Genomic DNA, 115343 nt, shown 5'->3' on the forward strand with positions numbered 1-115343 from the left:
AGCTACTTACAACACAAAATAAAATAAATAAAATATTTAACTTATAAACTTTCATCCATTCCTTATAATACCTTTATCAAAGAGGGATTCCATGAATTATGGCTGTAGATTATAAGAGATTCTTTAAGGCAACCGATCCGAGTAAAACCTTGCTAGCGGATAGCGACGAAGATAAGAAGTACTACATTGACTTCTCAACTGTTCGTGGTGGCAAAGTTGTTGAAGATTTGAAGGACAACATTTCACTATTCTCGGATGGACAACCTACCTGTCAACTATTTACAGGGCATATTGGTTGCGGTAAATCTACAGAAATATTGCAACTCAAGCAACAATTAGAAGCAGAAGGCTTTCATGTTGTGTACTTTGAATCAAGTCAAGACATGGAAATGGGGGATGTCGATCTGAGCGATATTCTGCTAGCGATCGCAAGACGTGTTATTGAGAGTCTTGAAGCAGTTAAGGTCAAGACCGAAGCTAAAGGATTTCGCGCAATGCTCAATGGGGCGGTAAAAATCTTGCAAACCGAGATTGAACTCTCTGCCGAAGCCGATGTCCCTGGGGTTGGCAAAATCGAAGCGAGTACCAATGGGGAATTTTCCCTATCCTTAGGCATTGGTAAACTCTCTGCCAAAACTAAAGATAGCCCCGATATGCGGAGCAAACTGCGGGGCTATATGGAGCCAAAAACCAATGGTCTGCTCGATTTAGTTAATCAAGAAATTTTAATACCTGCGATCGCCGATCTCAAGAAGCTAGGCAAAGAAGGTATTGTCGTCATTGTGGATAACCTTGATCGCGTTGATGACTCACCGAAGCCTTGGGGGAGACCACAAACTGAGTATTTATTTGTTGATCGTGCTGATCAACTCCGCAAATTGCAATGCCACGTAGTTTATACGATGCCCCTTGCCTTGCGATTCTCACGGGACTACGGCACACTTGTTGCCAAGTTTATGACCGATCCGATTGTTTTACCAATGGTTCCTGTGGTGCGTCGCGATAACACCCCCCATGAAGAGGGAATTGCACTGTTGCGACAAATGATTTTATCCCGAGCTTTTCCCGACAGCCCCCCCGCTGAGCGTTTGAAAGCTGTTGGCGAAGTCTTTGACAGCATCGATACATTGGATCGTTTATGTTTCGCCAGTGGTGGTCATGTGCGGAATATTATGCGGTTATTGAATGATGCGCTCCGCAAACAGCGGGGTTTACCTGTTACCCTTGACATCCTAGAAGATACAGTGCGGAAACGTCGTAATGAGCTAGTTCTCTCTATTGATGATGATGAATGGAAGTTGCTGCGACAGGTTAGCGCAACTAAGAAAGTTGTCGGTGATACTGGCTACCAAACTTTGATTAGAAGTATGTATGTTTATGAATATCAAGATGAGCATGGTTCTTGGTTTGAAGTAAATCCTGTGCTGGCTACTGCTCAAGAGTTTGCTAAATCTTAGGATTTAGGATTATAAAGAACCACAGTATTTTGGATTTTGGTTAAGAGCGTGTTTGAGAAGTACCTTATTTAGCATGAATTTCTGCTTTTACCCCCCTTAATCCCCCCTTACAAAGGGGGGAACTCAAATCCTCCCCCTTTGTAATAGGGAGTTAGAGGGGGTAAAAACTTCTCAAATCACACTCTAAAAGCATTGTGAAGCTATACTTTTAACCAAATTTTACTTTTTCACTGACTGATAGCAATTCACGAAAGTGTGACAACACCTTTGTAGATCAAATAGATTAAAAACCAAACCCAGTAAGGTTTTTTAAAACTAAAAATGGCGTAGCTATTTTTTAGTTTTGGTATTACTTAACAGCGATCGCCAAGAGCAAAATATCTATGTCTAAAAGTAGCAACGCTCACAATCGAGCAGAAGAAGATACCACTGCGATTAATATTTCACCAGAAGTAGAACTTGCCCTTCAGCAACTAACATCGCAGCTTGATATTTATCAAAATGAATTAGTCAATTCCTTTAGTATTTCTCCTGAAATTGAAGACGCACTTCAGGAATTGTCTTTACTGTTGGATATTTATGATGGTACTTTCACGCTCTTGCTCGCTCGCTGTAACTATGTCAATCTGCGCGATCGCGCGATCGCTCGGTTAGCAGAAATTGTATCAACCAAAATTCGCCAAGTGCGTCTAGAGCCTACCAACAAATCAATTTATCACACCATTCAAAACACCACTCCTGCCATGCGAGACGGTAACTTGCCTGCGGTGATGGTGGTTGGATTAGAAGCCAATGAAAATGTAGAGGCTTTGATCAAGGGGCTAAATCAGATTCGGGAAGAATTTCGGAAAAACTGCTTATATCCGATCGTGCTGTGGATCAATGATGATGTAATGAAGCAAATGATCAAGGTTGCTCCTGACTTTGAAAGCTGGACAACCACGATTGAATTTGCGATCGCCAGTGAAGATCTCATAGATTCTCTGACTGCGGGAACGGAATCTTTATTCCATCTTTCTCTCAGTGCGAATCTAATCGATCCTAGTTATAGTCTCGGACGGATCTCGCATTTAGGGGGTATTTATATCTCAGAATTGGGGGTTGCCCTGCGCGATCTGCACAATCAGAATCAGAAAATTGAGCCATCACTGCAAGCGGGTTTAGACTTCATTCGCGGCATGAATACTAGGGATTTTGCTCAAGCATTGTCATATCTCCAAGCAAGTTATCAATATTGGCAATCAATTGAAAATGATGAGCGGCAAGGACTATTGCTTTATCAAATTGGACGGCGACGTTACCATCTCACCAAGCTCGAAAAACATTCCCATGAAGAAAATTGGCGATTGGTCGAGCAGTTATTTAGGCAGAGTTTGGCAAGTTTTGAGAAAGCCGAGCGACCTGATTTGATGACCCATTGCTACTTACAGTTGCAGCGTACTTTACATCATCTGCAATCATGGTCAGAACTGCGAGTAATCTCACAAGAGGCTTTAGAAATCCATCAAATTCACGGTAATGTTAGTCATCTTGCCTCTGATTATGGATTTTTGGCGGAGGCTGCCCTCGAAGAGAAGCATTGGGACGCGGCAATTGAGTATGCTAAAGAGGCGATCGTTCTACTGGCTAATGTGCCAGCAAACCTGCATTGGCTATATGGCTTGTACTTGTGCTATCTTGCCCAAGCGCATATTCAACTCGGTAATCGCGATGAAGCCCTGACACACTTAATTGAGGCAAAGCAAAGAGATCACTGTGGTCATCCGAGGATGTATATTCGGATTTTAAATGAATTGCGAGACCTATATTTCTCTCAGGGAAAATATTTAGAGGCATTTCAAACTAAGCAAGAGCGCTGTGCGATCGAGCAACGTTATGGCTATCGCGCCTTCATCGGGGCAGGTCAATTGCAGTCAGGACTAGAGGAATATTCTAGTTTTGCTGAAAAAGCTCATAAGACAAGCATTTCCCCAGAAATCCATGCTTCAGGTCGCAAACAGGATCTCGATGAACTCATCAAGAGAATTAGTGAACCACGTTACAAAATGATCGTGCTGCATGGCAATTCGGGAGTGGGGAAAAGTTCATTTGTGAATGCAGGGCTAATGCCAGCCTTGCAGCAATCCTCCTTTGGTGGACGTGATGTGATTCCGATTTCTATGCGTGTTTATACCAGTTGGGAGCAAGAACTGACCCATCATTTAGTGGAAGCTCTTCAATTACTACAAATTGATACAGCTCCTTTAAGTGGTTTTGCTTATAGTGATGAATTACATCATGATCTCATCCTCGATCTCTTGGTTGAACAACTGCGGTGGAATGAATCCCATAACCTGCGTACAGTCCTGATTTTTGATCAATTCGAGGAATTTTTCTTTGTTCATAAACATAGCTTGAGCAATCGTCTCCGCTTTTTTGAATTTATTGGAGGATTACTCAGCGATTTTCAATATTTATCATCAATTAAAGTAGTTTTATCTCTCCGTGAAGACTTTATCCATTATTTGCTAGAGTGCAATCATGTCAAAGGTATGAGCGCGATCGACAATGATATTCTCAGCAAAAATGTTCTTTATCCTATGGGGAATTTCTCTGCTGCGGCAGCACATTCCACTATTGAGACTTTGACAGAAAGAGCACAATTTTATCTAGAACCACAACTGATCGATATTTTGGTGGATGATCTTAAAAACGAACAGGATGAAGTGCGTCCTATTGAGTTACAGATTGTCGGCGCTCAAATGCAGCAGGATCGCATTAGCACCATTCAACAATATCAAAAGCTAGGTAGTAATCCGAAGGAAAAATTAGTGCAGCGATATCTAGATAATGTGGTCTATGACTGTGGTAAAGAGAATTATCGCTTAACCAATTTGCTGCTGTATTTACTAACTGATGAGCAGGGAACTAGACCCCTAAAAACCTATGCCGAATTAGAGCGCAGTCTTCAGCAACTGAGTACAGAATTTCGCGATCAAAATCAAGCTGATATGGAATTGGATACTAGATTTGAGATGACAGATGAAGAAGAGGAGACAGAAATAGAAAGTTCTAGAATAGAACTAGTACTCAAAATCTTGATCGGTTCAGGCTTGGTGGTGTTAATTCCTGAGAATGCTGCCGATCGCTGTCAGTTAGTTCATGATTATCTCGCTGTCGTAATTCGTAAATCTCAAGCTCCTGAAATTCAAAAACTGCAAAAGGAGCTAGAACAAACTCAAGGGGAACTGCGCCAAACTGTCCGTCAACTGGAAGGCTCCCTCAAAAATTCTCAAGCGATCGCAGATAGCTTACGCATTAACAGTCTCCTTGATGGACATCTTGTGGATCTTGATGAGTTAGCCAAAATCATCCGCAAGGCGCAACAGTGGTTACCTGATATTGAGGCGATCGCTAGTGAAAACCGATGGCAGCTAAGCAGCACTATTTATCGCGCAATTTACGATGTGAAGGAAAAAAATCGCCTTCAAGGACATGTAGAGGGAGTTTGGATTGCCGAATTTAGTCCTGATGGTTCCCAAATTGTGACGGGTGGTTTAGACAAGGTAATTAAGCTATGGCAGATTGACGGACAAGAAATAGCCCAAATTAATGGACATACAGGTGCGATTCGTAGTGCCACTTTTAGCCCTGATGGACAAATGATCTTGTCGAGCAGTAATGATAAAACACTTGCTCTCTGGAACCTCAAAGGCGATCGCCTGCAAACTTTTGGAGGACATACTGGTACGGTTTGGAGTGCTAGGTTTAGCCCTAATGGGGAGTTGATTGTATCAGGTAGTGCTGATCAAACCATTAAGCTTTGGAAATTGGATGGTACAGAAATCTGCACAATTACAGGACACCGAGGAGATGTTCGTACAGTTTTATTTAGCCCTAATGGGAAATGGATTATCTCAGGTGGTGCGGATAAAACAATTATGATTTGGGAGCTGGATGGCACAATTGTCCAAAGTATCAAAGGACATAGCGCTGATATTCGCAGCATGAGCATTAGTCCTTGCGGTACATTAATTGCCTCAGGTAGTGGTGATAATGTTCTCAAATTGTGGCATCTTACCCAAGATGCTGCCAATCCTGAATCTAGCAATGCGATCGCGATCGAGGAAGTATTTTCGATTCAAGCCCATTCCAGTGCAATTCGTAGCGTTAGTTTTAGTCCCGATGGCACAACCCTAGCCTCAGGCAGTGCCGATAAGCAAATTAAAATCTGGGATCTTTACGGGAGAGAACTGCAAATTTTTAAAGGGCATGACGAAGCTGTGCGATCGGTCAGCTTTAGTCCTGATGGCAAAAGTTTGATTTCTGCGAGTCTCGATTGCACCGCACGCCTCTGGCAAATTGACAGCCGTGCCCAGCAAGTCTTGCATGGACATATTGCAGCAGTTCGGAGCATTGCCTTTAGCCCCGATGGTCAACATATTGCCTCAGGTAGCCTTGATGATCAAATCAAAATCTGGGATTTAGAAGGTAATGAACTGCAAACTATTGTTGGTGATAACGATATTCTCAGTGTCAGTTTTAGTCCTGATGGCAAGAGTCTATTAGTGGGTAGTGGTGATAGTGCTATTTCTTTATGGTCAATTCACGGAGATCAACACCAACTGCAACGGACATTTACAGGACATAGTACGGCAGTCTGGTCAGTAGACTTTAGCGCTGATGGTCAAAAAATTGTCTCTGGCAGCAGTGACAAGTCGGTGAAGTTATGGAAAATTGATGGAACCGAACTCGCGACTCTCAAGGGGCATAAATCAACGGTTTGGACGGTGCGGTTTAGTCCCGATGGTAATGCGATCGCTTCAGGTAGTGGTGACGACACAATCAAACTATGGAATCTTGATGGTACAGAACTACAAACTCTACGGGGGCATCGGAGTGCTGTTTGGAGTGTTTGTTTTAGTCCCGATGGTGAATATCTCGTATCAGGTAGTGGTGATAGTACGATCAAGCTATGGAATCTTAAAGGTCAATTAATCCAAACCTTTAGAGGTCATGAGGCGGGCATCTGGACAGTTAGTTTTAGTCCCGACGGACGCAGTATTATTTCGAGTAGCAGTGATAATACAATTAAGCTATGGAGTCTTGATGGAAAGACATTACAAACCCTAAAATGTCCAGATAGTACTCCAATTAGTCTGTGTTTTCGTCCTGATGGGTGTGGTTTTGCATCAGGTCATGGTGATAATGCCATTAGGTTATGGAATCTTAATCTATCCGATCTCATTAACCAAGGCGGTGAGTGGTTACAGAACTATCTCAATTACAGCGCGAATGTCAGTCAAGAATATCGCAATTTGATCGGTAAACAGTAAGTAGGGAAGCTATTCTGCATCTAACTTTTTGATATATTCACCTAGTTCGCTGAAAGTACCAGCATAGGTAACTGTTGGAGCGCTATAGCCTTTTAGTTCTACAGAATATTGCTTGAGGGGCAGTAATACTGCTGCATAGGGTGTATGGCTGTAGGTCGTGGAACCGATCGCAACATCTAATCCTAATTGTTTAGTTGAGGACTCTAAACGAAAGGCAGCATTCACCGTATCACCTAAAGCGGTATAGTCGGGATGTTCGCTCGTTCCCATTTGCCCCACCATTGCATATCCCGTATTTACCCCTGCTCCAACACGTAATTTAAATGGCAAATCAAATTGTTGATTAAGTTCATTACTCATTTCATATAGTTCATGGAGAGCGCGGTAGACCTTGAGCATATCTTGAGTGGCAACTGTGTCTAGGCTTTTCTCGGTATCGTGAATCCAGACGGTCATCACAGCATCGCCAATATATTTATCTACCCAACTACCATAGCGATCAATTATTTCCCCTGCCCGTCGAAACCATGTACCGATCGCTTCTGAAAGAATATGTTCATCCATTTGTTGAGTTAGCTTAGTGAAGTCGCGAATATCAACTACTAAAACGGTGATCAGTTGGCGTTTATGCAGCATGGCTGTTGCCACTGCATCAGTAGTTTCTTCACTTGGAGATGCACCCGCATCAGGTACGGTTATAGTTTCAGGACAATAAAACTCTATATTGGTTTCTCCCAATGTAATGCGATCGCCATTTTTTAGACTGACAGGAATAGTCACCCTGCGCCCATTGACAAAGGAGCCGTTACGACTACCTAGATCGATTAAAAAATAGTTATTCTCTCCAACAATTTGAAACATCGCATGGTTACGTGATGCACATTTATCGGACAGAGGGATATCATTTTCCGATCCTCGTCCTAATGTCCAAGAATACGCATTCACTAGAGGAATCTGCATCGCATCTTGAGATCCGTGAATTACGATGTGTGTTTTCTCTTCCCAAGTTGTGACAGGCTGAATCACAAGGTTATTAACCCTCAAATATGAATTTACAAAATTGATTTGCGTCTCTAGAAGTCCCTACTTTTGCTAATATACCGTTTTTTGATGGCGGCGAATAGTAAGTATCGCTATAGTCATTTGTGCCAAAACAAGTCAAAAGCCTCAAAATAGGGGGTGGTGCTTAAATACTACCGCGATCTTAGTGAGATCTTGGGTAGTGCTAAATGGTTAAGGATGGGCGGCGCGAAGCGCCGCCCATCCTTAACCCAATAAATCCTTTCCTTAGTTATAAAATACCCACTCAAATAGAGAGTTACAGCACAAGCGCCGCAACTCTCTATTTGAGTGGCTACAGATGTATAATGATCCTAGGGGGTGATGCAAATTAAGGGTAATTAACCTAAATTATTTGCTTAGGCTTAAAATTTTATGCTACTAGCTTTATTCAGACTAAAATTTCGATGCAAACTACCGTTTCCAAGAAACAAGAATCAAAAGAAGCCCATAGACTTAAAAATGCTTGGAAAAATCCTTGGATCGTTGTGATCTTAATTGTGGTTTTACTAGGTGGTGGCTTTACTGTTTTTAGAGCTTTGACCATCTCTAATCAAAGTACAACTTCAGCTAATGACAAAACTGAATTAGTAGAATCTAAATCTTTAGCTCTCAAAATTAAAGCTAGTGGTTCGGTTGTCCCAATTGAAACTGTTAACCTCAGTCCTAAGCAAGCAGGAAAGTTAGTTGAGTTACTAGTCGAGCAGGGGGCAAGGGTAGCTAAGGGGCAGGTAATTGCAAGGATGGATAATGCCAACTTAGTTCCCCAACTCTATCAGGCTCAAGCTAATGCTGCGGCGATTGAGGCGAATTTAGCGAAATTACGCAATGGTAATCGTCCTGAAGATGTGGCGGCGGCTCAGGCAAGAGTTGAGTCAGCGCGGGGACGATTGGAAGCTGCCCGATCGCGCTTAGCCTTAAATAGTATGCGTACTTCGCGTTATCGCAATTTACAAGCTGAGGGTGCGATTTCCCGCGATCGCCTTGATGAAGTTTTAACGGATGATCGTAGTACCCAAGCTGATTTGCTCACTGCCGAAGCCAATCTTGCTGAAGCTACCCGTCAGTTTGAGCAGTCTCGTAATGGTAGCCGTGCCGAAGATATTGCCCAAGCCGAAGCGCAACTTGCTCAAGCGATCGCAGGGATCAGAATTATTGAGGTGCAAATTGAGGATACAATCATCCGCGCTCCATTTGCAGGGATTATTACTCAAAAATATGCCAATGCGGGAGCCTTTGTTACTCCAACCACTACTGCTTCTTCTACCAATTCATCGACTTCTACTTCGATTGTGGCGATCGCTAATGGTTTAGAGATTATCGCCAAGGTTCCTGAAGTGGATATTTCGCAAATTAAAATTGGTCAAGAAGTGGAAATAGTTGCCGATGCCTTTCCATCGGAAGTTTTTAAAGGGAAAGTACGGTTGATTGCGCCTGAAGCGATTATTGAACAAAATGTAACTTCTTTCCAAGTGCGTGTCACTTTAGAAACTGGCAAAGATAAATTGCAATCGGGAATGAATACGGATTTACGCTTTATTGGTCAAAGAATCGATAATGCGCTAGTTGTGCCAACAGTAGCGATCGTCACTCAAGAAGGTAAAACGGGCTTACTCATTGCTGATGAAAAAGGGAAACCGAAATTCCAACCTGTGACCGTTGGCACAACCGTAGATAATCAAACTCAAATTTTAAGTGGTGCGAAAGCAGGCGATCGCGTATTTGTGAAATCACCAGAAACAAAGGCTAAGCCTTAGTCAAATATAGGTATTTCCAGTTTGCCGCGAGCAAACTGGAAATACAAATTGCACCTTGCTTTGCAAGGTGCAATTTGCTATATCGAACTACACTAAGCACAAACGGAAACCATCGCGGAGTTTTTCATCATCGAGATGTCTGCCGATGAATACTAATTGATTCTTGCGGAGTTCATTGTCTTTCCAAGGGCGATCGCGAGTTGCGTCAAACTGCATATGCACCCCTTGAAATACCAGACGCTCTTCAGAACCAGCAAGATTAATAATTCCCTTAGAACGAAAAATATCTTGACCTTGGGTTCTCAATAGTTCACTAATCCATGCTTGGAATTTGTACGGATTTACTTCACCTGCTTCTAAAATGCTTACCGAGCCAACCTCTTCATCATGGATATGGTGATGATGCTCGTGGTGATCATGTTCATGCTCATGTTTGTGGTCATGTTCGTGTTCATGATTATGATCGTGGTCATGGTCATCTGCTAATTGAGCAGCAAGAAATTCGGGATTTTTTTCGAGAATTCGCTCAAGGTCAAAACCACCAACATTGAGAACTTTATTGATACTGCTCTCAATATCTTCAGTATTAGTTTGATTTAACTGAACGCGATCGACTCTAGCTAGAACGTTTAGATGTTTGATTTTTGCTTCTAGTTCCTCTAGCTCCTCAGGAGTGACAAGATCAGTCTTATTGAGCAAAATCACATCCGCAAAGCCAATTTGTTCGAGAACTTCGCGATCGCCCCAATGTTGTTGGACATGCTTAGCATCAACTACTGTGACAACCGCATCTAATGCCACTTGCCGATGAATATCCTCATCCATAAAAAAGGTCTGCACAACAGGGCCGGGATCGGCTAAACCTGTGGTCTCAATTAAAAGATGATCGAATTTGTTGCGGCGGCGCATCAGGTTGCCAATAATCCGAATCAGATCGCCGCGCACGGTGCAGCAAATACAACCATTGTTCATCTCAAAGATTTCTTCGTCAGCACCGATGACCAATTGTTGATCGATGCCTACCTCACCAAATTCATTAACGATGACCGCGACTTTTTTACCATGCTCAGCCGTCAGAATGTGATTGAGTAAAGTAGTTTTGCCTGCACCAAGAAAGCCAGTCAGGACGGTAGCGGGGACTTGTGCGGATGCGATGCTCATAGACTATGCCAATTGCCTGCAATACTGATAAAAAAATGGACTAAATCAAATTATAGCGTTCTTACTTTGTAGCGATTTTTAACCACCACCAACAATGGTGACGATTTCTAGGCGATCGCGGTTTTGGATAATTGTGTTTTCCCAGAGTTGACGATGTAAGATCTCGCCATTGTACTCCACCGCTACTAAGCGCGGATTTAGCCCTAAATATTTCAGCAATTCGATCATGGTGAGATTTGGCTCACATGTGCGATCATCACCATTTACTTGCAACGTAATCATAGATATAAGTTTAAATTTCAATTTTTCAGAGCGTTTACAGTGTTTTGCACGTTCTTAAGAGTGTGTTTGAGAAGTACCTATTTAGCATAAATTTCTGCTTTTACCCCCCTTAATCCCCCCTTACAAAGGGGGGAAACTCAAATCCTCCCCCTTACAAAGGGGGAGTTAGAGGGGGTAAAAACTTTTCAAACACGCTCTCAAACCTAAGTTAAGTTTTTAAAGTATTGCGTTGCAATACTTTAAAAATTGACTCAAGCCTAAACTGGCAGTAATTAGATTTCATCCTGTATGGTGAAGTTTTTTAGCGCAATGGGTTAAAAAACTTCACACAAGCGACTGGAGATGCTGTAATTACATCATCTTAGAGGTCTTAACACTTCAATACTAAAACGATACCTGTGTGTCTATGTCTCAATCTACATCAGCAAATATGCCAGACTTACCTGCGATCGCCACTAATACAGACATAGGGCTGAGTGAGGCTGAGGTCGCCGATAGAAAACGGCGTGGTGATATTAACGTCGTGGTCATGCGATCGAGCCGTACCTATAAGGACATCTTCCAAGAAAATGTTTTTACATTATTTAATGTTACCTTCGGAGTCGTTTTAGTCCTAATGACCGCGCTAGGACAGTTTACCGATGCGATCTTTTCAGGATTTTCGGTATTTATGAATATTCTGGTGGGGGTTGCCCAAGAAATTCAAGCCAAGCTGACGCTGGATAAACTCGCCTTGTTATCGGTGCAAAAGGTGAAGGTGCGGCGGGATGGCGAAACAAAGGAAGTCCCTGTTGGCGAGTTGGTGCGCGATGATTTGATTGAGTTAAGTCCAGGCGATCGCGCTCCTGTGGATGGGGCGGTACTGATTTCCCAAAATGTGGAAATGGATGAGTCATTACTCACAGGCGAATCTGATCCCGTTGCTAAACAAATTGGTGATATTGTTCTGTCTGGTTCTTTTTGTTTGGCAGGAAGTTGCGTATTTCGGGCGGAGAAGATTGGCAATGAAAGCTATGCAGTGAAGCTATCCCAGTCTTCAAGGGTCTATAAACGAGTATTTACCCCTTTACAGAAAAAGATTGATGTTTTAGTAGAAATCTTTATTCTTGTTCTAATTGTCGCTGCCTTTCTACACCTTGCCTCTAGCCTCAATTCGGGACGTTCGATTGTTGATACAGTTCGCTATTCCTCGGTTATTATTAATAGCTTTGTACCCGCGGGGCTAATTCTTTCGATTAGTGTTGCCTTTGCGATCGGCGCAGTGGAGATTAGTAAGCGACGCACCTTAATTCAAAAAATTAATGCCGTTGACTCGATGAATAGTGTGCGGATTCTCTGTACTGATAAAACGGGTACATTGACCCAAAACAAATTGGTGGTGAAGTCAATTGTGCCTTTAGGTGATACTGATGAAGATTCACTCAGAGAATTAATTGCGCTCTATACAAACTTAATGGGAACACAGAATAGTAGCGCTAAAGCGATGGCAGCATTTACGGATAAACCCCGATCACCATCACAGTTTGTGAGTGAAGTCCCTTTTAGTTCTAGTCGGAAATGGGGGGCGATCACTATTGATATCGGTACAACGATCATGGTTGGTGCGCCTGAAATTTTATTCACCAGTCCTGAGACTCAAGAACAAGCCAAGCAATATGGTAGACAGGGCTTGCGGGCGATCGCAGTAGTCAGCAGTGAAGATAGCATTGATGCGACTGATAAAAATCCTGCATTACCCAATAACAGACGCGATCGCGGTATCGTTCTGCTCGAAGACAGTCTGCGTCCCGATGTGATTGATACAATTGCCGAATTGCAAAACAAAAATATTCGGCTTAAAGTTATTTCAGGGGATAGCGTAGAAACGGTTGCCTCAATTGCGCGTCAAGCAGGAATTGCAGTTCCCGATGATGCTGTGTTTACGCAAAAGACCTTAGAGGAAATGGATGCGTCCACCTTTAGTCGTTCTGCCGCCTATGGCTCCGTATTTGGCAGAATTACCCCTGACATGAAACGTCGGCTCATTTCGGCAATGGTGAAGCGGGGTGGTTATGTGGGCATGGTTGGTGATGGGGTGAATGATGTACCTGCCTTTAAGGAAGCACAACTGGCAATCGCCATGAATGACGGTGCACAGATTAGCAAAGATGTCGCTGATATTGTCTTATTAGATAACAATCTCTCGGCCCTACCGCAAGCTTTCACCGCAGGCGATGAGATCAAACAAAAGATTCTCTCTTCTGCTTTGCTCTACCTCACCAAAAATATTATGGTGATTCTCACAATTTCCTTTGCGGGATTTGTGCAGCTTCCTTTTCCTGTAGAACCTCGCCATATGACAGTTTTGACGATGGCGGTAGTTGGTTTACCGACGATCTGGATTGCCTTTGGTTGGCTCAAACCTAGACGTTTAGAAAACTTCCTGCGGGATGTTCTTGGTTACAGTTCCATTGCAGGGATCTTTGGGGCGATCGCTATGACTACAGGTTATGTCTTTTCCTATTACATCAGTGGTTGGGCTTTACTGAGAACGCCCAATAGTACTACGATGATTGACTCAGATATATTTCAAGATATTGCCAAAGGTCAAGCCCAATGCGTTAGTACGATCATTGGCACAATTTTCTGTCTATTAGTATTTTGGACTTTAACTAATGTTTCGATATGGAAAGTCCAAACCTTTGCGAAAAATTCTACAGCCACAATTCTTGGTATTGTCTCGGTTGGTTTATCTATTCTATTGATGTTGCTATTTCCTACATTCTTTCAAGTGGAAGTTCCCGATCAATTTGGTTGGGCAATGATTATCTTTTTGCCAACTGCAAGTTATTACCTATTGAGAATGTTGCAATCAAGTAAGCTATTTCGTCATTTGCCACGCTATCTCAGCCAACCATAAATTTAGGTTTCACCTATCTGAATTCTCAGAAATCAACAACTTGGAAGAATGAACTAAAGAACCTATGAAACATAAAACCAGCAAACGCCCGATCGCGATTACTATGTTAGCAACTACAATGATTGGCTCTAGTCTCTTGCTAATTTGCGATCGTCTATTTAACTTCTATATTTATCGCTTAATAGAAGCAAGTTCCCCTTTATTAGATAGTAATTCAACCAATTTACAAGTTGTGTCGGGAATTGCCTTCTTAGGTTTTGGATTTGTACCACTATTGTTAGCGATCGGTTTATTTTATTTAAAGTCTTGGGCTAGGTTTCTCAGTATTTTTCTCTTTAGTGCGGTGATGTTTCCCTCGATCGCAGCATCTTTGCACTGGGTATCACCACCCTCAGCAACTAAGCTTTTAGCAATTCCCACAGTTTTTGATGATGCCCTCAGTGTTAATGTTGATGAACCAGTGTCTCGTCTGATGCTATTAAATCCATATATCGCGATTGGTAGTGCGATCGCCCTTGCGATCTTACTCACCCCTTCGATTGGTAAAGCTTTTCGGCATCGCCATATTCCTACCCATGAAGAAGATTAGATGGCGATCGCCATTCTCAATGGTTGGTGAAAGAGAAACCCAAAGAGCTTCTCTTTCACCAATTTATTTAGTGATTTCTTCGATATAGACACGATTACCACCAGATTTTTGGGCTTGCTCAAGCGATTGCTGCGATAGAGATACAAGTTCATTAAAACTCACCTCGTACTCATCACTAGAAGCCGTTGGGATCTTTTGATCTCCTAAATATTGCACTACGCCACCAATGCTGATGGTAAGAGGAAATAGCAATCCTGAAGAAACTGAGATGGGATGACTACGAATACTTGTCAATAAATCATTAGCAAGTTGCAAGCCATTGTTAGCCTCAAGGTGGGGGGTAACACACACAAACACATCCAAGCCATAACGATAAATCAAACTATGCGCCGCACAACTATGGCTTAGTCTCCCCGCGATCGCCTTAATTGTTTCGTCACCAACTTTGTCACCATAGGCTTGAGTAATTTGTTCAAAACCATCAATATCAATAATCAAAATACTCAGAAAGCCATAGCCTTTGTATTTGCCATAGCCTTTGAATTGGCGCATTATTTTAGGAATTATGTCCGCAAAAGTGCGCTCATTGAGAACATTCGTTAAGGGATCGGATAAGGCAAGCGTATCTAGCAAATCATTTTGAGCTAACAGCCTTTGATTAGTCCATGTCAAAGACTTGATCAGTGCATTGACACGCATTCCTGTGCGGATCCTTGCCTTGAACTCAGGATAATCAATCGGATTATCTAGAAATTCATCTACGCCTGTATCTAGACCTATTTGACGCTGTTGAGAGTTTAAGGCTTCAGTAATTAAGATGAAGTAGGTTGTCATGAGTTCAGGATGGGCAATATTTGCCTTGACTCGATGACACAATGCTAATCCTGAAACATCAGGGATATTCCAATCCGCAAGAACGATCGCAGGCTTTTTTTGTAAAATTATGTCCCAAGCTTTTTCACCACTTGTTTCTACAATGTACTGATATTTTTCTGATGTTAAAATTCTGGAGATCTCAGATAGGAGTTTAAGATCTCCACTAGTGACTAGAATTAACGAATTATGACGATAGTATTTTAATTTGCGAAAATCCAAGGTATTTGCCTCGACATATCTAAACTCTCAAAATTCACCTTGTCGGAACCAAATGTAATTTAAGTAGGCTTGTACCTACCTAATTACATTTGGAAATACTCGCAGCTTGTTTCAATAACCTCGCCAATTTCTAGGCTAGACATTGAAACGGGCTTTGCCCGCTTCAATAAACATACGAAACTTTTATGGCGAAAAATACTATGGATTATTTTTTGCCCCATCCAAATAATCCTCCCTTTTTTTCTGGTGGCTTTTCGGGAGTTTTTGCTGATGTAGCAATATTAACTTGATTGATGTACTTCAGTGCAGTTGGTTCTTTGGGATCGAGTTTAAGGGCTTTTTGGAAACTTGCTTTGGCGATCGCTGCTGCATTTTGATTCATCTGGACTAAACCTTTGAGGGCGTAAACCTTGGCATTGTTGGGATCAAGCTTTTCTGCTGCAATTAACTCTTTAAGCGCTTCAGTCCATTGTTTTTTGCTAATGAATAGCTCAGCCATATTGAGATTCCGCAATGCTGGCGATTGAGCAGGTTTAGGCGCAACACCACTTGCCTGTCCATTGCCATTTTGTCCCATGCTCTGATTTGGGCTGGGAGCAGCAGAGGCTGCACTACTACCCGTTGTAAAGCTAAGGCTAGATTGAGTCATCAAATATACGAGGTTTAGCTCACTGAGGGTTGCTGTATATTCCAAGATGGCATCGAGGTTTTCATATTGCTTTGGCGCAATTTGCTCTACAAACTGTGCATAGGTGATTTCGTGGGGTATGCGATACAGCTTTTGAGCAATTTCCGAACTAAGGGTGAGAGCGCTGTCTTTTTGTTTTTGGCTTTGAGCAAATATTCTCAAGGTGGCTAAATATTCACCGCGATCGCGATCGCTATTTAGTACTTGATAGGCAGGGCTAACCATCTTGGAGAAATACTTGGTAGCAGTTTCCTTTTCTTCTTCAGTGCGCCCAAATACATCAGGATGCAGAATTTTAGCAAGTTTGAGAAATTTTTTGCGGATATGTGCCGCATCGGTGGTTAACGGTAGACCGAGTATGGCGTAATGATCGCTAACACCGAAGCTGGCAAGTCCTTTGTCGATTTTAAAGTTTTCTGGCTTTCCCACAGGTTCCACCTCTTAAGTATCTGTTCGAGTTTACCGTCTTGAATCATCTCAGTTAAAGCCTTATCGATCGCTTTTTTTAGTGATACATCATCTTTATTGACGATTGCCACTAAGCGAATCGGGATTAAAGGCTCACCAACAATTATAAAGTTAGGATTGTTTCGTACCTGCCACACCGCGACAGGTTCATCAAGGATCATTGCATCAAGTTGGCGATCGCGTAATTGGATAATCATCCGATCAAGATCCCTTGATGAAAATAGACGAATAGCATTGCCCCTGTTTTTATTATAGGTTTCGGCGATCGCTGCACCACCACTATTTGCTACAACACCAACCCGTTTGCCGATCATGTCACGCAAAGACTTGATTTGTGTGCCATCTGCCCGAATCAGCAATCTCTGGGCGCTACGGTAATAGGGATTGGTTTCGATGAATTTCCCCTTAGTATCACCTGTTTCTAATGCTCCCTCTTCTCTCGCACTGAGCAGGAGATCAACCTGTCTTGATGATAAATTTTCGGGCTGGGTTGTCCAAGGAATATTAATCGGACGTGGCTCAATATTTAATCTTGCGGCAATTTCTTGAATAATCTCCAATTCAAAGCCATCATAAAACTGGGTTTTGGTATTCCAGAACATATAAGGACCGCCAATTGCAGCATCGATCCCGACGCGTAAATGTCCACGACGCATCACAATCCCTAAGCTGCTATCTTCGGCAAATGCGGGAGTGGAGAATGGGGCAATGTTGCTGACAAACCCAAGACTTACGCCTGCGTAGATTGCCAAACAAGTGAATTTTTGGATGTACTTCAACATTTAATATGCTTGCTTTTCTCGGCAATTCTAAGAATACAGTGCTTTGCACTGGCGTTGCACTGTAGGTTTATAGTGCTTTTGAAATGTAGGTATTCCTATTTTAAGTGGTTTACGCTGTGCGTGAGCCACAGTTTTTTAGGTTTTATATTTTATTGTGCCCAGCTACTTAAAGCACTATAAACGTTGCAAAATTCGATAGAAAGTAGTTTTCCCAGGATATTGATCAAATGCTCCTTCAAACGTTGTACCTGTTAACCAAGAAAATTCTGATTGAAAGGGGGAATTGGACAGGATTAAATTACAACCATCATTCATACAAATGCCAATATGCCACTGTCCATTGGTGTAGTCTGTACCATTCGCGATCGCAATATCTCCGCGTACAGTTTGCTTTTGGTCAATGCGTTTACCTTGACCTTTATCTAAGTCTGTAACTATAGAAGGAACATATAGAGTATTCTGCCCAACTTGATAGCCCAAGGCGCGATCAAGCACCATATTTACCATACGCGCACAGGCTAACTTGCCATTACTCGTATTAGGTTCATACAGACTACTTCTACCCAAAAGATCGCGGGATAAAGCCGTTTGAAAAATTTTTTCAGGAGTCTTTAAGTCATTTTTAGTATTGGTATTTCCAGAATTGTATCCAGAATTTGGGCGCTGATTTGCTTGGATTACCTTGCTCAGTTCTTGGTATTTAGGCTCACTAGCTGTTAAGTCAGTAGTACTCGCTTTATAAGCATCGTATTGAACCTTACCCCACTGCATCACTGGTTTGCCTACTACCGCTAAAATTGCGAGAATGCCCACAGTGATCAAAAATCCTCTGCTTACTTTGGGGCGAGTTCCCGATTTTGGTAGCTCATTCTCACTCATATTTCTAGCCTCTGTGACGATTTAAGACTGACTCAGTATGATTTCTAGAATTAGCTATGGGGAATTTTGTTGCCTAAACGTTTAATCTAAAGCCATAATCTCGTGCATGGATCAACCTTCACGGCTGCAAAAATCATGAAAATCAAAGCCACCATCCCTTCAATTAGGCTGTTTACTATAGCGAATAAGCGGCGATCGCGGACTTATTTGGGCAGAGCATCACTCATCTTGCTCTGCTCTTTGGTAAGCATAGGTACAGGTGAGTTGATACCCTTAGCCGCGATCGCGAAACCTTTATTGTTAGCCCAATCTAACAACAAAGGTTATGGCTTGGGTTTACCCAAAAGCGCAAGTACAGGAGGGGGGACAAGGCTTGTGAATCGAGATAGCCTAGAAATAGATGAAAACGCTTCTACTACGCAACCTCGCCGTGGGGTTATACCTTCGGTACGGAGCAGAGATAGATCCCCTGCATTACTAATGCGACAGCTACAGCCACAACCTCTCCTAACATTGATTACGCCTGAGGATGGGGGGCGGACAGCCAATGCTCAACCTACTTTGTATTGGTATTTGTATGATCAACCCAAACAAAGGTCTTCATCTACTAATGATCTTGAGCATCATGTCAACGAAACGGATGAGACGACTCACACAACAGAGTCTCAGGATTGTTTTGTCGGACAACTTCGCGTCATCTTGACGAAGGATCAAAAAGACACAACGATAATATTTCAAACCAAGTTAACAATGAAAAGTGGCTTGTCCAGCTTCAAATTGCCGATCGCAGCTTCTTTGCAACCATCTAAAAGCTACCGTTGGGAAATCACATTACCAGATCAACAAAATGAACTGGAAGAGGACGTAATTGTAAGTGGCTGGATTGTGTATTCCCCTCCTGAAAGTAGTCTGCAAAAGTCTTTGATGCGTGCTTTGACAACTCGCGATCGCGCCAAGATTTATGCTGAAGCGGGATATTGGTTTGAAGCGATCGATGACTATACTCGTTGGTTGAAGCTGAATCCTAACGATCTCAAAACCAGAAGTGCCAGAAATGAAATCTTGAAATCAGGATTTGCTACCAATAAAAACTTAGATATTGATGCTTTTATTGGGTTACTAAATACCGACGCACCAAAATCATCAGTTAAGTAATGTTTGTCTCTCTTTGCTCATCCATATTTTTACTCTGACTAATTTACTGTAAATATCAGCAAATAACAGAAAACAAGATGAAATTAAGCGATGGAACCCAAAATTTTTGGTCACAAATTAGAGGATATTCTCTTTCTTCTGCCTTGACTATTGCAGTTGCTTTTCACTTTTATGGATGGAGAATAGCTAGTATAATTGCCTTTTTTCTATTTGTTTGTTTCATTTGGTTACTATCAGATATTAAGGAAAAACTAATCAGATCACAATCGGATACATTTAATTATGAAACTGCTAGTATTGAAGAGTATCCGCTCTTAAATTTTAATTGGTTCCAAGATCAAACTAATCAATTAGAGCTTCTTGGCTTTGTACAGATTATGGATTATAAAATTCCACAAACATCAGGTTTTGCGAGGTGCTTTGCTCATCCATACAATTATTGTTATGCAGAAGTAAATGAAGTTTTTAAAGCGACAGGAGAATCATTTGCTAGAAACGTCTCAATTATGAGTAGCCTAGAGCAAGACTGGACATTAAGCAGTATTAATCAAGAGGTAAGTATTACAGCTAGTATTGCTTACGGTTTCTGGCGTAATCCTAGAAGTGTGCGTATTTATTATCCTACTCTTAGCCTAGAGGAGCTATTTCATAAGCATTTACAAATGAGGCAGCAAATGATTACTAATATCGGTGTATCTCTATTAACAGATGTTTCTTGGGATAATTATGTTGAGAAACAGCAGCAAGGAGCTATTTATCGTAAAAATGCTATGAAACAAAAATCATTACTGTTAGCAATGATAGATGTGACGAAATTCGAGTTAAATCCTAAATCAGAATGGTTGGAAGATTACACTAAATTTATCAAATAAAACGAGAAATAACGTGTAATTAAGTTACACATTAAGCATAAAAATATGGATAATAAAAAAATTTTATTTGTGAGCTATACCGCAGTTTTAGGTGGGGGAGAGCTTTGTTTAATCGATTTTGCTAATGCTTATCGTGAAACTAGTCAAGTAGTGCTGCTCACTGATGGAATTTTAAAGACACGATTGGAAGATTTAGGAGTAAAGGTTGAAGTTTTGCAAGCATCGCGATCTCTTGCTGATGTCAAGCTATCAAGTGGGCTAGGCTCATCTCTAAAATCCATAGGTGATCTTTGGAGATTAGGTAAACAAATTGCGGACAAAAGTAAAGACTTCGATTTAATCCATGCCAATAATCAAAAGGGATTTGTGGTGGCAGCGATCTCCAGATTATTGGGTGGTGCACCTGTAGTTTGGCACTTACATGATATTTTGACCGCCGATATTTTTAGTGCGACCAATCGTAGGATCGCAGTTACCTTAGCGAATTGGTTTGCTACGAGAGTAATTGTCAATTCTCAAGCGACAGCAGACGCATTTATCGCCGCAGGGGGCAATCGCCGACTATTACGCACTGTATATAACGGATTTGATAGCGAAAAGTTTGATCAAGTTAATGATAATCAAGCAACTTTGCGAGAGGAATTAGGCATTCCCCGCGATCGCCCTTTAGTGGGAATGTTCAGTCGGCTGTCTTACTGGAAAGGGCAACATATTTTATTAGAAGCTGCTAGTCAACTCCCTGATGTCCATGTGTTGCTAGTCGGTGATGCACTCTTTGGGGAGGCGGAGTATACGGAAAAGCTGAAAAATATTGCGTCACAGGAAAGTCTCCAAGGTCGTGTGCATTGGCTCGGCTTTCGGCAAGATATTCCCGCCTTAATGAAAGCTTGTGATGCGATCGCCCATTGTTCAACTGCTCCTGAACCCTTTGGGCGCGTAATTGTTGAGGCGCAATTATCGAAAAGACCTGCGATCGCAACTCTTGGCGGCGGTACTAGCGAAATTATTACCAATGGGGTGACAGGTTTATTAATTCCTCCTAACGATCCGCAATTACTGGCGGCTGCCATGCAACAAATTTTTAGCGATCGCGAAGCAACCCAAAAGATGGTCGAAGCTGCCTATAACCAAGCAAAACTGAAGTTCTCAATTCCCTCTGTCTGTGCCGAATTTGAAATGGCGATCGCCTAATTCTTGTGGATTGTTCATTAATGTTTAGAAGGAGAAGATAGTTCAAGAATGATCGATAACATTTGTAAATTCTTAGCAGAAAGCTTTTCCAGTGACTTTGCCAGTTGGATCTTAGGCGAATCCATAACCCTTACCAAACTCGAACCATCAGAACTCTCAACCGAGCCAATTCGTGCCGACTCAGTTATATTTCTAGAATCCTCAGAAATTATCTTGCACATCGAGTTTCAGTCCGATCCCAATAAAAATATCCCCTTTCGGATGGCAGACTATCGACTACGCCTATATCGCAAATTTCCTGAAAAGCAAACCCATCAAGTCGTTATCTATCTAAGCCCCAGTCAATCACCACTAGTCCATGAAACCACATTCACCCTCAGAGAGCTAAACCATCGCTTCAACGTCATCCGACTATGGGAACAACCCACAGAAATATTTCAGCAATACCAAGGACTATTACCCTTTGCTACCCTATCTCAGACTAACAACCCTGAAGCAACCTTAAGACGGGTTGCCAAACAAATTGAAAATATTGCCGATAAGCAGGTACAGAGCAACGTAGCTGCCTCAACCGCTATAATATCTGGCATAGCCCTAAGCAAAGAAATCATCAAAAGATTACTCAGGAGCGACATCATGAAAGAATCAGTAATTTATCAAGAGATCTTACGAGAAGGATTAGCTGAAGGATTAGCTGAAGGTAAGGCAAAAGGCTTGGCAGAAGGCTTGGCAAAAGGTGAGGCTAAGGGGCTGGAGAAAGGTGAGGCTAAGGGGCTGGAGAAAGCAACTAATCAAATAGCTCTCAATATGTTGCGTTCCAACATTTCCACAGATTTAATTGCTCAGGTTACAGGTTTAACTCTTAAACAAATCGAAAAATTGCAAAAACTCGCCGCAAAGCAATCTCAATCACCCAAATCGTCACAGACAAAGCGCTCATCAAAGTCTTAGCCTCTACTAGAAAAGCGATCGCTAATAAATAAAAAACAATTAAGGGTGTGTGACTAAGCCACACACCCTTAATTATTCTCTGCTGTGAGGACAGATAATCGTAAAAGTCATCAAATAACAATATGCAACCTAAATCGCTTATCTATTGGTGTATTTGAGGTTGTAAGGTTTATAAAAGTATTTTTTTTAAGAGTAGTCGAGGCGTTAAATGCTAACAGACAGCGATCGCGTTCAGGTTCTAAGTGAAGCTTTGCCCTACATGCAGCAATTTGCGGGGCGTACCATTGTCGTCAAGTACGGTGGCGCGGCAATGAAAGAAGAAAATCTTCGGCAGGACGTGATCCGCGATGTCGTCACGATGTCATTTATGGGATTGCGCCCAGTCTTAGTGCATGGTGGCGGGCCCGAAATCAATACATGGCTTACCAAACTGAACATCGAGCCACAATTTATCAATGGATTGCGCGTTACCGATGCCGCCACCATGGAAGTTGTGGAAATGGTGCTGGTTGGTCGCGTCAACAAGCAGATCGTAGAAATGATTAATCTTGCAGGTGGCTCTGGGGTCGGTCTATGCGGTAAGGATGGCAATCTGATCCGTGCGCGTCCCCAAGGCAATGATGCGATCGGCTTTGTGGGTGAAGTCAGTGGCATTAATATCGGTCTGCTCTCAACCCTACTCGAAGCAGGGCATATTCCCGTTGTATCTAGTGTCGCGACCGATGAAACAGGTCAATCCTACAACATCAATGCGGATACCGTCGCGGGTGAACTTGCCGCCGCCTTGGGAGCCGAAAAATTGATTCTCCTTACCGACATTGCAGGTATTCTCCATAATTACAAAGATCCCAGTACTCTCTATCGCAGTTTGACGATCAGCAAAGCTAGAGAACTGATGAATGAAAATGTCGTCAGTGGTGGCATGATTCCTAAAGTTCAGTGCTGTGTGCGATCGCTAGCTCAAGGGGTAAAAGCCGCCCATATTGTCGATGGGCGCGTACCACATTCACTACTTCTAGAAATCTTTACCAATAGCGGGGTTGGTTCTATGATCGTAGCCTCTGAAACTGCACTGTAAAAAGGGAATAAGGTTTGTGTTCCGAGCCTCGGTGAAAATATAAATCTATAGCTATTATCCCAAGAAGATAATGGTGGCGCTTCGCGCCACCATTATCTATAAACGCGATATCGAAAATTTTCTGATGTTATGAGGTGAAACAAGGGGCTTAAGCCCCTTGTTCTGCTTAAATTATGAATGGAAAAGCTGCTGCATGAACCTATGGCTGACCAGTCTGACAATTCAGAAAATCAACCAACTAAGGAGAATCAACCGAAGGATAAGAATGAATCCGCAAATTCTGTTGGTTCAAAGTCTAAATCAGTCAAAAAATTCAAAATCCCTAAAATTGGCTTACCAAAGCTGGCAATGCCAAAAGTTGGTTTCCCAAAATTCAGATTTGATCAACTTGTTGCCAAGAAACGTAATTTTTTGTGGTTATGGTTGCTAATTATTTTAGCTAGCTATACCTGTATGGGCTATTTTCTATCAATATTGATGACAATCCCATCGCGAAAAAATCTAGCGATCGCAGGTTTTACAATAGTTGCTTTATTACCAACGATTACCGCCTTTGCTGACTATGCTCTAATGAAATGGGGATATTTCTTAAGTGGTTTATTGATTGTGGGGGGATTATGGTTTTTAGTTAGACTTAAATTCTATTTTATGGTTTTAGCCTTCATGTCATGGATTGGCATTACGGCGATCGCCTTCGTTGGCGAATCTCTTCTCAAGAAAAACCACAAGTTTATCGTCGCAATTATCATCCTGACAATTCCTTGTTTGATGGGTTTAGGAATTGGATGGCAAATCTGGAAATGGGCAACTCAATGGAGCTAAGGGGAAGTTACAACGCTTTGCGCTCAAACCCAAACCTAGAAAAATTTTGAAAGCATTGCAAAGCAATGCTTTCAAAATTTTTCTAGTGGTTCGTTTTGCCGCCAATCATCTCTTGGTTTAATTAAGTTTCTATTATTTTTTGAAGATCTTAAATTTATTGGAGAGACAATAGACATATCTTCCGCAACGGAAAAATGCTATGAAAAAATTTGAATGGAGCGACTCATTGAGTACAGGTGTACCAATGATTGATTCTCAACATAAGGAATTGATTGCTGCCACAAACGAGATTGGCGAAGCGATCGAACGGGGAAATGGGGCAAACGCAATTAAGAAATTATTAGTGTTTCTTAAGTTTTATGCTGAGTGGCACTTCGGCAACGAAGAAACCTGTGCGGCGAAACATAGCTGCCCAATGGCAGGAGTTAATCAAGAAGCTCATAAAAAATTTATTGAGACCTTTGGCAAGCTCCACGATCAATATCGTCAAAGTGATGCTAGTGAGGAGATTGCTCTCAAAATTTATAATGAATTGAGCGAATGGCTAGTCGGTCATATTCTGAAAATTGATACCCAAATCGGTGCTTGTATCAAAGAAAGCTTGGCAAAACAAGCCTAAAAATCCCCCAAACTTATACCTAGAAAATAGGCGGGCAAAGCCCGCTTATTTTTTAGATTACTCTTCTTCCGTTGCTTCTTCAGCCAATGGATAGACAAAACCATCATTATTGCCTGATAGGATTGACTTACCTAAGGAGATTGCTCTTTGAGCATGAACTGCGGCTTTGCGCTTCCATACAGCTTTGCGACTATCGCGCTTAGATTTAGAAGTGCGTTTCTTGGGTACTGCCATGATCTGATCCCTGTACTAATGTGATAATTTTCTGATATTGAGTTAGAAAATTTTTGACAACCTTTCCATTATACAGTAGTTTGCAAACCAAAAGGATGTGTAGACTAAAGCAAAGCTATGCCCGAAGCCAGACTTTCCTTCGCCGAGTATTATCACGAACGTACTAAGTATGCACCTGAGACCCTTGCTAGTAAGAGTCAGGGATTAGATTGGAGTACACAACCATCACCGTATAAGGACTATAAAATTGGCACAGTTTACGATCTTAAGCCCTATCTGACTGAGGAGATTCAATCCGATCGCGATGGATTGTTGGCAAGTCGTTGGCGTAGACTTTCACGGTTACTATTTTGCAGCTATGGCTTAACAGCAAGAGTTCCGACTGTTACAGGGGAGGCTTTTTATTTGCGGGCAGCTCCATCGGCGGGGGGCTTATATCCTGCGGAGGTATATATCGTTTCGGCAGGTACGCCTTTATTGTCAGCAGGGATTTATAACTATCAAGTCCGCACCCATAGCTTGATTCATTTCTGGCAAGACAATAATGTTTGGAATGGTTTGCAGCAGGCTTGTTTTGATCATCCTGCTTTGCAAAATACCCGTATGGCGATCGCGATTACTTCTATATTCCAGAGATCTGCTTGGCGCTATCAAGATCGCGCCTATCGCCGAATTTTTCTAGATACAGGGCATTTATTAGGGAATATCGATCTAGCCAGTGCGATCGAAGATTATCAAGCTTCTCTCATTGGTGGCTTTGCGGATGCTGCTGTGAATGAACTTCTCTTTTTAGATCAGGAAGTAGAAGGGGCGATCGCCATCGTGCCAATTCTCGATCTCCAAGACGAAGAGAGCATTGGTAGGGGACAAGAATCTCGCGCACCGATGCAGCGATCGGGCAGCCTGTCCAAAGGTCTCATCACTGCTTTGCCATCGGTAACTGTTACTAATTATCCTAAACTCCCAGACGGTCAATTATTAGAACATTTGCATCAAGTTACTCAAATCACAGAAAAACTAAGTACAACAAAACTTACCGAGAATTTAGAAACTAATCAATCCGACGTAGAGAGCAAATCGATCCAAGATTTAGATAAGTATAATTTTCCCTTCTGCACAAAAGTTAGCACTGTAACCGAAAGTATTCATTGGGGTGATGATTTAGAACTTCTCGAAAATACAATTTTACAAAGGCGATCGACTCGTGAATATACTGGTGCAAAATTAGAGTTAGCCGAACTTAAGGCAATTTTAGACTTTACCTATCAGCCTCAGCATTATAGTGATCAAGGTATTGATGGTAGTCCCGATTATTTTGATCTCAGCCTCATTGAAACTTTTGTTGCTGTTACAGGTGTCGTTGGCTTAGAAGAAGGATGTTATTACTATGCGCCCAAATCTCAAGAATTACGCCAAATTCGCTTTAAAAATTTCCGTGATGAGCTACATTATCTTTGTCTCGGTCAAGAACTAGGTCGTGATGCAGGAGCTGTGATTTTCCATACCGCCGATCTCCAAACAGCCGTAGCTAAATATGGCGATCGCGTATATCGCTATTTACATATGGATGCAGGACATCTTGGACAAAGGCTAAATCTTGCTGCGATCGCACTAGGTGTAGGAGTTAGTGGTATTGCTGGGTTCTTTGATGACCTAGTCAACGAAGTTTTAGGAATTCCCAGTGATGAAGCAGTTATTTACATCACTACTCTAGGTAGACCCCTTTAATTAAATAAAGTTATGCTAAGTAGCTAGGCATAATTAAAAAATGGAACCAAAAGCTGTGGCGTACGCTGCGCGTGCGCCACAGCTTTTAGGGTTTTATATTTAATTGCGCCTAGCTACTTATTTAGTGTAAAGAACTAACCATATTACTGACTATATCTAGATATATTGGCAGCCAAAAGCTTTACTTTTATAGATATCAAACGGTTATACTAACTTTAGATAAAATCATTGAGTATTTCTTAAGAAAGGATAGACAACTTTGTTTAAAAAATTTGCAAATCAAGCATTACAAAATCGGTCTTTCAACGTAATCTTACTTACTGCAACTATTATCCCACCATCAGGTGTACCACTTTTAGCAAGAACTGATCCTAAAGATCGTCTCCAAGACTATGAAAAAGGACTTCAGTTCTATCTAAAATTTGTTGGTAGTGGTATTGATGCGATTATATTCGCCGAAAATTCTAACTCGGATATATCTACCTTACAAAAAATTGTTAATCAATCAGGATTACAAGATAAGGTGGAATTTCTTGTTTTTGATGGACTAGATTATCCTGCTAGCTATGGTCGTGCTTATGGGGAATTTAAATTAGTTGATTATGCAATGAATCATTCCCAGATAATTAAAACCCATAAAGATAATTTGCTGGTGTGGAAAATAACTGGACGCTACATTATCAGAAATATGTCTAAGATTATTAAGCGCAAGCCTTCTAATATAGATATTTATGTTAACTCTCGCAAATTCCCAATCCCTTGGGCAGATATGTATTTACTAGTTTGGACAATGAAAGGTTACGAAAAGTTTTTGAGTAAGATTCTCAGTAATATGATTGCTGAACCCAGTTTAAAAGTCCAACCTGAACAAGTTTTTATTAATTTGTTGGACCAACCTTTAGGCGATCTTCAGGTAAAGAGAAGATTTAACGTTACACCTTTAATTGATGGAGCAAGAGGTTCTGACAATCAAAATTATTCTAAGGGAGGGAATTTAAGAAAATATTATATTCGGAAGTTTATGAATATAATATTTCCGTGGCTATGGATTTGATTGATATAAATCTCTATTTTGCAATTGCCTCTTCATAAGCTGAAATTGTACCTAGAGTCATAGATTCTATAGTAAATTTGTTTGCAGAATATTTAAGGGCATTTTCAACCATCTGTAATCGCAAATTGGTGTTTTCATATAACTGTAAGAGCCTAGATGAAAGTGCCTCTAAATCATCAAAAGGAATGATAAATCCATTTTGACCATCTTCAATTTGATCATAAGCTCCAGCAGCAGGAGTCCGTATTGGCACTATGCCACAAGTCATTGATTCTACAATTACTAAAGCAAATCCTTCAGCTTGACTTGGTAGAACAATAACATCTGATGCCCAGTAAACATTTCGAGGCTCATTGACATAACCTAAAAATAAAAATGTCTGGCAATTTTCTTCATTCTCAAAGGCATATTTTTCTATTTCTTCTCTCTGATCTCCAGATCCTGCAAATATATATTTGAAATGGTATTTTGGGTTGCTTCTTTTGATGTGGTTAGCTGCATCAATTAAGATTTTATGACCTTTATTCCATTGCAATCTACCCACTAAAGTAACGACAAAATCCTGTTCAGTAATTTGGAGCTTAGCTCTTGCTTCTTGTCTTTCGCGATCACTAGGGGGATAAAAATATTTGTTATCAATTCCATTAAATATCTTCTTTATTTTATTGTCAGGGATACCAATATCTTGTATTAGCCACTGCTCAATAGCTGAAGAAATAGCAATAAAAATCTTAGGGGATAGTACTTTTAGATATGTTTGGAAAAGAAAATGTTTGAATTTAAGATACTTGTTCTCTCTGATTTCTTCTAGCCGAATATAATTAAGTAGATGTGATGTTGCAACGCATTTTATCCCTGTAAAGATTTTGAGTGCAAATGTCAAAAATAGCATAGAATACCCATGAGCATGGAAAACTTGAATTCTATGATAATTAATTGCATTCAATATTTTGAAAAAACTTGTCAAAGATAGAAATATTGAATTAAAACTATCAAATACAATCCATTCTTCTGATAATTCTTTTAAGGCTTGTAACCTTTTTAAAGAATTATCATCAAACCCTACTTTCCCTGTTATTAAGACCACCTTCCATCCAGCATTCCTCAATCCTCTGATTAAAGTTTCACAGTGTGAAGTAATTCCATCATTACAGTCAACTCGATTAAGAAAAAATGCTACAGTTTTATGCGATTCCATCTCTATTATTTACCTTGGCAATATCTTAGTTGAGATTAAATGTAGGATAGGTTAGCAATAGCGTAATCCATCATCTTTACCCAATTGATACGTTACTGCACTAACGCATCCTACAAATAATTATGCCTAGCTACTTAAGTAGTTCAGCGTCGTTAAACAAAAATCTGATGGTAACTGTTCTAAATATTTTGGGATAAGATGTGTTTTGTTGCTTTAGCCATCCCAATTCCCTTGATAAAAACCAATTATGAATTTTAGAGAGCATTTGCAACCGTCACATTCTACCGAAGGATCTCCAACTTTAAACATAAAAGAAGCATGGTTTGTGATCTTTCTATTTTCTTTTGTGACGATTATGTTACTTATCGTCGGATCGGTTGGATCTAAGGTTCTAGGAATTGTTTTCCCCCTTGGATCTTTTGTGGTTGGATGGTTTTTATATTTTCGACATCCTACCATCTACATTGGTTTTGTATGGTGGCTTTTCTTTTTAGTGTCCTTTGTGAGACGTTTTGCTGATTTTCGAGCAGGTGCTTTTACCGACTCGAGCCCTATTCTTCTTGCTCCATATATGGCAATTTTAGTATGTGCACATACGTTGTACTTTAACTTGCCTAAAGCGAAGGAACAAGGAACTGCGCCATTTATTCTTGCTTTAGCGAGTACGGGCTATGGATATTGTGTCGGCATCTTAAATGGAGCATTGCCAGTTAAAGCTACAGTTGCCATATTAGGATGGATCTCGCCAATTTTGTTTGGATATCATCTTTACGTCAACTGGCGCAGATATCCTGAATATAGAGCAGTAATCCAAAAAGCTTTTTTATGGGGGGGATTAGTGATGGGAATATATGGTGTTTATCAGTATATGGTTGCTCCGCAATGGGATCGTTTATGGCTGATTGGCTCAGGTTTGACCTCTAGTGCGGGTAGACCAGAACCCTTTGGCATGAGGGTTTGGAGCACCTTAAATTCTCCAGGTCCTTTTGGGGATGTGATGGCAACAACATTGTTGATTTTATTTAGTTCTACGAGTCCCTTGATTTTACCTGCGGCGATCGCAGGAGGACTTGCTTTTTTGTTAAGTTCAGTACGAGTTGCTTGGATTGGATGGTTAGTCGGAATGCTGTTTATAAGCACGTCTCTACGACCAAAACAGCAACTACGCCTAATTACTCTGTTTGCAGTGTTAGCACTATTCATTGTTCCCTTAAGCACAATGGAACCATTTTCTACAACAATTTCTAAACGGCTAGAAACCTTATCTGATATCCAAAATGATACCAGCGCCCAAGATCGGCAGGGGGTTTACAAAAGATTTTTCCAATCTGGTATGTATAACTATATTGGTGATGGTATTGGGCTTAACGAAATTGTAGATAGTGGTCCCCTATCTTTAGTCTTAGATTTAGGTTGGTTAGGGACTATTCCTTATCTGGGCAGTCTCCTCCTATTGACAACAACGCTGATGGGAAACCTCAAAAAACAAGCAGATTTATTTGTCAAGCTTGCTGGAGCAGTTCTGATCAAATCTACGGTTTTTTTCTTAGCTACAAGGGTAACGTCTGGTATACATGGAATGTTTATTTGGAGCTTTTTGGGAATTGGCTTGGCTGGACAAAATTATTTCAAGTATCAGAGGACTTTACAAATGGAAAATATTGTTGAAAAAGATGTAGAAAAAACTTTGGATGTCGAAGCATCTTAGGCAATACTATAATCCTAGTCATGACAGGTCTAAAATAACCAAGACTTGACGTAGAAAAATCCATGCAAGCTTATGAGACTTTGTTATGAGACTTTGTATTGTCACACATAATATTATTAAGGGTGATGGACAGGGGAGAGCTAATTATGAGATTGTTTTAGAAGCAATTCGACGTGGATATCATGTCACTTTAGTTGCCATAAATGTGTCCCCTGAATTACAGCAAAATAGCCAAGTTAAATGGATTCCCATTACTGTCAAGGGCTTTCCAACAGCACTGTTGAGTAATTTGTTTTTTACTTGGCAAAGTCGTCACTGGCTACAACAGCATCATCATGAGTTTGATTTGTTACAGGTTTATGGTTGTGTGACTGACTATCCTGCTGACATCAATACATTTCAGTTTGTCCATAGTGGCTGGTTGCGATCGCCTGCCCATACTTGGAGATTACAAAAAAATCTGTATGGTGCATATCAGTGGTTATTTACAGCACTAAATGCTCATTGGGAAAAGAAGGCTTGTCAAATATCAAAAATTTTAGTAGCTGTATCTGAGGGGATTAAGCAGGAATTAATTGACATTGGCGTAGATCAAAAAAAAATTCGTGTAATTCTAAATGGTGTCGATGTTGAGGAGTTTGTTCCTGAGGTAAGAGAAAGGAGTCAGTTTAGCTTGCCTGAGCAAGTTACCTTAGCGCTATTTGCTGGTGATATTAGAACCAATCGCAAAAATCTGGATACAGTTTTGCATGGGTTGGTTCATGTACCTGATTTGCATCTCGCGGTGGTGGGTAATGTTACCAAAAGTCCCTATCCTCAACTTGCTAGTCAATTGGGACTGAGTGAACGGGTGCATTTCTTAGGATATCGACGGGATATTGCGGAAATTATGAAGGCGGTTGATTTTTTTGTGTTCCCGTCACGCTATGAGCCTTTTGGGATGGTTGTTAGTGAAGCAATGGCAACGGGATTACCTGTAATTACTACAGCGATATCAGGAGTTGCAGAAATCGTTACCCCTGAATCTGGAGTTGTTCTCAATGATTCTGAGGATGTTATTGCTTTAACAGATGCTATGGCTAAGCTTGCTAGCGATCGCGATCTAAGATTGCAAATGGGGCAAGTGGCGAGGGCGATCGCAGAGCAACATACTTGGAAAAGCAAAGCCAAGATTTATGTTGATCTCTTTGAAGAATTACATCAAGGAAAAGCTTAATCGCAAATTAATTGTTAAATTAATCGTTAAATTAATTGTAAATGAAGATAACTGTAGTTGTTCCAACTTATCGCCGTTCTAAGGATTTAGCACGTTGCTTAGATGCCTTAAAATTGCAAATTCGTCCAGTGGATGAGCTATGGATTATTGTGCGTGATACCGATGAAGAGACTCGGACATTTTTACAAGATTTTGATGTAGAATCTCTTCCTTTACAGATTGCGACGGTGACTGCGGTGGGGGTAGTTGCGGCAATGAATATCGGTCTAGAATCTGCCTCTGGCGATATTATTGCTTTTACCGATGATGATGCTGCACCGCATTCTGATTGGTTAGAACGGATCGAAGCTTATTTTCTGTCAGATCCGAATGTTGCTGGGGTGGGTGGTCGTGATTGGGTTTATCATGGCACAGAATTGGAGGATGGAGCAGAGCCTATAGTCGGTAAATTGCAATGGTTTGGACGTTTGATTGGAAATCATCATATTGGTATTGGTCAAGAGAGAGAAGTAGATGTTCTCAAGGGTGTGAATATGAGTTTTCGACGTACATCAATTCAAAACTTACGATTTGATCAAAGGATGCGTGGTACGGGCGCTCAAGTTCATTTTGAGGTGATGTTCTGTCTACAACTTAAGCAACTTGGCTGGAAATTAATTTATGATTCCCAGATTGGCGTAGATCATTTTCGAGGCGATCGCTTTGATGAAGATCAACGGGACAAATTTAATCAAATCGCCATGTTAAATGCTGTCCATAATGAGACCCTAGCTTTATTAGAATATTTACCTACATTTAGGCGGTTTGCATTTTTAGGATGGGCGATCGCGATCGGTACAAGAGATGCGAGAGGATTATTACAATGGTTACGGTTCTTGCCAAAGGAAGGGAACTTATCTAGTCAAAAATTATGGGCTTCTTGGCGCGGACGTTGGGAAGGATGGCAAACTTGGCGCAATTCCTAACAAAAGTGAATTTCTACTTAGCAGAAAATCACTTTTACTAAATTGAGTAACGCGCAAAAAGATGTCAGCCGCTCTAAAAAGGAAAGGATTTAAAGAAGTAAGGATGGGCGCGCCGCCCATCCTTACATTTAGCTATGTGCTCGTGTTGCTAATAAATCTGCATAGGGAGTTTCATGGAGATGGGCTTTGCCAACGGAGCCAAACAGGTTGAGCTTGTCGATGATTACTTCCTGCATGGCTGCGATCGCTTCCCCTGCGATTTCTAATAAATCCTTAGGACTATCACCGCAAATTTCTAACTTGAGCGACTGCATATAGGCTTGGCGTACTTCCGTATTGACATTAAATTTACATACTCCCAATTGAATCGATCGCTCAATCATCTCCTTGGGTAAACCCGAAGCACCATGTAAAACTAAGGGAATATCCACAAGACTACGAATCTTTTCCAGACGAGCAAAATCTAGACGGGGTGGGCTTTTATATTCACCATGAACATTGCCAATGGTGACAGCTAAAGCATCAACCTTAGTTTGCTGCACAAATTCTAACGCTTGAAGCGGATCGGTCATCTTTGCTTCTTTCTCAGCGATGGTGAGTCCATCTTCAGTGCCACTAATTCTGCCAATTTCCGCTTCAACGATCGCATGGAACTTATGAGAGATTGTAGTCATGTCCCTAGTGAATCTCAAGTTTTCTTTGTAGGGCATGGGTGAACCATCCGCCATGATTGATCGTACGCCAGCATCGAGGGCTAAGCGAATGTCCGCCGCCGAAGTACTATGATCGAGATGGATTGAGATGGGGACATTTGCTGACTTTGCTGCCTCAATGCACATTCTCACTAAGGGAAGTTTGCCATACTTGAGCGCACTAGGATGTAATTGCAACATGGCAGGACTGCGACTAATTTCCGCAGCATTGACCACAGCTTTTACGCCTTCTAAGTTATAGACATTAAATGCGCCGATCGCATAGGCATTACGACGCGCAGTTTCTAGAAGTTCCCTAGTTGAACTCAACATGATGGCTTGTGATTAAATTGTGATTAAAAATGAACACAAGATAATCATATAGCGTTTAGGGATTCTATTAAGTAGCTCAGCATAGTTATAACCGAATCACTGTTTTTCACTCTATGCGTGCGAAACAGTGATTCGGGTTTTAGGTTTACTTATGCCTAACTCCTTAGAAAGAACGAAAGTATGGATAACCTTTAGGCGTACCAAGTTCTTTTTCTAACTCAAAGTTAATTATTCCCCAACGAGGTTCTTCTTCTTCAGGAGGGCTAAATTCTACGGTTAATCCATACAAACGTTGCACATGGGAACTGATTGCACTGGTTTCAAGGTAAGGACTAACGAGATCTATATAACGGTGAGCGATCATGACTTTGATAGCACGATAACCTTGGGTATATAGCCGATCTATATTTTCATGGATCTCAAAACGGATGCCATCGGGATGCGTATGTTGGCGATACCATTCGTCATTCCATAGTCGCCATTGGCGATCGGATTGTAAATGTACTAAGTCTTTGCCATTGGGACTAACTTCAAAAGCTCCATGACGAGGGCAGAGATAGGTGTCAGTCAAAATTAGTGCAGGAATAACTTGCCGACAATGGGGACATTTAATCTCAGAACCAAAGATTGGATACTGTTGTGCCGAGTTAACTATCCTCATGGTTAATAACAGTTTAGGAGTTTTTTGTTTTCGATCTTAACATGGCATCTCTATGAGCTGATGAATCATTCAAGGTGAAAGGCATTACGATGCCTTACCTTATAACTAACGTAGCGATCGCAAGTACTAACCGCAGCAATAAAAAGTAAATTTTGGTTCAGACAACACACTCTAAAAATTGCCTAACCGATACAATTTTGAAGGAAATATCTAAAAATTCTCAATAGTAAGGTTAGGATGGCAAAAGCCAACCCCAAAGCTCCGTGGGTAACAACCACAAACCGTGCTAATCACGCAGAAAAATATCTGCGCTGGTTCGTCGATTTTTGTCCATCGGCGATCGCGATGTTTGACTGCAATCTCAACTATGTCCTCGTCAGTCAACCTTGGGTAAAAATGCTGGGGATACCGCGCCTCAAGCTAATTGGTACAAATATTTATGAATCTTTGCCCGTTGCGTTAAGTCATCGACAAGGTTTAGAACGCTGTCTGATCGGTGGACAGATGCACTATTCGGCTGAAGTTAGGATTGGGGTTCGTGGTGAGTCAGCCAATAACTTTCAGCTAGCAGTACAACCTTGGTATACCGATGATGGTTCTGCTGGCGGCATTATTATTGCTAGTTATGCGATTGATCGCCAGTCAGAAGTTCTTGAACAACGATTACAAGAAGAAATTTTAGAGCGGCAATATTTTGAAGATGCCTTTACTAAAATTGGGACAGCCCTTGAAAGTACTAACGATGCGATTTGCATCACGGATAGGACAGGACAGCCCATTTATATCAATTCCGCTTTTAGTGATTTGTTTGCCTATAGTTTGTCGGCATTGCAGAAACCAAATCAGTTTGCTGAGCTATTTACCGAAATCCAATTATTTCAAGCCATTCATGCAGCCGTGAACTATGGTGGTACTTGGTCAGGGGAATTGGAACTACGCGATCGCGATCAAAAGCATATTCCCATTAGCTTAAGGGTCAATCCTGTCAAAAGTCCTAATGGCTCAGTAATTGGCATGACCTATGTTTGCACCAATATTAGCGATCGCAAAGCTGCGGAAGCGGAGATTAACAAAAGCTTTGCTGCCTTAGGAGCTACCCTTGAGGCAACTGCCGATAGCATCTTAGTACTTGATGCGATCGGCAATATCATTATTTGCAATCAAAAATTTGTTGATATGTGGCGCATCCCCAGTCACATTTTTACATCCGATGATGCCCATATTCTGCAATATGTCACCGAACGAATTAAATCTTCCCAATATCTCCATAATTTTGGTAAGCACTTGAGTAGTGAACAAAATAGTTTTGAAATTGTCGAGCTAGAGGATGGTAGAACCTTAGAATGTTATTCACAACCCCAAAACATTCTAAATAGTTGTGCGGGTAGAGTTTGGAGTCTGCGCGATATCACGGAACGTCTAGCAGCAGAAGCGATAGTAAAAGCATCTGAGGAGAAATATCGCCTTCAAGCAGAAAAGTTAGAATCTGCTCTCCAGAATCTCAAGAATACGCAAGCTCAACTAATCCAAGCTGAGAAAATGTCAGGATTAGGACAACTAGTGGCAGGAATTGCCCATGAAATCAATAATCCTGTCAATTTCATTTATGGCAATCTCACCTATGCCGATAACTACACTCAGGATCTGCTGAGCTTGATTGAAACATATCGCAATCAATATCCTCATCCTAATCAGGTAATTCAAGACAAGTTAGAAGAGATTGATATTGATTTTCTAGTTACTGACTTTGTGAAGTTGATTAGTTCGATTAAAGTCGGTGCAGAGAGGATTCAGCAGATTGTTAAATCCTTAAATAAGTTCTCTCGTAGTGATGAATCTGGCTGTAAGTATGTCGATATTCACGAGGGAATTGATAGCACTTTGATGATTTTACAAAGTCGGCTCAAGGCAAATTCGCATCGTCCTGAAATCGTCATTAAAAAGCATTATGGTAACTTGCCTGCTATTTGCTGCTATGCAGGACAGCTCAATCAAGTCTTTATGAATCTATTAACTAATGCGATCGATGCCCTTGAGGAAGACAATCAGGCAAATGGGAATTGGCAGGTTATGGATGATAAACCGCAATGGATTAGAAAAGATGGTAAGGTTTCCATAATTTCTATTACAACGGAAGTTCAAAATGTTAATCAGTCTTGCGATCGCCTAATTGTTAGAATTGCCGATAATGGTAAGGGTATTCCCCAAGAACTAAGCAATCGTTTATTTGATTTATTCTTTACAACCAAGCCTGTAGGTAAGGGCACAGGGCTAGGGCTATCCCTTGCCTATCAAATTGTCACGGAAAATCATGGCGGTAAGTTGTCCTTCAATTCGGAAATTGGTAAGGGGACAGAATTTGTCATTGAGATTCCTTTAAAACAACCAAAAGCCATATAGCAATCCTAAATGGGTTGTGGAAGCGCACCCAAAAGGGGTGCGCTTCCACAACCCCTAAAAATCTACAAATGATTTAGGACTGCTATAGAATAAATAACTGGCACTAGCCAGTTATTTATTCTATGTTTAAAAAATTATGCGATCGCAATGGGAATGTTTACTTCAAAATCTTGGCTGTTGGCAAGGTTCCTTTGCTCGACTATCACCACAGGGCGAAATATTAGAAGATATTCCCAGTGAAACTAGTTTAGAACTGAAAGAAGATCAGCAAACAATGCATCAAGTCGTGCGTCGCTTTTATGACGGGCAGCCACAGGACTTGGTGTTGGAATACCGCACCTTGAATAAAAGCATAATTCTATTTGAAAATGGAGCTTTCTCTCAGGGTGCAATTCAGTTTTCTCCAGTTGCAGAATTTGGGGCAGAGTTGGGGTTAATTTATGGAGATCGCCGTTTACGCATAATTCCTCTGTATGACAAAACTAGCAAACTACAACAGTTCACACTGATTCGTGAACATCTGCCCCATAGCAACACACCCGAACGTCCCCCTTTAACTCTTGATACGTTATTAGGCAAGTGGGAAGGTGAAGCGGTTACTCTTTCGCCCGATTGGTTAACACCAGAAGTAACACCAACGGTAACGGAATGGAGACGCGATGGCGATCGCGCTATCATGTCTTTGCAAATGCCCACAATATCGGATACACAGACAATTACTTCAATTGCTCACATCGATCCTCACAATCCACAGATTTTAAGATTTGAGCAAAACCCTGTATCTATACAGACCTTGTTTTTACCTGACGGTTCTTCTCTAACCTGTCCTGACACAATCATTCCCCGCCAGCCATTTCGCTTATCTATATCTTGGTTATTAGAACCAAACCTCCACCAAAGGATGATTCGAGCTTATAACCAGCAGGGTGGATGGGAAAATCTGACATTAGTGACTGAGCGCAAAGTGGGGTAGTCTGATAGTGATTTACTAAGCCAATCATTCACGATATCTAAATGAAATAATATGGCAGATACTACTCGCAAGCTTCTCACGAAGCGTATTGTCATTATCCTGATCTGTTTAGCGCTATTTGTTGGGGCATTTTCGGGGGCGCTATATTTCTATCAAAGCGATCGCACCCAGAAATCAGCAAACTTGCTCTTTGGTGATGATAAAGAACCAAATCGGATGGAAGTTGCTGTCACTTTATTAGGAGTTGATCCGATCAAAGGTGAACTAAATTTTCGTTTTGCATCCATACCAGAAGGTACATATGCTGCTAAGGAAGGTCGCCTTGCTAAGGAGTTGAAATTTTTTACAGGCATTGAATCGGGAAAGGCTGAAGCCACCCTAGAGAAGAATCGGATTCCTGACCCAGTAACGGGTTCAATATCCATAGCCAAGGGTAAGGTGAGCGATTATCCTTTTGATGAACATAGTTCGGATTTCTATGTGTTCTTCTCTAATCCCAAGGATGAGAAAGAAGAGGTTCCGATGGCACTACATTTCTATGGTGCGATCGCAGGCTATAACGTTGATGCCGATTATATTCCTAAAACTGAATTTGAATCTTCAGATAGCTATATTGGATTGCGTGTCAATGTATCGCGATCGGTCATCACTAAGTCTTTCTCCATTTTCTTAATGTTTGCCATGTGGTTGATTGGTTTAGTAGTCTTTATCATGACGATGGTAGTAGCTTTGCAACCTCGTCCCATTGAATTTGGGATGTTTACCCTCATTGCAGGTATGTTATTTGCTTTGCCTGCGGTACGAAACCTCCAGCCTAATGTTCCTCCCCTTGGTGGTTTAAGCGATTTTCTATCATTTTTCTGGGCAGAGTCATTAGTCGCAGTTTCACTGCCAATTCTATTCTTCACTTGGCTAACACGCTATAAAAAGCCTAGCTAGTCCTAACCTAACGAACCCCAAAAACAATATTAAAAACTTTGCAAAGCAAAGTTTTTAATATTGTTTTTGGTTTGGTTTTGAGCTCAAAGCGCCGCATATTAAATAAGGCTTGCCAAGCAAGCCTTATATTATTTACACACACCCATTCGCAATTCATTTATGTCTTTACCGCCAGTTATTGAGCAGATGCTCTCACCTGAGTTTTACGATCACCCCGTCACAGAGCCAATCCAGCTTTTGCAAACCCATATTTCCTTTGTATTACTCACAGGCAGCTATGCCTATAAGGTCAAGAAACCGATGAATTTTGGGTTCTTAGATTTTTCTACCTTAGAGAAGCGCAAATATTTCTGTGAGGAAGAACTGCGGCTCAATCGTCGTCTTGCGCCTGAGCTATATCTCTCTGTTCTACCGATTGTCGAAACCGATGGCAAATATCGCTTTGATCACACTGGTAAGGGAACACCTGTGGAATATGCGATCGCCATGCCAGAGTTCTCACAAGAGGATTTATTGATTGAGATGTTTGCCTCGGGGCGTTTGACGGCTGACCATGTAAAACAAATTGGTGAGCAGCTAGCATCATTTCATCAACAGGCGTTGACTAATGACCATATCAATACTTTTGGGACAGCCGAAGCAGTTCGCGCTGTGGCAAATGACAACTATGCTTCTACGGAGAAATATGTTGGTCTGGCTCAAACTGAAGAGCAACTAGCTCAAACCCGTGCCTATACTGAAAAATTCTTTGCTGAAAATGTTGCCTTGTTTAGCGATCGCATTGCTAAGGGCAAAGTGCGCGAATGTCATGGCGATGTCCATTTAAAAAATATCTGTCTCTATCAGGACAAAATCCAGATTTTTGATTGTATCGAGTTTAATGAGCCGTTCCGTAATAGTGATGTACTCTACGATGCGGCTTTTCTATTAATGGATTTACAATTTCGCAGCAGAAGGGATCTCGCCAATATTTTTCTAAACACCTATTTGGAACGAACAGGGGATTATGAAGGAGCAGTACTGCTACCTCTGCATTGCAGTATGCGAGCCTATATTCGCGCCAAAGTGACATCCTTTCTCCTTGATGATCCGAATATTCCTGCGGATGTAAAAGCGAATGCTCAAGCGGAAGCTGCGGCATATTACAAACTTGCTTGGGAATATACGCAACCTAAACAGGGCAAGGTGATCATCATGTCGGGTGTGTCTGGCTCTGGCAAAAGCACAACCGCTAGAGCGATCGCCTCTGAGCAAGATGCTATTTATTTGCGATCGGATGCCATTCGGAAGCAAATTGCAGGAATTGGCTTAATGGAGCGTGGTAGTGATGACATTTACACTCCAGAAATGACTGCAAAAACCTATGGCAGGTTAGCAGAGTTAGGTGCATTGTTAGCGAGCAAAGGCTTTACGGTAATTCTCGATGCTAAATACGATCGCATTAGTTTACGCAGTCAAGCGATCGCTGCTGCCCAATCTCAAAACATCCTTGTCGAGATCATTTACTGCACTGCGCCTGTGGAGATTTTGCAGCAACGTTTACGCGATCGGGCTGCGGCAAATAATGACATCGCTGATGCCACGGTCGAGCTATTAGCCAGTCAGCAAGCCGCCTTTGAAGATTTCACAGATGAGGAATTGGTCTTAGTGAAGAAAGCATAGCTATTTAGCAATTCACAACTTGTTTTTTAGATTCAGAAAATGGTATTGCCATTTTCTGAATTGAGATTATGCTTTACCCATTGTAAATCCTGAATAGGGCATGATTTCAGTTAGTCAATTCATACTTATTTTCCCATGACGATCGTTGCGATTGATTTTGGGACTAGTAATACAGCGATCGCAGTGCTTCATCCAGAAAGCGATCGCGAACTTGCTCTGCCCCAAACTGTATATTTTGAGGATATTTCTCACGGCTTTGAGACACCTGATGGCAAGGCTTGGTTAGTGCCAAGCTTGGTTTATGTGAGTGGCAAGCAGGAATTTCTCTACGGTAAACAAGCTGAGCAAAAATCAAGACTTAAATCGCAGGATCATTTCAAGCGCTTATTTCAGGGATTTAAACGTGATATTGTCGCAAATTTTCGATCGCCTGACCGTGAGATTGATGGTGAAAGCTATAGTGCAGAAGCGATCGCCGAAGTCTTTCTCTCTGAACTATGGCATCGGCTTAGATTGCAGAATATTTTACCAACCCAACTAATCTTTACGGTTCCTGTTGGTACATTTGAGGCTTATCTCAATTGGTTTCTCAACTTTGCCGAAAAGTTACAATTCCCCAACATTCAAATTATTGATGAATCCACGGCAGCGGCTCTAGGCTATGCGATTACCCGACCAAACGCGCTGGTATTAGTAATTGATTTTGGCGGCGGGACATTGGATTTAAGTCTCGTTCGTACTGCTCCAATTTTAGAGAATGCTCAAGTCACTAAGGCGGAAGCGATCGCCAAATCCGATGCCTACATTGGTGGGATTGATATTGATCGCTGGATTGCCGAACATTTTTTGCGCCAATTGGGAACTACGCGATCGCAAATTAGTGAAGCTGCGTGGCTCAGTATCTTAGAAATTTCTGAACAGATCAAAATCAAACTATCCCTTGTGCAGGAAGTAAGTGCAACTTGGCTTGATCCCCAGATGATTACCCATGATCTGAAGCTAAATCAAGCGGAATTGACGGAAATTCTCGAACAAAATCAATTACTTGAACAATTGCGAGAAGCCATCGATGAGGTTTTAACCATTGCTCTCAATAAAGGCACTAGCAAGGCGGCGATCGAGCAGGTTCTCTTAGTTGGAGGAAGTTGTCAAATTATCGCAGTTCAGCAACTTGTCATTTCCTATTTTGGAAAATCTAAAGTCAAGCTCGGTAAACCCTTTGAAGCCGTTGCTCATGGAGCCTTAGTCTTGGGGCAAGCGATCGCGATCGAAGATCATCTGCGCCATAGTTATGCCATTCGCCTGTGGGAACCCTACCTTAATCAATATTCCTTTTACACCTTGTTTGAGAAAGGCACAAAATATCCTTGTCAGCGCGATGAACCCCTAATTCTGCAAGCGGCGATCGCAGGTCAAGCTGAAATTTGGCTTGATATTGGTGAAGTTGCTGATATTTCACAAGCGGAAGTGACCTATGACGGTTCAGGACGGATGACCAGTAGCCAATTGCTAAAACAGTCAGATTTTCGCTCCCTTGCTGCTTCTTATCAAAATACTAACAATGAGCCTCAGCAAGTTTGTATTGCTCGGCTCGATCCCTTAGGACAGTTAGGAAGTGATCGCATTACTGTGAATTTTGAGATTGATGAGCGGCGGCTATTAACAGCCACGATTATTGATTTACTTACCAATCAAATACTCATCGATCATCAAGCGATCGCCAAATTAGAATAGTTAAGTGATACACAGTAAACTCAAGAATCAATTTTTGTGGCATAGCAAAGCCATGCTACAAAAATCTAAATCTCAGAATCCTAATCAATAAGTACAGAGCATGGGATAACTTCTTGATTACTATTGAGGAAATACCCAAATTGGTTCTTAATTTAAGGTTATAGATAGTTTTAATTGCCTGAAATTTTGTAGAATCGAAGTAGGATATTCTAAATATTCTGATTCTAGCTTTCAGACGATAGCAGGCAGCCCTTGTGACACACACTAGATCTAAACATTCCCGCCTGATGATTGCTGTTTTACCTGACGAATCCTCAGCCTTTGAAGCATATCGTCTACTTCAATGTCATGGCATCTCTCCCGAACATCTGGCACTGGTTGGCAAAGGCTACAGCAGCCCCGACAGTGTTGGACTATTTAATCCCACTCGCACAACATGGCGCTATGCTAAGCGTGGCATGTTTTGGGTGGGTGCATTTAGCATGGTCATGGGGATGACTCTGCATGTGATTTTTAACTTACAATTGCCTAATCTGGATTGGCATCAAACTTTACTAACTATCACCTCAACTGCGGGAATTATTGGCATAGCCGTTGGAGGAATAATTGGAACTTTGTATGGCTGGTTTGTGAAAAGCAGCCTCTCGATTTCCTGTCGTAATTGTTTAGATCGTGGACAGTATTTATTGATGCTAGAAGGTTCAGAGACTCTGACCCGTCGAGGAAGAGAAATTCTAGACAGTTATACAGTCAAGCCTTATTAATCAACATAAGGAACGAATTTTTTTGGCGCGACTGAGTCATGCTAAGTAGCTAGGCATAATGTTAAAAAGGAAAAGATGGGCGGCGCATAGCGCCGCCCATCTTTTCCTTTTATGAACAGGTGGACAAACATGGGAAAATAATCCTAGAATATTTCATCTCTATCCTACTTATTATTTAGAAGTGCCTTACTTTGGAGAAGGCATACTTCTAGGTCAATCTATGTCATCTATGTCAGACGCTGTAACTATTTTGATTGTGGATGATTCTGAAAGCGATCGCGAGATCTGTCGTCTATATATCCAAAAAAGTGCTGACCGTAAATATCGCATTCTCGAAGCCGATAACGTTGACCAAGCCATAGAGCTATGGCGATCGCAACAGCCCGATGTGACTCTAGTTGATTTTAACTTGCGTAATAGTGATGGGCTCAAGGTTTTAGAAGTAATCCGCGCCAATATTCTTTCTGAACAGACAATTCATAGGGCAAGGATGCTCGATCTGAAATTACCAGTCATTATGCTAACTGGGCATGGTGATGAAAGGATAGCTGTAAATGCGATGAAGATGGGGGTGTTTGATTATCTGATTAAAAGTGAAATCACAGAATTTTCATTATGTCAGAGTATTCAGAGTTTACTTGATCATATTGCCTTGAGATCACAATTAGAGCGATCTCAAAGACGTGAAGATATCGTTACCCAAATTTCTTTAAACATTCGCCAGTTTTTAAATCTCGAAGATATCTGTCAAGCAGTAGCTCAGGAGATACGCCAATTTCTGAAAGTTGATCGCGCACTCATTTATAAATTTAGTCCAGATATGAGCCGCAGAATTATTGTGGAAGCCCTCGCCGAGCCTTGGTCATCTTGCTTTAATGCAGTATCAGAAGATAACTGTATAAATCCCTCTGAAGACTATGTAAGGGCTTATCAAAACGGGAAAGTTCTCGTTAATTCTGATATATACCAAACTGGCTTGGCGGAATGTCATGTGCAGATGTTAGAGAGATTTCAGGTGCGGGCAAATATTGTTGTGCCAATCCTCTTGTCTGAATCTGTACATCAGAATTCTCTCAAGAATACTCAAAATTCCAGTGATTCATCTCTATGGGGATTGCTAATTGTCCATCAATGTTCTCTTCCGCGTGTTTGGGAAGATGATGAAATTCAACTGCTTCAGCAGATATCTGTGCAATTAGCGATCGCCATCCAACAGGCAGAAATCTATCAGAATCTCCAAGATCTTAACTATTCTCTAGAACGCCAAGTTAAAGAGCGCACATCTGAACTTCAGGCTAGTGAACAGAAATCCCGTTTTCTGTTAACTGCGTTACCAGACATTATCAATTTAGTTGATGTCAATGGCATTTATCTAGAATCAAAACAGAATACTGCTGTTTATAACCTATTTCCTCCCAACATCGATCCTATTGGTAAACATATTCTAGAACTATTGCCAGCAGAAATTGCAGCCAGACAGTTTCAGGCTGTTCAACAGGCAATTGCTACCAAAGAGATCCAAACCTTTGAGCAGAGCTTTGAGGTTGAGCATTGTCTCATCTATGAAGAAGTCCGAGTGGTTCCTGTGCAAGAAGATGCGGTGATGATGGTGATCCGTGATATCAGCGATCGCAAACATGCTGAACAAGAATTGCAACGTCAATATCAACGGACACAGTTACTAGCAGAAGTCACCCTCAAAATTCGACAATCTCTAAAAATAGATGATATTTTACAAACGACAGCTACAGAAATCAAAAAAATTCTGCAAGTAGATCGTGTCCTAATCTTAAAACTTGATGATGATGGTTCTGCGGATGTTTTACAAGAAGCTGTAAATGATAATTTTCAGTCCCTCAGAGGATGGCATATAGATAAGCCTTGTTTCCACGAAGAATATTTGCCACAGTATTACTTAGGTAAAGCGATTAAAATCGACAATGTTGATGCTGGCGATATTCCTAGTGATTATGCTGATTTTTTTCGGCAACTGGATATTAAATCAATTGTGATTGTGCCGATCCTTCAGTCAGAAAATTTATGGGGATTATTAGCTGTCCATCAATGTACTCATACCTGCCAATGGACTGATTTTGAAATTGATCTCCTACAACAACTAGCCAACCAGTTAGCGATCGCCATAATGCAAAGCCAACTGGTAGAAGCATTGCGTAAAAGTGAAGAACAACGCAGGCTTGCGACGGATCTAAATCAGGTAGGCTGCTGGGACTTTGATATTAGTACAGGTAAATCAAAATGGAATGATAACCACTTTAGGTTAATGGGATTAGACCCAAATGAGGTGGAGGCAAGCTATTCCACATGGCGTGCTCGCGTACATCCTGATGATTTAGAGTTTGTTGAATCCACTTTAATGGATGCGCTAGAAAATCAAACCATCCTAGATCTAGAATATCGCGTTGTTTATCCCCAAGGAGATATCCATTGGTTACTAAGTAAAGGTAAAGGAGTTTATGATCAAGCTGGTAATGCGACTCGGATGGTAGGGGTGGTGCTGGACATTAGCGATCGCAAAAAGATGGAAATCGAACTATCCCAAGCAAAGGAGTTAGCAGAAGCGGCAAACAATGCCAAGAGTGACTTTCTTGCTAATATGAGCCATGAAATTCGCACACCGATGAATGGCGTAATTGGAATGGCACAATTATTAGCTACTACACCTTTAAGGAATGATCAAAAGAATTTTGTCCAAGTTATTCTAGATAGTAGCGATGCTCTGTTAACGATCATTAACGATATTTTAGACCTATCCAAAATTGAGTCGGGAAACTTGCAACTAGAAGCGAAAGCCTTCAATTGTATCGATGTTCTAACTTCTGCCTGCAACCTTCTTAGTAAACAGGCGCTAGATAAAAATATTAATTTGCAATATCAAATTAGTTACGATATTCCATCTATAACGATCGGTGATAGCTCGCGGTTACGACAGATATTTATTAATTTAATTAGTAATGCGATTAAATTCACACAACAAGGTCAGATTACGATCGCAGTTAATGGCAAATTTATCACATCCAACACCTATGCATGGAAATTTGCGATTACAGATACAGGCATTGGCATTTCTAGCGATCAGATTAGCAAGCTATTTAACCCATTTACACAAGCTGATGCTTCGATCAATCGCCGCTTTGGTGGCACTGGCTTAGGCTTAGCGATTTGTAAACGGTTGATCGAGTTAATGGGCGGGACGATCTGGGTGGAAAGTCTAGGACATGTGGGTGGCAATCCTCCCCCTGACTGGAGTATAGAATCTTCTAATCACAAAACACAGGGTTCTATATTTCACTTCACAATCACTTTGCCAGTGATCGTAGACAATCAATTGCCTATATTAGAAACTCTATCTCCTCTAGCTTTAGAATTTGATTCTCAACAATTACCAATCAAAATTTTAATAGTTGAAGATAATATTCTCAATCAAAAAATAGCCAAGCTCATGTTAAAAAAACTAGGCTACGAAGCTGATGTTGCTGAACATGGTCAAGAATGTATCACAGCGTTTCTATCTAGTCAGAATGCTGCTCCATTATACGATCTGATCTTTATGGATCTGCAAATGCCTGTCATGGACGGTATTACGGCAACTAAAATTATTCGTAAAAATTTTTCATCTCAAGATAAGCCTTGGATCATTGCTTTGACTGCTGATGCTTTATACAGCGAAAGGGAAGCTTGTATGGAGGCAGGGATGAATGACTTCATCAGTAAACCTATCATCATCAAAGAAGTAGCAAGAGCGTTGTCCACATATATACAAAATATATACCAAAAGTAACGCATGGATTGAACCTACCCTAAGGAATCAAGATTAGTGAGAATTGATTGGAGATGCGATCGCAGATCTTCTTTTGATAGATCCAGATGCTCAAGTAGATAATTAATCTTTGTGCGGATACCTAGTAATATTTTATCTTGAATATTCTTAGAGCCAATCAAATTTTCATCTCTTAATAATTTGACTTCAGATTTAGATTTGATTTTAGTTAACTCTTGAGCCGCAGAATTTACTGGATTTATCTCTTGAATTGTTTGCTGCATATTCTCAATTACGCCATACATCTCCATAGGATCAAAGATGCGTAATAGGCTAGTTTGGGTGACAATTCCTAATTCCTTTCCCCAATTCCATGATACAACCATCCGTCCCACCATTCGTCTCTTCATCTCTTGGTGTGCTGTCCACAAAGAATCTTCAGGACTTAACAGAAATAGAGGCGTACTCATCACCTCTTGAGCCTTTGTTGTTGCTAGGTCAATTTGAAAAGCATGGAACTGTACGATATCTCGCTCCGTAACAATGCCTACAGGTCTTTGGTTATCATCATCATCGGGTTGGGTAATGACCACACAGCTAACACGGTATTCTGCCATTAATTGCGCCAATTGTAAGATGGTCGCTTCTAACGGAGCGTGAATCACCTCTGTGGTCATCACATCAGCAACACGTCGAAATCTCAATAGATTTGCAGGACGTAAAATATGGCGAATACTCTCATGGGAAATTACACCAATGAGTTCTTCATTCTCATCGACTAATGGTAAATGGCGAATCTGGTAGCGTCGAAAGAGAAATAAAGCCGCAAATATGTCTTCAATAGATCGCTGAGGCATGGTAATAATCGGCGATGTCATGAAGTCTGCTACCTTTGCCTTACTAAAATCAATCTCTTGGGCGGTGATTCTAACGACATCTCGTGCTGTCAAAATCCCCACTAAATCTTGATTCTGCTTGACTAAAACACAACTGTTTCTCACTCCCAGTTGTGGTGATTGATTAGCGGAAAAGGTCACATCAGTATCAGATGTAATATCTAACTCATCAATTGAACAGCTAGGATAATGAGCTTGGCTAATCATCGCGATCGCTTCCAATAGAGATGTTTCTGGTGTAACGATCAAGGGGGAGTACTCGATAACACTTTTTAAATCAGGAATCCAATCAAGAGGATTGTCAAATTGCATAGTCAAATTAATTGCGATGAAATAGATAGAAATAAGAGAAATTGATCAAAATAAGTGCTAACGAGTGCCCCTACGACAAATGTTACATGTCAAAGCGTAAAACTTAAAAATAATATTGATTTTGACTATATTTAGGTATACTATATGACAGATGTTACATTTGGGATAACCAAATCATTTATTCATATGATTTATAGGTTTATAATGGTCAATTTAAGTATGCAGATTTAAATATAACTATTTTTAATGCCCCCATCGTGATAGAAAACGTTGCTAATGTTAGGATGTGCAACGAGCTTACGTTAATCATCCGATAGTTTAGAGTATTAGCCTATGTAATTAAAGAAAGTAACTCAAACAAGCATTCCACTTAATTATTAGTAGAGGTATTACTTGAGTCTGTAACTTCCGAAATTCTAGGATTTTTTCCATAGAGGCGATCCAGTACCCGCTTTACGGAAATGCGTTTCCATTGTTGTCCACGTTTGGTGCTGTATCCCTGTTGGTTGAGCCAGTCAGCAATTTTTTGGAGTGATTTACCTGATTTGTGGTGACGACGAATTAGTTCCACAACTTGAACTTCTTCGGGATCTTCCACTAACTCTCCATCTAGAGATCGCTGTCCGAAGGCTGGTGAGCCGTAGCCTGCATATCCCCCTGATGCAGCTTTTGCTCGCCTACCCCGTTCTAGTCTTTCCCAAACAGACAGATTTTCTGAACTGTTTTCCACCATGGCTATCACATCTAAGTAACCAATAAATTTATTTTACTTTGAAATTAATGATATTAATGTTTTTTTTATAAAAAACAATTATTTGATCGAGCTACATAACTCAATATCTGAATATTGCCCCCCACAATACTTGCTTAAGGCTTTATTCTCATTATTGCCCCCACGGCTATGTTGATTTGCAATTCTTCAAATGAGTTATCTCATTTGAAAGCTACTGTAGACTATCCTATCACTTAACTATCTAAATAACATGAGTACAGCCACATTTATTCAAGACCAAACTGAATTTGAAACTCTCCGACAAAATACACCTTTGCTAGTTGTGGACTGCACTGCTACTTGGTGTGGACCTTGTAAAGTAATTGCACCATTCATTGATCAGTTGGCAGCAAATTATGGCGATCGCGCTAAGGTGATGAAAATCGATATTGATACAAATAAACCTTTAGCCAAGCAATTTGGACTAAAGAGTATTCCTGCTGTGTTATTTTTTAAAGAGGGGGAATTGGTAGAAACGATGATTGGTGTTAAAACCTACGAAGATTTTAGTGCCGCTATTGATAAATATCTCTAAAAACACTTATTGAAAGGGGGATTTTAGCCTCTATACAAGCAAGGAGCTTATGCTCCTTGTCTTGAATGATTTTACCCTGCAACTTGTTTTAAATACTGCATCAACTAGCTCCATGACTACTACTCTCTTAATTGTTGATGATTCTGAAGCGACTCGGCGTAAATATTGGTCTTATTTAACCAGCGTTCGTCCTTACAAATATTTAACATTGGAAGCGGACACTTTAGAAAAAGCTAAAGCGCTATATCAGGATAAGCAACCTGACATGGTGTTGTTGGGTTGGAAATTAGTTGATGGAGATGGAGCAGAATTTATCAATTGGATAGAGCAGCAAGAACAAACGAGACTATTACCCATATTGTTGATTGCCAACCAAAATGATGAGAGCATGGCTGTTCAGATTACCCAACAAGGTATTCAAGACTATCTGATTAAAGAATATGTCACTCCAGAAAGATTAGGGCGATCGCTGGATCATCTGTTGGAGAGGGTGAAGTTGATGAATGCAGTTGCCGATGCTGTCAAACTCCGCAAACGTGCTGAAGAACATAAGTTAGAGCATGAAGCAAAGTTTTTGAGTTTAGTCCAATGCTTAGATGATTTAATTTGGACAAGTGATCTTAAAGGTAATTTTATCTATCTATCCCCCCAATTCCATGAGCTATTTGGATGGGAAACTAACGATTGGCTAGGTAAATCAATCGTCAATCTTGTCCATAATGGCGATCGCCATCGTTTTACAGAACATATTGAGAATATTCTGACTTTTGATCGTCATGCTGAAATGCCAGTAGAATTTCGCCATCTGCAAAAGGATGGGAGCTATGTGTGGGTATCTGGCCATATGACAGCGATGAGGAACGCCCAAGGAGATGTGATCGCGGTGCAAGGAATTTGTAGAGATATAAGCGATCGCATTGCCCTTGCCTATGCTATTAGAGAACGCAGACTCATAGAAACAAGGCTCCATGAGTCAAATGAGGCTCTAGCAAACGTCAATCAAGAATTAATTCGAGCGGCTCAACAGAAAAAAGAATTTCTCTCTGATATCAGTCACAAATTGCGTACTTCTCTCAATATAATTTTGGGATCGATAGAATGTTTGCAAGATGGTGTATATGGTAATCTCAACGAAAAACAAAGAGATGTTTTGCAAACCATTGAAAGCAGTGAAAATCACTTACTAGAATTAATCAATCAAGTTGTTGAATTTTCTAAATCTGAATAAAAAATCTAACTAAGTAGATAGGCATCATTAAAAAACAGACCCAAAGCCTGTAGCACATGCTGAGCGTATGCCACAGGCTTGTTTTTTTATATTTAATTGCACCTAGCTACTTATTCTCAATTACTTAACCTACTTAATCTCAGTTTGACGAAAGTGTAAAATGGTAAAAATCGTACAGTAATTCTTACCATTTTGCGTTAATTACACTATGTAAACCACAGCGCAAATAGCCATATCGAATTCACATTCACTTAAATCATACATATCCTAAGTAATTTCTAATAAAATTGTGATATGTTTAGGGGGTATTGCAGTTTGTTTGATAATTATTTGATAGTTATTAGTGATCAAGATAATGTACTACCAGTACTGGTAGTACACATCCTAGTTCTGCTTTTACCGAAAGGCCTTGTAATCTTGGATTTAATGAATGTTAAATAAGTATTGGCAGCTACTAAGAAAGAAAGCTTACTTGTAGGATTACATTAATGCGATTTATTAATCCATAAAAATTATGGGTTATGTAAATCCTAAATTTAATTTTTTCAACATAATTGCTTTTACTCCTAGCATCAAAAATAACTATAAAAAGGCTCAGTTATGAACAATTTGCCTATCGTTTGCATAGTTGAAGATAATCCTGATGATGAGCGTCTAACTATTCGTGCGTTGCGAAAGGGACAAGTTGCTAATGAGATTATCGTTGCTCATAATGGAGAAGAAGCCTTAAATTTAATCTTAAATGCTGATCCTTTACCTTGTGTAGTGCTTCTTGACCTCAAGCTTCCTAAAGTTGATGGGTTAGAAGTTCTGCGGCAAATCCGAGCCAACACACATACAAGTCTATTGCCAGTGGTGGTTTTAACTTCATCTAGTGAAGATCGCGATATAGTTGAAAGCTATAGTTTAGGCGCTAATAGCTATGTACGCAAACCTGTAGAATTTGATCGTTTCACTGAGGCAGTGCGTCAACTAGGATTGTATTGGGCTTTAGTTAATGAACCCCTACCCAAAGGTTTATAAGCTATGAGTGAAAATATCAATGTACTCATCATTGAAGATTGTGAAGACGATGCCATTTTAATTGTGCGATCGTTAAAGCAAGGGGGATTTGCGCCAAATTGGGAGCGTGTACAAACGGTTGAAGAACTGCAACAAGAGCTTGGTAGCCGATCTTGGGATGTGATTATTTCCGATTATAATTTGCCTAAATTAAATGCACCAACAGCGCTTGAATTTGTTAAACAGAGTCAGCTCGATATTCCTTTTATCGTAGTCTCTGGCACGATTGGGGAAACCTTGGCGGTGGACTTGATGCGGGCTGGGGCGAATGACTATTTGATGAAGGGAAGTCTAACTCGTTTGGCTGAGGCGGTAAGGCGTGAAATCCGTGAATTTAAAATGCGGATTGATCGTCAGCAAGCGGCGACCGAATTGGAATTAACGAAGAAACGCCTGCAATTAGCTCTTGAAGGTTCAGCGATCGGTTTATGGGATTGGTCTATAAAAACTGGAGAATTAACGATCAATGAAAGATGGGCAGAAATGCTTGGTTATACAATTGTAGAACTTGAACCAATTAGCTTTGATACTTGGCATACTCATACGCATCCCGATGATGTTCAAAAGACCCTACAATTAGTCGAAAAGCACTTTCAGCACGAAATTCCTGCCTATGAAGATGAACTTAGAATGCGGCACAAACAGGGGCATTGGGTATGGATTTTGTGCCGAGGAAAGGTAACAGAGTGGGATGATCAGGGCAAGCCCTTGAGAATGACTGGCACACATTTAGATATTAGCGATCGCAAGCAGGCTGAGTTGCGACTGTCACTTCAAAGCTCAATTTTAGAAAGAATTGCTAAAGCAGAACCTTTGCCAAAGATATTAGAAGCCCTTGTCTGTACGATAGAAGATCAATTTGAAGGAACTAGATGTTCCATTTTATTATGTAATAGTGAAGGGAAGTTGCATTCTGGGTCGTCCCCACATCTTCCAGAATCTTACAATCATGCTATTGAAGGTTTAGCGATCGGTGAGGGGGCTGGTTCCTGTGGTACTGCGGCATTCCGACGAGAGAGAGTCATTGTTACAGATATTGCTACTGATCCCCTTTGGCAAGACTATAAAGAACTTGCGCTTGCTCATAATTTGCGAGCCTGTTGGTCTACCCCTGTACTTACTAGTGATGGTGAAGTATTAGCAACTTTTGCAGTTTATCATCAATCCATTCATGTACCCTGTCCACAAGAGTTAGAAATTATTGCTTTAGCTACAGATATTGCCAAAATTGCGATCGAACGGGATCAGGCAGCCCAAGCTTTAGCCAATTTAAACCATAATCTAGAAATGCGGGTAGAGCAGCGTACTAATGCCTTACGCCAAAGTGAAGCAAAACTCATTGAAGCACAGCAGATTGCACGGCTGGGTAGTTGGGAATTAGATGTGCAAACGCGAGAAATTACTTGGTCAAGCGAAATTTTTAATATTTTCGGCATTGATCCCAATCAGAATGTACCCAGTTATGAACAATTACTGCAATATTTCCCACCAGACGAACGTGAGCGTTTTCATAACCTCATTGAGCGAGCGATTCAATCTTCAGAATCCTATGCCACAGACTTCAAAATTATTCGTGCGGATGGTTCATCGGGTTATATTTTTATCAAAGCAGAATTGCTGTGTAGCATAGTTGGACATGCCACGCGATTGTTCGGTATTGCGATGGATATTAGCGATCGCAAAGCTATGCAAGAAGCTTTGCAACTCAGTGAAGAGAGGGCAAGAGCGACATTGTTAGCCTTGCCTGATCTCGTTTTTCGGGTAAATAGTAAGGGGGAATATGTTGATTTTTTAGCATCGCCTAATGTCGGGAATATCGTTGATCCGCAACAAGTGCTGGGCAAACGCTTAGAAGATTGTTTACCAGCAGAACTGTGGCAAAAGGAATATCAGGCTATTCAGCAAGCGCTTAATACCCAATCTTTACAGACCTACGAGCAACAAACTTGGATCGTTGATCGGGTGCGTTATGAAGAAGTGCGGGTTGCGCCTTGTGGTAATGATGAAGTGGTCTTTTTTATCCGTGATATTAGCGATCGCAAACAGGCTGAAGCCCAACTACAAAGAACTAATGAGGAACTAATTAGAGCGACAAGACTAAAGGATGAGTTCCTCGCCAATATGAGCCATGAACTCCGCACGCCACTCAATGCGATTTTAGGAATGACAGAAGCTCTACAAGAGAAGGTATTTGGAGTAATTAATGAGCGCCAAATCACTGCCTTACAGACGATTGAACGCAGTGGTACTCATCTGCTTGCCTTGATTAATGACATTCTTGATGTAGCTAAAATTGAATCAGGGCAACTGGAACTAGACTATACTCTTACTTCTATTGAACAGCTCTGTCAATCAAGTGTTTCCCTGATCAAACAGCTAGCCCATCAAAAACGGATTGAACTTAAAGTTAATATCCCCAAAAATCTTCCTGACATGATGTTAGATGAACGGCGCATTCGCCAAGTTCTAATTAATCTGCTCAATAATGCGGTCAAATTTACTCCTGAAGGTGGCTGTATTAGCTTAGAAGTCACTTGTCAGCATTTTTTTACAGATATTCCATTTACTAAAGCTTTTCCTGAAATGCTACTCACGCCCTATATTGACGAGATCCAATCGCCAAATTATTTACAGATTGCCATCATCGATACAGGCATTGGTATTTCTCCAGAAAATATTAAGCGACTATTTAAACCCTTTGTTCAAATTGATAGTGCCCTCAATCGTCAATATATGGGTACGGGTTTAGGCTTAGCGATCGTCAAACAAATCGTCGAGCTTCATGGCGGTAAAGTTGGTGTAACTAGCAGAATCGGTCATGGTAGTTGTTTTATGATTGCCTTACCTTTGTCGAATCTCTACGATAGTTCATTAAATGCCAACCCTCTGATAGATAGATCCTCTAATCGAGAAAATATGGAAACAGGAAGTGCTAATGTACCGAAAGAGGTGAATTCTCCCTTGATTTTGTTAGCTGAAGATAATGAAGCGAATATTGGGACTATTTCCTGCTATCTAGAGGCAAAGGGCTATCAGTTGATCTTTGCCCATAATGGTCAGGAAGCAGTTAATATTACTAAATCACATGTTCCTAACTTAATTTTGATGGACATTCAAATGCCAGTTGTTGATGGGATGGAAGTCATCAGGATCATTCGCAGTGATCATGCCTTTGACCACATTCCGATCATTGCTTTGACTGCTCTTGTCATGACAGGCGATCGGGAGAAATGTCTAGCCGCAGGTGCAAATGAATATTTGGCAAAGCCCGTTAAACTAAAACAGCTTGTGGAAGTAATCCAAAAACTTTTACAGAACGTTGAACTGTAAGTCCCTATTAAGTTTTCTTTAGACAAAATCTATGAACCAGACAATTCCCAATATTCTCGTTGTTGATGATGAACCCAACAACTTTGATGTAATTGAAACTTTTTTATCAGAACAAGACTACCAATTGTACTACGCCTCCAACGGGGATTCAGCACTTGGCATCTTAGAAACTGTTCAGCCTGATTTAATCTTGCTGGATGTGATGATGCCAGGAATTGATGGTATTGAAGTATGTCGTCGTATTAAAGCAATGCCACAATGGGAAAATGTACCAATTATTATGGTGACTGCCCTGACTAGCAAGGAAGACTTAGCTCGATGTCTAAATGCAGGAGCAGATGACTTTATTGGTAAACCTGTAAATAGTAGTGAACTTAGAGCTAGGGTGCATTCGATGATGCGCATCAAGCAGCAATATGACAATATTAAAAGCTTATCTAATTTGCAAACACAAACGATTGATTTATTGCAAAATAGTTTGCAGGAATTAAGTGGTAATTTAGCTTCTAGTTTACCCCATGAACTCAATACCCCACTAAATGGAATTGTTGGTTCAATTGGAATATTACTGGAAGATTATGAAATTATGCCTCCAGAGGAAATTAAGGAATTTTTATTGCTTGCGCAAGAATCGGCAACAAGGCTGGAGAGATTAACACGTAAATTTTTAACCTATGTCTATCTAGAGCTATCTCCTTACAAATCACCCAGTTCGCGATCGCCTAATCTTGAGAAGCAGTCTGATCACCAATTTATTGTTAGTGTTGCTCAGGCTCAGGCAAACAAAGATGCGCGTAAAGATGATTTGTTGTGCGATCTCGATGAAGTAGTTGTGGCAGTTAACAACCCAGATCTCAAAATTATTATCTCGGAAATTCTAGAAAATGCTTTTAAATTTTCACAGGCAGGTAGTCAAGTAAGACTATCTGGCAAAGTTGTGAATAATCGATTTCTTTTAGCGATCACTGATCAGGGTTGGGGAATGACTGAGGATCAGATCTCAAAAGTTGGTGCATTTATGCAGTTTGAGCGGAAATTACACGAGCAACAGGGGGCGGGCTTAGGACTAAAGATTGTAACGAAACTTGTGGAAAATTATGGTGGAACGTTCTCAATTAACAGCATTTATAAGCAAGAAACTACCGTTAACATTGAATTACCATTAGCAGCATAACTAAAGATACGTGAGTTCGATAACGCTATTTGCGCGGCGCAAATAGCGAAAAATGGTAAAAATCGCTAAGCGATTTTTACCATTTTTTGCCTTCGTCGAACTGATGTTAAAGATAGGTAGGTATTGCTTCACACCACCTGTCCTACAGTGATTTTCAATAAAAACCCCTAACAAATTATTTGAAAGTTTTGCAAGGCAAAACTTTCAAATAATTTGTTAGGGGTCTAATTTAAGTGCTTTGCACTTGAATTTTTTATGCGGCGAGTAATGGATCGAGCTTGCCCTGACGATCTAGATTATGGATAGCATCACAACCTCCAATATGTTGATCGTTGATAAAGATCTGCGGTACAGATCTTTTACCATCAGAACCTCTAGCAACCATTTGCGATCGCGCCGCTTCATCCCCATCAATTACATATTCGATGTACTCTACACCTTTTTGATCGAGCAGATGTTTTGCTCTGATACAGAAAGGACACATGCGCCATGTATAGATTTCAACTTTTGCCATAACTATTTCCTTAAAAAACTACAAACGGTTCATGAACTAATAAATTTTTTGAGAGGCTATTGACCTAACTTCCACTACTTTAACGTCAGTTTGACTAAGGCAGAAAATGGTAAAAAAATCGCTAAGCGATTTTTTTACCATTTTCTGCCATTTGCGCCGCTTTTTCTAAGCTTTGGCAGCAGGTAATGACACTTTAACGTGTAGCTCCTTCAGTTGTGAGTCATCGACACTGGATGGTGCATCGGTCAATAGGTCACGAGCCTGTTGTGTTTTGGGGAAAGCGATTACATCACGGATTGAGTCTGCCCCAGAGATTAACATCACTAGGCGATCGAGACCAAAGGCAAGTCCACCATGAGGAGGCGTGCCATATTCAAAGGCTTCCAATAGGAATCCAAACTTCTCTTTTGCTTGTTCATCAGTTAACCCGATCGCGGCAAATACTTTTTCTTGGACTTCGCGCTTGTGAATCCGAATACTACCACCGCCAATTTCTGTACCATTGAGTACGAGGTCATAGGCTTGGGCGATCGTATTAACATCAATGGGTTGACCATCGGCAATATCTTCAGGGCGAGGTGAGGTGAAGGGGTGGTGTAATGCCTCTAGACGCTTCTCATCAGCATTCCATTCAAACATAGGAAAGTCAGTGATCCAGACAAAGTTCAACTTGTCATGATCGATTAGTCCTAGCTCATGACCGAGGGCTAATCGCAAACGATAGAGAGACTCATTGACGATCGCTTTTTCACCAGCACCAAATAATAGGATTGTGCCTGCGGTTGCACCTGTACGTTCTAGCAGTTCTTGCTTGACTTCCTCGGTGAGGCTATCCTTGAGTGCTCCGATGGTGTCGATTACGCCACCCTCACGCACACGGATAAAGGCTAAACCTTTCGCACCGTACTGAGCAACCAAGTTCGATAAATCTCCACCTGGTTTAATGCGCGTATTAGAAATCGCCTCATCACCACCAATCACAGGTAGCACTTTGATAATGCCGCCATTAGCAACGGTGTTGGCAAATACTTTAAATCCAGAGTTAGCAAATAAATCGGTGACGTTTACCAATTCCATTCCAAAGCGAGTATCAGGGCGATCGCAACCATAGCGATTCATTGACTCAGCATAGGTGAGGCGAGGGAAATCACCTAGTTCAACACCTTTGACGGTTTTGAAAATGTAGCGAATTAAATTCTCATTTAGCTCGATGATTTCTTCTTGGGACATGAAACTCATTTCCATGTCTAGCTGTGTAAATTCAGGTTGGCGATCGGCGCGAAGGTCTTCATCACGGAAACATCGGGCAATTTGATAATAGCGATCGCATCCGCCTACCATGAGCAATTGCTTAAACAACTGCGGTGACTGCGGCAGTGCATACCATTGACCCGCATTAACACGGCTGGGGACAAGGTAATCCCTTGCGCCTTCAGGAGTCGAACGGCAAAGGATCGGTGTTTCTACTTCCATAAAGCCATATTCATCTTCAAGGAAGCGGCGAATGGATTTCACTACCTCAAAGCGAAGTTTGAGATTACTAGATAGACGCTCAGCCCGCATATCAAGATAGCGATATTTAAAGCGTAATTCGTCCTTAATTGTGTCTGCTTCAGAAATCAAGAAAGGTAATGGTTTGCTAACAGCATTGAGCAACTCAATGGATTCAGCATAGATTTCCACTTCACCTGTGGCAAGTTTGGGGTTGAGAGACTCTTCAGGACGTTTAGAAACTTTGCCAACAATTCTGACAACATATTCATTGCGCAATTCACCCGCAAGTTCATAGGAGACGGGAGTACGTTGAGGGTCACTAACGATTTGCAGGATTCCTGTGCGATCGCGCAAATCTAAAAAGATCACACCACCATGATCCCGTCTGCGATCGATCCAACCGCACAAGCTAACTGTTTGTCCGATATGTTCGGCATTGAGGTGACCGCAATAGTTGCTACGCATCATGATGTTATTGGCGAAACTTTAGAGAAAAAAGTAAAAACTGGAATTTTGACCATTTACTATCATAACTTGTAAAGGAGTCAAAACCCAAAAAACTAAAGGTAGAGCTTCCTACTGCCTTTAGTTTTTAATAAATTTTTGGAGAAACTTTTCCCAGTCATGCTCTTGAAATTGACCAGTTTGGGGATAACGTTCTTGCGGAGACTGCCAATACAGGTATTCGCATTGAGATTTTGTAAATACACTCAGTGAGTCCACTAGCCATCCTTCAATACAGATGCCTGTCAATAAGGCAAAGGAAAAATCAGTGTTATAGATTAGTGCATGACTAAAATTTGCCCCAGTTAGGTTAGCTTTCTTAAAAGAAGTTCCAATTCCTCCTTTAATAGCTTCCATTAACCATGTAAATAGTCTAGAAGTAACAATTCCCGAAATAATCGCGGGAATTAGAAAAAGAATTGATCCACCGCCCGAAAAACTGATACCTATAAGCCCTAATGTTAACAAAAGCATTATGGTTGTGAGGCTGGCGATCACAGTGTTAGCCAAAAAGTTAGATGTCTTGGGAAAACCATCCATAATCAGGCTTTGAAAGAAATATAACAAAAATAGAAAAATACTAGATAAAACACTCACAATTCTTCGATAAATTTCTCCAAACCAACTAAATAGAAGATTATCAATTGTTATGATGAGAAAGCTGAGGATGAAGATTATGATGATCATCCCAATCATGCCCATAATGATAGAAAGAATGGCATTACGAATTTGTTGAGGAGTTTGTCCTGTAGTTGATCGCTCAAAGTTAGCTCCGATTAAAGTTGCTCTTGTAAAATCACATCCCCGTAAATCTGCGCCACTAAAATCTGCTCCTGTCAAATCTTGTCCAACAAAAGATTGATCCTGCAAACTTTGGTCTTTGTAATCGTAGGTTTGACTGTTCATAATAGAAAATTATGGGGATCAGTTGTTGATTTGTCTGCTCATTTATAAACCGTTATATGAAGTTGTACAGCGTATATAGGGCTTTTCAAGCAAGCGAAGAGGGTTATGTCCCCGCCTTCGGCGGGGACATAACCCTGTACTTCACTAGATCGGTATACGCTATATTCACAATTTTTGATGTGAAGGTTAACATGACTATAAACTTTGTGGCAATCTCATGACAGCAGTACCAACGGTTCGCACTCACCGATTGACAAAACAGTTTGACAATCACATTGCCGTAAATCATATCGATTTGCAGATCGATCGCGGTGAAGTTTATGGTCTTATTGGTCCTAATGGTGCGGGGAAAACCACCTTGATTAGGATGCTGGCAGCTTCTGAAGAACCAACCGCAGGTGAGATTTATATTAATGGGGCAAGGTTTTTGCGTGGGCAAAACAATCCTGAACTGAAGCGACAACTGGGATATTTGCCCGATGACTTTCCCCTTTACGATGACCTTACAGTTTGGGATTATCTCGATTATTTTGCCCGTTTATATTTTTTGAGAGATCCCCAGCGATCGCAAAGATTGCATGAAGTGATCGAACTAGTAGAATTGGAAAATAAAAGAAATGAAATAATTGCTACCCTCTCGCGAGGGATGAAACAGCGTCTCAGCCTTGCAAGGAGTATTATTCACAATCCCACCTTACTATTGCTAGATGAACCCGTATCAGGACTCGATCCCCTTGCGCGGGTGCAGGTTCGTAATATTATCAAATCCTTACAGCAGCAAGGGATGACGATTCTCATTTCATCGCATATTTTGAGCGATCTAGCGGAAATCTGCACATCGATTGGAATTATGGAGTTAGGCAGATTAGTTGAGAGTTCTCGCCTACAAGAGCTTTACGATCGCAATAATCAGGATCAACAGCAGTTACTCATTTCTACCCTCGGTAATCTCGAAGACTTGCAAACAGTATTAAAGCGATCGCCATCAGTGCAGGAAGTAGAAGTACTCACAGGGCTTCCCAGCGTGCGTGTACAGTTCTCTGGCAGTATTGAAGACTGTGCTGCTTTACTTAAGGCTCTCATCGAAGCAGGCATTCCCATTTCCAGTTTCCACCGCACGCAAGAAACCTTAGAAAATATTTTCCTGAAGCTGGGCTATAAACAAACAAGTTAACAGTTAACACGAGTTCGATAACACCATTTGCGCGGCGCTTCGCGCCGCGCAAATGGTGGAACATGGTAAAAATCGCTTAGCGATTTTTACCATGTTCCACCTTCGTCGAACTGACATTAACTGTTAATGGGGAGCAGCAAAGCCGTTCCCCATTAATCGGTTTGCTTGTTTCTTAGCTTACCTGAGACAAACTAACACTCTTCGCGATCGCCATTTCAGCATCAGCAGCAGTCAAAGGTCTAGAGAATAGATAACCTTGTCCAAACTCACAACCCAGTCCCTTTAAAATATCAGCCTGCTGCTGAGTTTCCACTCCTTCCGCAACCACACTCATATTTAACGTATGGGCAAGCATCGTAATCGTCCGTACAATTTCGATATTCTCACCGCCATCTGTCATTTGATTTACAAAAGCCCGATCAATTTTGAGAATGTTAATGGGAAAGCGATGTAAATAGCTTAGAGAAGAATACCCCTGTCCAAAATCATCAATACTAAGCTGAATATTTCTGGCTCTCAGTTGGGAAAGCTTATTAATTGTCTCCTCACTCTGATCCATTAAAGTGCTTTCCGTAATTTCTAAACGGATAGAATTTCCATCAATCCCAGTTTTAGAGAGAATTAGATCTAATTTATCTAATAAATCTGATTCGCGAATTTGATGGCTAGCTAAATTGATACTCATCTTCAAACTGGCAGCTTCAGGGAATTTATGGAGCCAATCTTGTAGTTGTTGACATGCTTCCTGTATTACCCAATCACCAACCGCTATGATCAATCCCGTATCTTCAGCAAGGGGAATGAATTCTATCGGCGAAATAAAGCCTCGTTTGGGATTTTTCCAACGGATTAACGCCTCAAATCCAGTCAATCGCTCATTTTTTAATGAGACAATGGGTTGATAGTAAAGCTCAAACTCTTGATGATCTAAGGCATAATGTAATTCGCTCTCTAGTTGTGTCAAGCGGAGGGTTTGTTCATACATCTCTTGATCAAAGAGTGTATATCTTCCCTTGCCCAGATCTTTGGCGCGATACATGGCGATATCTGCATCTCTAAGCAAATCCACGCAACTATTGTAATCTTGGGTATTGATCACAATGCCAATACTGGCACTCGGATAAATTGCTTCTCCATTAATCATGACGGGAGAGAGAAACCTGTTGAGAATGCGATCAGCAATAATCAACGCTTCACTAACATCTTGAATATCATCAATGAGAATTGTGAATTCATCTCCACCAATTCGCGCAACGGTATCAATAGACCTTAAGCAGCTTTGTAAAAGCTTGGCAATCTCCTGCAAAAATAGATCGCCAACATTATGTCCTAGACTATCGTTAATCATTTTGAAACGGTCTAAGTCAATGAAAAAGATCGCGAATAGATAACTGGGATGACGTTTGCTGTATTTGATCGCATGTTCTACGCGATCCATAAATAGGTTGCGATTGGGAAGCCCCGTAAGTGCATCATGGGAAGCGTCATGGGCTAGTAACTCGATCGAATCCGATAGAGCTGCATTGAGTTCCCGTAGTCTTGCAACGTAGACATAACTCTGCATTACGAGCATAGAAACGGTATAAGTTAATACACATGGTGTAAAAGGTATCCACCAACCTGCAAGGAATAATAAATAGGTTCCTCCAATCAAAACAACTGCAAAGAATAGTACTGAGCCAACTAGTAGCCAGAAACGCCTAGTCGCGCATATTGCCACGATCGCTGATCCAATAATTGACCAACTTGCAATCCATAGCTCTTCCCAAACATCTGTCCAGACTTTAATGAGGGGACGATCTTCTAAAACTGACCCCACAACCATTTTGATAATATTTGCTTGAAACTCCACGCCTGAAATTTGAGTTGGTGAGGCAATGAAATTACTGCTATAGGGGGTATAGAAAATGTCATTCAAGCTAGGGGTTTGAGCACCAATTAAGACAATGCGATCGCGCATTAAATTAGCAGGAATTCGATTTTCTAAAACATCCTCAAGGGAAACTTGACGAAATTTAAGTGAAGATCCATGATAATTCATGAGGATCTGATAGCCTCCCGCATCAGTGCGGACATAACTACCATCACTACTTTCTAAAGGCTTAAAAATAGTTTTCCCAAGTTGTAAATATCCCCCCGTTGAAGACTGCGGTTCAATACCTTTTTCCTTTAAATAGGCTAGAGCAACCGCTAAACCCAAACTGGGTATCCCCTCATTACCTGTGGGCATCGGATAGAGTAAAGCCCGACGCAACCTCCCATCAGGATCGACAATTACATCATTTGCTGCGACCTGTCCCAAAGCTTTTAACGTAGGAGGTGGGGCAATCACGGTATTAAAGCGATCGCCAATGCTCTTTTCAATACCAATTAGATTTGGTGTAGTTTTAAAAACCTGTTCTAACTCTGCGTATCCCTCTCCTACAGGAATATCTCGATATAAATCTAGTCCAATAACTTTAGGCTGTTGGACACGAATTTTTTTTAAAATCTTTGCTAGCACAAGGTCAGAAACTGGCCATTTGCCCAGATACCGAATATCTGACTCCTGCACGCCAACAATAATAATTCTTTCATCTACTGGCTCAACAGGTCGAAGCTGGATAAACAAGTCAAAAGCCGCCCATTCACTAGGCTGTAACCAGCCCAACCAACGCAGTCCAAATATTAATAGATATACACTACCACTCGACAGCAAAAATCCTCCCCATTGTTGGATTTTCCGTGGTAACTTCGCCCATCTGGACTTCAAGGTCTTAATAGCAATCATTTAGAGAAGTTTAATTTCACTTGCTGTCGTTAAGCCAGACTGTTTTGATGTAAGTCTTTGAATACCTTAACTTTACATTAAGCTCAAAGCAATAAGACTATGATTCTAAAATTGAGGTGATTTTATCCTACCAAATTCCCGCTTTAATGTATGCAAGCGCTTTGTCGTAAGATCATCGCAAACTGCGTCAAAGATATGACAAAAAAAGAGAGGGACAGTTTGTCCCTCTCTTTTTTTGTGATTTGAATTTGCCCAAAGCTTTATGCCTACAACATGCTTAATGATCAATAAGAAACTCTAATATTGTTTAATTTGCAGCTTTAGCAACTAATAGCTGTAAAGATAGAGTTTTAGATTGCTAATATAAGCGGGAGCCGCCGCCCTGAGTACGCTGAGGTTGTGGTCTGTCAGTTGGTGTGTACTCTACTTGATTATTTGCCAATACTTGCGCTGGTTGACCAACAGCGAAAATCATCCCCCCGATGAAGGCAATAGAAGCTGGCAGAATATTTTTGTAAGACGATGACAACATAGAAATTCTGGCTCTTAAGCTACTATCAAATCTTACCCGATTTTGGCAAAAGTTATTACTTTATATAACTTTCTGATAACTTTTTCTACAGCAAAATAGCTTATATAGTGTTACAAAATCTAATTATTTGGGGATGATGTAATTCCCTATACATAATCATCTTCAATACAATCAAAATTGATAAAAAATACATATTCAGTAAATTATCAAAATTTATCAGTTGTATCTAATGGCAATAAAGACTTCTTTAAAAATATTTTTGAATAGTGTTATTAATCACATTTTACAGGTTATAAATGATACAAAATGTTGTTTCTATTTCTGAAATAGCAAGTTCTATCTCAATCCTAAACCATTCTTATATTTCCAGATTCGCGAAAGAGCGATCCTTGGAGAATCTTCAAATCATTTAAGTCTATGGGTGCAATTCAATGTAAAACCCCAAAAACCTATAGCGAACGCTGAGCGTTCGCTATAGGTTTTGTTTAAGTATGCTCAACCATTTACAAGGTAAATGTAAATTTTTTTGCTAACATTCCAGGCACAAGAATGCCTCCCAATGATCGCTTTTCGTAAGTACCAGTATTAGGAATAAATTCTCGAAAATCAGTCAAATCTTCGAGATTATCTCCAAAAAAGTCATAAATACTATCATCAAATCGCAAATTTTCAATTGGGGAGATAAATTCGCCATCTTCTACCCAAAAACAAGCGTAACGAGTCATACCTGTGATTCTGCCGCCTGTGCGATCGCTCCAGTTTAAATAATGGAGGTTTGATAGATAAAGTCCCGTATCTAATTGTTGGAGAATATTGGCTTCAGCAAGATTTCCTGCATCAACTTCAGGCGATCTCATCGACTCACCACCGCTTGCACCATTGGCTTCTTTGCCATATTCCATAGCACTTCGCGAACTAACCAAACTATTAACTAGCTTGCCATTGCTAATAATGGGCAAATATTCAGGTGCAACTTCTCCTAAATTATTAAATCGAGGAACATTGCCATAGCTGAAATTTTCACTAAGGGATAGCAATGGTGAGAGTGTCCGTTCTTGATTTTTTAATTTTAAAAGAGCGCTACTACCCTGTTGAAAACTAGCTTCTCCCACACTCCAAGCCAAAAAATTCAATAGCTCTGAAGATGCAGCAGGGGCAAAGTAGGTACGATATTGTCCACGAGCTACAGTTTTACTAGGTCTTTGTAAGGCGACTGATTGTTGTTGCGATCGCGCAATCTGTGATTGATAACCTTCGGTATGCCAATCTTTACCTGCATAGATACCCTTGACCGCTTTTTCTCCTGAATTGGTCTGAACAAACATTGAATAATCGACGAAAAAGGAATCCGTGGCAAACCAATGTCTCTGACCTGCGGAATTAGCACTAGCACGGATGATTGAGCCTGAAGCATAGAATCCAGTAAAGTCGATCTTATTTATGGGAGCGAGAATTGTAGCGATCGCATCTTCGGGTGGCAACAAATTACCTTGATAGACTTCACGACTCGAACCCTGATTTTCAGGTATGACTAGATAGGGATTCTCAGGGATTTGAGCAACTTCTTGACGTAAATAGTTGAGACTTTCAGTGGCATAGGTAAAGTCAATTGCGCGATCGCCTGTAAATGGGAACTCAGCATAGGCTTCCCGTTGATTGTCAATCAAGGAAATTGTCACGTTCCCATCAGCAACAACTCCTGATTGGCGAACCTTAGCATTATTAAACCTTGTGAACTGGCTACGCTCACTATCTAAATTAATAGTTAGATGCTCACCTACATGGAGACTATCAATCAGGCGATCGGCAAGTTGATAAAATGCGTGCTCCAGATTTTGTTCTTCCAAGTGTCTGATCATCAAAGTTTTATCTTTAAGGGAGGTTTGCTGATGTCAAAGATAACATTCCCAACAGCATTAAAAGCAGTAGGAATCAGCAATTTTCATACCTATTTTTAATCCAAGGTGTCGGAATTGAACCGACATGTCAACGATTATGAGTCGTTTGCTTTACCAGTCAGCCAACCTTGGTAATATTGTGATTATAACCGTAAGTATTATATGCTATCAAATAAGCTACCTTGCAGGTTGCCTAATAGCAATTATTAGCTAAACAGTTTGTAATGGCAACAACTCGCCCCGAAAAGCCTGAAAAGCGTCTCCGCAAGAAAAAAAAGCCACCTAAGAAATTTAGACTTAGTTATAGTCTGCTGCTGCTATTAGCCATGGTAGTTGTCGGATCTATAGCTGGACTAGTGGCATATAGATTTGGCAAACAAGCCTTAGAGGGAGTTAATCCATCTCCTGCGGGGATTAAGCTCCCCAAAGTTAGTCCTTCTCCAAAGCCTAAAGATTCACCCAAATCACCATCCAGCCAAGATGGCAAGACTTCTTTTTTTTTAGATGAAAATGAAGTTATCGCTGATATGAAATCTCGATCGCAGCAGGAATTGGGTGGACTGACTCGCCCAACTTATGTGGCAAAAGCAAATATTAGCGATCGCAAAAAAATCTATACCAGAGTTGATCGTGCATATAACGCAATTCGCGAACCCCTAGCAATTTCCGCAAATGCTGATGAGCGAATTGCCGAAAGAATTGCACTATTACGCAAAACGGTCTATAGCCGTACCCGTTCTTATGAATATGAAAGCGAGCTGGCTTTAAATCAGCCCATCGCAAATAATGCCAGCACTAGTATGCCCTTAATATCTACGCCAGTAGAAATAGATTCCATTCGCAGTCGATGGGAAGATCGTTATACCCCATCAGGCAGTTCCAGTAAAAACGATATACAAATATCACCTAAGCCCACAAGTAGATTTTTTATTCCTGAGCAACAGCCATATAGTGCTGAGGTTCATAGACGTTAGCTAAAGGCGGTGCTAAGCACCGCCTTTAAGTTTTTTAGATTGCGGCTAGTAGTGCTTCGCCCATTGCCACACATCCCAATCTTTCGCAACCATCAGCCATGATGTCGCCTGTACGTTTACCCGCATCAAGGACTTTATTTACTGCCGCCTCGATCGCATCGGCTGCTGCACCTTCATTAAAGGCATAGCGCAACATCATCGCGGCACTCAAAACCTGTGCCAAGGGATTTGCTAAATCTTTACCTGCAATGTCAGGTGCAGAACCATGCACAGGTTCAAATACCCCAGGTGTACCTGCAACTCCAAGGCTAGCCGATGGTAACATGCCGATACTACCAGTCAGCATTGCCGCCGCATCGGAGAGGATATCGCCAAAGAGGTTACTGGTGAGAATTACGTCAAATTGCTTAGGATTGCGGATAATCTGCATTGTTGCGTTATCAACATACATATGCGATAGCTTCACATCGGGATAATCTTTAGAAATTGCAGTTACACGTTCCCGCCATAGCTGCGACACATCTAATACGTTTGACTTATCAACAGAAACAACAGAACCACGACGTTTTTGAGCTGCTTCAAAGCCAACTTTGGCAATGCGATCGATTTCTGTCTCGGTATAGACCATCGTATTGAAGCCGCGACGCACACCATTTTCATCGGCAACAATCCCCTTTGGCTTACCAAAATAGATACCACCCGTGAGTTCGCGCACTACTAAAATATCTACGCCTTCGACCACTTCACGCTTTAAAGTAGAGGCATCAATTAGTTGGGGCAAAATCTGAGCAGGACGTAAATTGGCGAATAGTTCCATTCCACCCCGTAAGCCTAGTAATGCTTGTTCAGGTCGTAAATGCGATGGCATTGAGTCCCACTTATCACCACCTACGGCTGCGAGCAAAACTGCATCGCTATTTTTACATGATTGCAGGGTTTCATCGGGCAGTGGGTGTCCCGTGGCATCGATCGCTGCTCCACCGATTAAAGCCGTCTCAAAGGAAAAAGTCAGATCAAATTTTGGAGCGATCGCCTGAAGCACTGCCACTGCTACCTTCATAATTTCAGGACCAATTCCGTCCCCAGGCAAAAGCGTAATCTTATAGTTTTTAGACATTACAACATCAAAATATCAAGACAGATTTCTTAAAATACCATTTTCGGCTTCCCGATAAACGAAATCGTCAATGGCTCTGCCTCTTTACTTTCTAGCTATAATTCAACGTCAGTTCGACGAATCCGGAAAAGGGTAAAAATCGCTAAGCGATTTTTACCCTTTTCCGCCATTTGCGCGGCGCAAATGGCGTTATCGAACTCACGTTAATTCAATACACATAAACATAAAAAAGAGGGGGACGCAATGCGTCCCCCTCTTTTTTATATACTTTAGCTAATCCATTCAGGAATTGCTTCTTCCTTGGTGTTAGTACGACGCTCAAGGGTTTGGCGCTCGAACTTCATGTGGATAGCGCGATTTTGTTCGCCATCTGCCGCCACGGCAAAGATTGGATAATCTTGAATACCGTCTTGGAAAGAAGTGTGGAAGCGGAATGTACCGTCAGCATTGAGCTTGATTGGGCGACCACCAATGGTGACAGAGGCATCAGGCTCAGTTGCACCATAAACAATCAACTCAGCATCGGCAACTAACCAGAACTGGCGAGGACGGATGGGTGCTTCGCTAGAGAAGAAACTGTAGCTGGACTCCATACCAATGCCAGAGTAGTTGATACCACTCGCACTGAGCGCACCTGCTGCACCAGCAAATAGTCCTGCACCTGATGGGAAGATGTAGGAGCTGATGGATTCAGGAGCCATACCAATGCCAGACTCATGCTGCATCGAGCCATAGAGTGAACCAGAAATACGTTGAATTTCAGCTTCGCGAGCGATGTTGAAGATTTCGTCGTAGGAGGTATCGGCAGTAGTTGTGGTCTCTTCAGGAGCGGGTGCTGCTTTCTTCGCTGGAGGAACCAATGTGAAGAAGGTCTGACCTATGAGGGTTTGATCCCAAGGTACGGTAATAAAGTTATCTTCTACCCATTCCGATGGGAATACAGGAGGAACATGGACAACCTTAGAGCGAGTTAGGACTAACCAACGACCATCGGCACAACGGTAGCCAAGTTCGGCTACATAGTCGCGATCGCTAATCGGAATAGGCAAATACCATTCACGAGCAAGTTCGTCACTATTGTATTCCTGTAAGTTGTTAGGAGTTTGGTAGTCTAAGTTCACATCAGTGGCATCGTATAGACGTAGAGCCAACTGTTGACCACCTTGCTTTCTCAACTCTTCTTTATGAGCATTAGGTACATCCCAATATACATAAGCCCATTGAGGATCACGGGGCAATAATACGATACGGCTCTCACCGTAACCTGTGGGGAGATCGCCAATGCTCTTGTCAATAGCGGCAAGTGCCTCTAAGTTTTCCTCTGTTTCTTCACTACCCAAATTAAACTTTGATGCTTCCACGATTTCTTGTGTCTCCGAGTTACTGCTATCTGTGGTTGAGGCTGTGCCTTGAGCGGAAAGAATGGTTTGGATATCAGCTAGTAGCTGAGATTTTCGCATTCGACTATAGCGAGAAATTTCTAGCTCTGCTGCTACTTTGCGAAGTTGACGCAAGGTCATCTCTTCTAGGGGAGGACGTTCCCTCGCCATACAATTAACCTCCAACTGCTTGTAATAATGTCTAACTCATGATCTAAATGAGTCTTCAGACTGTAGCTACAACCATTTTGCCAAAATTTTCTGAATGGTCAATGGCTGGAAAGTATATCTTCTGCTGGTTTTAGCTAATTTATTGAGGCTTTCAAGTACAAATACTTAGCTAAAACCAAATACCTGTCATTGTTGTGGCGATTATGGCAGTTAATTTGACTGGGGATCATAATGTTATGGTTTCATAACATTATGATCCCCTCCTTTGGATACTGGGGGAGGTTGTCCCAAAAGCCATAAGATTAAATGGACAACAAAATGTGTAATTTCATAAACTTATTAATATGAAGGCAGAATACGGGTCTTTATTTGGTTCTTTAAATAAATCTTTAAAAGTTTACTTAAAGAGCTTTTGCCGCTCAGCGATCGCATTCGCGTTGGTAGCGTTAGTAGTAATTGGTGGTTTTGCGCCAGAAGCAAATGCAGGCTTGTTCTCTCGAGGCGATGTGTTAACTACTAAGGAAATTAAAACCCTCGTTAATGCAGGTTTGACTGGCGATTATGTCGCTGATACGACGGATACAATCAAAACCCTCCGTGAAGCAATTAATTTGCCTGACAATGCCGAGAATCGTGCGGTGGTAAAGACATCCGCTAGATATAAGATCAATGCCTATGTGTCGCGTTATCGGGCCGATCGCGAAAAGAATGGGTTTTATTCCTATACAACGATGTTGACTGCTTTAAATACCTTGGCAGGCTATTACAATGGCACAACTAAACGTGCTGTTCCTGCAAAAGTACGCGATCGACTACTTCAAGAGTTTGATCGTGCTGAAGCTGCTCTTGCTCAAGGGCGTTAGTTTTATACCATTTGGGAAACGATGCCTTGCGTCGTTTCTCAAAACTGATAGTGTAGGGGTGACAAACATTGGCGACAGGATTGGCAACAATATACGAGGCATTGCTCCAAGACGCACAAACCCGTGAGTTTGTCGAAGAATTGCACCAAACTGACGCAAAGGAGTTTTGGCATCGGGCGATCGCTGTACTTCAGCAATTTTCGATGCAGATGTCCCTTAAAGGTTTTTTGCTCACCCATCATCCTTATATTTTCCCCAATGCTGCTTTTCGGCAACCTGATCTACAAACTTGGGTTTTGACTACGAGCAAATCTTCGTTATTTCCTACAGGTTCTTTACCGATTGGCAATACACAGGTTATCGCCATCCCTAAATCCGATGTTCTAAATCAGGAATGGTTTTGCATTTTAGTCACTGAGACCTTTAGCATTTTGGTGTTATCTTCACCCAATAGCCATAGCTGCCTCTGGTCATTACATCCGCAGGCAATTCAGACCGCGATCGCGACTTTATCACCGCGTATCCGTCGGCATGAACAGCAGACTTTGTTCCAAACGAAATTGCAACAATTCCCGCTAACAATGCCTCCCTATCAAATCATGGCAAGGTTTGGCGCGATTTTGATGGCACAAAGTTCTATTCATCAAGAATTACCAATTCCTGAGATCCAAGAAGTCGATATTATTAAGGCAATTACCCATGAGGTAAGGACTCCACTTACAACGATCAGAATGTTAGTGCGATCGCTCAAACGGCGCAAAGATGTCTCTACCGAAGTCAAAACTCGCCTAGATCGAGTGGATGCTGAATGTACAGAACAGATTGAAAGATTTAATTTGATTTTCGAGGCGGCGCAGTTGGATAGCTATCCAATTATGTTGGAGGCAACGCAAATAGGAGAGATTCTTAGTGATGGTTTTATGCGTTGGCAAGAACATGCAGGACGTAGACAAATTTCCTTAGAAATGATTTTACCAACAGAGATTCCTGCAATTTGTAGTAATGGTTTACTTCTATCACAGGTCCTCAATGGTTTAGTTGATCGCTTAGTTCGCAGTTTTCCGCCCGATAGCCATATCCAACTAATTCTCACTAGTGCAGGGGAATATCTCAAATTACAATTCCAATCCCAAGTTCCTCAACAAGGTGGTGGTGATTTACCACTTCTCAAAGCGGTGGGACAATGGCTAATGCTCCAACCCGAAACGGGTACATTGAGCCTGAGTTTACCAACGACAAAAACCCTGCTCAAGGCTTTAGGTGGTAAGCTTACCGTCAGAATGCACTCCAGTACTGCTGCCTACGATGGCGAAATTCTGACAATCTTTTTGCCATTCTATTAGCTTCTCTTTGTGTATCTTAACGTGAGTTCGATAACGTGATTTGCGCGGCGCGAAGCGCCGCGCAAATCACGTTATCTTAGTATTTTTCTGCTATAACTCAAGGTTCCATTAACTGCGTCGATTGCGGCATTACAGCCAACAGCTAAAGGAACGTTTTCGCCATCATGTCCGAAGGGTAAATTCATGACAATCGGAATTCCTAAATCGGATAGGCGATCGCGCCATACTTCCTCCATTTTAAAACTCGGTGTTGACACTTCAGATTGACTAAAACGACCGATCGCAATACCTTTGAGTTTTTGTAAATGACCAGACCAACGCCAGTGGGTTAACATCCGATCAACACGATAGGGAGCCTCACCCACATCTTCGATCGCTAAAATTACATTGTCGAGATTAGGACAGATGGGAGTACCGATGAAGTTAGTCGCGAGGGTGAGATTGGCGGGAAGGAGAACACCTGTGGCTTTGCCATGACCCCATCCTTCTCCTGTTAGGGTGATTTCGTCAACTTTACCTTCTAGCCAATCAAACAATTGTTGTTGTGATCGTGCTGGTTCATTGCCCAAAGTCGTTAGGACAGGTGCATGTAAACCACTGATATTTTTATTTTTTGCAAATCCCCAAAGTAAAGCTGTGATATCAGAGAAACCAATTAACCATTTGGGGCGATCACTAAGCTGTTGCCAATCTAATTTTTCCAGCAGTCGCATGGAGCCGTAACCACCCCGCGCACAGGCGATCGCCACACATTCAGGATCGTTCCAAGCCTCAATCAATTGCTGATGACGTTGCTCATCGGTTCCTGCAAGATAGCCCCAAGGTTGGCTTAAATCCTCTGGAATTACCAATTCATAGCCGCGATCGCGCCAAACTTTAACACCTTGCTCAAAACGTTCCCATTCTCGCAATGCTCCACTAGGAGCAATGACACGCACCTTTTGAGAAGAATTGATACTTGGTGGGACTTGAGTTGGCTGCATAGATGCGTAATTATTGCTGAAATACAAAATGTTCTCAGTAGCTAAGTTAAAGACTATATTTTGCGCCGCCCGCTACGCGGGCGGCGCAAAATATAGTCTATTGCAATAAACGAATGATCGTATAGGCTAGGCGATCATAAAAGAAATAGTCATGAGCGCCAATATTTTTAAAGACCTTGCCACCAAATTGACGTTTAAATCGGGAAAACTTGTAATAGGCATGGGTTGGCTCATCACTGTAGCCATAAAAATCATAAATCCTGTGCCCAAGTTGTTTGGCTCGTTGAATTGCTGCCCAATGCAACGCGTACACTGGCATTACCTGCCTTGCGCTCTCACTACGTCCACCATAGAGATATGTACAGCGATCGCCCCAGTAGATTAATAAAATTGTGGCGAGTATTTTGCCATTGTATTTAGCAAAGCCAATTTCCGCCATTCCTTCACGAAATAGATTTTGGCAAAGTTTGATAAAAAATCCATAGGGTTCGCTTAAAAAGCCTTGTCGTTGTGCCGTTTCATAAAACAAATCATAAAAATGGGGAATCGCTGCATCTTCTCTAGTGAAAACTGTTTCAACTCCATGACGCTGACTGAGACCGATGTTATAGCGTCCTTTAGGAAGCATTTCTGCAAGTAGTACCGATTCACTTTTCTGGAGATCGATCCAGAGCGTTTCTGAGGGCATAAGATCCGCAGGAGATCGCACGAAATCCTGATTCATCCATTCAGGCTTTGCTGACAATAAAGGCTCGATGCGTAAAGCGATCGCGCCGCCCGAACTCATATCTTGAGATAATTTTTCTGCTTGATTTAATAACAGCCTTATTCCTTCTATTTCTAAATTTGGTGGTAATAGGGGAGCCGCAGGGGCAAAAACCAGATTTGCCGCACTACGTTGAGGATAGAAATAGAAAATACATCCCCCAATTAATTGTTCTAATTCATCAAAAAGCCCATAGCGAAAGGTTTGATAGCCATCAAGTTCACGAAAGTTTGCCCATACCCAAGACTGCATAAAGCAGCCGTGATGATATGTTTGTGTGAGCTTGTCCCAAGATATGCGATCGTCATCTAACAACTCCCTAAGAATCACTTTTTTGCTTTCCCCTCTTTAGGTGTTGATTTTTAGTTGTAAGAGTTTTCAAATGAGTGTACGCTCATTTGAAAACTCTTACAACTCATCATTTTTTATTGTCGTTAGCAAGATTAATTAACCAGACAATACCTGCAACTGTCATCATCAACCCAAAAAATCCTAAGCCACCACTGCCATCACTCGAACTATTGCTAACAAATCCAGAAGAGGAGGTTGAACCCTTAGCAAATACAGCATCAGGAGCCGCTAAATTAGCAACTAACAGGGTTAACGAGACGATCGCAATTACCTTAGCTGTGGTCAGATTAAAAGAAGGTCTAGATTCATAATCTGTGGAAATCGCTTGGGATTCCTGCCCATCAATAGACTTAGACTGCTGAAATTTGATGATTTTATTTTGCAATTCGCGCAAATCATCAGCAATTTCATGGGGTAATTCTTGCGATCTCTCTAGTAGCTTGGCGATTAAGCGAGAAAAATCGATTTGATTGAGTAATTGCTTAGCTCTACCTAGCCATTCCTGCGAAATTTCTGGCGTTTGCGAGTGATGCTGTGCAGGGATGACGAGACTATCAGGATTTGATTCTAATTGCATGAGCCAAGATTGCGCTAGAGATTCTAAGCTCATGGGATCATTCAGTTGAAAATTATGATTGTTAGTAGAGAGATCTGTTGGCGAATCTTGAAGATCTAGAAAATCAATTTGAAGATTTTCTGGAGACGCTATTGAGTTATTTGAGTTAGATATATGTGCATGATTGAGTAAATAGAAAAATAATTGCGATGAATCCTTTTGATGAATAGTTACGGAATGTCTTGCTTGGGCGATATCTGCGTCAAAAATAAACAATTGCGGCAAAGTGTCTAAGCTTAGCTCTCTCAAATTAGGTGGTAAATCAAGAGACTCGATCTCTGATCGTATGATGGATTGTTCGGAAGCGATTAAGAAGCCCCAACTACCATAGTCATGATTGATAAAAGACGGAATTTGCAACTGCATGGGTTTTACAGTGAAACCTGCGGCTTGCATATTTTGATAAATGCACCAGAATGCTAATGTACTGAGATCTGGTGAAACTGCATTTGCCGCAATAATTCCCAGAGGTACAAGTGTTTTTTTAAGAAGCTTAAACCATTCCAATGCATAAATTTGGGTTTCAGCAACTGAGGTGGGATAGGTAAAGTCGCAAATAATGACGTGATATGTATGATCCTGACAACTTTCTGTGCAAAAATCCTGTACTAATCGATTGAGAAATGCAAAAGCCTCGTGAATATAAATTGTAACTTTAGGGTTCACTAAACTCCCTTGATTAAAACTTGCAAAGTCCTGTTTACCCAAATCAATTACTTCTTGGGAATAGTCCACTAGATCAATTTGATTGACCTGTGGGAATCGTAAAATATCCCTCGCTGCAAGCCCATCCCCACCACCACAAATGAGAACTCTGAGTAATTGATTAGGAAAGCGCTTAGCTGCCAATGCGATCGCAGGAATCGTTAAATATTCGTGATAGATTGCTTCATCAGCACTATGAAACTGCAATTCCCCATTGATATAAAAAGCAGTTCCATCAGCATGTTGCTCGACAAATAAAGAAGTTGCCATGCTTTACCAATCTCCAGAAGTCATTAAGATGAAGCCAATAATTACCAATGCCCATGCACAAATCCATTCCCAAGTGCGATCATTGTTTTTCTGATTATGGCTCGGAGAATTTTGGGAGGCAAAGCTTTGGATAGTGATTGACTTCTCAGCGATCGCGAAGTCCTCAGGGTTAACTTTCTTGGTGGAATATACATGAAGTTCCCGATCTTGCCAAGCTTCGATCGCTAAATTCCAAAGTTGCTCCTCGTCCCAATAGTCCCATGTAGTCCGAGATTCGCTACCATCTTTACCTTTATAAGTTCCCTCGGTTTGGGATTCAAAATAATAGAGTCTGCCTAAAGCTCTTAACTTGAAATAAGGCTCATGGCGCTCATGCATAGCATCCCAAAGTGCAAAGCGCACATCATCACCCACATGTTCCCCCGATATGCGGTTAACTCCAATTTCTTCTGACAAATACCAATTAATCTGAGTTTCAGGGTTGTCAGGATCAACTTCTCGTAATAGATAATAACTAGACTGACCTGACTTTAGTAACCATTCCATTGTTTCATAACCATCAGCATCATCATAGGTGCTAAAGTCTTCAACTTCCCACTGTGTTCCCCCATAGGTAACGCGATCGCCTGCTCTAAGGCGCGTAAGGAAGCTAACATAGTCAGTCCCAAAAGAGGATTTCATGATATTCCTGCTATTAGTTCAGGGTTTATGAGCTAATTATAACTGAACTTACGTTGAACCCTCATCCCCCAACCCCTTCTCCCGCAGGAGAAGGGGAGCAAAACCCATATTGTTTTCTTGTTCCCTTCTCCTGCGGGAGAGGGGCTAGGGTGAGGGCTTTACAGACTTCCACGTAATACCAGTTATAAAAAAAAATAGAGTTGCAACGCCAAGCGCTGCAACTCTATTTGAATTTTGTAGTGCAGCTTTACCGCACCACGAAAAATAAGAAACTCTGACTAATTTAGAGTTTAAATTTTGTGGCGTGGCTTTACCGCAATACGAAAAATCAGAAATCCTGAGTAATTTAGAATTTAAATTTTATGGCGTGGCTTTGCCACGCCATAAAAAATGAGGAACCCTGACTAATTTAGAAAGGGAAGGTTAGGGTGTCTGGGAAAAAGCGGTTAGCTTCGATCAAGATACCAGCAGTGATGGTGAGCCATACAGCAGCTACAACAGGAGCAGAGGATAAAAAGCCGTTCAATGGAGTTCTCCTTATTAGATAGTTAGTTTTTATAATCCTCCAAAGTGTTAAAAGATTTAACTAAAACACTTTGGAGCAGTTGGTAAAGCGATCGCTAGATATCAAAACTAGCGAGGCGAAACTGTAACTTCATTTTCAGGAGCTACGAGTTCACCAGTGCCAAATTCCTTAAGAGCAAGAAGTGGCCATGCAAAGCCAGTTAGTGAGAACTTAACTGCAAGAGGAAGATCGATGAGGATTTCCTTTTGAGCTGCGGTTGCAGCATCTTTGCGAACTGCGATCAAGTAGCTACGACCAACCCAGCCGATCCAACCTGCAATGTATAGGAACAGCAAGGAAGGAATGGTGAATTCGCCTGCATGGCTCCAACGACCATCGCTGATCAGGTGAGGTAGACCATCGTCACCGCAAAGCAAGCCAGAGCTAGCATATTTAGCAAAGCGAGCCTTGGTTTGAGCAACTTTAGCATTGAGGTAATCTGCTTGAGGGCTACCAGCTTTGAAATTAGCTAGACGTGCAGTGTAACCATCAACTTCTGTTTGCAAGCGATCTTGGAAAGCAGCAGAAGAAGCACAAGGTGTCAAAACGGAGAAGTCTGCGTATGCAGCAGGGGCTGAGGAAAGGCTAACGCCAAACCACAAAGCAATAACTAGAATGAGAGCAAAAAGTCTTTTCATAGACTGACCTTAACTTACCTTTGTTTAAGATTAGGCAAAAATAACGAGATTTTCGTTTGGGAACTTGGTTTCAGATCGTATATCAGCGATCGCGCCTTGGTAAAGCAATCTTCACATCCTGTAAAGTAAATTATCAATTAAGATGATCTAGATGTCGCGAAGCGACATCTAGATCATCTTAATTTTGTTTAGAAATGCCAACTATTCTTGCGATCGAATCTAGCTGTGATGAAACGGCGGCGGCGGTAGTATGCGATCGCCAAATTCTTAGTAGCGTGGTTTCGTCGCAAATTCAAACCCATGCGCTCTATGGTGGCGTTGTGCCTGAGATTGCCGCACGTCAGCATGTAGAGACGATTAATCCTGCGATCGCTCAAGCATACCGCGAATCGGGTAAAACATGGTCAGAGATCGATGGAATTGCGGTCACGACAGCCCCCGGGTTAATTGGTTCATTGATGATTGGGGTGACAGCCGCCAAAACCTTGGCAATGCTCCATAAAAAGCCTTTAATAGCTGTGCATCACCTTGAAGGGCATATCTGCTCTGCCTTATTAGCTGATCCGACTTTAGAACCACCATTTTTGTGCTTATTGGTTTCTGGCGGACATAGCAGCATTATTCTCGTTAAGGGCTATACCGACTATCAGGTAATGGGCAAAACCCGTGATGATGCCGCAGGGGAAGCCTTTGATAAAGTGGCACGGTTACTTGGGTTAGGCTATCCAGGGGGACCAGTTATCGATAAAATCTCTAGCTCTGGCAATTCCAAAGCATACAAATTGCCGCAGGGGCGAATTCCCGATTTTCCCTATGATTCTAGTTTCAGTGGATTAAAAACGGCAGTATTGCGCCTGACCCAAAAGTTAAGCCCCAATGGAGAAGAATTGCCGATCGCGGATATTGCCGCTAGTTTTCAAGAAACTGTGGCAGCAGCTCTGGCAACTCGCACGATTAAATGCGCGATCGAGCATAATTTATCGACGATTGTGGCGGTTGGTGGTGTTGCCGCTAATAGTGCCTTGCGATCGCGTTTAGTCACCCTGTCCGCCGAAAATAATATTCGAGCAATCTTTCCTCCCTTAAGTTTATGCACTGATAATGCGGCGATGATTGGCTGTGCAGGAGCAATCCACCTATCGCGTGGTGAAACCTCATCAATGAGTATTGCCACGCGATCGCGCCTCAATCTCGAAGATTGCCAAAGTCTGTATATCTAGAAAAAGAGCCGCTTCGCGGCTCTTTTTCTAGATAGCTGATCGCACAATTAAGTTGTTGAGGGAATTGGAAATTTCTTCAGTGAGTTTACGAGTACATTCCTTGGCGGCAGTGCGGCTGGATTGGTATTCGGATAAACGGTCGGAGACTGACAGAGGCTCAGCGACAGAAATAATTACTTTGCGATCGCCAAAACTAGGAGTTTCTTTAAAAACTGAATCTGGATCGCGCTCGGTGACACGCTGCAACACGCTCCACATTAATTTTAAAACTTCCACATAGCGACTGGGGCTAGGATGTTGACGTACATAGTCGCTAGTCACACCAATAATACTTTCAGCGATTTTCATGTGCCAATTGCTGTAGTTCGCTTCGAGGGCAAGTTGATCGGCAAAGCTACGTTCTACTTGTGATAACTGGGCAATATCCTTGATGTCATTACGGAAAATGCGATCCCATCCCGCTTGTTCGAGGCGACGACAGCGATCGATCGCAGTGCCTTTAGATTTGATGCCAAAATTCATTTCGGCAACACGCAAAATGCGATCGGCTAAGTCCTGTACGCGAGTTGCTAAATCATCGGTATCCGTGATTGTTGTATCAGTATTGGCATAGCTGCCATAAAAATTTTTGTAATAATCGCTGACCCACTGTACTAAATAACTTCCTAAGTCATAGAGGCGTTGATAGCGCGTATTGGGAGTAATTTCAGGTTTGGTAATACCACATTCCTTTTCGATAGTGATAATCGTTTGATCGATCGCCACCCAAGCTTTAGCGGAATATTCGTATTGAATCCCCACGGGAATAATCAGCATTTCTTCGGTGCGCCCTTCTTTGAGCAAGTCCTCTGCAGACCAGAAGCCAATTTGAGCAATACCTGGTTCTAGTTCGGCAACCAGTTCACTTTTGCCATTAGTTCCCCCTTCAGGAGCCATAGAAAGCGGCTCTTTTCCATTGATGATTTGTTGACGAATCAGGTTTAAAGCAGCGCGATCGAGTTTGCCCCGAAAGATAGAAATCCCCCCTAGTGCTGGAAATAGCCAATTAATATATTCTCCCGCCCATAGAGAAATACCGCGATCATAGACAAAACTGCTATGGGGAGTCTTCGTTAACTTAATGCCCATTTCTCTCGCTTGTTCTGGCACAGCATAGGTTAACAAATACAACATTGCGAAGGGGTCATCCGTGGTGGGATGCCGAAAAGCTAATAAATATCGCGATTTGCCATCCTGAAATTTTTTAGTAGCTTCCACAAGGCGATCAATGTATCGGGTTTCAATCTGCTTAATTCCACATTGTCCCCTTAACCAAAAAGGCGTTACCATTCGTATGAGTTTCAGTAAAAGTTGGTTTGGTTTGGGCGGATAAACCTTAAGAGGTGGTTGGACGCGAGTCAGATCTACTGCCATGATTTCCGTTATTTGTATAGCAATACGAATTAAAACACGCCAAGCAAGAATTCACAATTTTGGGCTTAATTGAGCCAGCGCTACGCAATAGCTCAATTAAGCCCAAAATTGTATGTGGCAGTGCCACATACACTCAAAACCTAGTAAAGGCGTTAGCATTGCGTAAGTCCTATAAATATTGAACTAAATAGGGATTATGTGAGTCTTGTAGAGTATGGTACAATCGCGCCCAATTTCCCAAAACTTAATTTTTTATTTCGCTACCTTCGGCTGGCAAGCAATATGAGACTCCACACACACACACCTCTTTGTAGTTTTGCCATTGGTCTAGTATCTCTGATGAGTATTAGTACCAATTTCAGTGCCTCTGCAAACGCTCAGTCTTTCCCAAATGATTCATTACCACCAGCAACATTAAGTACTAGTAGTACTCAGTACCTCGTATATTTGCCGAATGTGGCAAATATTAAACAAGCCAAAATATTAGCGCCTGATGCCTTTGTCAGTCGTCTGGATACAGGTGAGCAGGTGGTGCAATTAGGACGCTTTACTAATCTTAATCTTGCCCAGCGACGGGCTGCTCAATTTACCCAAGCAGGGCTAAATCCGCAAATTAAAACTGTTCAAGGTAAGTTTGCCTCTATGCCAGCACCTGCGACAATTCCGAATTCAATGCCCCCCAACTCTGCACCAATACCCGTGGACACAATTCCGAATTCGACCCCAAGGATAGATTCGTTGCCCGGTGTGCCGAGCGCAGATTTTCCCAACTCAAATAATCCTCCATCAAACTCAATTGAGATTGTGCGATCGCCTCAGTCCATACCTCAGCAAAGCCAACCCATACCTATTCAATCAGCTTCTCAGCCTTTACCTCCAGCTAGCCAGCCCGTCGCAAATACTGCACAGCTACGCTATTTTGTAATTGTTCCTACAGGTTCTGTTTCAGAATTACAAAGGGTACAAACAGTTGCCCCTACTGCTCAATTGCGATCGTCCTATCGTGGTACTTATATCGAAGTTCAGGGCTATCCCGATCGCCCCAGCGCTGAGACGCTTAACTTGACTATGCGCCGTCAAGGTTTTGATAGCCGTGTTGTTTATTTCTAATTGGTTTATTTCTAAGAAAGCAGCGCAAAGCGCTGCTTTCTTTTAATAGGTGCGTCCGCGCCAACTTTTGGGTTTTGTGAGTGAAGAAATCCAGATCCGAATTACAGCAAAGGGATCGGCGAGGGGGGAAAGCCAAAACCAGAAGCCAACTTCGGTATAACTGGTACGGATACCAAATACCAGTAGGCATCGGATCAATACTAAAAAGGCATTGAGCCAAAATAAAGTATTGATGAATAATGATGGTGCTGGTTGCCAAATAGATAGGGCAATTAATAACGGCATAGGGAGCCCTTGAACCGCAGTGAGTAAGAGACAGTCCACAAAGGTTTGACTGGGTGTTGAGGCATCCTTGAGATCTAGCGATCGCCCCCATTCATTCCATGTTTCCTGCATTGAGGTATACATCCGTACCTGCATCAGAGCCGCCCCATCGAGAAATCCCACCTTTGCGCCCTTTTGAGCAGCAGCTCTAGCAAGGGTGACATCATCGCAAAATGAAGACTTGGCAAGCTCATAGCCATTGAGTTCGACTAGTTTGGCACGTTTCGATAAAAAGCATTGACCATTTGCCATTACCCGCTCTTCGGTAAATTGATTGCGATCGCCTGTTGCCCCAAATCTATAAATTAGAGTAATTAACAACGCAGGTTGTAGCCATTGTTCGCCTGCGGTCTTGAGAATAAATTTGGGCGACAGGGACACAATATCAAAATTTTCAGCAGTGGCTTTCTGCACAAAACTAGCGACTAGCCCCTTTTGTGGGAAAGTATCGGCATCAATACCAAGAATCCATTCACTAGTCGGATCACTATTTAAAAATCCTGTATGTAAAGCCCAAGGACGACCAACCCATCCCTCTGGCAAAGGATCATCGGTAATCAGCTTTAAAGGAATCGGAAAATCTTTTTGCAATTTCTGCACATATTCAGGTGTGCCATCTTGTGATCGGCTATCGACGACGATAATTTCCTTAGCAGCCTTATCACGCAATCCTTCTAAACAAGTCGGCAAACGCTCAATTTCGTTAAGCGTCGGTATCACAATCGAAACATTCGGATTTTGTTTGGCTAATGCTTCGTCAGTTGCTTCGAGGGGCAATAGCGGCGGCGTGCGATCGCGGGCAGTGCTAAGCCTTTTTAGGAGTACAAGAGTTGCGGGGACTTGCAACAACAAAAGAAATATGGAGAAGCCTGTCAAGAAAAGCGGATTATTCAACTTCGATAAATTTGATAAAAATAATTAGGAATCAGGAAAAAACTTACTTCTCCTTTGGGCTACCTAATACATACAAGTTATCAGTTACATCATTATTGACTAAATGATCCCCCTCAATCCCCCTTGTAAAGGGGGAAGAAGATAATTCTCCCCCCTTTACAAGGGGGGCTGGGGGGGATCTACAATCTGAAATGTAGACATAGAGACTTGTGTACCATAGCTTAATGGGAGAGGAGACTAGAACTGAAGGATATCTAGAACTGAAGGATATATTAGTCTTCTAGCAAACTTCTCAGCATCCATGCAGTTTTTTCATGGACTTGCAAGCGTTGAGTTAAAAGATCCGCCGTTGGTTCATCATTAGCTTTTTCCGCGATCGGGAAAATAGAACGCGCAGTCCTGACTACTGCCTCTTGCCCTTCTACGAGCAACTTGATCATTTCCGTTGCCTTAGGTACTCCCTCAGTTTCAGGAATCGAGGTGAGCTTAGCGTAGGCGGAATATGTGCCAGGGGCAGGAATTCCGAGAGAGCGAATCCGTTCGGCAATCAGGTCAACAGCGAGGGCAAGTTCGGTATATTGCGCTTCAAACATGAGGTGCAAGGTATTGAACATTGGTCCTGTGACATTCCAGTGGAAGTTATGGGTTTTCAGGTAAAGGGTATAGGTATCAGCGAGTAAACGCGAAAGTCCATCTGCGATCGCTGTCCGATCATCTTCAGAAATACCAATATTAATAGTGCTAGATAGCTCTTTATCGGCAGATTTTTCCTTATTTTTGCCCATGTTAATATATTTCCCTTAATAGTACTGATTGCATTATAGCTATTCCCAAAATCGCAAAAAAGCACCCATTGGGTGCTTCTCTAGACCTTAATGATGGGCGGCGCTAAGCGCCGCCCATCATAATTAATACTCAATGGTCATGCTTTCGTAGGTTACGCCGCGAGTTTTTTGAATGCGCTCGGTGGGTTTGGCTTTAATTTTATTTATAAATTGAGCTTCAGACATTTCAGCACTCACCGCATTATTCTCGACATCAAGATCCAGTTGAGCGAGATTACGATCTAATTCAGCGAGGCGATCGATTATCTGTTGCTGGCGATCGCAGACTCTGACTAGCTCCTCCTGCAAACGCTCTTTCTCATTAGCAAGTTGATGCATCTGGATATATATAGCTGAAGGTGTTTTTCGCAGAGGCATAGAACGCAACTTGGGCTGGATCGGTCTGCGGGATGCACGGGAAATAGGCATAGGTTTAACCCTGATAGAAGCTTATTTGGAGCTGTGGCTAGCAAAAAATGCTGACCAAGCTATTTAGGATTAGGCTCAAAGAATACTTTATATAAAATAAATCCGACTAGCGCCAGAATGCCGATAGAAATTGCGGCTGTCACTAGTTTAAACACAAAATTCAGAATTGTAAATGCGACTAGTCCGATCACAACAATTGCGGCAATTTTAGTTGCCCCAGTCAAGCTATTTACCCAATCAATGAGGCTGCTTAAACTAGTTTTCGCGGCATCCACACCTTGGCTAACTGCCACAAATTCTGGCTCAGCCCGCTTATCAGGTTCGTGGGTTTGCTTATTTGCTTGTTGCTTGCCCATCACTTCGCGCTCTAGCTCACGAAAGCGCTCTTCTAGGTTATCGGTTTGACTCATAGCAGCAAAGAATAAAAAACTATGGCTTATTCTACTGCAAACATTGAAGAATAAAAGGAGGCGCTTTGCGCCTCCTTTTATTCTTCAATACATTCCCCTCTAAGTGTGTGAGATATAATTTTACTAGTTCATCATATTTGTAAGAGTTGTATATGCTAGACAAGCGCGATTACACGCTGATTATCGATAAAAGCGGCAGTATGTCTAATACCGATAGAGGCACAAACAAAAGTCGATGGGAAATTGTTAAGGAATCTACGCTTGCCCTTGCCCGTAAATGTGATCAACTAGATCCTGATGGTATTACGGTGTATTTGTTCTCAGGAAAATTTAAGCGCTTTGATAATGTCTCTGCGGCTAAGGTTGAGCAAATCTTCCAAGAGAATGATCCAATGGGTGGGACAAATTTGACCGCAGTTTTGCAGGATGCGATTAATAGCTTCTTTCAACGCAAAAAGGCTGGGCAAATCAAGACAGGGGAAACAATTTTAGTAATTACCGATGGTGAACCCGATGATCGTCGTTCAGTGTTTGAAGTAATTATCGAAGCGACACGCCGTCTGAATAATGATGCTGAACTAGCGCTTTCCTTTATTCAAGTTGGAACTGATGCGAGTGCGACCGATTTTCTGAAAGCTCTAGACGATAAATTGCAAAGCATTGGTGCAAACTTCGATATTGTTGATACGATTACGCTGGCTGATATGGAAAATATGACCCTTGCGGAAGTTTTGTTAAGTGCAATTAATGATTGAGGAAATAAATGGAATCTCTTGAGTCCATTCTTACGGATCTTCAGAATAAATACACAGATCCTGATGTTAATAAGCAACCTAAGTCTCAGCTTAAATCAGAGCGATCACAACAAGATTTACCTAGCCTAGATATTGAGGTCAAACCATTAGCTAATCCTAATTCTCTAGATCTCCTATTAGAGGATTTACGCAATGGTGTTACTAAGGCTGTAGAAGCAGAAATTAATGTCCAGCCAATCCCATCTAGCAGTAGTGCCGTTAATCATGATTTGCAGCAGGTAGAGGATCGCCAAAAAGCTAAAGACCGTCAAATTTATGAGCAAAAGGCAAGGGAATGGTTAAAAACTCTTGATCCTCTCTCTGGTGAGGGGTTATGGTTCGAGGAATTTGCCAAGAACTATCCGTCTAAGCTAGAAGCGGCGATCGCCTTAATAGAATCCAAGTAAGCTGAGAGTAGTTATTTCGCAATTAGTCTCAGCTTTATTAGTTTTAGGACTTATGTAAGTCAAACGAATTTACTGGGTTTGGAGTAAATTTGGTGCGGGCAAAGCCCGCACCAAATTTACTCATTGTGTAAGCTTTAAGTCTATTAAACATTTAACCAATCCTATGCAAATCTATCGCCTACCTGTTTTAAGTGACAACTACGTTTTTGTGTTACATGATCCTGTTAGCAAGACTGCCGCAGTCGTTGATCCTGCTGTTGCTGAGCCAGTCCTAGCCAAATTAGAAGAATTAGATGCAACTTTGGTAGCGATTTTTAATACGCACCATCATGGTGATCATGTGGGTGGCAACTCAGCATTAATCAAAAAATTTCCTAATGCAGTGGTCTATGGTGGCGAAAAAGATCGCGATCGCATTCCCCATCAGCAAGTATTTCTCAAGGGCGGCGATCATGTAACTTTTGGCGATCGCGAAGCAGAGGTATTTTTTGTCCCCGGCCATACCTATGCCCATATTGCCTATTACTTCCCCGCAGTGGGCGATGAAGGCGGAGAGTTATTCTGTGGTGATACGGTGTTTGCGGGCGGCTGTGGTCGATTGTTTGAAGGTACTCCTGCCCAAATGCTTGCCTCCATTGACCAACTGCGGCAACTACCCGACGATACTCGTGTTTGGTGCGCCCATGAATATACTTTAGGCAATCTCAAATTTGCGCTGACCGTTGATAGTGAAAATCCTGACTTGCAGGAACGGATGGTTACGGCTAGTGCAATGCGTCAAAGGGGAGAGGCGACTGTACCTAGTACCATTGGTTTAGAAAAGCGGACTAATCCATTTCTGAGATGGGATGTCCCTGCAATTCAGAGATCGGCAGGTATAGATATTCCCGATCGCGTATTTGCCAGAATTCGCGGACAAAAAGATAATTTTGCAGGTTAGAAAATAAAAAAGCTCCTCTTGAAGGAGCTTTTTTATTTCTAGTTACTGGGGTGCAAGGATTCGAACCTCGGAATGGCTGGACCAAAACCAGCTGCCTTACCGCTTGGCGACACCCCAATTTGTCAGCGCGTTTTCCAAATCTCTTTGATTGCGCGGTACTTACTATAGCAAATGGGTATAGTGTTTTGTCAACCTATTTGGCTAAATTTTTTTGTGGCCTGGAAAATTCACCCTAGATAATGCGATATTGCGTTAATTGTCGAGTAGAACAGAGTCCTTTGACAAAGCAATTTGTAGCTTACAGAAACCTTCAATGTGGCTACATACTTCTTGGAGTTGATGCTCTGCCCATGCCTGTCCATTGCTCAATGGGGTATCAAAACCATTGGAAAATACATGGACAAGGGGATCGCCCGCATCGGGTAAAACTAGTACCCAATCGCGATCGCTATAAAAAATTTTTACCCCATCAATTAACTCCATTCGTTCGCGCCCATAGGACTCAACTAAATGGCGCATGAGTGTACCTTTGATGCTCCAAGGACAGCGCACTGTCTGCTGGCGAAAGTGGCATCGGGGAAGATGGGTGCGTACCTGCGATAGCGATCGCTTTTGGAGCGTGATCCATTCCATGATTTTGGCAATGCTAAACATCGCATCAAATCCAGGGTGAAGCTGCGGGAAAATAAAGCCCATTTCGGCAGAACCACCTAAAACTACACCCTCAGTACTGTGACAAGTTGCCATCAAAGCTGTCGGATTTGCCCTAGTACGGATGACCTTGCCACCATGTTTCTCGGCGATCAGTTCCACCATGCCTGATGCTGATACGGGGACAACGACAGTTCCCCCGTTCTTAGCCATTAGCGCCATTTCCACCATTAATCCCGTCAGCAGTTCGTCCCGAATAGGTTTGCCTAATTCATCGATCAAGATAAATTTTTCGCCATTGGCAAAAACCTGTACCCCAAAGTTGGCTCGGACTGCTTTCACCACGTCAGTTAATTGCGTCAACATTTTTTCACGATCAACTGGGGCAGGGGCAATTTCGTTAAGACTGGCATTGAGAACGACAACATCGGTACTAAATTTGCCTAATATTCTTGGCAAAACAGCTCCCGACACTGCGTAGACATAATCAATAACAATTTTTTTGCAATCGCTATAACGAATTGCTTCGACATCAATATTTTTTGCAAAGCCGCTATTGTAATAATCTAAGACACGGGTGGGATAGCTGATTTCGCCGATTTCTTCGATTCTGGCTCTGCGAAAATCTTCTTTAAAAAATGTCCCTTCAATCTTTTTCTCACTTGCCTTGTTGATATTGATCCCATTAGCATCGAGAAACTCGATCATCACGCAATCATTGCGATCGGGATGGACACGCACATGGATACCACCAACTACGCCAAGACTAGGCGCTATAAATCGTGAGATCGGGATTGCGGTTGCTTCTAAGTTCTCGACATTGATTCCCACTGACATTAATCCTGAAATTAGCGATCGCGTCAGCATTCGGCAAATCGTGCGCTGATCCCGTGAGACCATCACATGGGAATTGGGGCGGAGGGTTGCGCCATAGGCGGCTCCTAGTTTCACCGCAAATTCGGGCGTAATATCAACATTGGCTAAGCCCGATACGCTATGTTGCCCAAATAAATTGCGTGAAGCCATTGCGCCCCAGATCAAATTAGTGGTCAGGGTCGCGCCTGCCTCCACATGCTTACTGGGCCAAATTCGCACATTAGGGAAAACTCTTGCCTCTTCACCAATGACTGAATTTGAGCCAACGACTGCACCCTCCATCACATGCACACGGCGACTGATGCGGGCATTACGGGAAATGGTGCAAGCCCAGAGATGACATTCCTCGCTGATCATGGCGCTATTGCCAATGATCGGGCGTTGCAAATCGCAATCAGAACCAATGGTGACGCGATCGCCGATGACCGTACCTGCGGAAATCTTCGTGCGATCGCCGATCGAGCAATTGCTACCAATCAGGACAGGCGGCTCAATCTGCACCGTGGGCGAAATCACCGTATGCTTGCCAATCCATAGCCCTGTGCGTAGCTGCACATAGTCCAAGTCCAGATGGACGCGCCCCCTAATCGCATCGTACTGAGCCTGCCGATAAGCTTCTAGGGAACCAATATCACACCAGTACCCATTGGCTATATAGCCAAACATTGGCACACCCTTAGCGAGCAAAAGTGGAAAGAGATCATTAGAAAAATCACTTGGCTCGTTAGATGGCAAAAAGCTCAGGACTTCAGGTTCCAGAATGTAAATACCCGTATTGACCGTATCCGAAAAAATCTCGCTCGTTGATGGCTTTTCTAAAAATCTTTGAATGCGATCTTCTTCATCGGTAATCACCACACCAAAAGCCATGGGATCGCTGACTCGTCTTAAGATTAGGGTTGCTTGTGATTTTTTAGCACGATGAAATTTGATAGCGGCAGTCAGATCAAAATCAGTAATACTATCGCCACTAATCACCATAAAGGTGCTATCTAAGAGGCTTTCCACATTTTTGACGCAACCAGCTGTCCCTAATGGTTGATCTTCCTCAACCACGTACATCATATTCACGCCAAAATCTGAGCCATCGCCAAAATGTTCGCGAATGACATCGGGCAGATAATGCAAGGTGGCGATTACCTCACGGATGCCGTGACGCTTTAATAAGTTAAGAATATGTTCGGTAATTGGACGATTTAGCACCGATACCATCGGTTTTGGTAAATCACAAGTAAGAGGACGTAACCGCGTTCCCGATCCGCCTGCCATCAATACCGCTCGCATAGATCCTCCGAACGACAATACGTAATAGGATTAGGCTCTAGTATCGTTTAAATTTGCGATAAAGCAATGAAAATAAACCTTAATCCTGTAGCTGATCTCCAAACCAAAATTATTGTGGCGCTAGATTTTCCTTCGGCGCGTGAAGCTATAGATTTATGCGATCGCCTGCCTCAAGTAGGTTTCTGGAAAGTAGGACTAGAGCTATTTATCGCTGATGGTAGTACGGTTTTACGGGAACTAAAAGCACGTAATAAAAAGATTTTTCTCGATCTAAAGCTCCACGATATCCCCAATACTGTCGCCTCAGCTACTCGCGTTGCCACAAAATATGGTGCTGATTTCCTCACAATTCACGCATCTGGGGGTAAAGCGATGATGCAAGCGGCACAAGCTGAAGTAGCGGGATCATCAACACAACTCTTGGCAGTGTCGTTATTAACCAGTATTTCCGCGGAGGCTCTAAAGTCGGATTTACAAGTCCCCCTCGAAGTCCCTGACTATGTTTCTAAATTAGTGTTACTAGCTCAAGCAAGTGGTCTCAGCGGTGCAGTTTGTTCACCCCATGAGGTTGCCAAGTTGCGATCGCTCCTGAAGTCAACGGGTGGTGATGAATTTTGTTTTGTGACTCCGGGGGTACGTCCCGCAGGATCAGCCGTTGGGGATCAAAGCCGAGTGATGACACCCAAAGAAGCAATCGCCGCAGGTGCAAACTACTTAGTAATTGGGAGACCTATTACTGCTGCTCCTGATCCCGTCGTGGCTTGGGAACAAATCTGTCAAGATTGCGTCTAACCGAGCAAGAGATTTGAGTTTTCATTTTGCCATAGGTAAAATGAAAACTACTACAGTTATGAATTGCTTGATATTGGGGAATATTTAGAGAAAGGTCAAGCTAACTTCTTAGGGATATGCTTCTTGGCTGCATATCTCACCAAAAATTCAAGTCAGAACAAGCTAAATAAATCATGAAAAGATTAAATTCATTAATTCTTGCGACTTGTGTACTTCTTGGCTCAGCTTTTGCATGGAAAGCAGTACCAGCGATCGCTGAATCTTGGAGCAAGGCAGATACTAAGGGGATTGTTAAATCTGAAGGGGATATTGCACCAGAAAAGTTAATCCAAAAGTTAAACTTGTCTGCGGCTCAAAAGCAAAAGATTGCGAGAATTTTTGGAGAGACTAATCCTAAAATCTTCCAAATCCTTAATCTTGAGCAACGCAAAAAACTAGAGGCAGGCATCAAGTCAAAGCAAAATGTTGGAGCTATTATTAAGTCTCTAAATTTGTCCGCGGAGCAACAGAAAAAGATTGGGGCGATCGTGGTTGAGCGCCGCAAGCAGATCCTTTTAGTTTTGACTCCTGAACAGAAGAAAAAATTGGAAACCTTAGCTCCCAGTAAATAGAGCAAAAGCTTCGCTTTGCGAGGCTTTTGCTATTGTTAGAGTGTTAGGGAGTCTTCATTTGTTGAGTTTGTGATATTCAGCTTCGGTAATTAAATCTAAGTTTGTTTCCACCCGATCTAAGAAGACTTTACCTTCAAGATGATCATATTCATGCTGAAAGATACGGGCAACAAAATCAGTGAGCTTTGTAACTTGGCGATCGCCTTGACGATCTAGATATTCCACTTCAATTTCTCGATAGCGTGGTACAAGTCCACGAATCATCGGCACTGAGAGGCAACCTTCCCATCCTTTCTCGGTTTCTAATGAATAGGAAATAATCTTAGGGTTAATCATGGCAGTTGGTTCCATTTGGGGCGCATTGGGATAACGCTCATTGGGATGGGAAGCAATAATGATTAACTGAAGCGATCGCCCAACTTGCGGAGCTGCTAAACCCACGCCCTTGCTCTCTTTGAGAGTGACTAGCATCTCATCAATTAGTTGCTGAATTTCGCGATCGCGCACATTAGCGATCGGTTGAGCAGTCTCGCGTAATGCAGGATCACCAAGCTGATGGATCGTCAACTTTTTGGTAAAGATTTTGTCAAGGGACGGAATTAACATAATTTAGTCTGAATTAATGGATCTTGAGACAGCCAGAACCTATTCGTAAAAATCAGGAAGACTCGTTATTCATCCATCTCTTTACAAAGCTTTAGGATTGGCTTCGTAGGCAAGAATATCGATTAAAGCATCAGCTTCAGCGACGGCTAGACGCGCTTTTTGATAATCATCTTCAAACTTGATATTGGAGTTTGTATATCCCTGCATCAGCATAATCGCAAAGTATTCACGCTTGGTTAATCCTTCAACCAAACTGTCAGTATCGCGGTTATAACTTACAGGAAAGGCGCTATCAGTACGTCTAGTCGTCATAGATTGTTTTCCTAACAAAATATCAAGGCATATTTTAGCACCAACAATAAGTAGCTAAGCATAAGTCAACTGAAAACCTAGAAGCTTGTGCCGCTCACGTAGCGGGCAGCACAAGCTCTGGTGTCGAGTTTTAACTATGCTGAAATATTTATCAGGTCAGCATTTTATAGCTATAACCTAGCTATAAAGATAAGTAGTGGCGCGATGCGCCGCTACTTATCTTTATAGCTCTCTTTAGACGGTAGTTAGCCCCTGTGCTGCAATCCATGATGTCGTCCAAGCATTCTGAAAATTAAAACCACCTGTCACACCATCAATATCTAATATTTCTCCCGCAAAAAATAAGCCAGAGCAAATTTTGCTTTCCATTGTTTGAAAATTCACATCCTGTAACCGAATTCCGCCACAGGTGACAAATTCTTCCTTAAATACACCTTTACCTGCGATCGCATATTCACTCGCACTTAACACATTCACAATTTGCTGAAGCGCTTTATTAGAAATATCTGCCCAACGTTTTTCTAGTTCCACTTCCGCTTTATCAAGAAAATATTCCCAGAGTCGTAGGGAAATTTCAAAGGGACAGTAATTAGAAATAAATTTCTTGGGTTGATCGGCTTTCGCCGTGAGGAGGATTTGTTTAATCGCTTCTACTTTTAAAGATGGAATCCAATTGACGGCTAATTTTGCTTGATAGTTACATTCATGGAGTTCTCGCGCCGCCCATGCAGATAGCTTCAAGACTGCGGGACCACTCAGCCCCCAATGGGTGATTAATAAAGCTCCTGATTGTTCTAAGGGATTACGGCTTGATTTTTTCTTTTCAGGACTAGCAGCACTAATTAATTTAACGGTAGCAGGATTGACGCTGACTCCTGCAAGTTCATGCAGTTTAGAATCTTTGATATTAAAGGTGAATAGGGAAGGAACAGGCGGCTCAAGGTCATGACCTAGCGATCGCGCAATCGCATAGCCCGATGGACTGCTACCTGTGGCAAGCAATAGGCGATCGCAGATTATATTCTCGCCATTTTTAAGAATTACATCAAATTTGCGATCGCCTAGATGTTCAATTTTTTGGACTACAACATTAGTACGAAGATTAACACCAGCCTTTTTTGCGGCAAACATCAAGGCTTCCACAATCGTTTCTGAATTATCGGTAATGGGAAACATCCTGCCATCGGCTTCCGTTTTAAGCTTCACTCCTTCATGATTAAACCAGCGCACAACATCTAAGGGTTGAAATTTGGAGAAGGCTCCCCGTAAGGCTTTACCACCTCTAGGATAGTTTTGGACTAATTGCGAAGGTTCAAAACAATGATGGGTTACATTACAACGTCCTCCCCCTGAAATCCTGACTTTTGCCAAAGGTTGTCGCCCTGCCTCCAAGAGGGTAACGCGAGTATGGTCAGCCTGCGCCGCATGGATTGCGCCAAAAAATCCTGCTGCTCCACCACCGATTACTACAACTTCTGTACTTGCCATATTGTTTTTTGTCTCTAAATCAAATGATTTAAAAATCTTGCTTTGCAAGACTTTTAGGTAGTTCTAAATAGGTAAGGATGGGCGGCGCAAAGCGCCGCCCATCCTTACCTATTTAGCTTTTAAGTCATTTGATCGTTGGGGTTCCTATTTGGGGGCGGCAAGATTGAAATAGCTGAATTACTTCTGGGGGAACTTGCTTAGTTTCTCTAGCAGCAGTATCGATTTTGAGAAATTCGGCAAAGGTATATTGCGATCGCAATTTATCTAAACTACAAGTACAGAACTCTTTGCTATTAGTAAATCCACAACCTTTCATAAAGGTTCGAGTTACTTCCTGTGGATACTCATTTTTCTCTTGCTTAGCAGGTTTATTCTCCTCTGCATAGGTTGCAGAAATTCCACTACTAATTAGGAGGAAAGTACTTAGTGAGAGAAACAGACGATGACGCATAGTTAAGTATTGGTAGCTTAATCCGTAAGCTATTATATAGTGTTTCCAAATAAATAAAGGCGGCGCTTCGCGCCGCCTTTTAGCCTATTGATGAAAGCGCGGCTTCGCCGCGCTTTCAAAAAATTCTCTGGGTTTCAAGTCAGCGCAAAGCGCCGTATTGTAATTTCTATCATCAGGATGACTGCATAGATCGCAATTTCGTGACAACATCTATATAGCCATCCTGTTTTGCCTGAGCGTTTGAATGAAATCTCCTGACCGTTTACTAATTGTTGATGATGTGCCAGACAATCTGTTTCTTGTTCGCACAATTCTCGAAGAAGAGGGATACGAGATCATCGCAGCATCTAATGGTCATGAGGCATTAAAAATTATTGAATCTGAGCCAATTGACTTGGTATTGCTAGATGTGATGATGCCCCTCATGGATGGTTATGAGGTGACTCGTCGCATCAGAGCGATGAAGGACTTACCATTCATTCCCATTTTATTGATTACGGCTTATGATCGCGCTAATGCTGTTAAGGGCTTAGACCTCGGCGCAGATGAATTTATTCGAAAACCAATTGAGGCGGATGAACTCTTGGCAAGGGTGCGATCACTATTGCGGTTAAAACATAGTATTGCAGAGCGCGATCGCATTGATCGCCAGCGACAGGATTTTGTATCGCGCTTAACCCATGACTTACGGACTCCACTGGTGGCGGCGGATCGGATGTTGGGACTATTGCAAGATGGCGTATTAGGGGAGATTTCGCCGCAAATAGGGGAAGCATTGACAATCATGGGGCGCAGCAATCGCAATTTGCTGGAAATGGTGAATAAGCTCCTTGATGTCTATCGCTACGAGTCAGGCAGTAAGACTATTAATTTACAGCCATTAAACTTACAGGAATTGCTCGAACAAGTGGTAGAGGAACTCAAGCCGATCGCCATTTCTAAAAATCTAGAACTCACTGCCGACCTAGATCAAACAGCTACAGTCAAAGGCGATCGCCTCGAACTATTGCGAGTATTTAATAATTTAATTGGCAATGCCCTGAAATTTACCGAGGTGGGAAAAGTTCATGTTAGCCTAAAGCTAGCTCAAAATGAGGCGCATCAATCTGAGGCAATTATTGCGATCGCTGACACTGGTGCAGGTATTCCGATTAATGAGCAACCATTCTTGTTCCAAAGATTTCGCCAAGGCAACCATCAAAAACAAGGTAGCGGCTTAGGTCTATATCTATCGCACTATATTATTAGCGCCCATGATGGCAAAATTCTGGTCAAATCTCCTAATCTTGACACTCAGCAAGGTTCTACTTTCTTTGTGCATTTACCCATCATTTAAAAATTAAAATTTCAAAATCAAAAATTTTGGCAAAGCCGAAATTCTTTGGTTTTATATTTACCGATCAATCATGAGTACCCATCAAATTCAGTACGACACTCTCCTTAGCCATTACAGCAATCCTCTCGAATCAATTACGCTTTTACGGCAATATCGCCCATATTTTGAGCTAATTCCTAGTCTGCGTCGTCCCATTGATAGTTTAATTTCAATTCCATTTCCAGTAGTCCAAATTACTAGTCCCAACTTGACCCAAAATCATGTTCGCTTAGAATGTGACCTCGCTTTGATTATGTGTGATCCTGACTGGAAAGTAAAAACTGGTCAAGAAATTTTTGTGTTTATCCATCGTCCTAACGAAGATTACTCATCACTTCTGAAACGTTGGCGGCAAGTGGAAGTCATGCTGGGGGAAGAATATTACTGGCTTTTGCCTTGGAAACATCGCAGTATTATTAGCGATCGCGGGGAATCTCACTATCCATTGTTTGTGACCCTCGACTATTCCCCAAGTCGAATTAGTAAAGGTTTAGAAGGTGCATCTCTACCTCATGTAAAGGTATCCACTCCAGTTATCGAATTACCACCTGATACTGAAGAAAATCAAGAAGATCCTATTTGTGATCCAACCGAATAAAAAATCAAATTAAAAGGAGGAGTGCAAAGCACTCCTCCTTTTGGCTATTTCAAGTTAATTGCAGGGGTTTTACAAACATCGATGGGATCTAACTCTGCACTCTTGCCATCATCATACTCAGCTCTCACGTCAAATACACATCCTGCGTCAGCACCTTTAAAATCTGAACGCTTCCACTCAAAATCAGCTTTTTCGCGATCGGCAAGGGGTGCATCAAGCTCATTAGGTCCCCAATCTTGTTTGCTTGGTGCAGACATGTAAATTGCTTTTAAGACTTTGCCACTGTTGTTAACAACGGCAATCCGCACCGTATCAGGAGCTTTTTCAGTTTTAGAATCTGCATCTTTGGGACTAGCTGATGCGGAGGGACTAGCCGTAGGAGATGCAGATGCAGTGCTGGATGGGGAAGCAGAGGGAGATGCAGATGGTTTAGCACTGGCACTGCTAGGAGTAGCTGATGCCGATGGAGAAGTAGTAGTAGATGTGGTGGTAGTTGTAGGAGTACAAGAAACGGCAGCAACAGAGATACTTGCAGCGATCGCTAGGTTATATAGTGAGAATTTTTTCATGAATATCATCAAAGCTTAAACAGATAAACTATGTTAACAGCCGTAGAGCTAATTATGAATAAGAATTAATGTTTATCCATAGATCTATGATCTTTTCGGCTAAAAGATTATTTAACGTCAGTTTGAGTTAAGCTGGCAAATTTTAAAAGCCCAAAAGTAAAAGCCTTGCATAGCAAGGCTTTTACTTTTGGGCTATAGCTGAGAGGGTTTGAGTAGCAAACCCTCTCAGCTATAGCTGCGGTCACTTATGTTAAGACAAAAGCAAAACCCAAGAAGAGAAAGGCGGCGCAAAGCGCCGCCTTTCTCTTCTTGGGTTTTATGTCCTGATATACTTGGCGACAGCTATAGTTTCAAATTATCCCGAACTCGCGTTATTTATAGAAAAATACTATAGCTAGTTTTGAGCGGAATCGCCATAAACTGCAAACCAAATCGTCGTAGGATGTTAGGACTAATAGTGCTTTGCACTACTTAATTTATTCAAGTTTATTCAAGTACTAGAACAAATTCATGGCTCCTCAATTGCGCGTATATGTTCCTCCCCATCCCATCATCCGCCACTGGCTCACCATTGCGCGGGAGAAACATACACCTGTTCCACTATTTCGCACAGCAATGAGCGAGCTTGGGAAATGGCTGACTTATGAGGCAATTCGTGAATTTTTGCCAGTGCAGGAAGTCGATATTGAAACGCCCATAGGAGCCGCATCAGGGCAGCTAATCGATGCTTCTATCCCTTTAGCGCTTGTGCCAATTTTACGGGCGGGATTGGCAATGCTAGAAGGAAGTCAAACCCTCTTGCCAACTGCCAATGTTTTCCATTTGGGATTAGTGCGTAACGAGGAAACCCTTGAGGCTAGCTGCTATCTCAATCGTTTGCCAGAAAGATTTGAACCACAAACTCGTATTTTCATTGTTGAACCGATGATGGCAACGGGTGGATCGATTATCGCCACTTTGAAATTACTCACAGAGAGAGGAGCCGATCCTGCTTTCATTCGGATTATTAATGTCCTCTGTGCGCCACCAGCTTTGCAACTAATCAATCAACAGTTCCCGTCAGTGCAAATCTACTCGGCCTGTATTGATGAAGTTGTCAATGAGCAAGGATGGATTGTTCCCGGACTAGGCGATGCTGGCGATCGCTCTTTTGGTACATAGTTTAAAGCATCCCTAAAGGGGATGCTTTAAACCTGAAATATCCATTGACGGTTTCTGCCATGTTCTTTGGCTTGATATAGAGCTTGATCTGCTCTATCAATTAGTTCTTGGGGTAATTCGGCAGCTTGGGGAATAGTACAGGCAATTCCAAAACTAAGGGTGACATAATCAGCTACCTTACTATTGCCATGATGAATATTTAAAGTAGTTAGCTCTTGACGGATATCTTCAACAATTTGCGAAGCACCTGCCTCATTGGTATTGGGAAGGATAATCACAAATTCCTCGCCGCCGTAGCGTGCCACCATATCCGCAGGACGCTTAACCTGACACCGCAGCAACCCAGCTACCTGAAAAAGACAGCGATCGCCTGCGGGATGTCCATAGGTGTCATTGTAATTTTTAAAATAGTCAATATCGCAGAGAATCAAGGAAATGGGATTTTGCTCTCTCAACATTCTCTGCCATTCTTTATGGAAATATTGATCAAAGCCTCGACGATTAACTATATGGGTTAGAGGATCGGTAATCGCAATTTTCTCTAACTCCTGATTTGCTTTTTGCAATTGTTGGTACAGATGGGATTGCTGAAGAGCGATCGCAACTTGATTGGCTAACTGTTGAATTAATTCAATTTCCGACTGTTCCCATTGCCGAGTTGAAAAACATTGATGAAAAACGAGTAACCCCCATAGCTCATCTTGGCTACTCAATTGGTTCTCAGAATGTCCATGAAAATTTGTCACAATGGGAACGACTAGTTTAGACTTCACGCCCAACCATTTCAAAGTATTAACTAAGCAAGCTGACATATGGTCTGTCTCAATATCCACGACGCTGCGAATGCGTCCTTGGAGATATAGATCATGGTGCGATCGCGGAAAAATATCTTCAGGTAATGTATATTGCTGGAGGTTTACCACATTGGGGGCATCGGACTCACTCACAATTGTTCCTGCGGTATCTGGCTCTGCCTTGTAGATGAGTGCGCGATCGCTTTGTAATATTTGTCTTGCTTCAGTTACAGTAGTCAACAAAATTTCATCGAGATCAAGGGATTGCCGAATATGTTGAATTACCCCTGCTAATAGCTTCTCTCGTTCTATTTGTTTTTTTAGATTTAACTCCGCCTGTTGTCTACCTACAATCTGGGCTTGGAGAAGCTGATTTTGCTCAATGAGTTTCTGCTTTTGTTGTTGGATCAGTAATTGATTCCTAACCCGCATCAGGACTTCTTGCTCTTGAAAGGGTTTAGTAATATAGTCAACGCCCCCTACTTCAAAAGCTTGAACTTTATTACCTAAACGATCAAGAGCGCTGATAAACACCACTGGAATATCACAGCTTTTGGGAGAAGTTTTTAACTGTTTACATACCTGATAGCCATTTAAATCAGGCATATTAATGTCTAACAAAATGAGATCTGGAGGCATTACTTCCACAAACTTTAGCGCCATTTTGCCACTGGTTGTTTTACGAACTAAATATCCCTCAGTTGTTAGCATACTTGCCAACAACTGCAAGTTTTCGAGCGTATCATCAACGATCAAAATATTAGCAGCAGTGGTTTGAGCTAGCTGTGGAGACATTTGTTTATCATCATACTCTTTAAGTTTGTGTAAGTTCCAAAATAGATTCAAATTGAAGATTGTTAACCATCATAGTGATGGATTGAGCAATTGATTTATGGTCAGGTGGTATATGAGAAATAAGTTCATATAAGGTTTCCTCATCGAGTAATAATGCTGCTTGATGTAAAGATTTAAGAAATTCTTCTCCTAAATCCTCTAATTCGTTTTTTTGTAATGGTTTAACTAAATTGCTTGGTTGAGAAGTTCCATATTGATTCAGTGGTAAGGTTTCTGCATAGATATATTCCAATCCTAAAAAATCAGCGATCTTTTCAAAAACCGTTGCCTCCGTAAAGGGCTTTGCGACAAAGTCATCACAACCAGCGTTAAGGCTAGCTAGACGATCTGCTTCAAAAGCACTGGCAGTTAAAGCAATGATTTTAGTGTTCTGCCCCGCAGGCATCGCGCGAATTTGCCGAGTAGCCTCATATCCATCCATTATAGGCATACATATATCCATCCAAATCAGATGCGGTAAACATTCTTGATAAATAGCGATCGCCTCTTGTCCATTTTCCGCCGCATAGACATCTAAACCAATGGACTCTAGTAAATTAACTAGCAGTTGGCGGATTTCTAGGACATCTTCAACTATGAGAATACGGTAGTTGGGTTGTCCTGATTTGAGAGAAATTACCAGTTGAGGTTCTTTGAGATTGGTAACAACATTTGCTTCAACCTCTACAAGCTGAACCTGACATAAAAATATTGATCCTTTCCCAAATTTACTGCGAACAGTGACATCTCCTGCCATCAGCCTTGCAAACTGACGACTAATCGATAGTCCTAAGCCTGAACCTTGTAAAAACCGACCTTGTACGGTTTGTTTAAAGGTATCAAAAATTATTTTTAAATCATCATCAGAAATTCCGCTACCAGTATCTTCCACTTCAAAACTAAGTTTCCATACTTGAGGATTAATAGCTATGTCATCAAGGTTCGGTAAGATTGGCTCTGCGGATACTTGCATTAGTACATATCCTGCTAACGTAAACTTAATCGCGTTACCAACGATATTAAGTAGAATTTGGCGTAGTTTTGCCGCATCACCGTAAACATATTGAGGTACTTTAGGGGCTATATCGAGATATAGATCAATACCTTTATTGCTAGCCTTTACGGCAAACATATCGCGAATTGAATATAGTAAACGATACAAGTCGAAGGAGCTTTCCGTAAGATCAACCTGTCCTGATTCAATTTTGGATATTTCTAAAACATCATTAATCAATGACAGAAGATGTTCACCACTACGGCTAATGATATCGAGATGCTCTTTATGGGTTTTGACTAGAGAATGATCCCGAGAAATCAGATGGGTAAAGCCCAGAATCGCTGTTAGAGGAGTCCGTAACTCATGACTCATTTTGGCAATAAATTCACTCTTGGCACGATTCGCGATTTCTGCTTCGGTGACAGTTTTTTCTAGCTCTGCATTACGGTCGAGAACTAGTTGAGCGCTATCTAAAATTGCCTGCATTAGAATTCTCCGCATTTCTAATGCAGCTTCAATTTCTAATGGTTGCCAAGGTAGAGATTTGTAGCGTACAGTTTCAATCCATAGCTTGAATGATTGCCTTGGTGTATACCTACGTTCACCATTTTCGGTGATCGAGATCGGATTGCGTGATGCTCCAGCCCAATTCACAGTTTGGAACTGTTCAGGACGAAACCAAATAATATGATGGCACTTTTGTTTGATGACAATTGAAGCGATCGCAATACCACTAGCACTATCAATCATTTGCGAAGCCTGAGGATAGATATCTGGTAATGCGTTAGTAACGAAAATTTCTGGCGGTTGCGGATTTTGCTGAATAAACCAGTTAATTAGCGCTTTGACTTGATGTCGGGAGGGAGTTTTCCCAACTAAGGTCAGGCGATCGTCTAGTAAGATTGCGGCTCCTTGGGCGCAGACTAGATCTAGTAATTTATTTCTATTGTGTTCGAGGACTTGTTGTACAAAACCTAGCTCGCCTGAAAAAGCTTGACATAATTCTTCTTGAATTGATTTCACATGCACTTGATAGCGTGTAGTCTCGATTTCCTGTTGGCGCAATAGTTCAATTGAAGCAAATTGTCCGAAAAATTCACAGGCTTTACGAGTTTTATAATCTATATATTTAGGTGTGTAATTGTGACAAGCAATCAGTCCCCATAGCCGATGTTCGTTGCGGATAGAAATGGACATCGCTCCACTAACTTCCATATTTTCTAAATACTCAATATGTCCAGCCGCGACGCTGCGTAACCCCGCATAGGTTAGATCTAATGGCTCACCTGTAATTGGATGATTAGAGGGAATGATTGGCACGTTTTGATAGCTGACATCAGGAATAAATCTGACCCAATTTTGGGCAAAGATTTGACGAGCTTTTTGAGGAATATCCGATGCAGGGTAATGCAAGCCAAGATAGCTATCTAGCTGTGGTTCTTTGTCTTCAGCAATGACAATGCCGACTTGAGTAATGGGATCAAATTGATAGACCATTACACGGTCAAAACCATTGATTTCTCTGACTTTAGCTGCTAATAGTTGAGCAAATTCTGCAAGGGTATTGATCTGTCGCATCCGAGCCATAAATCCTTGCAACAGATGGTAAATTTCTATGGACTTGTGACTATGGGAACTATGACTGCGGCTCGCGTTGACATAAGGCTCTAGCTCTAAAATCAAAATGTTGGATTTGTTGCGATGTAAAATCCCATGAAATTTTTGAAAATGAAATGTTGATTTCTGCTCCGCATGATTGATCCGTACTTTTAACTCAAAGGGATTATTTACATCAAGGTTTTCTTGCTGACTATATTCAAAAATACGCTTTGTCTGAGTTTTAGAAAATAATGCGCTGAGATTTTTCCCTAGTAATGACTCAGGTGTAAAGCCAAAGTAGCTATCCACATTGGCACTTATTTGCAAGATTTTGAGATCTGGCTCTTGCAAGACAATCAATATGCCGTGGGGTTGAATATGCCCAGACAGATGAATTGGTTCGCGATCGCATTCAATTGGCTCTAATTCGGGGCGACTCATATCTTCATTTTCATCGCTACGGTTCAGATAGTTTTAAAATTTTTTGCCAATGTGATTCTGATACAGGTACAACTGAGAGCCGACTGATGCGAATGAGGTCAAAACCTTCAAAATCGGGGTCTTGTTTGATTTGGGCAAGGGTGACAGGCTGAGGTAGCGATCGCACTGCCTTGACATCAACGACAGCGCGTTTAGGATCATCTAACTTTGGATCAACATAGGGAAGACTTATCACTTCAGCAATGCCCATCGCACGGCGCTCATCGCCTGTGTGATAGATCAAGGCTAAATCCTTGGGTTGCATGGTGCGGATATGCTTGAGAGCTAGATTATTATTGACACCATCCCAAATGGTTTGGCGATCGCGTTCGAGATCGGCGTAGGAATAGACGTGGGGTTCACTTTTGAGAAGCCAATAAGCCATGATGTCAGTGTTTAAAACTCTATCGCCATTATAAAGCCCCAAAAGTACCGCAAAATTAAAAGAGAATCTTGGTGTGAGGCATCGCCATTCTCTTTTGCTAACATCAGTTCGGCGAAGGCGGAAAACGGAAAAAATCGCTTAGCGATTTTTTCCGTTTTCCGCCATTTGTGCGGCGCTTCGCGCCGCACAAATGGCGTTATCGAACTCACGTTTTGCTAGCCTTGTACGGTAAGCTGCGACATTAAAGTGTATTTAGTAAAACACAAGTAAAAGTTGTGTCGCTTATAATCAGGGATGCCCCATTTAAAATGTTTGATCTAAAACTTGGCATAAAATATTTGCTTAGCCCCTATGCACTGGTCTAAGTAACAAGTTATGCTTTAAGGTCTGCCTTCATGCAAAAACCTGAATGCAAGCTTAAATTTGTGGAATGAGCAAAATTCTATCAAGCAGATATTAGCAGTTATCCCACTGTTACTAAAAAGCTTTATTTAGAATTAACAATATAGCGTTTTTCAAGCAAGCGAGGTACAAGAGTTTGTTTTCCCGCCAAAGGCGGGAAAACAAACCTGTCCTTCACTAAACTAGTAAACGCTATATGCTGAGACAGTTATGAGGCAGCGATCGCTTTATAAATCTCAAAAATCTCATAATTTCAACCTATTTTTTTGATAGCAATAAATAATCCGATGGAAGTGAGCCGCGTGAATACAAGTCAGTCTAATCAGTCTGGTCAGTCTGGAACTGCTAATCTTATCCAAGGTCCATCTTGGCTAGTGGAAGAGCGTGATGCCTGTGGAGTGGGCTTTATTGCTGACAAGGAAGGGCGGGCTAGTCATAAAATTCTCAGCAATGCGCTCAAAGCTTTGACTTGTATGGAACATCGTGGCGGCTGTAGTGCAGACCAAGATTCGGGCGATGGTGCTGGTATCATGACCGCAATTCCTTGGGCTTTGTTACAAAAGGAAATTCCCGAAATCGATCCTGCCCATACCGCAGTGGGGATGTTTTTCTTCCCGCAGGAAGGCGATCGCACCGCCACTTGTCGTGAAATCACTGAAAGAATTGCAGAGGAAGAAGGACTAAAGCTCTTAAAATGGCGCGTTGTGCCTGTCAATCCAGAGGTATTAGGAATTCAGGCTCGTGAAAATCAGCCCCATATTGAGCAAGCTGCCTTTATTGCCGATGCCGATCATCAAAATACCGATCAACTCGAACGCGCCATTTATATCACCCGTCGTCGGATTAAGCTGGAAATTGAAAAGCTTTTCCCCACTGGTGGCAGTAACTTCTACATTGCGTCGCTATCAAATACCACAATTATCTACAAGGGCATGGTGCGATCGGCAATTCTAGATGCCTTTTATGCCGATCTCCAAAATCCTGATTATGTCTCAGCTTACGCTATCTATCACCGTCGCTTTAGCACCAATACTTTACCCAAATGGCCCCTTGCTCAGCCAATGCGGTTCCTCGGTCACAATGGCGAAATCAACACGATGCAGGGGAATACCAATTGGTTCTTAGCGCGTCAGGGTGATCTCTCCCATCCCAATTGGGTTGATGCTAAAGGCGATCGCATTAAGGATCTATTACCAGTTCTCAAGCCCAATGAGAGCGATTCCGCAACCTTGGATCACGTCTTTGAATTGCTGATTGAAACGGGTCACAGTCCCCTCGAAGCAATCATGATCCTTGTGCCAGAAGCCTATGAGAACCAACCAGATTTAAGCGATCGCCCCGAAATTGTCGATTTCTATGAATATTACAGTGGCTTGCAAGAGGCATGGGATGGTCCCGCCTTGCTCGCCTTTAGTGATGGCAAAATCGTTGGTGCGGCGCTGGATCGTAATGGTCTACGTCCTGCCCGTTATGTAATTACTAACGATGGCATGGTAATTGTTAGCTCCGAGGCAGGCACAGTTGACATTCCTGAAGCGGATATTGTCGAGAAGGGTCGCCTTGGTCCTGGACAAACGATCGCAGTTGATCTGCAAACCCATGAGATTTTACATAACTGGGATATTAAGCAACGGGTCGCAACTGTCCATCCCTACGGTGAATGGATTAAACAGTACCGCAAGAATCTGGAAGCCAAGCCCTTTGCAGAATCCCCTGCCCTTGATGAGCAAACTGTGCTAACTCACCAAACCGCCTTCGGTTACACCCTTGAAGATGTGGAAATGGTGATCGAAGCGATGGCTCAAGACGGTAAGGAGCCAGTTTTCTGTATGGGGGATGATGTGCCACTTGCCTTTCTATCCCAACGTCCTCACCTGCTCTATGACTACTTCAAGCAGCGCTTTGCACAGGTGACGAATCCACCGATCGATCCTCTGCGTGAAGGAACGGTCATGTCCTTGTCTATGTATTTGGGCGAAAGAGCGAATCTACTACTCGCCACGCCTGAAGCTGCCAACCAAATTAAGATCAGCAGTCCTGTCATTAATGAAACCGAGTTAGAGGAATTGCAGAACTTCGGTTTTGATAATGCCAAACTAGATATGCTCTTTCCTGTCGCTGCGGGTGCAAATGGACTCAAAGATGCGATCGCCAAGTTGACGAATAGTGCCGTTGCCGCAGTGCGTAGTGGCGCAAAGCTACTGATTTTAAGCGATCGCAACTTGAGCGCGGAAAACGCCTATATTCCACCATTGCTAGCTGTGGGAGCCGTGCATCATCGCCTTTGCGCTGAAGGCATTCGCATGAAGGCTTCGATTGTGGTGGATACAGCTCAATGCTGGAGTACACACCACTTTGCTTGTCTGATTGGGTACGGAGCCAGTGCGATCTGTCCTTACATGGCGTTGGAAACTACGCGCCAATGGTGGGGCAAAGCTAAGACTCAAACCCAGATGCAAACTGGCAAAATCAAGTCTTTGACAATTACCCAAGTCCAAGACAGCTACCGCAAGGCAGTCGAAGGTGGCTTGTTAAAGATTCTCTCGAAAATGGGAATTTCGCTGCTGTCTAGCTATAGTGGTGCACAAATTTTTGAAGCGATCGGTATTAGCGCAGAAGTGATCGAGACTTCCTTTAAGGGAACGGTTTCCCGCGTCGGTGGTGTCAATTTTGCAGATATCGCTTCAGAATTGCTCAACTTCCATTCTCAAGCCTTCCCTGAATTGAAACAGAAGAAGCTAGAGAACTATGGCTTTGTGCAGTATCGCCCCACGGGTGAATACCACATGAATAGCCCTGAAATGGCTAAGGCATTACATAAAGCGGTGGCTGGTAATGGTTATGACCATTATGAGGTTTATCGAACTCAGCTACAAAATCGCACTCCTACGGCATTGCGTGACCTACTCGAATTTAAGAGCGATCGCCCTAGCATTCCCCTCGAAGAAGTAGAAGATGTTTCTGAAATCCTGAAACGCTTCTGTACGGGAGCCATGTCCCTTGGAGCCTTGAGCCGAGAAGCCCACGAAGTATTAGCGATCGCCATGAATCGTGTCGGCGGCAAATCGAATTGTGGTGAAGGCGGCGAAGATCCGATCCGTTATCTCCCAATCAACGATGTGGATGCCAATGGTATTTCGGCAACATTCCCCCACCTCAAGGGCTTGAAGAATGGCGATACGGCAAACTCAGCAATCAAACAAATTGCATCGGGACGTTTTGGTGTCACTCCTTCATACTTAGTTAGTTCCAATCAATTAGAAATCAAGATGGCGCAAGGTGCAAAACCGGGAGAAGGTGGGCAGCTTCCCGGACCTAAGGTCAGTAGCTATATTGCGATGTTGCGAAACTCTAAGTCAGGAGTCTCCCTGATCTCACCTCCTCCCCACCATGACATCTATTCCATCGAAGATCTTGCACAGCTAATTTACGATCTACATCAGATCAATCCCACTGCTAAGGTTTCCGTAAAGCTAGTATCGGAGATTGGCATCGGCACGATCGCTGCAGGTGTGGCTAAAGCTAATGCGGACATCATCCAAATCTCTGGCTACGATGGTGGTACAGGCGCATCACCCTTGAGCTCGATTAAGCACGCTGGCTCGCCTTGGGAACTAGGCTTAGCGGAAGTACATACATCGCTAATGGTGAACAAATTGCGCGATCGCGTATTGTTACGTGTAGATGGTGGCTTTAAAACTGGTTGGGATGTAGCGATCGCTGCGCTCCTTGGTGGTGAAGAATACGGATTTGGTACGGCGGCGATGATTGCCGAGGGTTGCATCATGGCTCGCGTTTGCCACACAAACAAATGTCCCGTTGGCGTAACTTCCCAATTGGAACAGTTCCGTAAGCGCTTCCCCGGTACTCCTGAACATGTTGTCAATTTCCTCTATTTCGTTGCTGAAGAAGTGCGCCAAATCCTTGCTAAACTTGGTTATAAATCCCTCAAAGAGATCATCGGACGTTCTGATCTCCTCGCTAAGCGACAGGACTTGAAACTGGCAAAACTCGATCTCAACCAAGTTGATCTCGGCTGTTTGATTAATCTGCCTGATACAAAGAGCGATCGCAGTTGGTTAGAGCATTCTCCCACTTCCCATAGCAACGGTGCGGTGCTTGATGACGAAATCCTAGCGGATCTCGAAGTACAGCAAGCGATCGCTAATCAAACTGACCTCAACAAAACCTACAAGATTGTCAATACCGATCGCTCCGTCGGTGCAAGGGTATCAGGAGCGATCGCCAAGAAATACGGTAATTCTGGTCTGGCAAGTCACCTCAATCTCGAATTTGTTGGTGCAGCAGGTCAGAGCTTTGGTGCATTCAACATCAATGGCGTAAATCTTTCAGTCATCGGTGAAGCCAACGACTACATCGGTAAAGGCATCAACGGCGGTACGATTAGCATCAAGCCTAGCCCTGAAAGCACCTTCAATCCTGCCGATAATTCCATCGTCGGGAATACCTGTCTCTATGGCGCAACAGGTGGCTATCTATTCGTAAATGGACGTGCTGGCGAACGCTTTGGTGTCCGTAACTCTGGAGCAAAGGCAGTTGTAGAAGGCACAGGCGATCACTGTTGCGAATATATGACTGGCGGCGTAATCGTGGTTCTCGGAACTACAGGACGTAACGTTGGAGCAGGTATGACAGGTGGTATTGCCTACTTCCTCGATATCGACGGTAAGTTCAAAGAGCGCCTCAGCCAAGAAGTTCTCAAAGTCCAAAGAGTTAGCACCGCCGCAGGTGAAAATCAACTTAAGGAATTGATTCAATCAAGCTATGAGCATACGGGTAGTTCTAGAGCTAAGGAAATTCTCGATAACTGGTCAACCTATTTGCCTAAGTTCTGGCAAGTTATCCCTCCTTCAGAACAAAATAGCCCAGAGGCAACGGATGTAGTTCCTGTAGCAGCAACGGTCTAATTTATTTCAATAACAAAACCCAGAAGGGAATTGCGGCGCGAAGCACCGCAATTCCCTTCTGGGTTTAACTACTTGTTGGCGCATATCCCTGAGATAAATTATGGAAAATCTCCAAGCGCGATTAATTCAATATTTGGAAAAAATTGTCATCGAGCGAAATCCCTACTACGCCTCGGCTGGGCATTTATTCGCACGAGAATATATCCGATCGCATTTTGCTAAATTCGGTGAAGTAATCACCCATGAGTTTGAAGTCAATGGCAATAAACATCAAAATTTGATTTTACAAATTGCGCCTAAAGATGGCAAACAGCGATCGCCTTTGATTATTGGCGCACATTACGATACGGTTGCTGCTTGTGTGGGCGCAGATGACAATGGCTCAGGGGTGGCAGTACTTCTAGAACTGGCGGAATCTCTATCTAAAAATCCAATTAAATATCCCGTTCAGTTAATAGCCTTTGATATGGAGGAATATGGCTTGTCGGGAAGTCGCGCCTATGCAGCAAAACTTAAGAGTGACAAGCAAAAACTCCGCCTGATGATTTCCTTAGAGATGCTAGGCTATTGCGATCGCCAGCCCAATTCACAACATTATCCCGCAGGTTTAGATAAGTTCTATCCCAATACTGGCGACTTCATTGGCTTAATTGGCAGCATTCCTACAATTCCCGATCTGATCCATTTTCAACATCATATGAAACCAGTCGTTCCCTGTGAATGGCTCCCCGCAGGTTGGCGTGGTTTAGCAATACCTGACACTCGCCGTAGTGATCATGCGCCGTTTTGGGATGCTGGTTACAAAGCGCTGATGATTACTGATACTGCCGATATGCGAAATCCTTACTATCACAAAAGTAGCGATCGCCTAGAGACTCTCGATTTAGAATTTCTCACTAATGTTTGCCAAGGCTTAATCACAGGAATAGTGAATCTATGTTAAAACCCAAGAAGAGAATTGCGGTGCGAAGCGCCGCAATTCTCTTCTTGGGTTTTATGTCCCATGCGGGAGTTGATATATAATCAAGTTAGCTATTTACAAATCTTAAAGATTATTTATGAGTGAAGTTAACAACCCTCTTTTAATTGGCAAAGGGCTACCACCATTTCCAGATATCAAGCCTGAACATGTCATTCCTGCAATTACCCAATTGCTTGCAGAAACTAGCGCAGGACTAACCCATCTCGAAGCTAATGTTGAGCCTACGTGGTCAGGACTAGTCGAGCCGCTAGAACGTCTTACTGAGCGAATTGGCTGGGCATGGGGTGCGATCGAGCATTTACTTAGTGTTAAAAACAGTGCCGAATTGCGCGAGGCTCACAAAGTTGTGCAACCCAAGGTTATTGAATTCTTTAACCGCTTTAGCCAGAGCCAGCCAGTCTATAAAGCTTATAAAGCAATCTATGGCTCATCGGCATGGGATAGCCTTGAACCTGCCCAAAAACGCATCGTCGAAGCTGCCATCCGTGATGCCGAACTTTCGGGCGTTGGTTTAGAAGGTGAAGCCAAAGAGAAGTTCAATGCGATCCAAATGGAACTCGCCGAACTCTCTACCAACTTCTCAAATCATGTTCTAGATGCCACCAAAGCCTTTAGCATGACTCTAACCTTGCCCGAAGAGATTGACGGGTTACCTCCTAGTCTATTGGCTCAAGCTGCTCAGGCGGCAAGACTTGATGGTGACGACAAAGCCACCCCTGAAAATGGACCTTGGTGCATTACCCTCGACTATCCTAGCTATGTTCCCTTTATGCAGCATAGTCGTCGTCGTGATTTACGTGAGAAACTCTATCGCGCTTTTGTCAGCCGTGCCGCCAGTGGTGAGTTTGATAATTCGCCATTGATTGATCGCATTCTCGAATTGCGTCAACAAAAGGCAAACTTGCTCGGCTATCCCACCTATGCGGAATTAAGTCTCGCTCGGAAGATGGCTCCCAATGTTGATGCTGTTGAGAAATTGCTAGAAGAATTGCGCCAGTCAAGTTACACTGCCGCCGTTGCAGAATTTGCCGAATTAAAGGAATTTGCTAAATCTCAAGGTGAAATGGAAGAACTGAAGCATTGGGATACTGCTTACTGGGCAGAACGTCAACGCGAAACCAAGTTCAACTTTACTGTTGAAGAATTGCGTCCCTATTTCCCCTTGCCAAAAGTCCTCGAAGGTCTCTTTGCCCTTGTCAATCGCTTATTTGGAGTAACTGTCGTTCCTGCGGATGGCAAGGCTCCCATTTGGCATGAAAGCGTCCGCTTCTTTGAAATTCAAGATGAGCAGAATCAAGCGATCGCCTATTTCTACCTTGACCCCTACAGTCGTCCTGCCGAAAAGCGTGGTGGTGCATGGATGAATGACTGCATCGGACGTGCCAAGGTAATCGAAGATGGCAAACCAATCACCCGTTTACCCGTTGCCTACCTCATTTGCAACCAGTCTCCCCCCGTTGATGGCAAACCTAGCCTGATGACCTTTGGTGAAGTGGAAACTCTCTTCCATGAGTTTGGACATGGCTTGCAGCATATGCTCACTAAGGTTGACTATTCGGGTGCTTCGGGTATCAACAATGTCGAATGGGATGCAGTAGAATTGCCCAGTCAATTCATGGAAAACTGGTGCTACGATCGCGCTACCTTGTTTGGCATGGCAAAGCATTATGAAACAGGCGAAACTCTGCCTGAATCCTATTACCAAAAACTCGTTGATTCCAAAAACTACATGAGTGGTTCAGGAATGTTGCGCCAGTTGCATTTCAGCCTCGTGGATATAGAACTTCATCATCGCTATCAAGTCGGTGGTGGCGAAACTCCCCTTCAAGTGCGATCGCGCCTTGCGGAAACCACAATGATCATCCCACCCCTGCCTGAAGATAACTTCCTCTGCTCCTTTGGGCATATTTTCGCAGGTGGCTATGCCGCAGGTTACTACAGCTACAAGTGGGCGGAAGTCCTCAGTGCCGATGCCTTTGCCGCCTTTGAGGAAGCTGGTCTAGAAAATGAAGATGCGATCGCTTCGACTGGCAGACTCTATCGCGATACAGTTTTGGCTCTTGGTGGTAGTAAACATCCGATGGAAGTCTTCAAAACCTTCCGAGGACGCGAACCCAGCACAGCTCCTTTATTGCGTCATAGTGGTTTAGCCAAGGTCTAATTTACAATAAAGGCGTTGCATTGCAACGCCTTTATTGTAAATCGATATTATGCTTACAGTTATTTTATTAATCTGTTCTAATGTGTTCATGACCCTTGCATGGTATGGGCATCTAAAATTTTTTCAAAATCAATCTCTGTTATTTGTAATTTTGGCGAGTTGGGGAATTGCCTTTTTTGAATATTGTTTTCAAGTTCCTGCAAATCGATTTGGCTATGGAGAATTCACCGCTACACAATTAAAACTGATCCAAGAAGCAATCTCAATTCTTACCTTCATTGCTTTTGCCATAATTGTTTTGGGTGAGAGTATGAAATGGAATTATGTTGTTGCATTTGGGCTAATGATGTTGGCGGTATGGTTTGCAGTTGCGATTAAGTAAATATGTTTAGATGCAGTGCTTTGTAGTCAATATACTCAAATCAGATCAGACTCCTGAAATTCTGCATAAATTGCACAACGGTTAGCTGCCGCAAATTCTGCACTATCGGCAAGAGCTTCTGCTAGGTATACTTTTAATTCATCAGCAATTTTTTGCCATTCTTGATTATCAGAGTTTTCAATAGCTGAACTCAAAATTTTGCTTAGTTCGCGTAAACTATTTAGCTTTTGTCGCCTAGATTCAGTCAGATCCTCTGAGTTCAGATCTAAGTAATCAATCGTGATTTTTCCTTTGGGATTTCCATCGATCGCATAGGCGTACTCAGCTCGAAAACCAATGAATTCTTGGGGATCTTCTTTGCCACAATCAATAAACAGAGGATTTTCTTTGGTAATACGTTGGTTGTGGTTTGTTGCCCGTTTAGTTGGGTCTTGTAGAGGAAATAGATTTTTCTTATGCCTTGAGTTACAGGAGGGGCATGAGAGATAGAGGTTTTCCCATTGATAGGCTAACCAGTAGTACGCTGGATATTTTAATGGTTCACCTTTCGCTTGTTGATATGCTCCTTTAGGTCGAAAATGCTCGACATCGCCATTTTTACCAATAATCCTTTCGCAGAAACAACACTTCTGATGCTGAGCCTTGATTAGGGCTTCTTTAACACTTTCATGGGCATAGATGGAACTAGCAAAATCAAATTTCTCTTGGTTGGTTTCATAGGCGGATGGATTGAGAGAATATGCATCACAATGGGATTTACATTTTTGCTTGCCGTCTGTGGTTAATTTTTTGGGTGCTATTTTAGGTTTGTGAATCCGAATCACTCAACTGCCTCCGTCACAGGTTTGTCTAATAATTTGGCGGCACGGCGAATGATGTCCATAGCTTTGATATCTTCGGAACTTTCTGCGGTTGGCAAAGTACCAATTTTTGCTTCTAATTCTTTTAGTTCGGCTCGATCGCTTGCAGTTAGTTTTGTTTTAGTGAGGATTTCTTTGCGACGTTGTAGTAAAGGTTCAATTTTCGCAGGTCGTGCCGATGGCATCTCAAAAACACTGGTCAGAACTTGATCAACGCGCCAATTTTCAATAATTTCAGGGTTATTGATAATCTTAACGCGATCGCCTTCTCTCTTTAACAAGACAATATTGGCATCCTGTGCGGCTTGTACTACGAGTGGACTATGGGCTGTAACAATAAATTGCGTATTTGGAAATCTCTCTGTCAGAAATTCCATTATTGTCCTTTGCCATTGTGGGTGCATATGCAAGTCGATCTCATCAACTAGTACAATCGCTGGCTCAGCAAGCGGATCTTCGCTATCGGGATAACGTTTAAATAGTCTCACTGCTAAATCGACCATCCAAGCGATCGTAGTTCGATATCCCAAGCCTAGGCTAGATAGTCTTATCCAACCAAAAGGTGTCAAAAACTGAGCTACTGGACGCTCATGATACTCGTCTAGGTCGATACGAATATCTTTTACGTCTGGCAAAATTTGTTTTAAAATTTCGATAATCTGTTTAAGTTCTTTTTTTAGGCGAGTGCGGGTTTTCCCAGTAGATGATTTAACTGCATAATCAGTTTGCAATAGCCATTCTTCTGCATTAATAAGTGATGTATCATCAGAAAAAAGGCTAGCTGAATGATAAGAGGTATTGCTATCACTTAGAGAAGTACTTCCTGTTTTTCTTGTTGCGCCATATCCATAGAAAATCGCCCCTTTTAATTCATTGCTAGATTTCTCAAGCTCAGAATCTATCACAATTGATACATAATCTTTTTGAATATCTAGATTCTTACCTGTCTTAAAAGAATTAAGTGTGATATTACTAGCAAAACTAACAGAAATTGCAGGAATTGTTTCACCTGTATGTGCCGCAATTCCTATTTCCTCCCAGATTTCTTCAAAATCATAAAAATTCCAAAGCATAGGCTGAAATTCTTTTACTTCTTCAAATTTTTCTACTCCATCTACTACAATTGGATACTCATACATTTCCAGTCTCATTTCCATGCCAGCTAAGCAACGTAGAAGTGTAGTTTTCCCAACACCATTATTTCCTAAAATAACTGTCCACTGTGCGGGATGACCATCTTTATTCGATAGATTGAGTGTTTGCCGTTCCTTAAAGCAAAGAAGATCTTCTACTTCCATTGAAAGTAAATATACTGGAGGATCTTCATTTTTTGAAGCTGTAGGTTTACGTTTGGTTGTGGCTTTCTTTGGCTGATTGGTCATGACTTTTGCGTAAAAAGCCCTATGCGTGAGCTAACTATCTAGTATTGGTATACTAACAGATTCTCGATCTAGTAGAAAATTTGCGATTTGCTAAATCTTAATAGGTTGACCAATAAATTAACGCATCAAATAAGGCGATCGCTTATCTTGATCTTTATTTGTTTGTTTGCAGATATTCGTTTCTGAGTAATAGACTAGCTCTATCTCTTCTTGAGAGAGAATAAATTCTAAATATAACTCTCCTAACCAATCGCGCATTTTACTTAATCTAAAAAATAGTCGAAACTGAGATTCTGTTAACATTTTTTGAACCCTCTCTAACTGCACTGAGGTCATAGGTTTATCCCTCCCTTAAACCGACTCCTATATTGTGCATCTAGTTCCCAATTTGCCCTGTGATATGAAAAGCCCTAAGTTCGCGATCCTTATCGCAGTAAATAGGCGATCTCTATCACCAATATGTATTACCGAAATCACAAAAAAAGAGCGCAAGACGCTCTTTTTTTGATTTTTTTTGAAAGGTTTAGAGCAGTATCCTATTTAGCATAAATTTCTGCTTTTACCCCCCTTAATCCCCCCTTTGTAAGGGGGGAAACTCAAAGTCCTCCCCCATTGCAAGGGGGAGTTAGAGGGGGTAAAAACTTCTCAAACACGCTCTTAACCTTCGATAAAAATATAGGAAGCTATTGCCACATCCAGAGAGGCATTCCGCTTGTTTCGGCTTCAAATTGCAGACGACTGAACGCCATTTCTGAGCCACTGGGTAAAAACTTACTCGCAAAGGTTTTGGGAGGCTTGATCGTAAATACTTTGGTGTTTTTAGGATCGAGTCCTGCTAGCTCCGATGCCCAGATTCTGGCATCTTCTTCAGTGCCGAGGCGATCGACTAAACCAAGCTCAAGAGCTTGCTCACCCGTAAATACCCGTCCATCGGCAAACGATCGCACAGTGGCAGGGCTAAGCTTGCGACCTTCAGCAACGGTTTCGACAAATTGATGATAGCTAGAGTCAATCAGTGATTGGAGAATGGCTCTTTCTTCGGTAGTGATTTCGCGATCGAAGGAAAGAATATCTTTGTAAGTACCTGATTTAATGACTTTGAAGGAAACACCAATTTTATCGAGCAATTTTTCGATATTGTTACCACGCAAAATTACACCAATGCTGCCTGTAATTGTCCCAGGGTTAGAAACAATGTAATCTGCACCTACGCCAATATAAACGCCGCCACTAGCGGAAATATTGCCAAAACTCGCGACGACTTTAGTTTTTGACTTTTCTCTAAGGCGCTTGAGGGCTGCATAGATTTCTTGAGAGTCGCCAACGGTTCCCCCTGGGCTATCGATGCGAAGTAGGAGGGCAGGAAATTTTTGTTCTTCAACAAATTCGAGGGCTTCGAGGACGCGAGTTCTGGTACTTGCCCCGATCGCCCCTGTAATTTCAATGCGTGCGATTTTTTTACGAAATTTGCGTTTTAGAAAGCCGAACATTCAGTTATAGGTCTTAGATTTACTGTTTGAGTGAATGAGCGACGCAAAGCGTTACCCTTCCACACTATATTAGCGATTTAGCGCAAATGGTTGTCCATCCTTGATTTCGGAAAATAAATGTAGCTTAAAACACAAAATATTGCGGTTTTCATTTTGCCGTAGGCAAAATGAAAACCGCAAACCCTGACTGTGATTCTTTTTTGTTTTACAAATGAGTGCATACTCATTTGTAAAACGCTATATGAAAATTAAAGCTTTAGCGATCGCCTGTTTTGGGATTTTGAGAATTGCGAAAACCTTTGATGAAAAGCGGTATCCTGAGTATGTTCAGCTAAACATTTCGTAATATATAAACCGCAAATGCACGAGACCGACATTCGTAGCAGCCTTCAGTCAGGAGGCGATCGCCGTAGACTCAAGACGATCATTGTCTTAATCATTGTTTAT

93 protein-coding genes, 2 tRNA genes and 1 pseudogene (1 of these 96 only partly in view) are annotated in these 115343 nt (G+C 42.0%); 49 read left to right on the plus strand and 47 right to left on the minus strand.

The window, feature by feature from the left end; translation table 11 throughout:
- The first annotated feature begins 98 nt into the window (after positions 1 to 98).
- Positions 99 to 1457 carry an ATP-binding protein gene (locus NMG48_RS19255; RefSeq protein ID WP_271253033.1) on the plus strand — a complete coding sequence of 453 codons (1359 nt, stop codon included), beginning with the start codon at positions 99 to 101 and terminating at the stop codon, positions 1455 to 1457.
- Between the two features lie 383 nt (positions 1458 to 1840).
- Positions 1841 to 6772: an nSTAND1 domain-containing NTPase gene (locus NMG48_RS19260; RefSeq protein WP_271253034.1), complete on the plus strand. Its 4932-nt coding sequence runs from the start codon at positions 1841 to 1843 to the stop codon at positions 6770 to 6772.
- 9 nt (positions 6773 to 6781) lie between these two features.
- Here the strand turns inward: NMG48_RS19260 and NMG48_RS19265 are convergent, their stop codons facing one another.
- Positions 6782 to 7798, minus strand: coding sequence for an adenylate/guanylate cyclase domain-containing protein (locus NMG48_RS19265; RefSeq protein ID WP_126386809.1), 1017 nt, complete (start codon positions 7796 to 7798; stop codon positions 6782 to 6784).
- Between the two features lie 440 nt (positions 7799 to 8238).
- Between NMG48_RS19265 and NMG48_RS19270 the strand changes: the two genes are divergently transcribed.
- The gene (locus tag NMG48_RS19270; protein WP_271253035.1) at positions 8239 to 9588 is read left to right on the plus strand and encodes an efflux RND transporter periplasmic adaptor subunit; all 1350 of its coding nucleotides are present in this window, start codon (positions 8239 to 8241) and stop codon (positions 9586 to 9588) included.
- Positions 9589 to 9675: 87 nt separating this feature from the next.
- Here the strand turns inward: NMG48_RS19270 and NMG48_RS19275 are convergent, their stop codons facing one another.
- Together NMG48_RS19275 and thiS are read right to left on the minus strand one after the other, a co-directional pair.
- Complete coding sequence (locus NMG48_RS19275; protein ID WP_271253036.1) at positions 9676 to 10749, minus strand: CobW family GTP-binding protein; 1074 nt, start codon at positions 10747 to 10749, stop codon at positions 9676 to 9678.
- Positions 10750 to 10827: 78 nt separating this feature from the next.
- Positions 10828 to 11031, minus strand: a complete 204-nt coding sequence (gene thiS, locus NMG48_RS19280; protein WP_271253037.1) for a sulfur carrier protein ThiS — start codon at positions 11029 to 11031, stop codon at positions 10828 to 10830.
- A 406-nt stretch (positions 11032 to 11437) separates the two neighbouring features.
- On the opposite strand from thiS, the gene NMG48_RS19285 reads away from it, so the two are divergent.
- Together NMG48_RS19285 and NMG48_RS19290 are read left to right on the plus strand one after the other, a co-directional pair.
- Complete coding sequence (locus NMG48_RS19285) at positions 11438 to 13930, plus strand: HAD-IC family P-type ATPase (protein WP_271253038.1); 2493 nt, start codon at positions 11438 to 11440, stop codon at positions 13928 to 13930.
- A 64-nt stretch (positions 13931 to 13994) separates the two neighbouring features.
- Positions 13995 to 14519 (plus strand): hypothetical protein, encoded by a 525-nt coding sequence (locus NMG48_RS19290; RefSeq protein WP_271253039.1) that lies wholly within the window; start codon positions 13995 to 13997, stop codon positions 14517 to 14519.
- Between the two features lie 63 nt (positions 14520 to 14582).
- On the opposite strand, the gene NMG48_RS19295 is transcribed toward NMG48_RS19290, so the two are convergent.
- From NMG48_RS19295 to NMG48_RS19310, 4 genes are all read right to left on the minus strand, one after another.
- Positions 14583 to 15614, minus strand: coding sequence for a GGDEF domain-containing response regulator (locus NMG48_RS19295; protein WP_271253040.1), 1032 nt, complete (start codon positions 15612 to 15614; stop codon positions 14583 to 14585).
- A 205-nt stretch (positions 15615 to 15819) separates the two neighbouring features.
- Positions 15820 to 16731 carry a J domain-containing protein gene (locus tag NMG48_RS19300; RefSeq protein WP_271253041.1) on the minus strand — a complete coding sequence of 304 codons (912 nt, stop codon included), beginning with the start codon at positions 16729 to 16731 and terminating at the stop codon, positions 15820 to 15822.
- On the minus strand, positions 16644 to 17552 hold the full coding sequence (locus tag NMG48_RS19305; RefSeq protein WP_271253042.1) for a substrate-binding periplasmic protein: 909 nt from the start codon (positions 17550 to 17552) through the stop codon (positions 16644 to 16646). Before NMG48_RS19305 ends, NMG48_RS19300 begins: the two co-directional genes overlap by 88 nt.
- Positions 17553 to 17726: 174 nt before the next feature.
- The gene (locus NMG48_RS19310; protein WP_271253043.1) at positions 17727 to 18431 is read right to left on the minus strand and encodes a hypothetical protein; all 705 of its coding nucleotides are present in this window, start codon (positions 18429 to 18431) and stop codon (positions 17727 to 17729) included.
- A gap of 135 nt (positions 18432 to 18566) precedes the next feature.
- On the opposite strand from NMG48_RS19310, the gene NMG48_RS19315 reads away from it, so the two are divergent.
- From NMG48_RS19315 to NMG48_RS19345, 7 genes are all read left to right on the plus strand, one after another.
- Positions 18567 to 19586: a DUF928 domain-containing protein gene (locus tag NMG48_RS19315; protein WP_271253044.1), complete on the plus strand. Its 1020-nt coding sequence runs from the start codon at positions 18567 to 18569 to the stop codon at positions 19584 to 19586.
- A gap of 77 nt (positions 19587 to 19663) precedes the next feature.
- Positions 19664 to 20458, plus strand: coding sequence for a hypothetical protein (locus tag NMG48_RS19320; protein ID WP_271253045.1), 795 nt, complete (start codon positions 19664 to 19666; stop codon positions 20456 to 20458).
- 45 nt (positions 20459 to 20503) lie between these two features.
- Positions 20504 to 21649 carry a glycosyltransferase family 4 protein gene (locus tag NMG48_RS19325; RefSeq protein ID WP_271253046.1) on the plus strand — a complete coding sequence of 382 codons (1146 nt, stop codon included), beginning with the start codon at positions 20504 to 20506 and terminating at the stop codon, positions 21647 to 21649.
- 48 nt (positions 21650 to 21697) lie between these two features.
- Positions 21698 to 22600, plus strand: coding sequence for an Rpn family recombination-promoting nuclease/putative transposase (locus tag NMG48_RS19330; protein WP_271253047.1), 903 nt, complete (start codon positions 21698 to 21700; stop codon positions 22598 to 22600).
- Between the two features lie 208 nt (positions 22601 to 22808).
- Positions 22809 to 23678 (plus strand): acetylglutamate kinase, encoded by an 870-nt coding sequence (argB, locus tag NMG48_RS19335; protein ID WP_126386819.1) that lies wholly within the window; start codon positions 22809 to 22811, stop codon positions 23676 to 23678.
- A 201-nt stretch (positions 23679 to 23879) separates the two neighbouring features.
- Positions 23880 to 24500, plus strand: a complete 621-nt coding sequence (locus tag NMG48_RS19340; protein ID WP_271253048.1) for a hypothetical protein — start codon at positions 23880 to 23882, stop codon at positions 24498 to 24500.
- Positions 24501 to 24699: 199 nt separating this feature from the next.
- Positions 24700 to 25119 (plus strand): bacteriohemerythrin, encoded by a 420-nt coding sequence (locus tag NMG48_RS19345; RefSeq protein ID WP_271253049.1) that lies wholly within the window; start codon positions 24700 to 24702, stop codon positions 25117 to 25119.
- Positions 25120 to 25176: 57 nt separating this feature from the next.
- Here the strand turns inward: NMG48_RS19345 and rpmF are convergent, their stop codons facing one another.
- On the minus strand, positions 25177 to 25353 hold the full coding sequence (rpmF, locus tag NMG48_RS19350; protein WP_126386822.1) for a 50S ribosomal protein L32: 177 nt from the start codon (positions 25351 to 25353) through the stop codon (positions 25177 to 25179).
- 117 nt (positions 25354 to 25470) lie between these two features.
- Here rpmF and NMG48_RS19355 point away from each other — a divergent pair, with 117 nt between their 5' ends.
- Both NMG48_RS19355 and NMG48_RS19360 read left to right on the plus strand, forming a co-directional pair.
- Positions 25471 to 27081 carry a SagB/ThcOx family dehydrogenase gene (locus NMG48_RS19355; protein WP_271253050.1) on the plus strand — a complete coding sequence of 537 codons (1611 nt, stop codon included), beginning with the start codon at positions 25471 to 25473 and terminating at the stop codon, positions 27079 to 27081.
- 259 nt (positions 27082 to 27340) lie between these two features.
- Positions 27341 to 28135: a hypothetical protein gene (locus NMG48_RS19360; protein ID WP_271253051.1), complete on the plus strand. Its 795-nt coding sequence runs from the start codon at positions 27341 to 27343 to the stop codon at positions 28133 to 28135.
- Between the two features lie 13 nt (positions 28136 to 28148).
- Here the strand turns inward: NMG48_RS19360 and NMG48_RS19365 are convergent, their stop codons facing one another.
- A complete protein-coding gene (locus NMG48_RS19365) occupies positions 28149 to 29333 on the minus strand; it encodes a glycosyltransferase family 4 protein (RefSeq protein ID WP_271253052.1) in 1185 nt (394 codons plus the stop codon).
- Positions 29334 to 29943: 610 nt separating this feature from the next.
- Here NMG48_RS19365 and NMG48_RS19370 point away from each other — a divergent pair.
- The 3 genes from NMG48_RS19370 to NMG48_RS19380 all read left to right on the plus strand — a co-directional run bounded on the left by NMG48_RS19370 (position 29944) and on the right by NMG48_RS19380 (position 33222).
- On the plus strand, positions 29944 to 31041 hold the full coding sequence (locus NMG48_RS19370; protein ID WP_271253053.1) for an O-antigen ligase domain-containing protein: 1098 nt from the start codon (positions 29944 to 29946) through the stop codon (positions 31039 to 31041).
- Between the two features lie 85 nt (positions 31042 to 31126).
- Entirely contained in the window at positions 31127 to 32257 is a 1131-nt protein-coding gene (locus tag NMG48_RS19375; protein WP_271253054.1) for a glycosyltransferase family 4 protein, read from the plus strand.
- 41 nt (positions 32258 to 32298) lie between these two features.
- Positions 32299 to 33222, plus strand: a complete 924-nt coding sequence (locus tag NMG48_RS19380; protein ID WP_271253055.1) for a glycosyltransferase family 2 protein — start codon at positions 32299 to 32301, stop codon at positions 33220 to 33222.
- A 128-nt stretch (positions 33223 to 33350) separates the two neighbouring features.
- On the opposite strand, the gene NMG48_RS19385 is transcribed toward NMG48_RS19380, so the two are convergent.
- Together NMG48_RS19385 and NMG48_RS19390 are read right to left on the minus strand one after the other, a co-directional pair.
- A complete protein-coding gene (locus NMG48_RS19385; protein ID WP_271253056.1) occupies positions 33351 to 34247 on the minus strand; it encodes a class II fructose-bisphosphate aldolase in 897 nt (298 codons plus the stop codon).
- 163 nt (positions 34248 to 34410) lie between these two features.
- Entirely contained in the window at positions 34411 to 34902 is a 492-nt protein-coding gene (locus NMG48_RS19390) for a TIGR02652 family protein (RefSeq protein ID WP_271255294.1), read from the minus strand.
- 243 nt (positions 34903 to 35145) lie between these two features.
- Here NMG48_RS19390 and NMG48_RS19395 point away from each other — a divergent pair, with 243 nt between their 5' ends.
- From NMG48_RS19395 to NMG48_RS19425, 7 genes are all read left to right on the plus strand, one after another.
- Complete coding sequence (locus NMG48_RS19395) at positions 35146 to 37308, plus strand: ATP-binding protein (protein ID WP_271253057.1); 2163 nt, start codon at positions 35146 to 35148, stop codon at positions 37306 to 37308.
- A 136-nt stretch (positions 37309 to 37444) separates the two neighbouring features.
- On the plus strand, positions 37445 to 38281 hold the full coding sequence (locus NMG48_RS19400; RefSeq protein WP_271253058.1) for a DUF3598 family protein: 837 nt from the start codon (positions 37445 to 37447) through the stop codon (positions 38279 to 38281).
- A 51-nt stretch (positions 38282 to 38332) separates the two neighbouring features.
- Positions 38333 to 39220, plus strand: a complete 888-nt coding sequence (locus NMG48_RS19405; RefSeq protein WP_271253059.1) for a DUF4436 family protein — start codon at positions 38333 to 38335, stop codon at positions 39218 to 39220.
- Between the two features lie 159 nt (positions 39221 to 39379).
- On the plus strand, positions 39380 to 40882 hold the full coding sequence (locus tag NMG48_RS19410) for a bifunctional aminoglycoside phosphotransferase/ATP-binding protein (protein WP_271253060.1): 1503 nt from the start codon (positions 39380 to 39382) through the stop codon (positions 40880 to 40882).
- A gap of 135 nt (positions 40883 to 41017) precedes the next feature.
- Positions 41018 to 42616: an Hsp70 family protein gene (locus NMG48_RS19415; protein ID WP_271253061.1), complete on the plus strand. Its 1599-nt coding sequence runs from the start codon at positions 41018 to 41020 to the stop codon at positions 42614 to 42616.
- Positions 42617 to 42903: 287 nt separating this feature from the next.
- Complete coding sequence (locus NMG48_RS19420; RefSeq protein WP_271253062.1) at positions 42904 to 43380, plus strand: hypothetical protein; 477 nt, start codon at positions 42904 to 42906, stop codon at positions 43378 to 43380.
- Positions 43381 to 43600: 220 nt separating this feature from the next.
- A complete protein-coding gene (locus NMG48_RS19425; RefSeq protein WP_271253063.1) occupies positions 43601 to 47179 on the plus strand; it encodes a GAF domain-containing protein in 3579 nt (1192 codons plus the stop codon).
- A 14-nt stretch (positions 47180 to 47193) separates the two neighbouring features.
- On the opposite strand, the gene NMG48_RS19430 is transcribed toward NMG48_RS19425, so the two are convergent.
- Both NMG48_RS19430 and NMG48_RS19435 read right to left on the minus strand, forming a co-directional pair.
- Positions 47194 to 48366, minus strand: a complete 1173-nt coding sequence (locus tag NMG48_RS19430) for a CBS domain-containing protein (RefSeq protein WP_271253064.1) — start codon at positions 48364 to 48366, stop codon at positions 47194 to 47196.
- Between the two features lie 370 nt (positions 48367 to 48736).
- Positions 48737 to 49099 carry a recombinase family protein gene (locus tag NMG48_RS19435; RefSeq protein ID WP_271253065.1) on the minus strand — a complete coding sequence of 121 codons (363 nt, stop codon included), beginning with the start codon at positions 49097 to 49099 and terminating at the stop codon, positions 48737 to 48739.
- A gap of 250 nt (positions 49100 to 49349) precedes the next feature.
- Between NMG48_RS19435 and NMG48_RS19440 the strand changes: the two genes are divergently transcribed.
- The 6 genes and pseudogenes from NMG48_RS19440 to NMG48_RS19460 all read left to right on the plus strand — a co-directional run bounded on the left by NMG48_RS19440 (position 49350) and on the right by NMG48_RS19460 (position 56467).
- Positions 49350 to 49673 carry a thioredoxin family protein gene (locus NMG48_RS19440; RefSeq protein WP_271253066.1) on the plus strand — a complete coding sequence of 108 codons (324 nt, stop codon included), beginning with the start codon at positions 49350 to 49352 and terminating at the stop codon, positions 49671 to 49673.
- A 112-nt stretch (positions 49674 to 49785) separates the two neighbouring features.
- Positions 49786 to 50901, plus strand: a complete 1116-nt coding sequence (locus NMG48_RS19445; protein ID WP_271253067.1) for a PAS domain S-box protein — start codon at positions 49786 to 49788, stop codon at positions 50899 to 50901.
- Between the two features lie 600 nt (positions 50902 to 51501).
- Positions 51502 to 51924 (plus strand): response regulator, encoded by a 423-nt coding sequence (locus tag NMG48_RS19450; protein ID WP_271253068.1) that lies wholly within the window; start codon positions 51502 to 51504, stop codon positions 51922 to 51924.
- A gap of 3 nt (positions 51925 to 51927) precedes the next feature.
- Positions 51928 to 53604 (plus strand): annotated as a pseudogene (locus NMG48_RS21875) (PAS domain-containing protein); the annotation flags it as partial.
- A gap of 45 nt (positions 53605 to 53649) precedes the next feature.
- Positions 53650 to 55293: an ATP-binding protein gene (locus NMG48_RS21880; protein ID WP_441339198.1), complete on the plus strand. Its 1644-nt coding sequence runs from the start codon at positions 53650 to 53652 to the stop codon at positions 55291 to 55293.
- A gap of 31 nt (positions 55294 to 55324) precedes the next feature.
- Positions 55325 to 56467 (plus strand): hybrid sensor histidine kinase/response regulator, encoded by a 1143-nt coding sequence (locus NMG48_RS19460; RefSeq protein ID WP_271253070.1) that lies wholly within the window; start codon positions 55325 to 55327, stop codon positions 56465 to 56467.
- Positions 56468 to 56720: 253 nt separating this feature from the next.
- On the opposite strand, the gene grxC is transcribed toward NMG48_RS19460, so the two are convergent.
- The 3 genes from grxC to NMG48_RS19475 all read right to left on the minus strand — a co-directional run bounded on the left by grxC (position 56721) and on the right by NMG48_RS19475 (position 59885).
- On the minus strand, positions 56721 to 56981 hold the full coding sequence (gene grxC, locus NMG48_RS19465; protein ID WP_126386847.1) for a glutaredoxin 3: 261 nt from the start codon (positions 56979 to 56981) through the stop codon (positions 56721 to 56723).
- A 165-nt stretch (positions 56982 to 57146) separates the two neighbouring features.
- Positions 57147 to 58940 (minus strand): aspartate--tRNA ligase, encoded by a 1794-nt coding sequence (aspS, locus tag NMG48_RS19470; protein WP_271255295.1) that lies wholly within the window; start codon positions 58938 to 58940, stop codon positions 57147 to 57149.
- Positions 58941 to 59060: 120 nt separating this feature from the next.
- Positions 59061 to 59885 (minus strand): pentapeptide repeat-containing protein, encoded by an 825-nt coding sequence (locus tag NMG48_RS19475; protein WP_271253071.1) that lies wholly within the window; start codon positions 59883 to 59885, stop codon positions 59061 to 59063.
- Between the two features lie 217 nt (positions 59886 to 60102).
- Between NMG48_RS19475 and NMG48_RS19480 the strand changes: the two genes are divergently transcribed.
- Positions 60103 to 61059: an ABC transporter ATP-binding protein gene (locus tag NMG48_RS19480; protein WP_271253072.1), complete on the plus strand. Its 957-nt coding sequence runs from the start codon at positions 60103 to 60105 to the stop codon at positions 61057 to 61059.
- Between the two features lie 172 nt (positions 61060 to 61231).
- On the opposite strand, the gene NMG48_RS19485 is transcribed toward NMG48_RS19480, so the two are convergent.
- The 4 genes from NMG48_RS19485 to NMG48_RS19500 all read right to left on the minus strand — a co-directional run bounded on the left by NMG48_RS19485 (position 61232) and on the right by NMG48_RS19500 (position 66391).
- Positions 61232 to 63829, minus strand: a complete 2598-nt coding sequence (locus tag NMG48_RS19485; protein WP_271253073.1) for an EAL domain-containing protein — start codon at positions 63827 to 63829, stop codon at positions 61232 to 61234.
- Positions 63830 to 64187: 358 nt separating this feature from the next.
- Positions 64188 to 64361 carry a hypothetical protein gene (locus tag NMG48_RS19490; protein WP_271253074.1) on the minus strand — a complete coding sequence of 58 codons (174 nt, stop codon included), beginning with the start codon at positions 64359 to 64361 and terminating at the stop codon, positions 64188 to 64190.
- Between the two features lie 503 nt (positions 64362 to 64864).
- Complete coding sequence (locus NMG48_RS19495; RefSeq protein WP_271253075.1) at positions 64865 to 66220, minus strand: TldD/PmbA family protein; 1356 nt, start codon at positions 66218 to 66220, stop codon at positions 64865 to 64867.
- A 99-nt stretch (positions 66221 to 66319) separates the two neighbouring features.
- Positions 66320 to 66391 (minus strand) — tRNA-Ile (locus NMG48_RS19500).
- A 92-nt stretch (positions 66392 to 66483) separates the two neighbouring features.
- Here NMG48_RS19500 and NMG48_RS19505 point away from each other — a divergent pair.
- The gene (locus NMG48_RS19505) at positions 66484 to 67233 is read left to right on the plus strand and encodes a hypothetical protein (RefSeq protein ID WP_271253076.1); all 750 of its coding nucleotides are present in this window, start codon (positions 66484 to 66486) and stop codon (positions 67231 to 67233) included.
- A gap of 34 nt (positions 67234 to 67267) precedes the next feature.
- Here NMG48_RS19505 and leuB read toward each other — a convergent pair whose 3' ends face one another.
- Complete coding sequence (leuB, locus tag NMG48_RS19510; RefSeq protein ID WP_271253077.1) at positions 67268 to 68350, minus strand: 3-isopropylmalate dehydrogenase; 1083 nt, start codon at positions 68348 to 68350, stop codon at positions 67268 to 67270.
- Between the two features lie 269 nt (positions 68351 to 68619).
- Complete coding sequence (locus NMG48_RS19515) at positions 68620 to 69900, minus strand: DUF4912 domain-containing protein (RefSeq protein ID WP_271253078.1); 1281 nt, start codon at positions 69898 to 69900, stop codon at positions 68620 to 68622.
- 344 nt (positions 69901 to 70244) lie between these two features.
- On the opposite strand from NMG48_RS19515, the gene NMG48_RS19520 reads away from it, so the two are divergent.
- On the plus strand, positions 70245 to 70763 hold the full coding sequence (locus NMG48_RS19520; protein ID WP_271253079.1) for a hypothetical protein: 519 nt from the start codon (positions 70245 to 70247) through the stop codon (positions 70761 to 70763).
- Positions 70764 to 70831: 68 nt separating this feature from the next.
- On the plus strand, positions 70832 to 72106 hold the full coding sequence (locus NMG48_RS19525; RefSeq protein ID WP_271253080.1) for a sensor histidine kinase: 1275 nt from the start codon (positions 70832 to 70834) through the stop codon (positions 72104 to 72106).
- Positions 72107 to 72177: 71 nt separating this feature from the next.
- Here NMG48_RS19525 and NMG48_RS19530 read toward each other — a convergent pair whose 3' ends face one another.
- The 6 genes from NMG48_RS19530 to NMG48_RS19555 all read right to left on the minus strand — a co-directional run bounded on the left by NMG48_RS19530 (position 72178) and on the right by NMG48_RS19555 (position 77681).
- On the minus strand, positions 72178 to 73089 hold the full coding sequence (locus NMG48_RS19530) for a S66 peptidase family protein (RefSeq protein ID WP_271253081.1): 912 nt from the start codon (positions 73087 to 73089) through the stop codon (positions 72178 to 72180).
- Between the two features lie 97 nt (positions 73090 to 73186).
- On the minus strand, positions 73187 to 74185 hold the full coding sequence (locus NMG48_RS19535; RefSeq protein WP_271253082.1) for a lipid II:glycine glycyltransferase FemX: 999 nt from the start codon (positions 74183 to 74185) through the stop codon (positions 73187 to 73189).
- 88 nt (positions 74186 to 74273) lie between these two features.
- A complete protein-coding gene (locus NMG48_RS19540) occupies positions 74274 to 75797 on the minus strand; it encodes a hypothetical protein (protein WP_271253083.1) in 1524 nt (507 codons plus the stop codon).
- A gap of 3 nt (positions 75798 to 75800) precedes the next feature.
- Positions 75801 to 76478: a DUF4178 domain-containing protein gene (locus tag NMG48_RS19545; RefSeq protein WP_271253084.1), complete on the minus strand. Its 678-nt coding sequence runs from the start codon at positions 76476 to 76478 to the stop codon at positions 75801 to 75803.
- Between the two features lie 409 nt (positions 76479 to 76887).
- Complete coding sequence (locus NMG48_RS19550; protein WP_126386881.1) at positions 76888 to 77004, minus strand: Photosystem I reaction center subunit IX; 117 nt, start codon at positions 77002 to 77004, stop codon at positions 76888 to 76890.
- Between the two features lie 107 nt (positions 77005 to 77111).
- A complete protein-coding gene (locus tag NMG48_RS19555; RefSeq protein ID WP_271253085.1) occupies positions 77112 to 77681 on the minus strand; it encodes a Photosystem I reaction center subunit III in 570 nt (189 codons plus the stop codon).
- A 194-nt stretch (positions 77682 to 77875) separates the two neighbouring features.
- Here NMG48_RS19555 and tsaD point away from each other — a divergent pair, with 194 nt between their 5' ends.
- Positions 77876 to 78901, plus strand: coding sequence for a tRNA (adenosine(37)-N6)-threonylcarbamoyltransferase complex transferase subunit TsaD (gene tsaD, locus NMG48_RS19560; protein WP_271253086.1), 1026 nt, complete (start codon positions 77876 to 77878; stop codon positions 78899 to 78901).
- Between the two features lie 27 nt (positions 78902 to 78928).
- On the opposite strand, the gene NMG48_RS19565 is transcribed toward tsaD, so the two are convergent.
- A complete protein-coding gene (locus NMG48_RS19565) occupies positions 78929 to 80314 on the minus strand; it encodes a 1-acyl-sn-glycerol-3-phosphate acyltransferase (RefSeq protein WP_271253087.1) in 1386 nt (461 codons plus the stop codon).
- Positions 80315 to 80653: 339 nt separating this feature from the next.
- Between NMG48_RS19565 and NMG48_RS19570 the strand changes: the two genes are divergently transcribed.
- Positions 80654 to 81424, plus strand: a complete 771-nt coding sequence (locus tag NMG48_RS19570; RefSeq protein ID WP_271253088.1) for a hypothetical protein — start codon at positions 80654 to 80656, stop codon at positions 81422 to 81424.
- A gap of 42 nt (positions 81425 to 81466) precedes the next feature.
- Here the strand turns inward: NMG48_RS19570 and NMG48_RS19575 are convergent, their stop codons facing one another.
- From NMG48_RS19575 to NMG48_RS19590, 4 genes are all read right to left on the minus strand, one after another.
- Positions 81467 to 82642 carry a glycosyltransferase gene (locus NMG48_RS19575; RefSeq protein WP_271253089.1) on the minus strand — a complete coding sequence of 392 codons (1176 nt, stop codon included), beginning with the start codon at positions 82640 to 82642 and terminating at the stop codon, positions 81467 to 81469.
- Between the two features lie 272 nt (positions 82643 to 82914).
- Positions 82915 to 83427: a Dps family protein gene (locus tag NMG48_RS19580; RefSeq protein ID WP_169365662.1), complete on the minus strand. Its 513-nt coding sequence runs from the start codon at positions 83425 to 83427 to the stop codon at positions 82915 to 82917.
- Positions 83428 to 83550: 123 nt separating this feature from the next.
- Positions 83551 to 83895 carry a hypothetical protein gene (locus NMG48_RS19585; protein WP_271253090.1) on the minus strand — a complete coding sequence of 115 codons (345 nt, stop codon included), beginning with the start codon at positions 83893 to 83895 and terminating at the stop codon, positions 83551 to 83553.
- 59 nt (positions 83896 to 83954) lie between these two features.
- Positions 83955 to 84305, minus strand: coding sequence for a hypothetical protein (locus NMG48_RS19590; protein WP_169365660.1), 351 nt, complete (start codon positions 84303 to 84305; stop codon positions 83955 to 83957).
- 152 nt (positions 84306 to 84457) lie between these two features.
- Here NMG48_RS19590 and NMG48_RS19595 point away from each other — a divergent pair, with 152 nt between their 5' ends.
- From NMG48_RS19595 to gloB, 3 genes are all read left to right on the plus strand, one after another.
- The gene (locus NMG48_RS19595; protein ID WP_271253091.1) at positions 84458 to 85060 is read left to right on the plus strand and encodes a vWA domain-containing protein; all 603 of its coding nucleotides are present in this window, start codon (positions 84458 to 84460) and stop codon (positions 85058 to 85060) included.
- A gap of 8 nt (positions 85061 to 85068) precedes the next feature.
- Positions 85069 to 85506 (plus strand): salt stress protein, Slr1339 family, encoded by a 438-nt coding sequence (locus NMG48_RS19600; RefSeq protein WP_271253092.1) that lies wholly within the window; start codon positions 85069 to 85071, stop codon positions 85504 to 85506.
- A 163-nt stretch (positions 85507 to 85669) separates the two neighbouring features.
- Positions 85670 to 86446 carry a hydroxyacylglutathione hydrolase gene (gene gloB / locus NMG48_RS19605; RefSeq protein ID WP_271253093.1) on the plus strand — a complete coding sequence of 259 codons (777 nt, stop codon included), beginning with the start codon at positions 85670 to 85672 and terminating at the stop codon, positions 86444 to 86446.
- 45 nt (positions 86447 to 86491) lie between these two features.
- Here the strand turns inward: gloB and NMG48_RS19610 are convergent.
- A tRNA-Gln gene (locus NMG48_RS19610) sits at positions 86492 to 86563 on the minus strand.
- 135 nt (positions 86564 to 86698) lie between these two features.
- Positions 86699 to 89257, minus strand: a complete 2559-nt coding sequence (locus NMG48_RS19615) for a mannose-1-phosphate guanyltransferase (protein ID WP_271253094.1) — start codon at positions 89255 to 89257, stop codon at positions 86699 to 86701.
- A 66-nt stretch (positions 89258 to 89323) separates the two neighbouring features.
- On the opposite strand from NMG48_RS19615, the gene pyrF reads away from it, so the two are divergent.
- Both pyrF and NMG48_RS19625 read left to right on the plus strand, forming a co-directional pair.
- A complete protein-coding gene (pyrF, locus tag NMG48_RS19620) occupies positions 89324 to 90049 on the plus strand; it encodes an orotidine-5'-phosphate decarboxylase (protein WP_271253095.1) in 726 nt (241 codons plus the stop codon).
- 173 nt (positions 90050 to 90222) lie between these two features.
- A complete protein-coding gene (locus NMG48_RS19625; protein ID WP_271253096.1) occupies positions 90223 to 90660 on the plus strand; it encodes a Spy/CpxP family protein refolding chaperone in 438 nt (145 codons plus the stop codon).
- A 54-nt stretch (positions 90661 to 90714) separates the two neighbouring features.
- Here the strand turns inward: NMG48_RS19625 and def are convergent, their stop codons facing one another.
- The 4 genes from def to NMG48_RS19645 form a co-directional block, all read right to left on the minus strand.
- On the minus strand, positions 90715 to 91266 hold the full coding sequence (gene def / locus NMG48_RS19630; RefSeq protein ID WP_271253097.1) for a peptide deformylase: 552 nt from the start codon (positions 91264 to 91266) through the stop codon (positions 90715 to 90717).
- 81 nt (positions 91267 to 91347) lie between these two features.
- The gene (locus tag NMG48_RS19635; RefSeq protein ID WP_126386899.1) at positions 91348 to 91578 is read right to left on the minus strand and encodes a hypothetical protein; all 231 of its coding nucleotides are present in this window, start codon (positions 91576 to 91578) and stop codon (positions 91348 to 91350) included.
- Positions 91579 to 91812: 234 nt separating this feature from the next.
- Complete coding sequence (locus tag NMG48_RS19640; protein WP_271253098.1) at positions 91813 to 93066, minus strand: NAD(P)/FAD-dependent oxidoreductase; 1254 nt, start codon at positions 93064 to 93066, stop codon at positions 91813 to 91815.
- Between the two features lie 124 nt (positions 93067 to 93190).
- Complete coding sequence (locus NMG48_RS19645; protein WP_271253099.1) at positions 93191 to 93517, minus strand: hypothetical protein; 327 nt, start codon at positions 93515 to 93517, stop codon at positions 93191 to 93193.
- A 244-nt stretch (positions 93518 to 93761) separates the two neighbouring features.
- On the opposite strand from NMG48_RS19645, the gene NMG48_RS19650 reads away from it, so the two are divergent.
- Positions 93762 to 94853, plus strand: a complete 1092-nt coding sequence (locus NMG48_RS19650) for a sensor histidine kinase (protein WP_271253100.1) — start codon at positions 93762 to 93764, stop codon at positions 94851 to 94853.
- Positions 94854 to 94923: 70 nt separating this feature from the next.
- Entirely contained in the window at positions 94924 to 95490 is a 567-nt protein-coding gene (locus tag NMG48_RS19655; RefSeq protein WP_271253101.1) for a hypothetical protein, read from the plus strand.
- Between the two features lie 44 nt (positions 95491 to 95534).
- On the opposite strand, the gene NMG48_RS19660 is transcribed toward NMG48_RS19655, so the two are convergent.
- Positions 95535 to 96059 carry a hypothetical protein gene (locus tag NMG48_RS19660; protein ID WP_271253102.1) on the minus strand — a complete coding sequence of 175 codons (525 nt, stop codon included), beginning with the start codon at positions 96057 to 96059 and terminating at the stop codon, positions 95535 to 95537.
- A 510-nt stretch (positions 96060 to 96569) separates the two neighbouring features.
- Between NMG48_RS19660 and upp the strand changes: the two genes are divergently transcribed.
- The gene (gene upp / locus NMG48_RS19665) at positions 96570 to 97220 is read left to right on the plus strand and encodes a uracil phosphoribosyltransferase (RefSeq protein ID WP_271253103.1); all 651 of its coding nucleotides are present in this window, start codon (positions 96570 to 96572) and stop codon (positions 97218 to 97220) included.
- 26 nt (positions 97221 to 97246) lie between these two features.
- Here upp and NMG48_RS19670 read toward each other — a convergent pair whose 3' ends face one another.
- Genes NMG48_RS19670 through NMG48_RS19680 form a run of 3 tightly spaced genes read right to left on the minus strand, consistent with a single transcriptional unit; the run spans position 97247 to position 102309 of the window.
- Positions 97247 to 98809, minus strand: a complete 1563-nt coding sequence (locus NMG48_RS19670; RefSeq protein ID WP_271253104.1) for a diguanylate cyclase domain-containing protein — start codon at positions 98807 to 98809, stop codon at positions 97247 to 97249.
- A 19-nt stretch (positions 98810 to 98828) separates the two neighbouring features.
- A complete protein-coding gene (locus NMG48_RS19675; RefSeq protein WP_271253105.1) occupies positions 98829 to 101885 on the minus strand; it encodes a response regulator in 3057 nt (1018 codons plus the stop codon).
- 16 nt (positions 101886 to 101901) lie between these two features.
- Positions 101902 to 102309, minus strand: coding sequence for an EVE domain-containing protein (locus NMG48_RS19680; protein WP_271253106.1), 408 nt, complete (start codon positions 102307 to 102309; stop codon positions 101902 to 101904).
- Positions 102310 to 102998: 689 nt separating this feature from the next.
- Here NMG48_RS19680 and gltB point away from each other — a divergent pair.
- The 4 genes from gltB to NMG48_RS19700 all read left to right on the plus strand — a co-directional run bounded on the left by gltB (position 102999) and on the right by NMG48_RS19700 (position 111164).
- Entirely contained in the window at positions 102999 to 107639 is a 4641-nt protein-coding gene (gene gltB, locus NMG48_RS19685) for a glutamate synthase large subunit (RefSeq protein ID WP_271253107.1), read from the plus strand.
- 100 nt (positions 107640 to 107739) lie between these two features.
- Entirely contained in the window at positions 107740 to 108582 is an 843-nt protein-coding gene (locus tag NMG48_RS19690) for a M28 family peptidase (RefSeq protein WP_271253108.1), read from the plus strand.
- 115 nt (positions 108583 to 108697) lie between these two features.
- Positions 108698 to 110782: a M3 family metallopeptidase gene (locus tag NMG48_RS19695; protein ID WP_271253109.1), complete on the plus strand. Its 2085-nt coding sequence runs from the start codon at positions 108698 to 108700 to the stop codon at positions 110780 to 110782.
- Positions 110783 to 110831: 49 nt separating this feature from the next.
- Positions 110832 to 111164, plus strand: coding sequence for a DMT family protein (locus NMG48_RS19700; RefSeq protein ID WP_126386913.1), 333 nt, complete (start codon positions 110832 to 110834; stop codon positions 111162 to 111164).
- Positions 111165 to 111199: 35 nt separating this feature from the next.
- Here NMG48_RS19700 and NMG48_RS19705 read toward each other — a convergent pair whose 3' ends face one another.
- From NMG48_RS19705 to sppA, 4 genes are all read right to left on the minus strand, one after another.
- Positions 111200 to 111988: a hypothetical protein gene (locus NMG48_RS19705; RefSeq protein ID WP_271253110.1), complete on the minus strand. Its 789-nt coding sequence runs from the start codon at positions 111986 to 111988 to the stop codon at positions 111200 to 111202.
- Complete coding sequence (locus NMG48_RS19710) at positions 111985 to 113406, minus strand: AAA family ATPase (RefSeq protein WP_271253111.1); 1422 nt, start codon at positions 113404 to 113406, stop codon at positions 111985 to 111987. The genes NMG48_RS19705 and NMG48_RS19710 overlap by 4 nt, the downstream gene beginning before the upstream one ends.
- 117 nt (positions 113407 to 113523) lie before the next feature.
- On the minus strand, positions 113524 to 113742 hold the full coding sequence (locus NMG48_RS19715; RefSeq protein WP_271253112.1) for a hypothetical protein: 219 nt from the start codon (positions 113740 to 113742) through the stop codon (positions 113524 to 113526).
- A 347-nt stretch (positions 113743 to 114089) separates the two neighbouring features.
- Positions 114090 to 114896 carry a signal peptide peptidase SppA gene (gene sppA / locus NMG48_RS19720; RefSeq protein ID WP_271253113.1) on the minus strand — a complete coding sequence of 269 codons (807 nt, stop codon included), beginning with the start codon at positions 114894 to 114896 and terminating at the stop codon, positions 114090 to 114092.
- A gap of 360 nt (positions 114897 to 115256) precedes the next feature.
- On the opposite strand from sppA, the gene NMG48_RS19725 reads away from it, so the two are divergent.
- Positions 115257 to 115343, plus strand: partial view of a glycosyltransferase gene (locus NMG48_RS19725; protein WP_271253114.1) — the 5' portion only. It continues 1269 nt past the right edge of the window; the window shows 87 of its 1356 coding nt (coding positions 1-87); its start codon is at positions 115257 to 115259; the stop codon falls past the right edge of the window.

The sequence above is a fragment of the Pseudanabaena sp. Chao 1811 genome, assembly GCF_027942295.1.
GTDB lineage: Bacteria > Cyanobacteriota > Cyanobacteriia > Pseudanabaenales > Pseudanabaenaceae > Pseudanabaena.

Excerpts from the sequence above, each read along its gene's own strand:
- NMG48_RS19385 (WP_271253056.1), bottom strand. The coding sequence starts at position 34,247 with ATGTTGAGTTCAACTAGGGAACTTCTAGAAACTGCGCGTCGTAATGCC.
- NMG48_RS19320 (WP_271253045.1), top strand. The coding sequence starts at position 19,664 with ATGAAATTAAGCGATGGAACCCAAAATTTTTGGTCACAAATTAGAGGA.
- NMG48_RS19700 (WP_126386913.1), top strand. The coding sequence starts at position 110,832 with ATGCTTACAGTTATTTTATTAATCTGTTCTAATGTGTTCATGACCCTT.
- pyrF (WP_271253095.1), top strand. The coding sequence starts at position 89,324 with ATGAAAATAAACCTTAATCCTGTAGCTGATCTCCAAACCAAAATTATT.
- NMG48_RS19410 (WP_271253060.1), top strand. The coding sequence starts at position 39,380 with ATGTCTTTACCGCCAGTTATTGAGCAGATGCTCTCACCTGAGTTTTAC.
- NMG48_RS19285 (WP_271253038.1), top strand. The coding sequence starts at position 11,438 with ATGTCTCAATCTACATCAGCAAATATGCCAGACTTACCTGCGATCGCC.
- gltB (WP_271253107.1), top strand. The coding sequence starts at position 102,999 with ATGGAAGTGAGCCGCGTGAATACAAGTCAGTCTAATCAGTCTGGTCAG.
- NMG48_RS19275 (WP_271253036.1), bottom strand. The coding sequence starts at position 10,749 with ATGAGCATCGCATCCGCACAAGTCCCCGCTACCGTCCTGACTGGCTTT.
- NMG48_RS19615 (WP_271253094.1), bottom strand. The coding sequence starts at position 89,257 with ATGCGAGCGGTATTGATGGCAGGCGGATCGGGAACGCGGTTACGTCCT.
- NMG48_RS19480 (WP_271253072.1), top strand. The coding sequence starts at position 60,103 with ATGACAGCAGTACCAACGGTTCGCACTCACCGATTGACAAAACAGTTT.
- NMG48_RS19715 (WP_271253112.1), bottom strand. The coding sequence starts at position 113,742 with ATGACCTCAGTGCAGTTAGAGAGGGTTCAAAAAATGTTAACAGAATCT.
- NMG48_RS19440 (WP_271253066.1), top strand. The coding sequence starts at position 49,350 with ATGAGTACAGCCACATTTATTCAAGACCAAACTGAATTTGAAACTCTC.
- NMG48_RS19660 (WP_271253102.1), bottom strand. The coding sequence starts at position 96,059 with ATGAAAAAATTCTCACTATATAACCTAGCGATCGCTGCAAGTATCTCT.
- NMG48_RS19520 (WP_271253079.1), top strand. The coding sequence starts at position 70,245 with ATGAAGGCAGAATACGGGTCTTTATTTGGTTCTTTAAATAAATCTTTA.
- argB (WP_126386819.1), top strand. The coding sequence starts at position 22,809 with ATGCTAACAGACAGCGATCGCGTTCAGGTTCTAAGTGAAGCTTTGCCC.
- grxC (WP_126386847.1), bottom strand. The coding sequence starts at position 56,981 with ATGGCAAAAGTTGAAATCTATACATGGCGCATGTGTCCTTTCTGTATC.
- NMG48_RS19400 (WP_271253058.1), top strand. The coding sequence starts at position 37,445 with ATGCGATCGCAATGGGAATGTTTACTTCAAAATCTTGGCTGTTGGCAA.
- NMG48_RS19460 (WP_271253070.1), top strand. The coding sequence starts at position 55,325 with ATGAACCAGACAATTCCCAATATTCTCGTTGTTGATGATGAACCCAAC.
- NMG48_RS19545 (WP_271253084.1), bottom strand. The coding sequence starts at position 76,478 with ATGAAATCCTCTTTTGGGACTGACTATGTTAGCTTCCTTACGCGCCTT.
- NMG48_RS19435 (WP_271253065.1), bottom strand. The coding sequence starts at position 49,099 with ATGGTGGAAAACAGTTCAGAAAATCTGTCTGTTTGGGAAAGACTAGAA.
- NMG48_RS19420 (WP_271253062.1), top strand. The coding sequence starts at position 42,904 with ATGATTGCTGTTTTACCTGACGAATCCTCAGCCTTTGAAGCATATCGT.
- NMG48_RS19655 (WP_271253101.1), top strand. The coding sequence starts at position 94,924 with ATGAGTACCCATCAAATTCAGTACGACACTCTCCTTAGCCATTACAGC.
- NMG48_RS19595 (WP_271253091.1), top strand. The coding sequence starts at position 84,458 with ATGCTAGACAAGCGCGATTACACGCTGATTATCGATAAAAGCGGCAGT.
- NMG48_RS19430 (WP_271253064.1), bottom strand. The coding sequence starts at position 48,366 with ATGCAATTTGACAATCCTCTTGATTGGATTCCTGATTTAAAAAGTGTT.
- NMG48_RS19325 (WP_271253046.1), top strand. The coding sequence starts at position 20,504 with ATGGATAATAAAAAAATTTTATTTGTGAGCTATACCGCAGTTTTAGGT.
- NMG48_RS21880 (WP_441339198.1), top strand. The coding sequence starts at position 53,650 with ATGCAAGAAGCTTTGCAACTCAGTGAAGAGAGGGCAAGAGCGACATTG.
- NMG48_RS19355 (WP_271253050.1), top strand. The coding sequence starts at position 25,471 with ATGCCCGAAGCCAGACTTTCCTTCGCCGAGTATTATCACGAACGTACT.
- NMG48_RS19415 (WP_271253061.1), top strand. The coding sequence starts at position 41,018 with ATGACGATCGTTGCGATTGATTTTGGGACTAGTAATACAGCGATCGCA.
- NMG48_RS19570 (WP_271253088.1), top strand. The coding sequence starts at position 80,654 with ATGAGTATTAGTACCAATTTCAGTGCCTCTGCAAACGCTCAGTCTTTC.
- NMG48_RS19640 (WP_271253098.1), bottom strand. The coding sequence starts at position 93,066 with ATGGCAAGTACAGAAGTTGTAGTAATCGGTGGTGGAGCAGCAGGATTT.
- NMG48_RS19445 (WP_271253067.1), top strand. The coding sequence starts at position 49,786 with ATGACTACTACTCTCTTAATTGTTGATGATTCTGAAGCGACTCGGCGT.
- NMG48_RS19405 (WP_271253059.1), top strand. The coding sequence starts at position 38,333 with ATGGCAGATACTACTCGCAAGCTTCTCACGAAGCGTATTGTCATTATC.
- NMG48_RS19580 (WP_169365662.1), bottom strand. The coding sequence starts at position 83,427 with ATGGGCAAAAATAAGGAAAAATCTGCCGATAAAGAGCTATCTAGCACT.
- NMG48_RS19680 (WP_271253106.1), bottom strand. The coding sequence starts at position 102,309 with ATGGCTTATTGGCTTCTCAAAAGTGAACCCCACGTCTATTCCTACGCC.
- NMG48_RS19315 (WP_271253044.1), top strand. The coding sequence starts at position 18,567 with ATGAAAATCAAAGCCACCATCCCTTCAATTAGGCTGTTTACTATAGCG.
- NMG48_RS19425 (WP_271253063.1), top strand. The coding sequence starts at position 43,601 with ATGTCATCTATGTCAGACGCTGTAACTATTTTGATTGTGGATGATTCT.
- NMG48_RS19305 (WP_271253042.1), bottom strand. The coding sequence starts at position 17,552 with ATGTTGAAGTACATCCAAAAATTCACTTGTTTGGCAATCTACGCAGGC.
- NMG48_RS19590 (WP_169365660.1), bottom strand. The coding sequence starts at position 84,305 with ATGAGTCAAACCGATAACCTAGAAGAGCGCTTTCGTGAGCTAGAGCGC.
- NMG48_RS19330 (WP_271253047.1), top strand. The coding sequence starts at position 21,698 with ATGATCGATAACATTTGTAAATTCTTAGCAGAAAGCTTTTCCAGTGAC.
- NMG48_RS19450 (WP_271253068.1), top strand. The coding sequence starts at position 51,502 with ATGAACAATTTGCCTATCGTTTGCATAGTTGAAGATAATCCTGATGAT.
- NMG48_RS19635 (WP_126386899.1), bottom strand. The coding sequence starts at position 91,578 with ATGACGACTAGACGTACTGATAGCGCCTTTCCTGTAAGTTATAACCGC.
- NMG48_RS19645 (WP_271253099.1), bottom strand. The coding sequence starts at position 93,517 with ATGCGTCATCGTCTGTTTCTCTCACTAAGTACTTTCCTCCTAATTAGT.
- tsaD (WP_271253086.1), top strand. The coding sequence starts at position 77,876 with ATGCCAACTATTCTTGCGATCGAATCTAGCTGTGATGAAACGGCGGCG.
- NMG48_RS19270 (WP_271253035.1), top strand. The coding sequence starts at position 8,239 with ATGCAAACTACCGTTTCCAAGAAACAAGAATCAAAAGAAGCCCATAGA.
- NMG48_RS19710 (WP_271253111.1), bottom strand. The coding sequence starts at position 113,406 with ATGACCAATCAGCCAAAGAAAGCCACAACCAAACGTAAACCTACAGCT.
- NMG48_RS19565 (WP_271253087.1), bottom strand. The coding sequence starts at position 80,314 with ATGGCAGTAGATCTGACTCGCGTCCAACCACCTCTTAAGGTTTATCCG.
- NMG48_RS19600 (WP_271253092.1), top strand. The coding sequence starts at position 85,069 with ATGGAATCTCTTGAGTCCATTCTTACGGATCTTCAGAATAAATACACA.
- NMG48_RS19485 (WP_271253073.1), bottom strand. The coding sequence starts at position 63,829 with ATGATTGCTATTAAGACCTTGAAGTCCAGATGGGCGAAGTTACCACGG.
- NMG48_RS19585 (WP_271253090.1), bottom strand. The coding sequence starts at position 83,895 with ATGCCTATTTCCCGTGCATCCCGCAGACCGATCCAGCCCAAGTTGCGT.
- NMG48_RS19365 (WP_271253052.1), bottom strand. The coding sequence starts at position 29,333 with ATGGAATCGCATAAAACTGTAGCATTTTTTCTTAATCGAGTTGACTGT.
- gloB (WP_271253093.1), top strand. The coding sequence starts at position 85,670 with ATGCAAATCTATCGCCTACCTGTTTTAAGTGACAACTACGTTTTTGTG.
- def (WP_271253097.1), bottom strand. The coding sequence starts at position 91,266 with ATGTTAATTCCGTCCCTTGACAAAATCTTTACCAAAAAGTTGACGATC.
- NMG48_RS19380 (WP_271253055.1), top strand. The coding sequence starts at position 32,299 with ATGAAGATAACTGTAGTTGTTCCAACTTATCGCCGTTCTAAGGATTTA.
- NMG48_RS19345 (WP_271253049.1), top strand. The coding sequence starts at position 24,700 with ATGAAAAAATTTGAATGGAGCGACTCATTGAGTACAGGTGTACCAATG.
- NMG48_RS19495 (WP_271253075.1), bottom strand. The coding sequence starts at position 66,220 with ATGATCAGACACTTGGAAGAACAAAATCTGGAGCACGCATTTTATCAA.
- NMG48_RS19290 (WP_271253039.1), top strand. The coding sequence starts at position 13,995 with ATGAAACATAAAACCAGCAAACGCCCGATCGCGATTACTATGTTAGCA.
- NMG48_RS19675 (WP_271253105.1), bottom strand. The coding sequence starts at position 101,885 with ATGAGTCGCCCCGAATTAGAGCCAATTGAATGCGATCGCGAACCAATT.
- thiS (WP_271253037.1), bottom strand. The coding sequence starts at position 11,031 with ATGATTACGTTGCAAGTAAATGGTGATGATCGCACATGTGAGCCAAAT.
- NMG48_RS19260 (WP_271253034.1), top strand. The coding sequence starts at position 1,841 with ATGTCTAAAAGTAGCAACGCTCACAATCGAGCAGAAGAAGATACCACT.
- sppA (WP_271253113.1), bottom strand. The coding sequence starts at position 114,896 with ATGTTCGGCTTTCTAAAACGCAAATTTCGTAAAAAAATCGCACGCATT.
- NMG48_RS19475 (WP_271253071.1), bottom strand. The coding sequence starts at position 59,885 with ATGAACAGTCAAACCTACGATTACAAAGACCAAAGTTTGCAGGATCAA.
- NMG48_RS19690 (WP_271253108.1), top strand. The coding sequence starts at position 107,740 with ATGGAAAATCTCCAAGCGCGATTAATTCAATATTTGGAAAAAATTGTC.
- NMG48_RS19515 (WP_271253078.1), bottom strand. The coding sequence starts at position 69,900 with ATGGCGAGGGAACGTCCTCCCCTAGAAGAGATGACCTTGCGTCAACTT.
- NMG48_RS19310 (WP_271253043.1), bottom strand. The coding sequence starts at position 18,431 with ATGAGTGAGAATGAGCTACCAAAATCGGGAACTCGCCCCAAAGTAAGC.
- NMG48_RS19670 (WP_271253104.1), bottom strand. The coding sequence starts at position 98,809 with ATGTCTCCACAGCTAGCTCAAACCACTGCTGCTAATATTTTGATCGTT.
- NMG48_RS19625 (WP_271253096.1), top strand. The coding sequence starts at position 90,223 with ATGAAAAGATTAAATTCATTAATTCTTGCGACTTGTGTACTTCTTGGC.
- NMG48_RS19505 (WP_271253076.1), top strand. The coding sequence starts at position 66,484 with ATGGCAACAACTCGCCCCGAAAAGCCTGAAAAGCGTCTCCGCAAGAAA.
- aspS (WP_271255295.1), bottom strand. The coding sequence starts at position 58,940 with ATGCGTAGCAACTATTGCGGTCACCTCAATGCCGAACATATCGGACAA.
- leuB (WP_271253077.1), bottom strand. The coding sequence starts at position 68,350 with ATGTCTAAAAACTATAAGATTACGCTTTTGCCTGGGGACGGAATTGGT.
- NMG48_RS19555 (WP_271253085.1), bottom strand. The coding sequence starts at position 77,681 with ATGAAAAGACTTTTTGCTCTCATTCTAGTTATTGCTTTGTGGTTTGGC.
- NMG48_RS19340 (WP_271253048.1), top strand. The coding sequence starts at position 23,880 with ATGGCTGACCAGTCTGACAATTCAGAAAATCAACCAACTAAGGAGAAT.
- NMG48_RS19375 (WP_271253054.1), top strand. The coding sequence starts at position 31,127 with ATGAGACTTTGTATTGTCACACATAATATTATTAAGGGTGATGGACAG.
- NMG48_RS19490 (WP_271253074.1), bottom strand. The coding sequence starts at position 64,361 with ATGTTGTCATCGTCTTACAAAAATATTCTGCCAGCTTCTATTGCCTTC.
- NMG48_RS19530 (WP_271253081.1), bottom strand. The coding sequence starts at position 73,089 with ATGCAGCCAACTCAAGTCCCACCAAGTATCAATTCTTCTCAAAAGGTG.
- upp (WP_271253103.1), top strand. The coding sequence starts at position 96,570 with ATGGCTCCTCAATTGCGCGTATATGTTCCTCCCCATCCCATCATCCGC.
- NMG48_RS19540 (WP_271253083.1), bottom strand. The coding sequence starts at position 75,797 with ATGGCAACTTCTTTATTTGTCGAGCAACATGCTGATGGAACTGCTTTT.
- NMG48_RS19255 (WP_271253033.1), top strand. The coding sequence starts at position 99 with ATGGCTGTAGATTATAAGAGATTCTTTAAGGCAACCGATCCGAGTAAA.
- NMG48_RS19650 (WP_271253100.1), top strand. The coding sequence starts at position 93,762 with ATGAAATCTCCTGACCGTTTACTAATTGTTGATGATGTGCCAGACAAT.
- rpmF (WP_126386822.1), bottom strand. The coding sequence starts at position 25,353 with ATGGCAGTACCCAAGAAACGCACTTCTAAATCTAAGCGCGATAGTCGC.
- NMG48_RS19695 (WP_271253109.1), top strand. The coding sequence starts at position 108,698 with ATGAGTGAAGTTAACAACCCTCTTTTAATTGGCAAAGGGCTACCACCA.
- NMG48_RS19395 (WP_271253057.1), top strand. The coding sequence starts at position 35,146 with ATGGCAAAAGCCAACCCCAAAGCTCCGTGGGTAACAACCACAAACCGT.